Source organism: Streptomyces sp. NPDC019937, from assembly GCF_040631655.1.
Lineage (GTDB): Bacteria > Actinomycetota > Actinomycetes > Streptomycetales > Streptomycetaceae > Streptomyces.
Window position 1 is genome coordinate 1 of sequence record NZ_JBEYAL010000007.1, and the last position, 114,093, is coordinate 114,093.

The 114,093-nt window shown below is 72.6% G+C and carries 97 protein-coding genes, 1 pseudogene and 1 riboswitch (1 of these 99 only partly in view); of the genes and pseudogenes, 62 read left to right on the forward strand and 36 right to left on the reverse strand.

From position 1 onward, the window contains the following. On the forward strand, positions 1-705 hold a 705-nt coding region (locus ABZ562_RS08400; RefSeq protein ID WP_361475557.1), incomplete at its 5' end, for an IS630 family transposase. A 25-nt stretch (positions 706-730) separates the two neighbouring features. On the opposite strand, the gene ABZ562_RS08405 is transcribed toward ABZ562_RS08400, so the two are convergent. Continuing rightward, entirely contained in the window at positions 731-1,549 is an 819-nt protein-coding gene (locus tag ABZ562_RS08405) for an SAM-dependent methyltransferase (RefSeq protein WP_361475559.1), read from the reverse strand. A 196-nt stretch (positions 1,550-1,745) separates the two neighbouring features. Here ABZ562_RS08405 and ABZ562_RS08410 point away from each other — a divergent pair, with 196 nt between their 5' ends. Then, on the forward strand, positions 1,746-2,504 hold the full coding sequence (locus ABZ562_RS08410) for a calcium-binding protein (protein ID WP_361476005.1): 759 nt from the start codon (positions 1,746-1,748) through the stop codon (positions 2,502-2,504). A 28-nt stretch (positions 2,505-2,532) separates the two neighbouring features. Here the strand turns inward: ABZ562_RS08410 and ABZ562_RS08415 are convergent, their stop codons facing one another. Then, positions 2,533-2,790, reverse strand: a complete 258-nt coding sequence (locus ABZ562_RS08415) for a DUF2530 domain-containing protein (protein ID WP_361475561.1) — start codon at positions 2,788-2,790, stop codon at positions 2,533-2,535. A gap of 190 nt (positions 2,791-2,980) precedes the next feature. Between ABZ562_RS08415 and ABZ562_RS08420 the strand changes: the two genes are divergently transcribed. The 4 genes from ABZ562_RS08420 (at position 2,981) to thpR (ending at position 7,111) form a co-directional block, all read left to right on the forward strand. Further along, complete coding sequence (locus ABZ562_RS08420; RefSeq protein WP_361475563.1) at positions 2,981-4,456, forward strand: NCS2 family permease; 1,476 nt, start codon at positions 2,981-2,983, stop codon at positions 4,454-4,456. 162 nt (positions 4,457-4,618) lie between these two features. After that, complete coding sequence (locus ABZ562_RS08425) at positions 4,619-5,083, forward strand: MarR family transcriptional regulator (protein ID WP_361475565.1); 465 nt, start codon at positions 4,619-4,621, stop codon at positions 5,081-5,083. A 32-nt stretch (positions 5,084-5,115) separates the two neighbouring features. Beyond that, positions 5,116-6,480, forward strand: a complete 1,365-nt coding sequence (locus ABZ562_RS08430; RefSeq protein ID WP_361475567.1) for an MFS transporter — start codon at positions 5,116-5,118, stop codon at positions 6,478-6,480. A gap of 67 nt (positions 6,481-6,547) precedes the next feature. Next, positions 6,548-7,111, forward strand: a complete 564-nt coding sequence (gene thpR, locus ABZ562_RS08435; RefSeq protein ID WP_361475569.1) for an RNA 2',3'-cyclic phosphodiesterase — start codon at positions 6,548-6,550, stop codon at positions 7,109-7,111. A 193-nt stretch (positions 7,112-7,304) separates the two neighbouring features. Here the strand turns inward: thpR and ABZ562_RS08440 are convergent, their stop codons facing one another. Next, complete coding sequence (locus tag ABZ562_RS08440; RefSeq protein ID WP_361475571.1) at positions 7,305-8,303, reverse strand: aldo/keto reductase; 999 nt, start codon at positions 8,301-8,303, stop codon at positions 7,305-7,307. A 495-nt stretch (positions 8,304-8,798) separates the two neighbouring features. On the opposite strand from ABZ562_RS08440, the gene ABZ562_RS08445 reads away from it, so the two are divergent. Then, the gene (locus ABZ562_RS08445) at positions 8,799-9,830 is read left to right on the forward strand and encodes a hypothetical protein (RefSeq protein ID WP_361475573.1); all 1,032 of its coding nucleotides are present in this window, start codon (positions 8,799-8,801) and stop codon (positions 9,828-9,830) included. A gap of 205 nt (positions 9,831-10,035) precedes the next feature. Here the strand turns inward: ABZ562_RS08445 and serC are convergent, their stop codons facing one another. Continuing rightward, positions 10,036-11,154, reverse strand: a complete 1,119-nt coding sequence (gene serC / locus ABZ562_RS08450; RefSeq protein WP_361475575.1) for a phosphoserine transaminase — start codon at positions 11,152-11,154, stop codon at positions 10,036-10,038. Between the two features lie 200 nt (positions 11,155-11,354). Between serC and ABZ562_RS08455 the strand changes: the two genes are divergently transcribed. Next, positions 11,355-14,249, forward strand: a complete 2,895-nt coding sequence (locus tag ABZ562_RS08455) for an FAD-binding and (Fe-S)-binding domain-containing protein (RefSeq protein WP_361475577.1) — start codon at positions 11,355-11,357, stop codon at positions 14,247-14,249. 5 nt (positions 14,250-14,254) lie between these two features. Here ABZ562_RS08455 and ABZ562_RS08460 read toward each other — a convergent pair whose 3' ends face one another. After that, entirely contained in the window at positions 14,255-15,199 is a 945-nt protein-coding gene (locus tag ABZ562_RS08460; protein ID WP_361475579.1) for an aldo/keto reductase, read from the reverse strand. Positions 15,200-15,289: 90 nt separating this feature from the next. Between ABZ562_RS08460 and ABZ562_RS08465 the strand changes: the two genes are divergently transcribed. Continuing rightward, positions 15,290-15,907: a TetR/AcrR family transcriptional regulator gene (locus ABZ562_RS08465; RefSeq protein WP_361475581.1), complete on the forward strand. Its 618-nt coding sequence runs from the start codon at positions 15,290-15,292 to the stop codon at positions 15,905-15,907. Positions 15,908-15,995: 88 nt separating this feature from the next. Here ABZ562_RS08465 and ABZ562_RS08470 read toward each other — a convergent pair whose 3' ends face one another. Together ABZ562_RS08470 and ABZ562_RS08475 are read right to left on the reverse strand one after the other, a co-directional pair. Further along, entirely contained in the window at positions 15,996-16,352 is a 357-nt protein-coding gene (locus tag ABZ562_RS08470; RefSeq protein ID WP_361475583.1) for a hypothetical protein, read from the reverse strand. 109 nt (positions 16,353-16,461) lie between these two features. Beyond that, a complete protein-coding gene (locus ABZ562_RS08475; RefSeq protein ID WP_361475585.1) occupies positions 16,462-17,883 on the reverse strand; it encodes a helix-turn-helix transcriptional regulator in 1,422 nt (473 codons plus the stop codon). A 183-nt stretch (positions 17,884-18,066) separates the two neighbouring features. On the opposite strand from ABZ562_RS08475, the gene ABZ562_RS08480 reads away from it, so the two are divergent. From ABZ562_RS08480 to ABZ562_RS08515, 8 genes are all read left to right on the forward strand, one after another. Continuing rightward, positions 18,067-18,861, forward strand: a complete 795-nt coding sequence (locus ABZ562_RS08480; RefSeq protein ID WP_361475587.1) for a TIGR03084 family metal-binding protein — start codon at positions 18,067-18,069, stop codon at positions 18,859-18,861. After that, on the forward strand, positions 18,858-20,717 hold the full coding sequence (locus ABZ562_RS08485; RefSeq protein WP_361475589.1) for an acyclic terpene utilization AtuA family protein: 1,860 nt from the start codon (positions 18,858-18,860) through the stop codon (positions 20,715-20,717). The genes ABZ562_RS08480 and ABZ562_RS08485 overlap by 4 nt, the downstream gene beginning before the upstream one ends. Next, on the forward strand, positions 20,714-22,312 hold the full coding sequence (locus tag ABZ562_RS08490; protein ID WP_361475591.1) for a carboxyl transferase domain-containing protein: 1,599 nt from the start codon (positions 20,714-20,716) through the stop codon (positions 22,310-22,312). The genes ABZ562_RS08485 and ABZ562_RS08490 overlap by 4 nt, the downstream gene beginning before the upstream one ends. A 17-nt stretch (positions 22,313-22,329) precedes the next feature. Beyond that, the gene (locus ABZ562_RS08495) at positions 22,330-24,438 is read left to right on the forward strand and encodes a biotin carboxylase N-terminal domain-containing protein (RefSeq protein ID WP_361475593.1); all 2,109 of its coding nucleotides are present in this window, start codon (positions 22,330-22,332) and stop codon (positions 24,436-24,438) included. Next, entirely contained in the window at positions 24,435-25,574 is a 1,140-nt protein-coding gene (locus ABZ562_RS08500) for an acyl-CoA dehydrogenase family protein (RefSeq protein WP_361475595.1), read from the forward strand. The genes ABZ562_RS08495 and ABZ562_RS08500 overlap by 4 nt, the downstream gene beginning before the upstream one ends. Positions 25,575-25,640: 66 nt before the next feature. Next, positions 25,641-27,236, forward strand: a complete 1,596-nt coding sequence (locus tag ABZ562_RS08505; RefSeq protein WP_361475597.1) for an AMP-binding protein — start codon at positions 25,641-25,643, stop codon at positions 27,234-27,236. Beyond that, complete coding sequence (locus tag ABZ562_RS08510) at positions 27,233-28,030, forward strand: enoyl-CoA hydratase family protein (RefSeq protein ID WP_361475599.1); 798 nt, start codon at positions 27,233-27,235, stop codon at positions 28,028-28,030. Before ABZ562_RS08505 ends, ABZ562_RS08510 begins: the two co-directional genes overlap by 4 nt. Then, the gene (locus tag ABZ562_RS08515) at positions 28,027-28,650 is read left to right on the forward strand and encodes a TetR/AcrR family transcriptional regulator (protein WP_361475601.1); all 624 of its coding nucleotides are present in this window, start codon (positions 28,027-28,029) and stop codon (positions 28,648-28,650) included. The genes ABZ562_RS08510 and ABZ562_RS08515 overlap by 4 nt, the downstream gene beginning before the upstream one ends. Before the next feature lie 34 nt (positions 28,651-28,684). Here the strand turns inward: ABZ562_RS08515 and ABZ562_RS08520 are convergent, their stop codons facing one another. Beyond that, positions 28,685-29,785: a citrate synthase 2 gene (locus ABZ562_RS08520; RefSeq protein ID WP_361475603.1), complete on the reverse strand. Its 1,101-nt coding sequence runs from the start codon at positions 29,783-29,785 to the stop codon at positions 28,685-28,687. Positions 29,786-30,267: 482 nt separating this feature from the next. Here ABZ562_RS08520 and pdxH point away from each other — a divergent pair, with 482 nt between their 5' ends. After that, positions 30,268-30,897, forward strand: a complete 630-nt coding sequence (gene pdxH, locus ABZ562_RS08525) for a pyridoxamine 5'-phosphate oxidase (RefSeq protein ID WP_361475605.1) — start codon at positions 30,268-30,270, stop codon at positions 30,895-30,897. 624 nt (positions 30,898-31,521) lie between these two features. Further along, on the forward strand, positions 31,522-32,982 hold the full coding sequence (locus tag ABZ562_RS08530; protein ID WP_361475607.1) for a PAS domain-containing protein: 1,461 nt from the start codon (positions 31,522-31,524) through the stop codon (positions 32,980-32,982). Between the two features lie 4 nt (positions 32,983-32,986). On the opposite strand, the gene ABZ562_RS08535 is transcribed toward ABZ562_RS08530, so the two are convergent. After that, positions 32,987-33,742, reverse strand: a complete 756-nt coding sequence (locus ABZ562_RS08535) for an SIS domain-containing protein (protein WP_361475609.1) — start codon at positions 33,740-33,742, stop codon at positions 32,987-32,989. A gap of 192 nt (positions 33,743-33,934) precedes the next feature. On the opposite strand from ABZ562_RS08535, the gene ABZ562_RS08540 reads away from it, so the two are divergent. Beyond that, positions 33,935-34,627: a metal-dependent transcriptional regulator gene (locus ABZ562_RS08540; RefSeq protein ID WP_361475611.1), complete on the forward strand. Its 693-nt coding sequence runs from the start codon at positions 33,935-33,937 to the stop codon at positions 34,625-34,627. A 645-nt stretch (positions 34,628-35,272) separates the two neighbouring features. Then, positions 35,273-36,157, forward strand: a complete 885-nt coding sequence (locus ABZ562_RS08545; protein WP_361475613.1) for an alpha/beta hydrolase — start codon at positions 35,273-35,275, stop codon at positions 36,155-36,157. A gap of 11 nt (positions 36,158-36,168) precedes the next feature. On the opposite strand, the gene ABZ562_RS08550 is transcribed toward ABZ562_RS08545, so the two are convergent. After that, positions 36,169-36,801: a hypothetical protein gene (locus ABZ562_RS08550; protein ID WP_361475615.1), complete on the reverse strand. Its 633-nt coding sequence runs from the start codon at positions 36,799-36,801 to the stop codon at positions 36,169-36,171. Positions 36,802-37,157: 356 nt separating this feature from the next. Here ABZ562_RS08550 and ABZ562_RS08555 point away from each other — a divergent pair, with 356 nt between their 5' ends. Further along, positions 37,158-37,511: an SH3 domain-containing protein gene (locus ABZ562_RS08555; protein WP_361475617.1), complete on the forward strand. Its 354-nt coding sequence runs from the start codon at positions 37,158-37,160 to the stop codon at positions 37,509-37,511. Between the two features lie 204 nt (positions 37,512-37,715). Here the strand turns inward: ABZ562_RS08555 and ABZ562_RS08560 are convergent, their stop codons facing one another. From ABZ562_RS08560 to ABZ562_RS08570, 3 genes are all read right to left on the reverse strand, one after another. Then, complete coding sequence (locus tag ABZ562_RS08560; RefSeq protein ID WP_361475619.1) at positions 37,716-39,395, reverse strand: transporter; 1,680 nt, start codon at positions 39,393-39,395, stop codon at positions 37,716-37,718. Continuing rightward, entirely contained in the window at positions 39,392-40,231 is an 840-nt protein-coding gene (locus ABZ562_RS08565; RefSeq protein WP_361475624.1) for an ABC transporter ATP-binding protein, read from the reverse strand. Before ABZ562_RS08565 ends, ABZ562_RS08560 begins: the two co-directional genes overlap by 4 nt. A gap of 146 nt (positions 40,232-40,377) precedes the next feature. Continuing rightward, positions 40,378-41,070, reverse strand: coding sequence for a bifunctional DNA primase/polymerase (locus ABZ562_RS08570; RefSeq protein WP_361475626.1), 693 nt, complete (start codon positions 41,068-41,070; stop codon positions 40,378-40,380). 325 nt (positions 41,071-41,395) lie between these two features. Here ABZ562_RS08570 and ABZ562_RS08575 point away from each other — a divergent pair, with 325 nt between their 5' ends. Further along, positions 41,396-42,787, forward strand: a complete 1,392-nt coding sequence (locus ABZ562_RS08575) for a transcriptional regulator (RefSeq protein ID WP_361475628.1) — start codon at positions 41,396-41,398, stop codon at positions 42,785-42,787. A gap of 194 nt (positions 42,788-42,981) precedes the next feature. Continuing rightward, positions 42,982-44,925, forward strand: a complete 1,944-nt coding sequence (locus ABZ562_RS08580) for a hypothetical protein (protein WP_361475630.1) — start codon at positions 42,982-42,984, stop codon at positions 44,923-44,925. Between the two features lie 68 nt (positions 44,926-44,993). On the opposite strand, the gene ABZ562_RS08585 is transcribed toward ABZ562_RS08580, so the two are convergent. Beyond that, positions 44,994-46,313, reverse strand: coding sequence for an ABC transporter substrate-binding protein (locus tag ABZ562_RS08585; protein ID WP_361475632.1), 1,320 nt, complete (start codon positions 46,311-46,313; stop codon positions 44,994-44,996). Positions 46,314-46,485: 172 nt separating this feature from the next. On the opposite strand from ABZ562_RS08585, the gene ABZ562_RS08590 reads away from it, so the two are divergent. Both ABZ562_RS08590 and purU read left to right on the forward strand, forming a co-directional pair. Further along, positions 46,486-46,932, forward strand: coding sequence for a hypothetical protein (locus tag ABZ562_RS08590; protein WP_361475634.1), 447 nt, complete (start codon positions 46,486-46,488; stop codon positions 46,930-46,932). A 51-nt stretch (positions 46,933-46,983) separates the two neighbouring features. Continuing rightward, on the forward strand, positions 46,984-47,853 hold the full coding sequence (gene purU / locus ABZ562_RS08595) for a formyltetrahydrofolate deformylase (RefSeq protein WP_055546697.1): 870 nt from the start codon (positions 46,984-46,986) through the stop codon (positions 47,851-47,853). Between the two features lie 27 nt (positions 47,854-47,880). Here purU and ABZ562_RS08600 read toward each other — a convergent pair whose 3' ends face one another. After that, a complete protein-coding gene (locus ABZ562_RS08600; protein WP_361475636.1) occupies positions 47,881-49,332 on the reverse strand; it encodes an immediate early protein in 1,452 nt (483 codons plus the stop codon). Beyond that, entirely contained in the window at positions 49,329-49,928 is a 600-nt protein-coding gene (locus ABZ562_RS08605; protein ID WP_361475638.1) for a sigma-70 family RNA polymerase sigma factor, read from the reverse strand. Before ABZ562_RS08605 ends, ABZ562_RS08600 begins: the two co-directional genes overlap by 4 nt. Positions 49,929-50,236: 308 nt before the next feature. On the opposite strand from ABZ562_RS08605, the gene ABZ562_RS08610 reads away from it, so the two are divergent. Further along, positions 50,237-50,614, forward strand: a complete 378-nt coding sequence (locus tag ABZ562_RS08610) for an STAS domain-containing protein (RefSeq protein ID WP_361475640.1) — start codon at positions 50,237-50,239, stop codon at positions 50,612-50,614. A gap of 59 nt (positions 50,615-50,673) precedes the next feature. Here the strand turns inward: ABZ562_RS08610 and ABZ562_RS08615 are convergent, their stop codons facing one another. From ABZ562_RS08615 to ABZ562_RS08625, 3 genes are all read right to left on the reverse strand, one after another. Continuing rightward, a complete protein-coding gene (locus ABZ562_RS08615; protein WP_361475642.1) occupies positions 50,674-51,849 on the reverse strand; it encodes a histidine kinase in 1,176 nt (391 codons plus the stop codon). Beyond that, entirely contained in the window at positions 51,846-52,514 is a 669-nt protein-coding gene (locus tag ABZ562_RS08620) for a response regulator transcription factor (RefSeq protein ID WP_361475644.1), read from the reverse strand. Before ABZ562_RS08620 ends, ABZ562_RS08615 begins: the two co-directional genes overlap by 4 nt. Positions 52,515-52,994: 480 nt before the next feature. Continuing rightward, complete coding sequence (locus tag ABZ562_RS08625) at positions 52,995-54,455, reverse strand: helix-turn-helix transcriptional regulator (protein ID WP_361475646.1); 1,461 nt, start codon at positions 54,453-54,455, stop codon at positions 52,995-52,997. A 464-nt stretch (positions 54,456-54,919) separates the two neighbouring features. Between ABZ562_RS08625 and ABZ562_RS08630 the strand changes: the two genes are divergently transcribed. From ABZ562_RS08630 to ABZ562_RS08650, 5 genes are all read left to right on the forward strand, one after another. Next, positions 54,920-56,254, forward strand: a complete 1,335-nt coding sequence (locus ABZ562_RS08630) for a M64 family metallopeptidase (protein ID WP_361475648.1) — start codon at positions 54,920-54,922, stop codon at positions 56,252-56,254. A 275-nt stretch (positions 56,255-56,529) separates the two neighbouring features. Further along, positions 56,530-58,188 (forward strand): protein kinase, encoded by a 1,659-nt coding sequence (locus ABZ562_RS08635; protein WP_361475650.1) that lies wholly within the window; start codon positions 56,530-56,532, stop codon positions 58,186-58,188. An 87-nt stretch (positions 58,189-58,275) separates the two neighbouring features. Then, the gene (locus tag ABZ562_RS08640) at positions 58,276-60,093 is read left to right on the forward strand and encodes a serine/threonine-protein kinase (RefSeq protein ID WP_361475652.1); all 1,818 of its coding nucleotides are present in this window, start codon (positions 58,276-58,278) and stop codon (positions 60,091-60,093) included. 88 nt (positions 60,094-60,181) lie between these two features. Beyond that, positions 60,182-61,822 (forward strand): succinic semialdehyde dehydrogenase, encoded by a 1,641-nt coding sequence (locus ABZ562_RS08645; RefSeq protein ID WP_361475654.1) that lies wholly within the window; start codon positions 60,182-60,184, stop codon positions 61,820-61,822. A gap of 27 nt (positions 61,823-61,849) precedes the next feature. Further along, entirely contained in the window at positions 61,850-63,676 is a 1,827-nt protein-coding gene (locus tag ABZ562_RS08650; RefSeq protein ID WP_361475658.1) for a GMC family oxidoreductase, read from the forward strand. A gap of 42 nt (positions 63,677-63,718) precedes the next feature. Here ABZ562_RS08650 and ABZ562_RS08655 read toward each other — a convergent pair whose 3' ends face one another. Beyond that, the gene (locus ABZ562_RS08655) at positions 63,719-64,756 is read right to left on the reverse strand and encodes a PT domain-containing protein (protein WP_361475660.1); all 1,038 of its coding nucleotides are present in this window, start codon (positions 64,754-64,756) and stop codon (positions 63,719-63,721) included. A 647-nt stretch (positions 64,757-65,403) separates the two neighbouring features. Next, positions 65,404-65,718: a chorismate mutase gene (locus tag ABZ562_RS08660; protein WP_361475662.1), complete on the reverse strand. Its 315-nt coding sequence runs from the start codon at positions 65,716-65,718 to the stop codon at positions 65,404-65,406. Between the two features lie 279 nt (positions 65,719-65,997). On the opposite strand from ABZ562_RS08660, the gene guaA reads away from it, so the two are divergent. The 5 genes from guaA to ABZ562_RS08685 all read left to right on the forward strand — a co-directional run bounded on the left by guaA (position 65,998) and on the right by ABZ562_RS08685 (position 71,275). Beyond that, positions 65,998-67,584, forward strand: coding sequence for a glutamine-hydrolyzing GMP synthase (gene guaA / locus ABZ562_RS08665; protein WP_361475664.1), 1,587 nt, complete (start codon positions 65,998-66,000; stop codon positions 67,582-67,584). Between the two features lie 126 nt (positions 67,585-67,710). After that, positions 67,711-68,301, forward strand: coding sequence for a Uma2 family endonuclease (locus tag ABZ562_RS08670; protein WP_361475666.1), 591 nt, complete (start codon positions 67,711-67,713; stop codon positions 68,299-68,301). A gap of 81 nt (positions 68,302-68,382) precedes the next feature. Next, positions 68,383-69,180 (forward strand): class II aldolase/adducin family protein, encoded by a 798-nt coding sequence (locus ABZ562_RS08675; protein WP_361476007.1) that lies wholly within the window; start codon positions 68,383-68,385, stop codon positions 69,178-69,180. 123 nt (positions 69,181-69,303) lie between these two features. Continuing rightward, positions 69,304-70,620, forward strand: a complete 1,317-nt coding sequence (locus ABZ562_RS08680) for a hypothetical protein (RefSeq protein ID WP_361475668.1) — start codon at positions 69,304-69,306, stop codon at positions 70,618-70,620. Between the two features lie 82 nt (positions 70,621-70,702). Next, positions 70,703-71,275 carry a DoxX family protein gene (locus tag ABZ562_RS08685; RefSeq protein ID WP_361475670.1) on the forward strand — a complete coding sequence of 191 codons (573 nt, stop codon included), beginning with the start codon at positions 70,703-70,705 and terminating at the stop codon, positions 71,273-71,275. A 26-nt stretch (positions 71,276-71,301) separates the two neighbouring features. On the opposite strand, the gene ABZ562_RS08690 is transcribed toward ABZ562_RS08685, so the two are convergent. Genes ABZ562_RS08690 through ABZ562_RS08700 form a run of 3 tightly spaced genes read right to left on the reverse strand, consistent with a single transcriptional unit; the run spans position 71,302 to position 73,484 of the window. Continuing rightward, positions 71,302-71,898, reverse strand: a complete 597-nt coding sequence (locus ABZ562_RS08690) for an HD domain-containing protein (protein WP_361475672.1) — start codon at positions 71,896-71,898, stop codon at positions 71,302-71,304. Between the two features lie 33 nt (positions 71,899-71,931). Next, positions 71,932-72,153, reverse strand: a complete 222-nt coding sequence (locus ABZ562_RS08695; protein WP_361475674.1) for a hypothetical protein — start codon at positions 72,151-72,153, stop codon at positions 71,932-71,934. Beyond that, entirely contained in the window at positions 72,150-73,484 is a 1,335-nt protein-coding gene (locus tag ABZ562_RS08700; protein WP_361475676.1) for a PspC domain-containing protein, read from the reverse strand. Before ABZ562_RS08700 ends, ABZ562_RS08695 begins: the two co-directional genes overlap by 4 nt. Positions 73,485-73,640: 156 nt before the next feature. On the opposite strand from ABZ562_RS08700, the gene ABZ562_RS08705 reads away from it, so the two are divergent. The 3 genes from ABZ562_RS08705 (at position 73,641) to ABZ562_RS08715 (ending at position 77,595) form a co-directional block, all read left to right on the forward strand. Continuing rightward, positions 73,641-75,248 carry a serine/threonine-protein kinase gene (locus tag ABZ562_RS08705; RefSeq protein WP_361475678.1) on the forward strand — a complete coding sequence of 536 codons (1,608 nt, stop codon included), beginning with the start codon at positions 73,641-73,643 and terminating at the stop codon, positions 75,246-75,248. Between the two features lie 341 nt (positions 75,249-75,589). Continuing rightward, entirely contained in the window at positions 75,590-76,867 is a 1,278-nt protein-coding gene (locus tag ABZ562_RS08710; RefSeq protein ID WP_361475680.1) for a PspC domain-containing protein, read from the forward strand. Beyond that, the gene (locus ABZ562_RS08715; protein WP_361475682.1) at positions 76,864-77,595 is read left to right on the forward strand and encodes a response regulator transcription factor; all 732 of its coding nucleotides are present in this window, start codon (positions 76,864-76,866) and stop codon (positions 77,593-77,595) included. Before ABZ562_RS08710 ends, ABZ562_RS08715 begins: the two co-directional genes overlap by 4 nt. Positions 77,596-77,608: 13 nt before the next feature. Here ABZ562_RS08715 and ABZ562_RS08720 read toward each other — a convergent pair whose 3' ends face one another. Then, a complete protein-coding gene (locus ABZ562_RS08720; RefSeq protein ID WP_361475684.1) occupies positions 77,609-79,111 on the reverse strand; it encodes an FAD-dependent oxidoreductase in 1,503 nt (500 codons plus the stop codon). Between the two features lie 93 nt (positions 79,112-79,204). On the opposite strand from ABZ562_RS08720, the gene ABZ562_RS08725 reads away from it, so the two are divergent. From ABZ562_RS08725 to ABZ562_RS08735, 3 genes are all read left to right on the forward strand, one after another. Next, a complete protein-coding gene (locus ABZ562_RS08725) occupies positions 79,205-79,843 on the forward strand; it encodes a helix-turn-helix domain-containing protein (protein ID WP_361475686.1) in 639 nt (212 codons plus the stop codon). A gap of 66 nt (positions 79,844-79,909) precedes the next feature. Beyond that, on the forward strand, positions 79,910-80,128 hold the full coding sequence (locus ABZ562_RS08730) for a Scr1 family TA system antitoxin-like transcriptional regulator (protein ID WP_361475688.1): 219 nt from the start codon (positions 79,910-79,912) through the stop codon (positions 80,126-80,128). Then, positions 80,125-80,370, forward strand: coding sequence for a DUF397 domain-containing protein (locus ABZ562_RS08735; RefSeq protein ID WP_361475690.1), 246 nt, complete (start codon positions 80,125-80,127; stop codon positions 80,368-80,370). The genes ABZ562_RS08730 and ABZ562_RS08735 overlap by 4 nt, the downstream gene beginning before the upstream one ends. On the opposite strand, the gene ABZ562_RS08740 is transcribed toward ABZ562_RS08735, so the two are convergent. Then, on the reverse strand, positions 80,357-81,181 hold the full coding sequence (locus ABZ562_RS08740) for an SAM-dependent methyltransferase (protein ID WP_361475692.1): 825 nt from the start codon (positions 81,179-81,181) through the stop codon (positions 80,357-80,359). The two genes, ABZ562_RS08735 and ABZ562_RS08740, sit on opposite strands and share 14 nt — an antisense overlap. 191 nt (positions 81,182-81,372) lie before the next feature. Here ABZ562_RS08740 and ABZ562_RS08745 point away from each other — a divergent pair, with 191 nt between their 5' ends. The 5 genes and pseudogenes from ABZ562_RS08745 to ABZ562_RS08765 all read left to right on the forward strand — a co-directional run bounded on the left by ABZ562_RS08745 (position 81,373) and on the right by ABZ562_RS08765 (position 84,863). Then, a complete protein-coding gene (locus ABZ562_RS08745; protein ID WP_361475694.1) occupies positions 81,373-81,933 on the forward strand; it encodes a cysteine hydrolase in 561 nt (186 codons plus the stop codon). A gap of 215 nt (positions 81,934-82,148) precedes the next feature. After that, positions 82,149-83,030 (forward strand): hypothetical protein, encoded by an 882-nt coding sequence (locus ABZ562_RS08750; RefSeq protein ID WP_361475696.1) that lies wholly within the window; start codon positions 82,149-82,151, stop codon positions 83,028-83,030. Positions 83,031-83,094: 64 nt separating this feature from the next. Next, complete coding sequence (locus ABZ562_RS08755) at positions 83,095-83,673, forward strand: Uma2 family endonuclease (RefSeq protein WP_361475698.1); 579 nt, start codon at positions 83,095-83,097, stop codon at positions 83,671-83,673. Positions 83,674-83,907: 234 nt separating this feature from the next. Continuing rightward, positions 83,908-84,097, forward strand: a pseudogene (locus ABZ562_RS08760) (hypothetical protein); the annotation flags it as partial. A 172-nt stretch (positions 84,098-84,269) separates the two neighbouring features. Next, on the forward strand, positions 84,270-84,863 hold the full coding sequence (locus tag ABZ562_RS08765) for a DinB family protein (RefSeq protein WP_361475700.1): 594 nt from the start codon (positions 84,270-84,272) through the stop codon (positions 84,861-84,863). A 58-nt stretch (positions 84,864-84,921) separates the two neighbouring features. On the opposite strand, the gene ABZ562_RS08770 is transcribed toward ABZ562_RS08765, so the two are convergent. Together ABZ562_RS08770 and ABZ562_RS08775 are read right to left on the reverse strand one after the other, a co-directional pair. After that, the gene (locus ABZ562_RS08770) at positions 84,922-85,794 is read right to left on the reverse strand and encodes a dihydrodipicolinate synthase family protein (protein WP_361475701.1); all 873 of its coding nucleotides are present in this window, start codon (positions 85,792-85,794) and stop codon (positions 84,922-84,924) included. A gap of 3 nt (positions 85,795-85,797) precedes the next feature. After that, complete coding sequence (locus ABZ562_RS08775) at positions 85,798-86,766, reverse strand: MerR family transcriptional regulator (protein WP_361475703.1); 969 nt, start codon at positions 86,764-86,766, stop codon at positions 85,798-85,800. A gap of 116 nt (positions 86,767-86,882) precedes the next feature. Here ABZ562_RS08775 and ABZ562_RS08780 point away from each other — a divergent pair, with 116 nt between their 5' ends. After that, entirely contained in the window at positions 86,883-87,695 is an 813-nt protein-coding gene (locus ABZ562_RS08780) for a MerR family transcriptional regulator (protein WP_361475705.1), read from the forward strand. On the opposite strand, the gene ABZ562_RS08785 is transcribed toward ABZ562_RS08780, so the two are convergent. After that, the gene (locus tag ABZ562_RS08785) at positions 87,682-87,810 is read right to left on the reverse strand and encodes a CGNR zinc finger domain-containing protein (protein WP_361476009.1); all 129 of its coding nucleotides are present in this window, start codon (positions 87,808-87,810) and stop codon (positions 87,682-87,684) included. The genes ABZ562_RS08780 and ABZ562_RS08785 overlap by 14 nt on opposite strands. Here ABZ562_RS08785 and ABZ562_RS08790 point away from each other — a divergent pair, their 5' ends adjacent. Next, the gene (locus ABZ562_RS08790) at positions 87,811-87,987 is read left to right on the forward strand and encodes a hypothetical protein (protein WP_361476039.1); all 177 of its coding nucleotides are present in this window, start codon (positions 87,811-87,813) and stop codon (positions 87,985-87,987) included. It begins immediately after the preceding gene. Here the strand turns inward: ABZ562_RS08790 and ABZ562_RS08795 are convergent. Further along, entirely contained in the window at positions 87,984-89,039 is a 1,056-nt protein-coding gene (locus tag ABZ562_RS08795) for a C40 family peptidase (RefSeq protein WP_361475707.1), read from the reverse strand. The genes ABZ562_RS08790 and ABZ562_RS08795 overlap by 4 nt on opposite strands. 235 nt (positions 89,040-89,274) lie before the next feature. Between ABZ562_RS08795 and ABZ562_RS08800 the strand changes: the two genes are divergently transcribed. Both ABZ562_RS08800 and ABZ562_RS08805 read left to right on the forward strand, forming a co-directional pair. Continuing rightward, positions 89,275-89,628 (forward strand): hypothetical protein, encoded by a 354-nt coding sequence (locus ABZ562_RS08800; protein ID WP_361475709.1) that lies wholly within the window; start codon positions 89,275-89,277, stop codon positions 89,626-89,628. Positions 89,629-89,788: 160 nt separating this feature from the next. Next, positions 89,789-90,514 carry a L,D-transpeptidase gene (locus tag ABZ562_RS08805; protein WP_361475711.1) on the forward strand — a complete coding sequence of 242 codons (726 nt, stop codon included), beginning with the start codon at positions 89,789-89,791 and terminating at the stop codon, positions 90,512-90,514. Positions 90,515-90,588: 74 nt separating this feature from the next. Here the strand turns inward: ABZ562_RS08805 and ABZ562_RS08810 are convergent, their stop codons facing one another. Next, positions 90,589-91,770: an NlpC/P60 family protein gene (locus ABZ562_RS08810; RefSeq protein ID WP_361475713.1), complete on the reverse strand. Its 1,182-nt coding sequence runs from the start codon at positions 91,768-91,770 to the stop codon at positions 90,589-90,591. A gap of 7 nt (positions 91,771-91,777) precedes the next feature. Then, a riboswitch (cyclic di-AMP (ydaO/yuaA leader) is annotated at positions 91,778-91,971 on the reverse strand. A 251-nt stretch (positions 91,972-92,222) separates the two neighbouring features. On the opposite strand from ABZ562_RS08810, the gene pcrA reads away from it, so the two are divergent. Beyond that, positions 92,223-94,730 carry a DNA helicase PcrA gene (gene pcrA, locus ABZ562_RS08815; RefSeq protein WP_361475715.1) on the forward strand — a complete coding sequence of 836 codons (2,508 nt, stop codon included), beginning with the start codon at positions 92,223-92,225 and terminating at the stop codon, positions 94,728-94,730. A gap of 23 nt (positions 94,731-94,753) precedes the next feature. On the opposite strand, the gene ABZ562_RS08820 is transcribed toward pcrA, so the two are convergent. Further along, positions 94,754-96,394, reverse strand: a complete 1,641-nt coding sequence (locus ABZ562_RS08820; RefSeq protein ID WP_361475717.1) for a M23 family metallopeptidase — start codon at positions 96,392-96,394, stop codon at positions 94,754-94,756. Between the two features lie 184 nt (positions 96,395-96,578). After that, on the reverse strand, positions 96,579-97,355 hold the full coding sequence (locus ABZ562_RS08825; protein WP_361475719.1) for an alpha/beta fold hydrolase: 777 nt from the start codon (positions 97,353-97,355) through the stop codon (positions 96,579-96,581). A 307-nt stretch (positions 97,356-97,662) separates the two neighbouring features. Here ABZ562_RS08825 and ABZ562_RS08830 point away from each other — a divergent pair, with 307 nt between their 5' ends. Further along, positions 97,663-98,073 carry a cobalamin B12-binding domain-containing protein gene (locus tag ABZ562_RS08830; RefSeq protein ID WP_055546766.1) on the forward strand — a complete coding sequence of 137 codons (411 nt, stop codon included), beginning with the start codon at positions 97,663-97,665 and terminating at the stop codon, positions 98,071-98,073. 95 nt (positions 98,074-98,168) lie between these two features. On the opposite strand, the gene ABZ562_RS08835 is transcribed toward ABZ562_RS08830, so the two are convergent. Both ABZ562_RS08835 and ABZ562_RS08840 read right to left on the reverse strand, forming a co-directional pair. Next, positions 98,169-99,788 carry a DUF5691 domain-containing protein gene (locus tag ABZ562_RS08835; protein ID WP_361475721.1) on the reverse strand — a complete coding sequence of 540 codons (1,620 nt, stop codon included), beginning with the start codon at positions 99,786-99,788 and terminating at the stop codon, positions 98,169-98,171. Next, positions 99,785-101,287 (reverse strand): SWIM zinc finger family protein, encoded by a 1,503-nt coding sequence (locus tag ABZ562_RS08840; protein WP_361475723.1) that lies wholly within the window; start codon positions 101,285-101,287, stop codon positions 99,785-99,787. The genes ABZ562_RS08835 and ABZ562_RS08840 overlap by 4 nt, the downstream gene beginning before the upstream one ends. A gap of 173 nt (positions 101,288-101,460) precedes the next feature. Between ABZ562_RS08840 and ABZ562_RS08845 the strand changes: the two genes are divergently transcribed. The 8 genes from ABZ562_RS08845 (at position 101,461) to ABZ562_RS08880 (ending at position 113,453) form a co-directional block, all read left to right on the forward strand. Beyond that, positions 101,461-102,588 carry an AAA family ATPase gene (locus ABZ562_RS08845; protein ID WP_361475725.1) on the forward strand — a complete coding sequence of 376 codons (1,128 nt, stop codon included), beginning with the start codon at positions 101,461-101,463 and terminating at the stop codon, positions 102,586-102,588. A gap of 14 nt (positions 102,589-102,602) precedes the next feature. Further along, a complete protein-coding gene (locus ABZ562_RS08850; protein WP_361476011.1) occupies positions 102,603-105,008 on the forward strand; it encodes a DUF5682 family protein in 2,406 nt (801 codons plus the stop codon). Then, on the forward strand, positions 105,005-106,264 hold the full coding sequence (locus tag ABZ562_RS08855; RefSeq protein WP_361475727.1) for a VWA domain-containing protein: 1,260 nt from the start codon (positions 105,005-105,007) through the stop codon (positions 106,262-106,264). The genes ABZ562_RS08850 and ABZ562_RS08855 overlap by 4 nt, the downstream gene beginning before the upstream one ends. A gap of 143 nt (positions 106,265-106,407) precedes the next feature. Then, positions 106,408-107,358 (forward strand): hypothetical protein, encoded by a 951-nt coding sequence (locus ABZ562_RS08860; protein WP_361475729.1) that lies wholly within the window; start codon positions 106,408-106,410, stop codon positions 107,356-107,358. A gap of 98 nt (positions 107,359-107,456) precedes the next feature. Continuing rightward, positions 107,457-108,995, forward strand: a complete 1,539-nt coding sequence (locus ABZ562_RS08865; protein WP_361475731.1) for a hypothetical protein — start codon at positions 107,457-107,459, stop codon at positions 108,993-108,995. Positions 108,996-109,329: 334 nt separating this feature from the next. After that, positions 109,330-110,502: an ADP-forming succinate--CoA ligase subunit beta gene (gene sucC / locus ABZ562_RS08870; RefSeq protein WP_361475733.1), complete on the forward strand. Its 1,173-nt coding sequence runs from the start codon at positions 109,330-109,332 to the stop codon at positions 110,500-110,502. 21 nt (positions 110,503-110,523) lie between these two features. Next, positions 110,524-111,408 carry a succinate--CoA ligase subunit alpha gene (gene sucD, locus ABZ562_RS08875; protein WP_055546781.1) on the forward strand — a complete coding sequence of 295 codons (885 nt, stop codon included), beginning with the start codon at positions 110,524-110,526 and terminating at the stop codon, positions 111,406-111,408. 191 nt (positions 111,409-111,599) lie between these two features. Further along, complete coding sequence (locus ABZ562_RS08880) at positions 111,600-113,453, forward strand: DUF6350 family protein (protein ID WP_361475735.1); 1,854 nt, start codon at positions 111,600-111,602, stop codon at positions 113,451-113,453. 99 nt (positions 113,454-113,552) lie between these two features. Here ABZ562_RS08880 and ABZ562_RS08885 read toward each other — a convergent pair whose 3' ends face one another. Then, positions 113,553-114,093: the 3' portion of a hypothetical protein gene (locus tag ABZ562_RS08885; protein WP_361475737.1), read on the reverse strand. The gene runs 371 nt beyond the window's last position; only the last 541 of its 912 coding nucleotides appear in the window; the start codon falls outside the window, past its right edge — the gene reads right to left on this strand; its stop codon occupies positions 113,553-113,555.

The window sequence follows — 114,093 nt, forward strand, 5'->3', positions numbered from 1 at the left end:
ATCTCGCGGATCTGGCGGGCGTTCGCCCTGGCCCCGCACCGCACGCAGACGTTCAAGCTGTCCACGGACCCGCTGTTCATCGACAAGGTCCGCGACGTGGTCGGGCTCTACCTCGACCCGCCGGAGAAGGCCCTGGTCCTGTGTGTGGACGAGAAGTCACAGATCCAGGCCCTGGACCGCTCCCAGCCAGTCCTGCCGATGATGCCCGGCGTTCCCGAACGCCGCAGCCACGACTACGTCCGGGCCGGCACCACCACCTTGTTCGCCGCTTTGGAAGTGGCGACCGGAAAGGTCATCGGCTCTCTGCACCGCCGGCACCGGGCCGTGGAGTTCAAGAAGTTCCTGACCAGGCTCGACAAGGAGGTTCCGGCGGGTCTCGGCGTGCACCTGATCCTGGACAACTACGCGACCCACAAGACGCCCGAGGTCAAGAAGTGGCTGCTGGCGCACCCGCGCTTCCACCTGCACTTCACGCCCACGAGTTCGTCCTGGCTGAACCTGGTCGAGCGGTGGTTCGCCGAACTTACGCAGAAGAAGCTCAAGCGCGGCGTCCACCGCTCCGTCCAGGCTCTCGAACGCGACATCCGGGCATGGCTGGCCGACTGGAACGAACACCCGCGACCGTTCGTCTGGACGAAGACAGCCGACGAGATCCTCGACAAAGTGGCCGCCTACTGCCACCGAATCTCCGACTCAGGTCACTAGGAAAGAACCAGGTAAGAGCCAAGGGCTACGGCTTGCGGGCCACGCCCGCGTAGATCCACAGGTCCAGGGCCTCCGCCGAGGCCCTGGCCTCTTCGCTCTCCGGGCGCCACCGGTGCGGCATGACCACGCCGGGTTCGATCAGCTCCAGGCCGTCGAAGAACGACAGGATCTCCTCGTGGGTGCGGCCCTGGACGTGGATGCCGCTGGCCCGGTAGAGCCGGGTGACCGCGTCGGAGACCTCGTTACGGGGGTCGAGCGCGCCGTGGGAGAGGACCAGATAGCTGCCGGGCGCCAGGGGTTCGATCAGCTGCCGCACGATGTCGTGCGGTTTCTGCTCGTTCGCGATGAAGTGCAGCACCGCGTTGAGCGACAGCGCGACCGGCTTGCTCAGGTCGAGCGTGGCGTGCAGCTCGTCGGCGGCCAGGATGCCCCGCGGGTCGGTGATGTCGGCGTGCATGTAGGTGGTGCGGCCCTCGGCGGAGGAGAACAGCAGGGCCTGGGCGTAGGCCAGCACGATGGGGTCGTTGTCCGCGTAGAGGACCCGCGCGTCCGGGGCGGCCTTCTGGGCTATCTGGTGCAGGTTGGGCTCGGTGGGGATGCCGGTGCCGATGTCGAGGAACTGCCGGATGCCCGCCTCGGCGGCGAGCCAGTGGGTCGCCCGGTGCATGAAGGACCGGTTGGCCCGGGTCCACGGTTTGACGTCGGGCCAGACGGCCTCGACCTGCCGGGCGGCCTCGGTGTCGACCTCGTAGTGGGTCTTGCCGCCCAGGAAGTAGTCGTACATGCGCGCCGAGTGCGGCTTGCTGGTGTCGATTTCGTCGCTGCGAAAACGGTGACCGGTCATACCGCGCATGTTACTGAGCAGTTGGTCAGAAGAGATGACGTTCCATCAAAAACGGGCCGATGTGAAGCTCTCATGATGTTGTGAAAAGCCGGTGAAAATCGTACAGTTGCGCAACACTCGGCTCCGAGTTCGCGTCCGCGTCCATCTCGGCGCAGGTCAACGCACCGGAGCCTTCTTCATCTTGTGGGGGATGCAGATGCGCAAGCGCATGACCTATGCCGTGCTCGCCACCGCGACCGCGGCCGCTCTCGGGGGGCTCGCCGCGCCGGCGGCGCACGCGGACGGTTCCGGCGACACGACGATCACCAAGGTGGCCGTGGGCAACGCCGTCCTCGGTACCTCGGGCGCCAAGACCTTCACCGTCTCGGTGACGGCGAAGGACGACTCGGGCATCCAGGGCGCCGATGTGTACCTGGACGGCCCGTCGTACGGGTACGCGACCCCGACCGGCGCCGTGAAGTGCGCCGCGGCGGCCGACGACCCGACCACCTCGACCTGCAAGGCGACCTTCACCCTGGACCCGCAGGTCGACTTCATCGACAACAGTGTCGCGGGCCGGTGGTACGCCAATGTGTGGATCGACGCCAAGGACGGCGACTACCTGAGCGCCGACAAGGCCGGGTCCTTCGCCGTGCAGCGCGCCGCGAAGCTGACCGTCGACGCCGCGCCGGAGCCGGTCAAGAAGGGCAAGACGATCACGATCACCGGCGCCCTGACCCGCGCCAACTGGGAGACCGGCACGTTCGCGGGCTACACCGTCCAGCCGGTGACGCTCGAGTTCCGGAAGGCGGACACCACCACCTACACCGCCGTCAAGACGGTGACGTCCGGCAGCCGCGGCGCGCTCTCGACCACCGTGAAGGCGGCCCAGGACGGCTGGTTCCGCTGGAACTTCGCTGGCACCAGCACGACCCCGCCGGCCAAGGCGGGCGGCGACTACGTGGATGTGAAGTAACACACGGCACGACAGCGCGGGGCGCGGTTCAGCCGGCGTCGCTCTCCGAGGAGCGCCGAATGGCCGCCTCCCGCGCCCGTACGTACCAGATGCCCAGCAGTCCGAGCCCGCCGCCGGTCAGGCAGGTCCACAGCCACCACAGATGGCCGTGGTCGGCGTACCAGCCGTAGAACGGGAGTTGGGCGAGGAAGAGGACGAACCACACGATGGTGCCCCCGGTGATGGTGGCGACGACGTTGCCTTCCAGGGGTGCAGGCGCTTCGTGCCGGGGTGTCCACTTCGTCATGGGTCCAGCTTACGGGGGTGCTGGTCGCGGCCCCGGCGGCGCGGTGGGCGCGGGAGGGCCGGGGCGGGCACGCGGTTTGGCGATCCGCGATTTATATATTCATACTGAACCGTTCTGGGTCTGGGTGGAATGTCCTGTGCGATCCTCCAAGAGGCCCGCTTCACGAGTTCACCACCACTGGGGTCCGTCCATGTCTCCCTCGGCCAGCGAGCCGGTCGGTGCCGCACAGCAGGCACCGACACCGCCCATGAACCACCTGCCCTTCCTCGACAGGTTCTTCAAGATCAGCGAGCGCGGCTCCTCCCCGTCCCGGGAGGTCCGCGGCGGTCTGGCCACGTTCTTTGCGATGGCGTACATCATCGTGCTGAACCCGATCATCCTCGGATCGGGTCAGGACATGTACGGCCACCATCTGGACAACGGCCAGCTGGTCACCTCGACCGCCCTGATGGCGGGCCTGAGCACGCTGCTCATGGGCGTCATCGGCAACGTTCCGATCGCCCTCGCCGCGGGCCTGGGTATCAACGCGGTCGTCTCGCTCCAGCTCGCGCCCAAGATGAGCTGGCCGGACGCGATGGGCATGGTGGTCCTCGCCGGTGTGGTGCTGATGGTCCTGGTCGCCTCCGGGCTGCGGCAGCGGGTGATGGACGCGATCCCCGGCGGGCTGCGGCGCGCGATCGCGATCGGCATCGGCCTGTTCATCGCCCTGATCGGCCTGGTCGACTCCGGCTTCGTCACCCGTAACCCGGACGCGGCGCACACCACCGTTCCGCTCGGCCTCGGCATCGAGGGCAAGCTCCAGGGCTGGCCCGTGCTGATCTTCGTGGCCGGTCTCGCGCTCACGTTCGTCCTGGTCGTCCGCAAGACCCGGGGCGCGATCCTCATCGGCATCGTGGTGATGACGCTGGCCGCGATCGCGATCAACGCCGTCACCTCCACCCCGGACGCGAACTGGGGCCTGACCGTGCCCAACGTGCCGGACACGCTGGTGGCGACCCCGGACTTCGGGCTCGTGGGCCAGATCAGCCTCTTCGGCGGATTCCACAAGGTCGGCATCCTCACCGGCTGTCTCTTCGTCTTCACCGTCCTGCTGTCCGGCTTCTTCGACGCGATGGGGACGATCATCGGCGTCGGCGAGGAGGCCGGGCTGACCGACGAGCGCGGCCAGCTGCCCGGCATGGGCCGGATCCTGATGGTGGACGGCGTCGCGGTCGCGGGCGGAGGCTTCGGCTCCGCCTCCGCGAACACCTGCTTCGTGGAGTCCACGGCGGGCGTCGGGGAGGGCGCGCGGACCGGTCTCGCCAACGTGGTGACCGGCGGCCTCTTCCTGCTCGCGCTGGTCTTCACCCCGCTCGCGAAGGTCGTCCCGTCGCAGGCCGCGACCCCCGCGCTGGTGGTCGTCGGCTTCATGATCATGGCGGCGAACGTCAAGGAGATCGACTGGAGCGACGCCACGATCGCGGTCCCGGCCTTCCTGACCATGATCTCGATGCCGTTCACCTACAGCATCACCAACGGCATCGGCCTCGGCGTGCTGTCGTACCTGCTGCTGCGCGTCGCGACCCGGCGGGTCCGGGACATCCCGTGGCTGCTGGCCGCCGTGGGGCTGTGCTTCCTGGTCTACTTCCTGCTCCACCCGATCGAGCAGGCGCTCGGCGTCGTGTGATCCGGTACTCCGGGGTCCTCGCTCACTCACCCACTTGCTCACCCACCCACCACTCGCTCACTCGTATGGGTGATCGCGTGGTGGGTGGGCGTATGGGTGAGTGAGCGAGGACACCGGTATCCGGGTTTTTATTAGACGAGGTAATGAGTTATGCTAAAGACCATGCCGGATCCGTCCCGCCTCCCGTCGCCCCCGGCGGAGGCGCCCCTCGATGACGCGGCCGCGGTGAGCGCTCTGCGGTCCGCAGTGATGCGCTTGTCGCGACGGCTGAAGCATCAGCGCGTCGACGAGTCGCTGAGCCCCACGGAGATGTCGGTGCTGGGCACCCTCGCCGGGTGCGGCTCCGCCACCCCCGGCGAGCTGGCCCGCAAGGAGCACGTCCAGCCGCCGTCGATGACCCGCATCGTGGCGCTGCTGGAGGCCAAGGGACTGGTCAGGCTGGAGCCGCACCAGGAGGACCGGCGGCAGAAGGTCGTGTCGCCGACCGAGCGGGCCGAGGTCATGCTCGAAGAGAGCCGGCGCAAGCGCAACGCCTGGCTGAGCGAACTGGTCGGGCAGCTGTCCGAGGACGAGTGGGAGACGCTGCGCGCCGCCGCGCCCGTCCTGGAGAAGCTCGCGCGCATGTAGGAGACAACCGAGCAGCCAGGAGGCGAACGAGCTTGAGTACGGGACCCGGAGCAGACTCCGCACCCGCACCGCACACCGACTCCCCTTCCGCCGACACCACGGCGGCCCCCGAAAAGGGCGGCATGTTCCGCTCACTCAGGGTCCGCAACTACCGGCTCTTCGCGACCGGTGCCGTGATCTCCAACACCGGCACCTGGATGTCGCGGATCGCCCAGGACTGGCTGGTCCTGAGCCTCACCGGCTCCTCCACCGCGGTCGGCATCACCACCGCGCTGCAGTTCCTGCCCATGCTGCTCTTCGGCCTGTACGGCGGCGTGATCGCCGACCGGTACCCCCGGCGGAAGCTGCTGCTGGTCACCCAGGCCGCGCTGGGCCTGTGCGGTCTGGCGCTCGCCGCCCTCACCCTGAGCGGACACGTCCAGGTCTGGCACGTCTACCTGATCGCGTTCCTGCTGGGCATGGTCACCGTCGTCGACAACCCGACCCGTCAGGTCTTCGTCAACGAGATGGTCGGCCCCCGCGACCTGCGCAACGCGGTCAGCCTCAACTCCGCGAACTTCCAGTCCGCCCGGCTGATCGGCCCCGCCGTCGCCGGTGTCCTGATCACCGCGGTCGGCAGCGGCTGGGCCTTCCTCATCAACGGCCTCTCCTTCGGCGCCCCCCTCATCGGCCTGCTGCTGATGCGCACCAGTGAGCTGCACCCGGTCAAGCGCGCGCCGCGCGGCAAGGGTCAGCTGCGCGAGGGCCTGGCCTATGTCGGCCGTAACCCCGATCTGCTGTGGCCGATCGTCCTCGTCGGCTTCATCGGCACCTTCGGCTTCAACTTCCCGATCTGGCTCAGCGCCTTCGCCGACGACGTCTTCCACGCCGGGCCCGGTACCTACGGCCTGCTCAACACCCTGATCGCGGCCGGTTCGGTCACCGGCGCCCTGCTCGCCGCCCGCCGCGTCACCACCCGCCGCCGGCTGCTGGTCGGCGCGGCGCTGCTGTTCGGCGTGCTGGAGGTGGCCGCCGCGGTGACCCCGTACTTCTGGCTGTTCGCCGCGCTGATGGTGCCGGTCGGGATCTTCAGCCTGACCTTCAACGTCACGGCCAACTCCAGCGTCCAGCTCGCCACCGACCCGGCGATGCGCGGCCGGGTGATGAGCCTGTTCATGATGGTCTTCGTCGGCGGTACGCCCATCGGCGGCCCGCTCATCGGCTGGGTCACCGACACCTGGGGCGCCCGGGTCGGCTTCGCCTTCGGCGGGCTGGTCTCGGCCGCCGCCGCGGTCGGGGTGGGCCTCGCCCTGGCCCGCGCGGGCGGCCTCCGCCTCAAGGTGGACCTGCGCCGCGGCCATCCGCATGTGGCCTTCGTGCCGCGGGTGCCGGAGGAGCGGCTGGCTCCGGCGGCGTAACGGCCGCCGGGCCGCTGCCCGGGCGGCGCGGTTTCGGGGCGGGCCGGGCCGGGGGAAGCCTCATGCGATGAGACTCTTCGCCGCCGTCCTGCCCCCCGACCCGGTCCTGACCGAGCTGGGGGCACGGGTCGACGCACTGCACCGGCTCCCCGGCGCGGACGCCCTCCGCTGGACCGAGCGCACCGGCTGGCACCTCACCCTGGCCTTCTACGGCGAGGTCGGCGACGACGTCCGCCCCGAGCTGGCGACCCGGCTGGCCCGCGCCGCCCATCGCCACCACCCCCACCAGCTGCGGCTGGCGGGCGGCGGCCGGTTCTCCGACCGCGCCCTGTGGGCGGGCGTGGAGGGCGATCGCACCGTCCTGCGGGGGCTCGCCGACTCCGCGGCCGCGGGGGCCCGCCGCGTCGGGATCGACGTGAACCAGAAGCGCCCGTACCACCCCCACCTCACCGTCGCGCGCAACCGCTCCACCACCGGCCTCGCGCCGTTCGCCGAGGGCCTCACCGGCTTCGCGGGCCGCGACTGGACGGTGCGGGAGCTGAGCCTGGTCCGCAGCCATCCGCCGGCGCCTGGAGTGCCCGGGGCGCAGCCGCGGTACGAGGTGGTGGCGGCCTGGCCGCTGGGCGGCTGAGCGGCCCGGCTAACCTCGGGGTGTGGACCCGAAGACCAGAAACATGATCATGAGTGGTGCCCTGGTGATGATCCTCGTGGTGGTGGCCGTCGCGGCCGCCTTCGGAGGATGAGCCGCCGGGGCAGCGACCCGCACAGGCAGGGGGTGTGACCGCATACGGTCACACCCCCTCCGTACGGCCGTACGGGCACGGCTACCAGGCGAACGCCTCCGGCGTCGGACCCGGGCCCGGGAAGATCTCGTCCAGCCCGCTCAGCACCTCGTCGCTCAGCGTCAGCTCGGACGCCCGTACCGCCGAGGCCAGCTGCTCGGCCGTGCGCGGCCCGACGATGGGGCCGGTGACCCCGGGGCGGGTCAGCAGCCAGGCCAGCGCCGCTTCGCCGGGCTCGAGACCGTGCTTGTCGAGCAGGTCCTCGTAGGCCTGGACCTGCTCGCGCACGGCCGGGTTCTTCAGCGCGTCCGCGGCACGCCCGCCCGAGGTGCGGGCACCGGCGCCGCCCTCCCGCTCCTTGCGGATCGCGCCGCCGAGCAGTCCCCCGTGCAGCGGGGACCAGGGGATGATGCCGAGGCCGTACTCCCGCGCGGCCGGGATCACGTCCATCTCGGCGCGCCGCTCGGCCAGGTTGTACAGGCACTGCTCGCTGACCAGGCCGTAGGAGTTCCGGCGCCGGGCCGTCTCGTTGGCCTGGGCGATGTGCCAGCCCGCGTGGTTGGAGGACCCGACGTAGAGGATCTTGCCCTGCTGGACGAGGACGTCGATGGCCTGCCAGATCTCGTCCCACGGGGTCGCGCGGTCGACGTGGTGGAACTGGTAGAGGTCGATGTGGTCGGTGCCCAGCCGCTTGAGGCTCGCGTCCACGGCCCGGCGGATGTTGAGCGCGGAGAGCTTGTCGGTGTTGGGCCAGGGCTCGCCGTCGGCGGCCATGTTGCCGTACACCTTGGTGGCGATGACGGTCTTCTCGCGCCGTCCGCCGCCCTTGCCGAACCAGCTTCCGACGATTTCCTCGGTGCGGCCCTTGTTCTCGCCCCACCCGTACACATTGGCGGTGTCGAAGAAGTTGATGCCCGCGTCGATCGCGGCATCCATGATCGCGTGGCTGTCGGCCTCATCGGTCTGCGGGCCGAAGTTCATGGTGCCGAGGACCAGTCGGCTGACCTTGAGGCCGGTACGTCCGAGCTGCGTGTACTCCATGCCCCCAGCCAATCCCTTGGAGTGCGCTCTAATCAAGGGCCGCGCCGGGCCTGCCGGCCGCTGCTTGCCCGTCGCTGTACCCGTCGCTGTCCGGTGTATTCCGGAAAATCTGGAAGCCCGCTTTTTGGCCCCCCGTCGCGGTCAAAAAGCGGGCTACCGGAATCTCCGGAATGGTGGTTGTTCTCGGCGTCCGGAGCGGGTCTTCGTAAAACCAAGGGCGCCGAAGACCCGGCTGTAGCTTCTGGAGACCGTAGAGGCGGCCATTCTGGAAAGCAATGTCCGCGTCCAGTATGCCGTCAATGCCCGATAAATTTCTGGCGCAGATAATCCCCGGATGGATTCAAATAATCCGCGGGTTATTTACCCGGCCCGGTCGCCACGAATGATTTACGTACGTTATCGGCCCGTGATTCAGAAGGGGGCCCGGCCGCGCCACCGTGCCCCGGCGGCCGTATCGCGCTGTCCGCGCCCCGCCGGGATGGCAGGCTTGGGCCCATGCGTCCGCTTCCGTACGTCCTCGGTGCCGCCGTGCTGGCGGCTCTGCCCGTCGCCACCCCCGCTCCCGCGGTGGCCGACGACTCGTCCCCGTCCTCGTTCACGATCGAGGACCCCCGCATCACCGAGTCCAGCGGGCTCGCCGCGAGCCGGGCCCACCCCGGCGTCTACTGGACGCACAACGACAGCTCGGACGGGGCGTACGTCTACGCCGTGGACAGCAGGACCGGGAAGACGGTCGCGCGGGTCACCCTGCGCGGCATAGGACGCCCCCGGGACGTGGAGGCCATCTCGATAGGCCCCGACGGCAATGTGTACGTCGGCGACATCGGCGACAACCTCGGCGGCACCTGGCCGCACGTATGGATCTACCGCTTCCCCGAGCCCAAGGTCCTCAAGGACACCACGGTCACCGCCACCCAGTTCACGGTCCAGTACCAGGGCGGGCCGCGCAACGCCGAGGCGATGATGGTCCACCCGAGGACCGGCCGGGTCTACATCGCCAGCAAGAGTGACGACGACCCCGGGCTGTACGAGGCGCCCGCCACGCTCTCCCCGCAGGGCACCAACGTCTTCCGCCGGGTCGCCGACCTCGACATGGAGGTCACCGACGGCGCCTTCGCCCCGGACGGCAGCCGGCTGGTGCTCCGCGGCTACTTCTCGGCCTCCGAGTACCGCTGGCGGAACGGCAAGCCGCAGCAGCTCCAGGAGCTCAAGGACGAGCCGGGGCTGCCGCTCCAGCGCCAGGGCGAGTCGGTGACCTTCACCCCCGACGGCGGCACCCTCATGTACGGCACGGAGGGCCCGAGCAGCAAGGTCACCGCGGTGGACCTCGGCGGGGAGCTGCTGCCGGACGCGACCGCGAAGAAGCAGAAGAAGGACGGGGAGTACTCTTCGCGCCCCGACGGCAAGCGGCAGAGTTCCGAGGCCGAGAAGAACGGCAACCTGGTGAAGGCCGCGCTCACCTTCGGCGGCGCGCTGGTGCTGTTCCTGGGGCTGCGGCGGCTGGTCCGCCGCCGCCCGTCGTCGTAGGAGCCGTACGGATCACCGGAATACGAATACGGGCCCGGGGCGACACGCCCCGGGCCTGTATTCCTTCGGACCGCTTCGGTCTTCTTCGGACCGCCTCAGCCTTCTGCGGCCCGCCTCAGCCTTCTTCGGACCGCCTCAGCCTTTTTGGACCGCCTCAGCCTTCTGCGGCCCGCCTGCCCTTTTGGGCCGCTTCAGACCGCACGCCTCACAGGTGCTCGATGACGTAGTCCACGCAGGCGGTCAGCGCCTCGACGTCGGCCGGGTCGACGGCCGGGAACATCGCCACCCGCAGCTGGTTGCGGCCCAGCTTGCGGTACGGGTCGGTGTCCACGATCCCGTTGGCGCGCAGCACCTTGGCGATCGCGGCGGCGTCGATGTCCTCGTTGAAGTCGATCGTGCCGATGACCTGCGACCGCTTGGCCGGGTCGGTGACGAACGGGGTGGCGTGCTTGGACTCCTCGGCCCAGCCGTACAGGGTGCGCGAGGAGGTGGCGGTGCGCCGCACGGCCCAGTCCAGACCGCCCTGCCCGTTGATCCACTCCAGCTGGTCGTTGAGCAGGAAGAGGGTCGCGAGCGCCGGGGTGTTGTACGTCTGGTTCTTCAGCGAGTTGTCGATCGCGGTCGGCAGCGAGAAGAACTCCGGGACGTGGCGGCCGGAACCGTGGATCCGGGCGGCGCGCTCCAGCGCGGCGGGGGAGAAGATCCCGATCCACAGCCCGCCGTCCGAGGCGAAGGACTTCTGCGGCGCGAAGTAGTAGACGTCCGTCTCGGCGATGTCCACGGGCAGCCCGCCCGCCCCGGACGTGGCGTCGACCAGCACCAGCGATCCCTCGTCGGCCCCGGCCACCCGCTGGATGGGCATCGCGACACCGGTCGAGGTCTCGTTGTGGGTGAGGGCGTAGACGTCCGCACCCGCCTCGGCGCGCGGCTCCGGGTGGGTGCCGGGGTCGGAGGAGATCACGGTCGGCTCGTCCAGCCACGGCGCGAGCTTGGCCGCCTTCGCGAACTTCGACGAGAACTCGCCGAAGGACAGGTGCTGGGACTTGTTGTCGATCAGGCCGTGCGTCGCCACGTCCCAGAAGGCGGTGGAGCCGCCGTTGCCGAGGATGACCTCGTAGCCCTCGGGGAGCTGGAACAGTTCGCGCACGCCGTCGCGCACCGCGCCGACCAGGTTCTTGACCGGGGCCTGCCGGTGGGAGGTGCCCAGCAGCGAGCTGCCGGTCGCCGCGAGGGCACTGAGCGCCTCGGTACGCACCTTGGAGGGGCCTGCGCCGAAGCGACCGTCGGCGGGCTTGATGTCTTCGGGAATCCGGATCTCAGCCACGCCCGCAGCCTAATCCGTCCCAACCCGGCATTCAGTGGGGAGTCCATTCGCTGAGACGATCCGTCCACGGAAGGGGACGGTGAGCGGCCTCATGTTGACACCGGCGCCCCGGAGCCTCCCGTGCACAGTGATCCATGATCACGGTCTTGCGGCACAGTGTGGGCGTATCCATCGGGACCCTCGCCGTGGACCATGGGGACATGGCTGAGCACGAGGCAGACGAACTGGAGCAGGCGCTGCGCCGAGCCGTCCGTGGGGACGTCTCCTTCGACGCGGCGAGCCGGGCCCTGATGACCATGGACGCGTCGAACTACCGGCGCGTGCCGGCCGGTGTCGTCGCGCCGCGCGACGCGGACGACGTGGCGGGCGCGCTGGCCGTCTGCCGGGAGCGCGGGGTGCCGGTGGTGGCGCGCGGCGGCGGCACGTCCATCGCCGGGCAGGCCACCGGGCTCGGGGTCGTCCTGGACTTCACCCGCCACATGCGGCGCATCGTCTCCCTCGACCCGGAGCGGCGCACCGCCGTCGTCCAGCCCGGCGTGATCCTCGACGAGCTGCGCACCGCCGCGGGCGCGCACGGCCTGACCTTCGGCCCCGACCCGTCCACCCACAGCCGCTGCACCCTCGGCGGCATGATCGGCAACAACTCGTGCGGCTCGCACTCTGTCGCCTGGGGCACCACCGCCGACAACGTCCGCGAGCTGGCCGTCCTGACGTACGGCGGTGAGCGGGTCCGCGCCGCCCAGGGGCTCGACGCGCTCCCCGCCCGGCTCCGCGACGGCATGCGCTCCCTCGCCGGTGACCATCTGGCGCTGCTGCGCACCGGCTTCCCCGAGCTGCCCCGCCGCATCTCCGGCTACGCCCTGGACGAGCTGCTGCCGGAGAAGAACGCCGACGTGGCCCGCGCCCTCACCGGCAGCGAGGGCACCCTCGGCGTGCTGACCGAGGCGACCGTACGGCTCGTCGAGGCGCCCGCCGCCCGGGCGCTCGCCGTGCTCGGCTACCCCGACGAGTCCGCGGCGGCCGAGGCCGCGCACACCCTGCTGCCGTACGGGCCGCTCACCGTCGAGGGCATGGCCGCCGACCTGGTCGTGGGCGCGTCGGGGCTGCCCAAGGGCGGCGCCTGGTTGTTCGTGGAGGTCGGCGGCGCGGGACGCGAGGAGGCGTACGCCCGCGCGGAGGAGATAGCGCGCGCCGCCGCGCACGCGACCACCGACCACACGGTGGTCGCCGACCCCGCCGGGCAGCGCGCGCTGTGGCGGGTCCGCGAGGACGCCTCCGGCACCGCCACCCGCATGCCGGACGGCAGCGAGGCCTGGCCCGGCTGGGAGGACTGCGCCGTACCCCCCGCCCGGCTCGGCGCCTACCTGCGCGACTTCCGCGCCCTGCTCACCCAGCACGGGCTGCGCGGCACCCCGTACGGGCACTTCGGCGACGGCTGCATCCACGTGCGCATCGACTTCGACCTGATGCGCGAGGCCGGGGTGCGGGTCTTCCGCGACTTCTCCACCGACCTCGCCGACCTCGTCGTCGCCCACGGCGGCTCGCTCTCCGGCGAACACGGCGACGGTCTGGCCCGCGCCGAGCTGCTGCCCCGCATGTACGGGGACGAGATGGTCGGGCTCTTCGGCCGCTTCAAGGACCTGTGGGACCCGGCGGGCGGCCTCAACCCCGGCGTCCTCGCCCGCCCCCGCCGCCTCGACCAGGACCTGCGCTTCGACGTCCTGCCGCGCCGCCCGGTGGACGTCGAGTTCGGCTACCCGCACGACGGCGGCGACTTCTCGGCCGCCGTGCGGCGCTGCGTCGGCGTCGCCAAGTGCCGCAACGAGTCGGTGTCCGGCGCGAACGTGATGTGCCCCTCGTACCGCGCGACCGGCGAGGAACAGCACTCCACCCGCGGCCGCGCCCGGCTGCTGCACGAGATGCTCGCGGGCGAGGTGGTGCGCGACGGCTGGCGCTCGGAGGAGGTCCGGGACGCGCTCGACCTGTGCCTGTCCTGCAAGGGCTGCCGCAGCGACTGCCCGGTCGGGGTGGACATGGCCACGTACAAGGCCGAGTTCCTGCACCACCACTACGAGGGCCGGGTGCGCCCCGCCGCCCACTACGCGATGGGCTGGCTCCCGGTCTGGCTCCGGGCGGCCGCCCTCCTGCGGGCGGCCCCGGTGGCCAACGCGGCGTCCGGCGTCGGCTTCCTGTCCGCCGTGGCCAAGCGCGCGGGCGGCATCGCCCCCGAACGCGACATCCCCGAGCTGGCCCGCGAGCCGTTCACCCGGTGGTGGCGCGGCCACGCGCGTACGGTGCGCAACTCCCCGGCGGCGGCCCGCACCGTCGTGGGTCCTGTGGAGGGAGCCGGGCCGAGGGCAGGCAGCCCGGAGACGGCCCGCACCGTCGTGCTCTGGCCGGACACCTTCACCAACTACCTGTCCCCGTCCGTCGGCCAGGCGGCGGTGCGCGTGCTGGAGGCGGCCGGGCTACGGGTCGTCGTACCCCCCAAGCCCGTCTGCTGCGGCCTGACCTGGGTCTCGACCGGCCAACTCGACCGCGCCCGCGCGGTCATGCGGCGCACCCTGGACGTCATGGCCCCGGCCCTGGACGCCGGTCTGCCCGTCGTCGGCCTCGAACCCAGCTGCACCGCGGCCCTCCGCACCGACCTCCCCGAACTCCTCGGCCCCGACGACCCCCGCGCCGCCCGCCTCGCCGACTCCGTGCGGACCTTCGCCCAGACTCTGGAGGAGTACGCCCCCGACTGGCAGCCCCCGAAGGTCGACCGCCCGGTCGTCGGCCAGACCCACTGCCACCAGCACGCCGTCCTCGGCGACGCCGCCGACCGCCGCCTGCGCGAACGTGCGGGCCTGACCGGCGAACTGAGCGGCGGCTGCTGCGGTCTGGCGGGCAACTTCGGCTTCGAGGCGGGCCATTACGACGTCTCGGTGGCCTGCGCGGAAGACCAGCTGCTGCCATCCGTACGCAACGCCGACGACAACGCCGAGGTCCTGGCCGACGGCTTCTCCTGCCGCACCCAACTGGACCAGCTCGACGGCGGACGCCCGGCCCGCCACCTGGCCGAGGTCCTGGCGGAGCGGTTGCCCCGCCAGTGATGACCTCAGCGGAGCGTGGTGTCGTTGGACCGTGACTCGACGGCGTCCAGCGCGGCCAGTGTGGCGTCGTCGAGCGTGATCTCCCCGACGGCGATGTTGGCCTCCAGGTGGCCGGCGTCCGCGGTGCCCGGGATGAGCAGCGTGTTCGGCGCGTGGTGGAGCAGCCAGGCGAGGCCGATCTGTGCGGGGGTGCGGCCGAGGGACCGGGCGGCGGTGGTGACGGCCGGGGCGTCGCTCACCTTCGGCCAGCCGGGGAAGGCGCCGCCGAGTGGGAAGTACGGTATCCAGGCGATCTGCCGCTCGGCGCAGAGCCGCAGCAGCTCCTCATCGTCGCGCGACACCAGGCTGTAGGCGTTCTGGACGCAGGCGATACCGGCGGGAAGGGCCCGGCGCAGTATGTCCGGGGTGACGCTGCTCAGCCCGATCGCGCCGATCTTGCCCTCGTCCCGCAGCGCGACCATCACCGCGAGCTGATCGTCGAGGTCGACCGCCTGGTGGCCCTCGGCGCGCAGGCCCGGCCCGGTGTCCGTGCGGCGCAGGTTCACCACCGGTATCCGGTCGAGGCCGAGGGATACGAGGTTGTCCTCGACGCTCGCCCGCAGCTCCTCGGGCCGCTGGGCGAGACGCAGCGGAGGGGTGCCGCCGGGGTCCGGATCGGCGCCGACCTTGCTGACGATCAGCACGCCGTCCTCGGGGCGCAGCGCGTCGCGGATGACCTCGTTGACGAACCCGTTGCCGTAGAACTGGGCGGTGTCGATGTGGTCGACGCCGAGTTCGACCGCGCGGCGCAGGAGTGCGATCGCGGCGTCGCGGTCGGCGCACAGGCGCTCGAGCTGCATCGCGCCGTATCCGATACGGGAGACCGTGTGGCCTGCGAGGGCGCCGGCCCCTCCGGCGCGCGGGGCGCCGGAGGCCGTGAGCTGGGGCGAGGGAGTGCTGTTCGTGGTCATGGGGGAGATTCCCTCCGCATGAGACGATAAAGAAGCGGAGGGACCTCCGCTTCATTTGACTGTATCACTTTTACCGGAGGTGCCTCCGCTTTGGATTCCGACGCCACCACGGGAGCCGGTCCCGGAGGGAAGCCGCGCGGCGCCCGCGCCCCCCGTGCCGACGCGCTGCGCAACCGCGACAGACTCGTCCGGGTCGCCCGGACCGCGTTCGCGGCCGTCGGCGGCACCGTCACGCTCGAAGGCATCGCCCGCGAGGCCGGTGTCGGCATCGGCACGCTGTACCGGCACTTCCCGACCCGCGAAGACCTGGTGGAGGCCGTGTACGCCGCCGAACTCGACGACGTCACCGGCAGCGTGCCCGCCCTGCTCGAGGAGCTTCCGCCGGACACGGCGCTCCGGGCGTGGATGGAGCGCTACGCCGCGTTCGTCGCGACGAAGCGCGGCATGCTCGACACGCTCCGGGCGGGCTGGGCCTCGGGGCGGATCGCCACACCGGCCACCCGGGAGCGCGTCACCGCAGCCATTGCCACCCTCCTCGCCGCCGGAGCCGAGGCCGGATCACTCCGTGCCGACGTCGAACCGGAGGATGCCGTTCTGATGCTGATGGGGATCTTCCTCGCCGCCGGGACCGTCGACAGCGCCCCCGAGCAGACCGGACGGCTGATCGACCTCGTCATGGACGCCCTGCGGCCGACGGCGATCGGCTGATTCCGGCCCAACGGGCGGGGCTGAAACTCGACAAAAAAGTGGCCGTAGTGCTCGGTGCGACGGGAAGGCGCTGAGCTCGGCGTTGATGTCATGGGTTGCGGGCCGAACCGTTGCCGAGGCCGACGCCCTCGTCATCGCCGTACGCGAGCAGTCGCCCGCCCCGGCTCTCGGCGACCCGGAGCACGTCGCGCAGAGCCTCAGTGAGCCGGTGGCCCAGGTAGCGGAGTTCGCCGGAACTCACCTTTCGGTCGCTGAGGAGGGCGTGGGCGTGCTGGAGGAGTTGCGCGCCCATGTTCAGCTGCAGGGCCTCGATCTCGTCCGCCCGTTGGCTCAGAGGGCTGTAGCCGTCGCCCGGCGCCAGGTAGCACGGCTTGCCGTCCGGGCTGGACCACGGCAGCAGGCGTAAGGCGGTCTCGCCCTCGGGGCCGAGTGGTTTGGCGGTCACGGTACGGCCTCCTTTGGTGACGATGTTCCCGTGCCGTGACGTTATGGTCGCGCTGAGTTGCTGATCAATGGCACTTTCGCCCGGCGGGGGACGGAAGTACCACTCGGCGTCACACCGGTACGCCGAGCACGTCGGCCATGGCCTGCATCTCCGGTGTCATCGTCCGTCGACCGGCGATGATGTCGCTCAGGATGTCCCGCGCGTAGCGCTGGTTGGGCAGCCATTCCGGGGCGTCGGACCAGACGCCTTGCAGTACCTCGAAGGCGTCGGTGGGCCGGTGCTTCATCACCTGGGCCCTGGCCACGTCCAGCAGATGGCGGTTCCGGTTGTTCGACGTCGGCCGGAGGCCGCTGGTGGGGATGCGTGCGGCCAGGCTGAGGACATGATCCGGTTCTTCCGCGACCATCGCGTTCTCCGCGCGTTTGAAGGCGACGGTCAGGGGGCCGAAGGCGCGGAGGAAGTCCCCATCAGGGGCGAACTCACGGCCCATGGCGACCGCTGCCGCGTGGGCGAGCCGCAAAGTGTCCCTGGCAGCATCGGATTCGTTGTCTCGTACCGCGGCGGCTGAGGCGCGCAGGAGCAGCCAACCCCATGCGCTCAGTTCGGCGGGGGTGGCACGGGACAGGCGTGGCTCCATGTCGTCCGACCACCGCACGGACAGTGCGCGGGCCTCGGCGAGCCGGCCCTCCCTCAGAAGCAACCAGCAGCGTGTGCTCGCGATGGCGGCGCCGTCGAGTTGGTCCACGGCGTCGTCCATCGCTCCGGTGAGGGCCGTTTCGGCAGCGTCGAACTGACGCGTCTGCACCATGAGCCACCCGGTGAGCTGGAGTAACCGCCCCCGCAGGTGCCGATTGCGTGGGTCGAGGTGGGCAAGCGTGTCGGCGTCGCGTAGGAGCGCGGGGAGGATGGGACGCAGCTCGGCGAAGCGGTCGCCGGAGAAGAGAGGCAGTGCCGCTGTGAGCGCCGCGCTGACCCCCTCCCTGGTGGGAGCCTGGTCGGCACCACGATCGGGTGCCGAGAAGGTCAGAGTTTGGCGTACCGGCTCCCAGCGTTCCCTCGTGGCTTCGTCGGCCTCGTCCCCGCGGTGTCCGGCGATGAGCCGCGTGGTGGACACGCCCAGAGCCGCGGCGAGCTTCCGAGCCGTTTCAAGGCGTGTGTCCTGCTGTTCGCCCTGTTCCAGCTTCCTGATCCAGGAGACGGAGACTCCAGAGGCTTCCGACAAGCCGTGCTGCGTCAGCCCCCGGCCGACGGCGCGTTCTCCGCGATGGACCTCACCGCCCGCCACCCCCGCACCGGCGAGCTGCTGTCCACAGTGAAGTTCATGGTGCAGACCCTCGCCGCCGCCGGCGAACTCCAGCGCGACTTCCAGCGGGAGCTGACGTACGACGGGTTGGCCGCTGAGGCGAAGGGCAGCAAGGGCGGCCGCCGCCCGGCCATCCCAGCCGACAAGACCGACGGCGCGCGCCGCGTACCTGGAGGGCCGCTCCATCGCCGCTCTCGCGCGCCACCACGGCGTCAGCCGCGGCGCCATCCGTACCGCTGTCACCGACCTTCTGTCCCAAGAGGACGTTCCGTCGCGAGCAGCGGAGAGTAGTTCGCTGCCTCCCGGGCGTGACCCGTCAAAAATCATGCAAGCACGCTTGATTGTTTTCTTCCGTGCTGCCACGCTCACTCCCGACGCTCCGCACCGTCGCATCACGACCGGGAGTCCCGCGTGTCCGATACGGAAGCTCTGCTCGGCGAACTGCGCGCCGAGAGCGAGGAGTTGGACGGCCTGGTGGCCGGGCTGTCCGACGAGGCGTGGGCCGCGCCGACGCCCGCCGCCGGGTGGACCATCGCGCATCAGATCGCCCACCTCGCCTGGACCGACGCGCGGGCCGTGCAGGCGGCCGAGGACGCGGAGGGGTTCGCGGACGAGGTGCGGAAGGCCTTCGCCGCGCCGGAGCGGTTCGTGGACGAGGGCGCGGAGCGCGGGGCGGCCGACGCGCCCGCCGTGCTGTTGCGGCGGTGGCGGAAGGGGCGGGAGCGGCTGGCGCGGATGCTCGCCGCGCAGCCGCCGGGCGCCCGGTTGCCGTGGTACGGGCCGCCGATGAGCGTCATGTCGATGGTGACGGCGCGGCTGATGGAGACCTGGGCGCACGGTCAGGACGTGGCCGACGCGCTGGGGGCGCGCCGTACGCCCACCGCCCGGCTGCGGCATGTGGCCCGCATCGGCGTACGGGCGCGGGGGTACGCCTACACGGCGCGCGGACTGGAGCCGCCGGCCGAGGAGTTCCGGGTCGAACTCACCGCCCCGGATGGGGAGGTGTGGGCGTACGGCCCCGAGGACGCGGCCCAGCGCGTCACCGGCCCGGCGCTCGACTTCTGCCTCCTGGCCACGCAGCGCGCCCACCGCGACGACCTGGCACTGCGGGCCGAGGGCCCCGACGCCGACCACTGGCTGAACATCGCCCAGGCGTTCGCCGGACCACCCGGCCCAGGGCGGAAGCCGGGCGGGGGTGCCGCGTGACCACGACGGAAGGCGATACACCGGAACCCCTGCGCATCGGCAACGCCTCCGGCTTCTACGGCGACCGCTTCGACGCGGTGCGCGAGATGCTGACCGACGGGCCGCTCGACGTCCTGACCGGGGACTATCTCGCCGAGTTGACCATGCTGATCCTCGGCCGGGACCGCGCCAAGGACGCCTCGCGCGGTTACGCCACCACCTTCCTGCGCCAGCTGGAGGACACCCTCGGGCTCGCCGTCGAGCGCGGCGTACGGATCGTCACCAACGCGGGCGGGCTGAACCCCGCCGGGCTGGCCGACGCCGTCCGTGCGCTCGCGCAGCGGCTCGGGTTACCGGTGCGCGTCGCGCACGTGGAGGGCGACGATCTGCTCGGTGCGCGCGACTGGGGACCGGGCGTGGTCAGCGCCAACGCCTACCTCGGGGGCGGCGGGATCGCGGCATGCCTGCGCGGCGGGGCGGACGTCGTGGTCACCGGGCGGGTCACCGACGCCGCGCTCGTCACCGGGCCCGCCGCCTGGCACTTCGGGTGGGCGCCGGACGACTGGGACGCGCTGGCCGGAGCCGTGATCGCCGGGCACGTCCTGGAGTGCGGGACGCAGGCGACCGGCGGCAACTACGCGTTCTTCACCGAGCTGAGCGACGTACGCCGCCCCGGCTTCCCGCTCGCCGAGATCCACCGCGACGGGTCGGCCGTCATCACCAAGCACCCCGGCACCGGCGGCGCCGTCACCGTCGGCACCGTCACCGCGCAGCTGCTGTACGAGACGGCGGGCGCCCGCTACGCCGGACCGGACGTCACGGCGCGCCTGGACTCCGTACGGCTCGCCCAGGACGGCCCCGACCGGGTGCGGATCCACGGCGTACGGGGCGAGGCGCCGCCGCCCACCCTGAAGACGGGGCTGACCCGGCTCGGGGGCCACCGCAACGAGGTGGTGTTCGTCCTCACCGGCCTCGGCATCGACGACAAGGCCGCCTTGGTACGCGACCAGATGGAGGCGGCCCTCGCCAAGTGCCGTCCCGCCGAGGTGCGGTGGACACTGGCCCGCACCGACCACCGCGACGCGGCCGTGCAGGAGGAGGCGAGCGCCCTGCTGCGGCTCGTCGTCCGCGACCGCGACCCCGACACGGTGGGGCGGGCGGTCAGCGGCGCGGCCGTCGAACTGGCCCTGGCCAGCATCCCCGGCTTCCATCTCACCGCCCCGCCGGGCAAGGCGACCCCGTACGGGGTGTTCGAGGCGGCGTACGTCCCGCAGGACGCAGTCCCGCACATCGCCGTCCTCCCGGACGGCACCCGGACCGCGATCCCCCCGGCCCCGGACGTCGCAGAGCTGCGCCCCGCCGCCGAACCCCCGCTGCCGCCGCCCCTACAAGGCCCCACCCGCCGCGCACTGGACCCTGGGCACCTCGCGCCCGCCGACGGACCCCCGCTGCCGCCGCCCCTACAAGGCCCCACCCGCCGCGCACTGGACCCGGGGCACCTCGCGCCCGCCGCCGAATCCCCGCTGCCGCCGCCCCTACAAGGCCCCACCCGCCGCGCCCCGCTCGGCCTGGTCGCCGGGGCCCGCAGTGGCGACAAGGGCGGCAGCGCCAACATCGGCGTCTGGGTGCGCACCGACGACGCCTGGCGCTGGCTGGTCCACACCCTCACCACCGACCGGCTCCGCGAACTCCTCCCGGAGACCGCCGCACTGCCCATCACCCGCCATCAACTCCCGCGTCTGCGCGCCCTCAACTTCACCGTCGACGGCCTGCTCGGCGAGGGCGTCGCCGCGCAGGCCCGCTTCGACCCGCAGGCCAAGGCCGTCGGCGAATGGCTGCGCTCGCGCCACCTCGACATACCGGAGGTTCTCCTGTGACCGTGCTCGCGTCCGCGCTCGACCCCGCAGGCGCCGACTACACGGCCCATCGCGAGGCGATGCTCGACAAGCTGGCCGAACTGGAGGCCGCGCACGCCCAGGCGCTCGCGGGCGGCGGCGAGAAGTACGTCGAGCGGCACCGCAAGCGCGGCAAGCTGCTCGTCCGGGAGCGGATCGAACTCCTCCTGGACCCCGATACGCCGTTCCTGGAGCTGTCGCCGCTCGCCGCCTGGGGCAGCGACTATCCGGTCGGGGCGTCCGTCGTCACCGGCATCGGCGTGATCTCCGGCGTGGAGTGCCTGATCAGCGCCAACGACCCCACCGTGCGGGGCGGCGCCAGCAATCCGTGGACGCTGAAGAAGTCGCTGCGCGCCCATGAGATCGCGCGGGCGAACCGGCTCCCGGTCGTGAGTCTGGTGGAGTCCGGTGGTGCTGATCTGCCCTCCCAGAAGGAGATCTTCATCCCCGGCGGGGCCATGTTCCGCGACCTCACGCGCCTGTCCGCCGACGGAATCCCGACCATCGCCGTGGTTTTCGGCAACTCCACCGCCGGGGGCGCGTACATCCCGGGGATGTCCGACCACGTGATCATGGTCAAGGAGCGGTCCAAGGTCTTCCTCGGCGGCCCGCCGCTGGTCAAGATGGCGACCGGCGAGGAGAGCGACGACGAATCGCTCGGCGGCGCCGACATGCACGCCCGCACCTCCGGGCTCGCCGACTACTTCGCCACCGACGAGCCCGACGCCCTCCACCAGGCGCGCCGCGTCGTCGCCCGCCTCAACTGGCGCAAGGCCCACCCCGACCCGGGACCGGCCGAACCGCCGAAGTACGACGCGGACGAACTCCTCGGGATCGTGCCCGGCGACCTCAAGGTCCCGTTCGACCCCCGCGAGGTCATCGCCCGCATCGTCGACGGCTCCGACTTCGACGAGTTCAAGCCGCTGTACGGGGCCAGCCTCGCGACCGGCTGGGCCACCCTCCACGGCTATCCGGTCGGGGTGCTCGCCAACGCCCAGGGCGTGCTGTTCAGCGAGGAGTCGCAGAAGGCCGCGCAGTTCATCCAGCTCGCCAACCAGCGCGACATCCCCCTCCTCTTCCTCCACAACACCACCGGCTACATGGTCGGCCGCGCCTACGAACAGGGCGGGATCATCAAGCACGGCGCCATGATGATCAACGCGGTCTCCAACTCCCGCGTCCCCCACCTCTCCGTCCTCATCGGCGCCTCCTACGGCGCGGGCCACTACGGCATGTGCGGCCGCGCCTACGACCCGCGCTTCCTGTTCGCCTGGCCCAGCGCCAAGTCCGCCGTCATGGGCCCGCAGCAGCTCGCCGGGGTGCTCTCGATCGTGGCCCGCCAGTCCGCCGCCGCCAAGGGGCAGCCGTACGACGAGGACGGCGACGCCGCCCTGCGCGCCATGGTGGAGCAGCAGATCGAGTCCGAGTCGCTGCCGCTGTTCCTCTCCGGGCGGCTGTACGACGACGGCGTCATCGACCCGCGCGACACCCGCACCGTTCTCGGCCTCTGCCTCTCCGCCCTCCACACCGCGCCCGTCGAGGGGGCGCGCGGTGGCTTCGGCGTCTTCCGGATGTGAGGAAAAACCCCGCCGTGATGTCCGTGATCCGATCTCTCCTCATCGCCAACCGTGGCGAAATCGCCCGCCGCGTCATCCGCACCTGCCGTGAACTCGGCATCGCCACGGTCGCCGTCCACTCCGACGCGGACGCCGGCGCCCCGCACGTACGGGAGGCCGACGCCGCCGTACGACTGCCGGGCGACGCCCCCGCCGACACGTATCTGCGCGGCGACCTGCTGACCAAGGCCGCCCTGGCGGCGGGCGCCGACGCCGTCCACCCCGGCTACGGCTTCCTCTCCGAGGACCCCGCCTTCGCGCGCGCCGTCCGCGACGCCGGGCTCCGCTGGGTGGGGCCGCCGCCGGAGGCGATGGAGGCCATGGCCTCCAAGACCCGCGCCAAACGGCTCCTGCGCGAGGCGGGCGTCCCCCTCCTCGACTCCCTCGACCCCGCCCGGGTCACCGACGGCGACCTGCCCCTGCTCATCAAGGCGGCGGCGGGCGGCGGCGGCCGTGGCATGCGCGTCGTCCGCGACCTGGCCGCGCTCCCCGCCGAACTGACCTCCGCCCGCGCGGAGGCGGCGGCCGCCTTCGGGGACGGCGAGGTGTTCGTCGAGCCGTACGTCGAGGGCGCCCGCCACGTCGAGGTCCAGGTGCTGGCCGACACCCACGGCACCGTCTGGTCCCTCGGCACCCGCGACTGCTCCCTCCAGCGCCGCCACCAGAAGGTCATCGAAGAGGCCCCGGCACCGGGCCTCGACGACGAACTGCGCCGCCTGCTGGAGGAATCGGCCGTGAACGCCGCCCGGACCATCGGGTACGAGGGCGCGGGCACCGTCGAGTTCCTGGTCTCGTCGGCGGGACGCGCGTACTTCCTGGAGATGAACACCCGCCTCCAGGTCGAGCACCCGGTGACGGAGGAGGTGTACGGGCGGCTGGACCTGGTGGCCCTGCAACTGCGGGTGGCGGAGGGGCGGCCGCTGGACCCCGAGCCCCCGTCCCCGCGCGGCCACGCGGTCGAGGCGCGGCTGTACGCGGAGGACCCGGGCCGGGGGTGGCAGCCGCAGGCGGGCGTGATGCGGCGGCTCGACATCACGGGGCTGCGCGGCCATGCGGTCCCGGCGTGGCGGTCCGCGGACGGGCCGGGGCAGGCGGGGCCGGGGCTGCGCGGCCACGCGGTTCCGGCGTGGCGGTCCGCGGACGGGCCGGGGCAGGCGGGGCCGGGGCTGCGCGTCGACTCCGGCATCGCGGACGGCGACGTGATCGGAGTCCACTACGACCCCCTGCTGGCCAAGGTCGTCGCCTGGGCGCCCACCCGCGCCGAGGCGCTGCGGCGGCTGGCCCACGGGCTGGAGCGCGCCCGGATCCACGGCCCGGCCACCAACCGCGACCTGCTGGTACGGGCCCTGCGGCACCCGGAGTTCGAGGCCGGGCGCATGGACACCGGCTTCCTGATGCGCCACCTGGACGACCTCACCGGGGCCGACGCGGACGGCATCGCCCTGGCCGCCCTCGCCGCCGCGCTGGCCGACGCGTCGGACCGGCCCGCGACCGTGGCGGGCCGCCTCGGCGGCTGGCGCAACGTGCCCTCCCAGCCGCAGATCAAGACCTACCGCGCACCGGACGGCACCGAGCACGAGGTCCGCTACCGGCTCACCCGCGACGGCCTCCTCGCCGAGGGCTTCCCGGACCTCGCCCTGCTGCGGGCGACCCCGCACCACGTGGTCCTCGAAGCCGACGGAATCCGCCGCGCGTTCGACGTTTCGATCCACGACGACCGCATATATGTCGACTCGCCCCTCGGGTCGCACACCCTCACCCCCGTCTCCCGCTTCCCCGACCCCACCGCCCGCACCGCGCCCGGTTCCCTGCTGGCGCCCATGCCCGGCACGGTGGTGCGGATCGCCCGCGTCGCCGTGGGCGACCACGTGGAGGCGGGACAGCCGCTGCTGTGGCTGGAGGCGATGAAGATGGAGCACCGCGTCGTCTCGCCCGCCGACGGGGTGCTGACCGCGCTGCACGTCGCCCAGGGCCGTCAGGTCGAGGTCGGGGCACTGCTCGCCGTCGTCACGGCGGAGGAGCCCGCACAGCCCGACCCACCCCGGACAGCGCCAAGCAACCCGTACACCGGACGGAGCCGCACATGACCCAGGCGCACACCCCCATCGACACCCCGGAGCAGGCCGACCTCCGCACCGCCGTGGCCGCCTTCGGCAGGGACCACCACGACACCGCCACCCCCGGCCTCTGGGCCGCGGCGGGCAAGCTCGGCTATCTCGGCGTCAACCTCCCCGAGGCGTACGGCGGCGGCGGGCGCGGCATCGCCGAACTGTCCATCGTGCTCGAAGAGCTGGGCGCGGCCGGCTGCCCGCTGCTCATGCTGGTCGTGTCGCCCGCCATCTGCGGCACGGTGATCGCCCGGTACGGCACGGAGGCGCAGAAGTCGCGCTGGCTGCCAGGGCTGGCGGACGGCACCGTGACGATGGCGTTCGGCATCACCGAACCGGACGCCGGATCGAACTCGCACCGCATCACCACCACCGCCCGCCGCGACGGCACGGACTGGGTGCTGACCGGCCGCAAGGTCTTCATCTCGGGCGTGGACATCGCCGACGCGACCCTGATCGTGGGCCGCACGGAGGACGCGCGGACCGGGAAGCTCAAGCCCTGCCTGTTCGTCGTCCCGCGCGGAACCCCCGGCTTCGCGTACCACCACATCCCCATGGAACTGGCCGCGGACGAGAAGCAGTTCGAGGTGGTGCTGGACGACGTACGGCTGCCGTCGGACGCGCTGGTGGGGGACGAGGACGCGGGGCTGGCGCAGCTGTTCGCGGGGCTGAACCCGGAGCGCATCATGACGGCGGCGTTCGCGCTGGGGATGGGCCGGCACGCCCTGGCGAAGGCCGTGGACTACGCGCGCACCCGCCAGGTGTGGAAGGAGCCGATCGGCGCGCACCAGTCGATCGCGCACCCCCTCGCGCAGGCGCACATCGAGGTGGAGCTGGCCCGGCTGATGATGGCGAAGGCGGCGTACCTGTACGACGCGGGGGAGGACGCGGCCGCGGGGGAGGCGGCCAACATGGCGAAGTACGCGGCCGGGGAGGCGGCCGTGAAGGCGGTGGACCAGGCGGTGCACACGCTGGGCGGGAACGGCCTGACGGAGGAGTACGGGCTGGCGAGGCTGATCACGGCGGCGCGGGTGGCGCGGATCGCGCCGGTCAGCCGGGAGATGATCCTCAACTTCGTGTCGCACCAGACGCTGGGGCTGCCCAAGTCGTACTGATCGGGCGACCGGGGCAGTACGGACGGGAAGGCAACAGGCAGGCACAGCGACCCGAGGGGAGCGGCCATGGTGCTGCGCAGCGAGTTTCCCGATGTTACGCCCATCGATCTGCCCATTCACGACGCGGTGCTGGGCCGCGCGGCGAAGGAGTTCGGGGACCGTACGGCGCTCATCGACGGGGTGACGGGGGAGCGCGTCGGCTACGCGGCGCTGGATCACGCCGCGCGCCGGATCGCCGCGGAGCTGGCGGCGGCGGGGGTGCACAAGGGCGAGGTGGTGGCGCTGCACAGCCCCAACTCGCTGATGTTCCCGATGGCGTTCTACGGGGTGACGCGCACCGGCGCGGCGGTCACGACGGTGCATGCGCTGGCCACGGCCGGGGAGTTCGCCCAGCAGCTGCGGGACGCGGCGGCGACGTGGATCGTGACGGTGTCGCCGCTGCTGAGGGTGGCGCGGCAGGCGGCGGAGCAGGCGGGCGGGGTGCGGGAGATCTTCGTATGCGACGAGGCGAGCGGGCATCGTTCGCTGCGCGACATGCTGCACGGCACGGCGCCGGAGCCGGTGGTGGAGATCGACCCGGCGGAGGACGTGGCGGTGCTGCCGTACTCGTCGGGGACGACGGGCAGCCCGAAGGGCGTGATGCTGACCCACCGCAGCGTCGCGACCAATCTGGCGCAGGTCGAGGCGCTGGTCCCGGCGCGGCCGGGCGAACGGGTGCTCGCGGTGCTGCCGTTCTTCCACGCGTACGGGCTGACGGCGCTCATGAACGCCCCGCTGCGGGCCGGTGCCACGGTGATCGTGCTGCCGCGCTTCGATCTGGACCGGTTCCTGACCGCGATCGAGCGGTACGAGGCGCAGGCGCTGTACGTGGCGCCGCCGATCGTCCTGGCGCTCGCCAAGCATCCGGCGGTGGCGGAGCACGACCTGTCGTCGGTGCGGTACGTGCTGAGCGCGGCGGCGCCGCTGGACGCGCGGCTGGCGGAGGCGTGCGCTCGGCGGCTCGGCGTACCGCCGCTGCTGCAGGGGTTCGGGATGACGGAGCTGTCACCCTGCTGCCATCTGGTGCCCCGGGAGGCGGAGGGCGTTCCGCCGGGGACGGTGGGGAAGCTGCTGCCGAACACCGAGATGCGCGTCGTCGGCCTGGACGGTGGCGTCGACGGCGGCCGGGACGTGGCGACGGGGGAGGACGGGGAGATCCTGATCCGGGGCCCGCAGGTGATGAAGGGCTACCTGGGGCGGCCCGCCGACACGGAGGCCATCGTCGACGCGGACGGCTGGCTGCACACCGGCGATGTCGGCCATGTGGACGCGGACGGCTGGCTGTTCGTGGTGGACCGGGCGAAGGAGCTGATCAAGTACAAGGGCTACCAGGTCGCCCCGGCCGATCTGGAGGCCGTGCTGATCGCGCACGAGGCCGTCGCCGACGCCGCCGTGATCGGGGTGATGGACGGTGACGGCAACGAGATCCCGAAGGCGTACGTGGTGCGCGGGCCCGGTGCCCGGATCTCGGAGCAGGAGCTGATCCGTTACGTTGCCGGGCGGGTGGCCCCGTACAAGAAGGTGCGGCGCGTGGAGTTCACCGACAGCGTGCCGCGCTCGGCCGCCGGAAAGATTCTGCGGCGCGAACTGCGCGCCAGGGAAAGGAGTTCGACCCGCCCATGACCGACCCCAAGGCCGCTGTGCCTCTGGTGCGCTCGTCCGGCGACCGGGGCGTCCGGGTGCTCACCCTCGACTCGCCGCACAACCGCAACGCGCTCTCCGCCCGCCTGGTCGCCGAGCTGCGGGCCGGGCTGGCGGCGGCCGGGGCCGATCCGGAGGTCCGGGCGGTGCTGCTCACGCACACCGGCACCACGTTCTGCGCGGGCGCGGACCTGCGCGAGCCCCCGGCCGCTTCGGGCGCGCTGGGGCTGGTCGAGCTGTTGCGCGCCATCGTGGAGCTGCCCAAGCCGGTGGTCGCGCGGGTCACCGGGCATGTGCGGGCCGGTGGACTGGGGCTGCTCGGGGCGTGCGACATCTCGGTGGCGGGGCGCGGCGCGAGCTTCGCGTTCACCGAGGCGCGGCTCGGCCTGGCCCCGGCCGTCATATCGATGCCGCTGCTGCCCCGCCTGGACGCCCGCGCGGCGGCCCGGTACTACCTCACGGGGGAACGGTTCGACGCCGCTGAGGCGGCCCGGATCGGGCTGGTGACGGTGGCGGACCCGGAGGGGGACGCGGACGGGGCGCTGGCGCCGGTGCTGGACGGTCTGCGCCGGGGCTCCCCGCAGGGCCTGGCGGAGTCCAAGCGGCTGGTGACGGCCGAGGTGCGGCGCGCGTTCGACCGGGACGGGGAGGCGCTGGCGGAGCTGTCGGCGCGGCTGTTCGCGTCGGCGGAGGCGCGGGAGGGCATGGCGGCGTTCCGGGAGCGGCGTGATCCGGTGTGGGCGACGGAGGCCGGGGCGACGGAGGCCGGTCGGTGAGTCGCGGTACGTCCTCGCGTACGCGTGACCCCAAGCAGGACCGCAGCCGCGCGACCCGGCAGCGGCTGCTGGAGGCCGCCGTGGCGTGCCTGGCCGAGCACGGCTGGGCCGGATCGACGGTGTCGGTGGTCGCGGAGCGGGCCGGGGTGTCCCGGGGCGCGGCCCAGCATCACTTCCCGACCCGGGAGGACCTGTTCACCGCCGCGGTCGAACAGGTCGCGGAGCAGCGTTCGGCGGAGCTGCGTGCCCTCGCCCCGGCGGGCGAGGGCACGGCCCGTACGCGCGCGGTCGTCGCGGCACTCGTCGACCTGTACACCGGCCCGCTGTTCCGGGCCGCGCTCCAGCTGTGGGTCGCCGCGTCGTACGAACCCCAGCTGGGCGCCCGGGTGACCGTCCTGGAGACCCGTATCGGCCGCGAGACCCACCGCATGGCGGTGGAGCTGCTGGGCGCCGACGAGACGGTCCCGGGGGTGCGGGAGGCCGTGCAGGGGCTGCTCGACATGGCCCGCGGCCTGGGCCTGGCCAATCTGCTGACGGACGACAGCGCGCGCCGGGAGCGGGTGGTGGCGCAGTGGTCGCGCATCCTGGACGAGGCGCTGGGCGCGGCCCGCGAGGGGTAGGGGCCCATGGGCGGCCCCTACGCTGCCGCTACCGCTATCGCGAGATGTCCCCGTACCCGTCGATCTCCTGCGGGCCGCGGGTGCCAGGGCCGACGTACCGCGCCGAGGGGCGGACGAGGCGGCCGGTCCGCTTCTGCTCCAGGATGTGCGCGCTCCACCCGGCCGTCCGCGCGCACGTGAACATCGACGTGAACATGGGCGCCGGGACCTCCGCGAAGTCCAGCGTGATCGCCGCCCAGAACTCGACGTTCGTGGCCAGCACCCGGTCCGGCCGCCGGTTGTGCAGCTCCTCCAGCGCGGCCCGCTCCAGCGCCTCCGCGACCTCGTAGCGCGGCGCGCCCAGCTCCTTGGCGGTACGCCGCAGCACCCGCGCCCGCGGGTCCTCGGCGCGGTAGACCCGGTGCCCGAAGCCCATCAGCCGCTCGCCCCGGTCGAGCGCCCTCTTCACGTACGCCGTGGCGTCGCCGGTGCGCTCGATCTCCTCGATCATCCCGAGCACCCGGGAGGGCGCGCCGCCGTGCAGCGGCCCGGACATGGCCCCGACCGCGCCGGAGAGCGCGGCGGCGACGTCGGCGCCGGTGGAGGCGATGACGCGGGCGGTGAACGTGGAGGCGTTCATGCCGTGCTCGGCCGCGGAGGTCCAGTACGCGTCGACGGCGGCGACGTGCTTGGGGTCGGGCTCGCCGCGCCAGCGGCGCATGAAGCGTTCGACGATGGTCTCGGCCTTGTCGATCTCCCGCTGCGGCACCATCGGGACACCCTGACCGCGCGCCGACTGGGCGACGTACGACAGCGCCATGACCGCCGCGCGGGCGAGGTCCTCGCGGGCCTGGGCCTCGTCGATGTCGAGGAGCGGTTTGAGGCCCCAGACGGGCGCGAGCATGGCCAGCGCGGACTGCACGTCGACCCGGACGTCGCCGGAGTGCACCGGGATGGGGAAGGGCTCGGCGGCGGGCAGCCCGGGATTGAAGGCGCCGTCGACCAGCAGGCCCCAGACGTTCCCGAAGGACACGTGGCCCACCAGGTCCTCGATGTCGACGCCGCGGTAGCGGAGCGCGCCGCCCTCCTTGTCGGGTTCGGCGATCTCCGTCTCGAACGCGACGACTCCCTCGAGTCCGGGTACGAAGTCCGACATCGGGCGGCTCCTCATGGTGTAGGCGACGGGTGGCTACGGAACGAACAACGGTGCGGGGATACGGCTGGTGCGGATGAAACGTCAGTGGGGCGGAGAACGGTGCCATCGGGGTCGTCCGGCCCCGGACGGCTCCGCGGCCGACGGCTCGCGGTCCGTACCGGGTACCCGGTGGTGTGCCCCGTCCGTGCGGTGGTCACCCAACAGGGGCGAAAACCGGCGCCGGGGCACCGCGCTGACAGGCGCATGGTCGGCCACGGCGCGGTGGACGCGCCAGTCACAGGGGCGCGTGAGAAGTGGCACACCGCTTGTGCGGCGGGCGGAGGGTTACGGATCCCCGGCGCGGGGGAGAGGGGGCATCGCTCTTTCGGGTCAGCCCGTGCGGTGGACCGATGATGTTGCAAGATATGCGCGTGCCTCATGTTGACCCGGAGCCCCCGGCTTCCCCCTCGGCTTACTCCGCGCGCACATACGACCCGGCCGCCATGCGCGAGCACTACCGCGCGGCGGGCATCGACGAGACGGCCCTCGGGGGCACCCCGTTCCAGCAGTTCACCCGGTGGTTCCAGGAGGCGGTGGGCAGCGGGCTGTACGAGCCGAACGCGATGGTCGTCGGCACGGCGGACGCGGACGGACGCCCCAGCTCCCGTACGGTCCTGATGAAGAGCTTCGACGAGCGCGGCTTCGTCTTCTACACCAACTACGGGTCGCGCAAAGGCCGCGAACTGGCCGAGAACCCGCACGTCTCGCTGCTCTTCCCCTGGCATCCGATCGCCCGCCAGGTGATCGTGACGGGCGTCGCGCACCGCACCGGGCGGGACGAGACGGCCGCGTACTTCCGGACCCGCCCGCACGGCTCGCAGCTGGGCGCGTGGGCCAGCGCGCAGTCCTCGGTGGTCGGTGCGCGGGAGGAGCTGGACCGGGCGTACGCGGAGCTGGCGGACCGCTATCCACCGGGCGAGCAGGTGCCGGTGCCGCCGGAGTGGGGCGGGTTCCGGGTGGTGCCGGAGGCGGTGGAGTTCTGGCAGGGCCGGGAGAACCGGCTGCACGACCGGCTGCGGTATGTGCGGACGCCGGACGGGGAGGGCTGGCGGATCGAGCGCCTGTCCCCGTGAGGCGGCGGAGGCGTGGTAAGGCGGGCTGAAGCGCAGACGACCCGCGGGTCTGGCGTCTGTCCCCGGTGAGGGGGCGCGCCGGGGCCGTTGCCTCAGGAACGCAGACGACCCGCGGGTCTGGCGTCTGTCCCCCGGTGAGGGGGCGCGCCGGGGCCGTTGCGCCAGGAACGCAGACGACCTGCGGGTCTGGCGTCTGTCCCCCGGTGAGGGGGCGCGCCGGGGCCGTTGCGCCAGGAACGCAGACGACCCGCGGGTCTGTCCCCTGGCGCCGGTGAGGGCGCCTGGGGGCCGGTCGGACGTACCGGCGACCCGCGGGTCGGGTGACTGCTTGGGATTGGCCGGCTGCGTACATCCTTCGTACGCCGGTCCGGCGAATGCGCTGAGCGCGACGACGGACCGCTAGCCCGCAGTCACCTCACGCGTCCGGATTTGATACATCTGCCGAACCACCTCCCTTCTCGTGTGCTCAACACCTTAGGAACGGCCTCGCGACGCACACAAGCGAATTTCCGGGAGGCAACGATTTCGCGGAATCCGGTGTGGTGCGCGTCACGTTCGAGTTCAATGTTCCGACGTGCACCACCACAGGCAGCCACGTCCACCACGTCCCGCAGGGGGTGTCCGGTGACCGCTCCGCAGCGCTCCGAACCCGCGCGTCCCGCCCGTCCCGTCCCGGCGCAGCCGGGGGCCGCGGCCGCGCCCGTGCCCGCGGCCGGCCCCGGCCGGGACGACTCCGACCTGCTCGCCGCGCTGCTGGACGGCATGGACGCCGCACTGTGCGCGTTCGACGCCGACGGCACCGTCACCCACTGGAACCGCGAGGCCGAGCGCATCCTCGGCTGGCCGGCGGCCGAGGCCGTGGGGCGCAAGGGGTTGGCGGGGTGGGCGGTCCGCACGGAGGACGCGCGGGACGTCGAGGCGCGGCTGATGGAGGTCCTGGACGCCACCGTGCGCCGGGTGCACGAGTTCGCCCTGCTGACCAAGGACGGCGGCCGGGTCCTGGTCCGTGCCCAGTCGTCCGCGGTGCCGGGCGCGGACGGCCGCCCGGCCGGGGTGTACTGCGCGTTCAGCGAGGTGCACGCCCAGCTGGACCTGGAGCGGTCGATCGCGCTGAGCGAAGCGCTGCTGGCGGACGCGTCCTGGTGCGTCGTCCTCGTCGACGCCGATCTGCGGGTGGCCGTCCTCAACGGCAACGCGGCGGCCGCCCTGCGGACGGGCCGTACCGCCGCGCTCGGGCGGCCGCTGGGCGAGTTCCTCGAACAGGGCGTGGAGGAGGCCGAGAACGCCCTCCAGCACGTCCTCGCCGAGGGCGCGCCCCCGGCGCCCACCGAACTGTGGGTGACGCTGCGCGAGGCGGCCGGCGAGTCCCCGCAGGACGCGCCCCCGGCGCGCCGCTGCTGGCGCAGCGGCTTCCTGCGGCTGGCCTCGCCGCTCACCGAGGAGCCGGTGCCGCTCGGGGTGGCCTGGATCTTCCAGGACGTGACGGAGCCGAAGGAGCACGAGCAGGAGAGCACGCGGCTGCGCTTCCGCGGCAACCAGCTGCACCGGGCGGCGCGGGCGGCGGCCGAGTGCGAGGACCCGATGGAGGCCGCCGCGGTCCACCTGGACTTCGCGCTCGTGGGCTTCGCCGACGACGCCCTGATCGACCTGGTCCTGGACCGCCCGGAGCCGGTGCCGCCGGGGGCGCTGGGGTCCGGCGGGGGCGAGCGGATGCGTCTCGTGCGGGCGGCGGCCACGCCGGGCGGTGCCGCGGGCCCGTGCTCCCCGATCGCCCCGGGCGGCATCCCGGTGGCCTATCTGGAGGGCCACCCGGCGCTCCAGGCGGCCGAGCGCTGCGGTTCGGTGCGGGCGAGTGCGACGCGTGCGGACGAGGCGGCGGCGGCGCGGTGGGCGGCGGCCCGCAAGTGGCCGGAGGGCTCGGTGCACGCCCTGTGCGCGGTGCTGCGCAGCCGAGGCCGCACCCTGGGCGTGCTCACCCTGCTGCGCGGCCCGGCCCGCCGCCCCTTCGACCGTGCGGACACGGCGTACGCGGAGGACGTGGCGGCCCGGGTCGCGGCCGCGGTGGACCTCGCCCAGGGCAAGTGATCTTCTACCGCCGGTAGAAGATCCGGTCGCCGTAGTCCGCCATCACCTGGCGGTTCCACTCGTGGCCCCCGTCCACGTTGCCCGACCGCAGCAGCGGCGGCCGTACGCCGCGGGCCACCAGCTCCTCCACCCCCGCCGCCACCACGGCCTGCATCAGCGCGCTCGTCACCACGGTCGACGCGGGGGCGAACGGCGCTCCCACGCCCTCCGCCGTGACCTCCGCGTCACCGACCGCGATCTTGCTGTCGAGGACCAGGTCGCAGTGGTCCTTGAGGAAGGTGCCCGACGCGCTACGGGACGTGGTCGCCGTCGCGTACGCCACGGACGTCACGCCGATCACCGTCGCCCCGCGCTCCCGCGCGCCCGTCGCCATCTCCACCGGCAGCGTGTTCCGGCCGGACAGCGAGATGACGAACAGCAGGTCCCCGGAGCGCAGCGGACCGGTCTCCAGGACGGCCGTGGCCAGCCCCTCGACCCCCTCCAGCGCGCTCCCCAGGGTGGCGGGCACGACGTCCACGCCGACCACTCCCGGCACCGGGAGCAGGTTCATCAGGGCCAGGCCGCCCGCGCGGTAGACGACGTCCTGGGCGGGCAGGGAGGAGTGGCCGGCGCCGAAGACGAAGAGCCGGCCGCCGCCGGTGACCGTGTCGGCGATCAGGCCGCCCGCCGCGGCGATGCGTTCGGATTCCTCGTCCCGCACCCTGCGCAGAAGCCCGATCGCGGCGTCGAAAAAGCGCCCTGCCGGCTTGCTCTGGCTCATCGCCGAGGCCCTTCGTGTCGGTGTTAACTTGGGTCCACATCCCCGTGGCGCGGATCACGTTGCGTTGTGGATCATCACGCTGTCAATACCGCCTCCACCCAGCGCTGCGGCAGTGGCCGATCGGGCTCTCTTGTCGGTGGGATGCGTCAGAATTGGGTTCAGGGCCACCGCACGACACATCAAGGGGCACGCATGTCCGGACTGATCGACACCACGGAGATGTATCTCCGCACCATCCTCGAACTCGAGGAGGAGGGCGTGGTCCCCATGCGCGCCCGAATCGCGGAGCGGCTCGATCAGAGCGGCCCCACCGTCAGCCAGACGGTGGCGCGCATGGAGCGCGACGGACTGGTGACGGTCGCGGGCGACCGTCACCTGGAGCTGACGGAGGAGGGCCGCCGCTTGGCCACTCGCGTGATGCGCAAGCACCGGCTCGCCGAATGCCTGCTCGTCGACGTGATCGGCCTGGAGTGGGAGCAGGTCCACGCGGAGGCGTGCCGCTGGGAGCACGTGATGAGCGAGGCGGTCGAGCGCCGCGTGCTGGAGCTGCTGCGCCACCCCACCGAGTCGCCGTACGGCAACCCGATCCCGGGCCTGGACGAGCTGGGCGAGAAGGGCGAGGTCGACCCGTTCCTCGACGACAGCATGGTGAGCCTGCGCGAGCTGGCGCCCGGCACCGAGGGCAAGACGGTGGTCGTGCGCCGCATCGGCGAGCCGATCCAGATGGACGCCCAGCTGATGTACACGCTGCGCAGGGCCGGGGTGCAGCCGGGCTCCGTGGTGAGCGTGACGGAGTCCCCGGGCGGCGTCCTGGTCGGCAGCAGCGGCGAGGCGGCCGAGCTGGAGGCGGACATCGCCTCCCACGTCTTCGTGGCCAAGCGCTAGATCTTGGGACAGGGCCCCGACTCCACCGGGCCCCTCCTCTCCCCCTCCCTTCCCCTCCTCGCGCCCGCAGACCGCTGCCGCGTCTGCCCTGACCCGCCGCGCGGTGCAGAAGCCCCCGGCATAGGCCCCTCGGCGTTCGACGTCCCTACCTGCGGTGACGCGTTTTGGTGGCACCGGAGTTCGGGGAAATCGAGCGATCGCGGGCGACCCGTGCAACCCTGTCGCTGACGCATATGCACGAGCGTGCTCGCAGTCAGGGGAGGGGGCTCCTATGGGCCCGGCGAGCGGCAGTGATGCCGAGCGGGCGTTCGAACGTGAGGGCCCCGGTGCCGTGAGGCGCCGGGGCCCCGCTTCCCCATGTCCCCCCGGTGGGCCCCGGACCGTGCGGGCCGCGCGAACGCGGCCGTTACGACCCGGGGCCGTAGCGACCCGGAGCCCCGAGCTCCCAGGGTCGGCCCCCGCGGACTTCCTTCCCCGAGTAGTCCGCCTCCCGCTAGCTGTCTCCCCTCGGCGGAGGCGACCAATCCTTGAGCGTGGTCACTCGAATGAGGGGTGTTGCCTGGCACTTGCCGTGCGTTCGAATACAGGTTCGATACTGTGGGGTGGTCGGGGTTGGTCGGGAGAGGGATGGAGGTGCCAGACGACATGGTGCGACGCATCGACGTGACCGGAGCCGGTGGGGTGCGGCTCGCGGCCTGGGAGTTCACGGATCCGCCCAAGGCCGGAGGCCGCGCGGGAGCGCGCGGCGGCCCCGGGGTGCTGCTGCTCCACGGGCTGATGGGCCGCGCCGCGCACTGGGCGCGGACCGCCCGCTGGCTCGCCACCCGGCACCGGGCCGTCGCCCTCGACCAGCGCGGGCACGGCCGCAGCGAGAAGCCCGCCGACGGGCCGTTCGACCGCGGCACGTACGTGGACGACGCCGAGGCGGCCGTCGAGCAGCTCGGGCTGGGGCCGGTGGCCCTCATCGGCCACTCCATGGGCGCCCTGACGGCCTGGCAGCTCGCCGCCCGGCGCCCCGACTTGGTCCGGGCCCTGGTCATCTGCGATATGCGGGCCTCGGCCCTCGGCGGCGCCTCGCAGCGCGAATGGACCGACTGGTTCCGGTCCTGGCCGGTGCCCTTCGCGACCCTCGCGGACGTCCGCAGGTGGTTCGGCGAGGACGATCCGTCGCTGGAGCGTCCGAACCCCGCCCGGGGCGACTTCTTCGCCGAGGTCATGGCCGAGCGTTCGGACGGCTGGCGGCCCGTCTTCTCCCGCCGCCAGATGCTGAAGGCGCGGGCGGGCTGGGCCCATGACGCCCACTGGGAGGAGCTGGCCCTGGTGGAGTGCCCCACCCTGGTCGTCCGTGGCCTGGACGGCGAGCTGGGCCGCGCCGAGGCCCAGGAGATGGTCCGTGTCCTGCCCCGCGGTGAGTACGCGGAGGTGGCCGACGCGGGCCACCTCGTCCACTACGACCAGCCGGAAGCCTGGCGCCGCGTGGTGGAGCCGTTCCTCGCCGCCAACCTCCCCGCACAGCCCGGGCCCCCCTAGGGGGCCCGGCATCAGCGGCGCGCGGGGAACTTCCAGACGAACGGCTTGCCGCCGATCTCGGTCCAGGCGATCTCCAGCCGCTTCGCGTCCGCCGGGATGAGGAAGGTGGTGCAGAGGGTGTAGCTCTGGCCGTTCTTCCAGTTCTTGATGGCGTCCGAGTCGGCGCACCCCTTCGGCGTGTCATCGCCGATGACCTTCGTGCCGCGCCGCCCGTCCGCGTACACATCCGCGTAGTCGCCGACCCGCGGCCATTCCTTGACGGCGCCACCGGTCAGATGCCGGTACGTCACATAGCCGGTCGCGGGGACCTTGCCCTCGGCGTCCTTCGGATCGGAGACCAGGGTCTTGGCGTCGGCGGCGGTTCCGACGTCGATCCGCTGCGCAGTGATCGAGTAATACGGCTTGACGCCGGTGTCCTCCTTGAATGCCCGCCACGCGGACTGCCCCGGTTTCAGTACGGCCTTCGCCGCCGCGCTCGCACCGCGCGCGCCGTTCTTGTGCGCCCCGTTGAAGCGGGAATGGGGCTTGTCCTTATGGGACGTGGACGTATGACTCTTTTTCTCATCGGATCCGCAGGCCGTGAGGGCCAGGGCCAGTATGGCAACGGGCGTAGCGACGCGCAGCCACGTTGTCTTGTTCAGCAAGTCGATCTCCCTGCCCGATCCTTCCCCGATCGACGATCCTAGGGGCTGGAATTCGGCATCCGGGTCGTCAACTGTGTGCGTACTGTGACGGCCTGAGCGCGAGTGTGTGGAAGTGGCGGGGCGATGGGGGAGGACGGGGCGCGGCCGGTGGATCCCGCCGCGAAGGCGGTGGATGGCCGGATCCGGGGCGTGCGCCGGTGCGGATGAAGGTATTCCCATCCGGAATTCAACCTTCGCGGCACCAATGGCGTCTACCACTACGGCGCTTGCGGATTGGCTGCTGCTACGCTCAGCCACGCGTCATCACGCATTAACGCCAGGACGTGAGGAAATCACTGATCTCGGGGGGAGATCGCGTGAAATTGAAACATCAAGCCTCGATGGTCGTGCTCTCGGCAGTGCTCATGCTGGGCGGCTCGGTCGCGATGGCACCCACGGCGTCCGCCGTGGGGTCCTCGGCATGCCGGTTCAATTCACCGGACGTCAATTTCAAGGTGGCGACGAGTGGCGCCCGATTCCGCACCGGACCGGGAAGCAAGTACCGCGCGATAGGGACGCTGTACCGGGGAGACTCCTTCCGGTATTTCTGTCGTACCGGCGGTCTGGGGGGATTCACGAAGAGCTGGTCCTACGGAAAGATCCTCAAGCGGACCACCTCCGGCATCAAGCCCGGGACCAGGGGCTGGGTGTACAGCAAGTACCTGGACTAGGCGCGCAGATACGTTCCGCCGGGGGCCGTACGGGACACAGCGCCGTACGGGACACAGCGCCGTACGGGACACGGCGCCGTACCGGACACGGCGCCGTACGGGACACAGCGCCGTACGGGACACGGCACCAGAAGGGCGGCGCGGGAGCGGGACCCGACCAGTCCCGCTCCCGCGCCGCACGTCGCGCACGTCATGGCCGAGGGCTCAGCCCTTGCTCACCGCCGCCAGAATCTCCGGCAGCCGCCCCGCCACCCGCGGCGCGGCCAGCCGCAGCCCGGCCTCCGCGATCGCCGCGCCGTACCCCACGCCCAGCGGCAGCAGCACCCACAGCAGGCTGTGCGCCCCGCTGGTGTGCAGCCAGATCGTCAGGCCCAGCAGCGGCGCGCACAGCACGGCGCCCGCGATCATGCCGCCGAAGAGGCCCATCCAGGCGAGCCCGCCCTGCCCCGGGGCCACGTTCTTGGCGCTGTCCTGCGGGATGGAGTACGGCAGCAGCGCCGACGCCAGCGCGCCGGTCGCCATCAACCCGCCGAGCAGGCCGAACGCGAGCCCGAGCGCTTCGGGGACGGCGGGCAGGTCGTGCATGAAGAGGGCCGAGCCCACCACCGCCAGGAGCACATACGGCAGTCCGACCAGCGCGATCGCGAAGGCCCGCCCGCGCAGCTCCAGATAGGCGTCACGCGGGGAGGAGATGGTCTGGGCGACCATCCAGAAGGCGGAGGAGTCCTGCCCGAACTGGTTGTACATCTGCATGCCCAGCATCCCGGTGGCCCAGCACGCCCAGTAGATGCTGCCGTTGCCCTGGATGGAGGTGATGATGGGCAGCAGCAGGCCGACACCCAGCGAGCTGACCCAGCTGGCCTTGGACTTGGGGTCCCGTACCGCGTACCGCAGGGTGCGCAGCATGACCGTGCCGCTGCGCCCCGCGGGCACCAGCCGCCCGAGCGGGCCGCGCGCGCCGGCGGACGAGCCCGCCCCCTCGGCGCCCCGCCGCGGCTTCTCCGGCTGGATGGTGGAGCTGTCCGGCGTGGTCATCAGATGCGTGAGGCTGCGCGACCACCACCACATCAGCAGCCCCAGCGCGACCGCGCTCAGGGCGAACTGGGCGGCGGCGAGCCCGTACGCGCCCTCGCTCACGCCCTGCACGGCGTCGATCGCCGTCGCGGGCGGCACCCAGCGCAGGACGTCCGCGGCGGGCCGCAGCACGGCCAGCCCGCCCTGGCCGGACAGCTTCTGCACGCCCACGTTCACGAACTGCGCGCCGATCGCCACGAACAGACCGCTCAGCAGTGCCAGATCGCGGCCCTTGCGGCTGCTCAGCAGCCGGGTGTTGGCGGTCGCGACGGCCCGCGCCAGCGCCACGCACGTCAGCACGGTCAGCACGCCCGCCAGGACGGCGGCCCCCGCGGCGGCCGCCCCGTGCGCGATGGCGATGAGCGAGCCCACCACGAGGGTCAGCGTGAACAGCGGGCCGATGCCGATCAGGGAGGACACCAGCAGCGCGCCGATCAGCGGCCGGGGCCGCAGCGGCAGCATCACCAGCCGGGTGGGGTCCAGGGTCTCGTCACCGCTGGGGAAGAAGAGCGGCATCACCGCCCAGCCGAGCGCGAGGACCGCGGCGAGCACGGTGACCAGCGTGTCCGCGTCGTCGTGGCCGCGCAGCAGCACCAGGCCGAGCAGTTGGAGGAGGGCGAAGAGGACGGTGATGACGAACGAGGTGATGTACGCGGCGCGGCGGCCCGCGGACTGCCGCAGCCCGTTGCGCATCAGCGACAGCTTCAGCCGGACGAAGACGGGCAGCGGCGAGCCGGTGGGGGCCGCCGGGGGAGCGGGCGCCGCGGCGTCGAGCGGGCCCTTGGCGTCGAGCGGATCGGCGAGCGTCATCGGGCGCCGCCGCCGAGCCAGTCGAGGTTGTCCCCGGAGCCCTGGGCGCGGGCGCCCACCAGCTCCAGGAAGGCGTCCTGCAGCGACGGCGCGTCACCCCGTACGTCGGCCAGCGCGCCCTGTGCGCGGATCTTGCCGCGCGCCATCACCGCGACCCAGTCGCACAGCGACTCCACCAGCTCCATCACATGGCTGGAGAAGACGACCGTCGCACCGGAGCGGGTGTAGCGCTCCAGCACGCCGCGGATGGTCTGCGCGGAGACCGGGTCGACGCCTTCGAAGGGCTCGTCGAGGAAGAGGACTTCCGGGTTGTGGAGCAGCGCGGCGGCCAGGCCGATCTTCTTCCGCACACCGGTCGAGTAGTCCACGACCAGCTTGTTCTGCGCCCCGGCCAGGTCCAGGACGTCCAGCAGCTGGGTCGCGCGCTTGTCGACCTCGTCGCCGGGCAGGCCGCGCAGCCGCCCGGTGTACGCGAGGATCTCGCGCCCCGAAAGCCGCTCGAACAGCCGCAGCCCCTCCGGCAGCACGCCGATCCGCGCCTTGACCTCGGCCGGGTCCTGCCAGACGTCGTGCCCGCCGATCTCGACCGTGCCGGAGTCGGGGCGCAGCAGCCCGGTGATCATCGACAGGGTCGTGGTCTTGCCCGCGCCGTTGGGGCCGACGAGTCCGATGAACTGCCCGGCGGGCAGGTCGAGATCGATGCCGTGGACCGCGATCTGCTCCCCGTACCGCTTCCACAGACCGCGCACCTGCACGGCAGGCCGCCGCTGTGCGGCGGCGGGCTCGGTCGCCGCCCCGGCGGGCGCGTCTGCGTCTGTGGCTGCGTCTGTGTCCACTTCTGCGGCTGTGGCTGTGTCTGTGTCTGTGTGTGCGTCTGCGTGTGCGTCCGGCACGGAAATCCCCGTCTTCCACCGTCAGGCTGGTCCGGAGACTGGTCATGTCCCCGTCCGCGCCCACGATACGGGGGGCGCGCCCGGGCGCGTCAGGTGCGCCGGGGCGCGTCGGCGCCGGGGGCGGGCCGGGTCTCGCGGCCGCGGGTTTCGCGTCCGCACGCGTAGGCGAGCGTGCTCACCAGCTCCTCGGCGTCCGGCAGCCAGCGGTTGGCGGCGGTCGGCCGACGGGCCCACTGGGTCGGGCCGTGCCGCCCGACCCGGGTCGGGGGCGCGACTACGTAGTCCCCGTCGCCGCGGGCCGCCAGGTCGACCGAGGACGGCGGCCAGCCCAGGTTCCGCAGCAGGTCCGGGATCTTCGCGGCGGCGCCGGGGAGCACGAAGAAGAGCATCCTGCGGTCGGGGGTGGAAGTGACCGGGCCGAGGTCGACGTTGCGGCGCTCCATCCGGGCCAGCGCCAGGCAGCCCGCCGACTCCGGTACGTCCAGGGCGTCGAAGGTGCGGCCGGTCGGCAGCAGGATCGACGCGCCCGGGGCGCGGGCCCACATCCGGCGCACCACGACCGGGCTGCCGGTGGCCTGGTTCACCCAGTCCGGGGCGGTCGGATGGGCGCCGGGGGCCGGGCAGTCGGCCTGTCCGCAGGAGCAGCGCTGGAGGCCGTTCACGGTGTCCAGCCAGGCGCCGGCGAGCACGTCCCAGTGCCGTTCCTCGGCGTAGCGCACCGCGGCGTCGAGCAGCCGCTCCCCGCGCTGCTTCGGAATATGTGGTGTTCCTGTCACGTCCATGGTCTCTTCCACGACCAAGACAACTTCCGCCGTCAACAAGGGTTACGGCCGCGCCCCCGCCGGGCGCGGGGACGGCATGCCGGGGCGCATGGGTGCATGACCGGGGGCGCGTATGGGGTTCCGGCTGTGTGAGCGGGTAGCCACCATGCGTGACAGGCGTACGAGGGCGTTGTGGCGCGGCCGTACGCACGTACGTGAACCAAGCGGTCTATGTGGTCAATACGGGCAAGTTCCGCATTCGCCGTATACCCGCGATATCCGCGGGGAACTGATCAACAGGGACGGCATCCGCCGAGAACGCACAGCAGTCACTGGGGGTAAAACCATGGCCGCTAGGCCGCTTGTGGCGCGACAGCCGAACGAACGGCTGCAGACGCTCATTCAGGAAGCCGCGTGCTCCAATGCCGGTTTGGCCCGCAGGGTCAACATGTGCGGTGCCGAGCACGGTCTCGATCTGCGCTACGACAAGACATCGGTCGCCCGGTGGCTGCGCGGACAGCAGCCCCGGGGCCGCGCCCCGGGCATCATCGCGGAGGCGCTGGGCCGCAAGCTCGGTCGTACGGTCACGATCGACGAGATCGGCATGGCCAACGGCAAGAACCTGGCGTCGGGCGTGGGGCTGCAGTTCTCGCCGACCGTGCTCGGCGCGATAGAGCAGGTCTGCGAGTTGTGGCGCAGCGACGTCGGCCGCCGCGACTTCCTGACCGGCTCGACCGTCGCCGCCTCCGCGCTCGTCGAGCCCAGCCGCGACTGGCTGATCACCGGCGCGGACGCGCAGGTCGCGCGCACCGCCGGGGCCCGGGTCGGCCGCTCCGACGTCGCCGCGGTGCGGGCCACCACGGACGCGCTGGTCGAGCTGGACCACCGCTACGGCAGCGGCCATGTGCGCCCGGTCGTCGTCCACTACCTCAACAGCGTGGTCTCCGGGCTGCTCGCCGGGTCCTACCGGGAGTCGGTCGGCCGCGAACTGTTCGCGGCGGTCGCCCGCTTGACCGAGCTGGCCGGGTACATGGCGATCGACACCGGCCAATCCGGGCTCGCCCAGCGCTACTACATCCAGGCGCTGCGGCTCGCCCAGGCCGCCGGGGACCGGGGCTACGGCGGATACGTGCTGGCCGCCAGCATGAGCCACCTCGCCGCCCAGCTGGGCAACCCCCGGGAGATCGCGCAGCTGGCCAAGGCCGCGCAGGAAGGCTCGCGGGGTCAGGTGCCGCCGCGCGCCGAGTCGATGTTCCTGGCCGCCGAGGCGCGCGGGCACGCGCTGATGGGGGACGCCCCGGCCTGCCAGCACGCGGCCGGGCGCGCCCTGGACGCGATGGAGCGGGCGGTGGGCAGCGGCGGGCCGTCGGGGGACGAGCCGCCGTGGATCCAGCACTTCGACCACGCGTATCTGGCCGACGAACTGGCCCACTGCCACCGCGACCTGGGCCAGGCCGAGCCCGCCCGGCGGCGCGCCGAAGAGGCCCTGGCGGGCCACCCGGAGGGCCGGGTGCGGCGCCGCGCCATCGGGCTCCTGCTGCTGGCCACGGCGCACGTCCAGGGGCGCGAGGTGGAGCAGGCGTGCCACGTCGGCGGCCAGGCGGTGGACCTGCTCCAGACGCTGCGCTCCAACCGGGGCGTGGAGTATCTGGACGACTTCCAGCAGCGCCTGGAGCCGTACCGGGACGAACCGGTGGTGCGGGAGTTCGGGGCGAGGCTGGAGGTGCAGGCGGCCTGAGCGGGTCGTGTGCCCTCGTCACCGGGCCCGCGGGGCGTCCTCACCGGGCCTGTACCGGGCCTGCATCGGGCCTGTTCCGGGCCTGTGCGGGGCTTTCGCCGGTGACCAGTCTCTCCCTCCGGCGGGCGCCGACCCTCGTGGGTAACCGGTAGCGTGAGCCGACGATTCGGTAATCGCTTATTCAAGGAGACCCGGTGACGCAGAGCGGACAGGGGGACGAGCCGCAGCTGCCTGCGGTCCGTGAGGGCGTTGTGCTGCCCGCTCAGGGCGACCCCTGGCCCCCGGAGCCCTCGGACCACTCGGCCCACTCGGCCCACACGGACCGCACGGACTACACGGACCGCACGGGGCAGCAGCACGGCGCCCCGGCCGGTGGGCAGGCGTGGGGCCGGCCCTGGGGACCCCAGGACGCACCCCAGGGCGCCGGCCCGCTGCCACCCGAGGGCGCGCCGTACGGCCCCTCGGGGCAGGCGTACGGGTCGCCGCAGCCGGTGCCCGGGCAGCCGTACGGGCTGCCGTCGGGCACCGACCAGGCGTACGGGTCGTCGCAGGGTGCGGGGCAGTCGTTCGGGCCGCCGCCGGGGCCGGATCAGTCGTTCGGGCCGCCGCCGCAGGCCCCCGGGCAGTCGTTCGGCCCGCCGCCGGGAGCCGACCAGTCGTACGGGGCGCCGCAGGGCTGGGCGCCGCAACAGCCCCTGCCGCAGCAGCAGTCGCCCCAGCAGCAGCCGCCGCAGCACCACCAGCCCCCCGCGTACCAGCAGCCGCAGCCGCAGCCTTCCGCGTACCAGCAGCCGGAACAGCCGCAGCCGCAGCCTTCCGCGTACCAGCAGCCGGAACAGCCCCAGCCGCCCGCCTACGCACAGCCGCAGCCGGACAGACAGCCGCAGCCCGAGCCCTACGCCGGTGCCGCCGACGAGACGCAGGTGCTGCCGCCGCAGCCCGCGGGCGACGCCGAGGCGACCCAGTACCTGCCCCCCGTGCCCGGTGCCGGGCACGCCCCGCAGCCGCAGCCCCCGCAGCAGCCCTCCGCCAGCGCGCCGCTGCCGCCCGAGAACCGGCCCGCCAAGGCCGAGGCGCCCGGCGAGTCCACCACCCAGCTGCGCACCGTGCGTCCCGGCCGCGGCGCACACCGTGGCCGCCCGCAGCAGTCCGCGCCCGCCGCCCCGGCCGGGGCGGCCGAGGAGACCGCCGTACTCCCGGCCCCGGTCCCGGCCGCCGCGCCGCCGAAGCCCGCCCCGTCCCGGCGCGCCCGGCAGCAGCAGCAACAGCAGCAGCCGCCGAAGCCCACCGGCTCCCCCTTCGCGATCCGACCCGGCCGTCCGGGCGACCGGCCGCCGCCCTCCGAGTTCGACGGGCTGTTCCGGGCCGACGGCGCCGCCGCCCCGGGCGCCGGTGCCGGCTCTCCCGGCGAGACGCAGCAGCTGCCGCAGTTCAGCGCCCCCGCCCCGGCTCCCGGGGACGCGGGCGGAGGGCGCGGCGGCCGTGGTGGGCGTGCCGGGCGCCGTCGCCGGATGTCGCCCGCCGTGCTCGTCGGCATCGTGGTCGCGGGCTGCGGGATCGCCGGGCTCGCCGCCGGAGCGGCGCTCAGCGCGGGCGGTGACGACGAGAAGAAGGACGACAACACGACGCTGGGCAGCTCGGAGCCGAGCGCCGGTGAGAGCGAGCCGAGTAAGTCGGCCGACCCCGCGGAGCCGCAGGCGAAGTCGCTGGACGCGCTGCTCAAGGACAGCAACAACAGCCGCTCGGCGGTGATCAACGCCGTGAACAACATCAAGTCCTGCAAGGCCCTGCCCAAGGCCGCCTCGGACCTGCGCACGGCTGCCCGTCAGCGCAACGACCTGGTGACCCGGCTGGGCAAGCTGACCATCGACAAGCTGCCGAACCACACCGAGCTGACCGCGTCCCTGACCAAGGCGTGGAAGTCCTCCGCGCAGGCCGACAACCAGTACGCGGCGTGGGCCGATCAGGCGCGCGGCAAGAAGGGCTGTCAGAAGGGCCAGGCCCGCCGGACCGGGCGGGTCGGGGCGGCCGAGCGGGCCAGTGGCGAGGCGACCGCGGCCAAGCGGAGGGCGGCCGAGCTGTGGAACCCGCTCGCCGGGAAGTACGGCCTCACCAAGCACGAGGCCACCCAGCTGTGAGCGGCGGCACATGAGCCGGCGAAGCCGCCGGGTTCGGATGAACCCGGCGGCCCGGTGGTCGCGGCGGATCAGTCCCGGGGGCCGTACCGCTCCAGCGTCTTCGCCACGTTGACGAACCCCTTGCGCACCCCGACCAGCCGACCGTCGCGCACCACCTGGTAGGTGACGTCGGCGTTCACGATCCGCGGATAGTCCGGCACGTTCAGCGGGTCGTTGTATCCCCAGCGCAGCGGGGGCGTCAGGCCGCCGGTGTCGACCTTGTGGCCGTGGTCCAGCGCGTTGCGCACGGTGCGCGCGCTGATGTCGTCGGGTTTCAGGGACATCAGGACGGAGCGCAGCGCGGTGTAGGCGATCCAGGTGGTCTGGGTGCCCGCGTCGTCGGGGTCGATGCGGTTGTCGTCGAAGGCGTACTTGTTGATGACCTTCTTCATCGGTCCCCAGCGCGGATCGTCCGGGGGCGGGTACCAGCCCGTGGCGTACGTCCCCTCCAGCGGGCTCTTGCTGCCGCCCGTGCTGTCGACCAGGGACTGCCGGACGCTGCCCATGATGGAGGCGATCCGGACCTTCGGGTGCTCCTCCTGGACGCGCCGGAAGGAGTCGAAGAAGGTGCCCGTGCGGTTGCCGAGCGCGGCGGTGACGCAGGAGTTCCCCAGCTTGGCGCCCGCGGCGGCGGAGCCCAGGGAGCTGTCGGCGCCGACGTCCTCCAGGGCGGTGGTGGCCTGCGAGCTGTAGTCGCCCGCGCCCTCGGGGGCGCGTATGTCCTGGGCGGGCTCGCGGCCCGCCGCCTTGAGCCCGGCGTCGAGGAGTTCGGGGAGTTCGTCGCCCGCGATGGTGTCGGGGCGTACCAGCGAGACGCGTTCGCAGCGGGAGCCGAGCTGGCGGCCGTTGCCCGCGAGCAGGGTGGCCTGGCCGCCGTTGACGGGGTAGGAGTACGGGCTGTTGAACTCCTCCTGGGTCATCCCGTAGCCGCCGATGTAGGGGATCCCGGCGACCTCCAGCGGGGAGGTGAACGAGCGGCCGTGCTGGCTGTACGAACCGACGACCGCGACGGCCTTCGCCTTGCCCGCCTCCTGCGCGCAGCGCGCGGCCTGGACCGAGTCGTTGCGCTCGTTGCAGGTGATCACCTTGAGCTTGCGGCCGTGGATGCCGCCGCCGGCGTTGACCCAGCGCGCGTACGCCTGCGCCATGGCGGGCATTCCCGGCATATTGGTCGCCTTGGTGCCCTCGGGGGCCCATGTCATCACGGTGATGGGCTTGTTGTCGGCCCCCTTCGCCATGCCCGGCAGTGGGCCGCAGCTGGTCAGCGAGGAGGCGCCGGCTGCGGTGCACAGTGCGGCGACGGCGGCTGCTCGTAGGGTGCGGGGGGAGGGGCGTCGCCGTCCGGTCATGGTATGGGAGCCTGGTGCTCCGGGCGGAACGCCTCCGCTATGGCGGGGAACGCGCGGGTATCGGAGAGGTGAACACCCGGGGGGTTATGCGCCCCTCTGTGTGAAGAACGTACGATCGATCACTGTGCAAGGTTCGGAGAAGTCTTCCCGTCGCGGCCATCGCTCGACCACCATGGGCGGTATGCCTGTCAACGACATGCCGTGGTGGCGCTGGCGTACCAATGTGCGCTCGGGGCTGCACATGCTCTCTGACCCGGTCTTCCAGCAGGAGTGCTGGCTGGCCGGGCAACCCGGATACGGCGATGTCACCGACGCCGTCTACCGCCTGGTCGAGGACACCTGGCTGGACAACTGGTCCGCCGAGAAGTACGTCGGCACGATCTTCCGCGATTCCCAGGAGGCGGCGCTCGTCGACGTCGCCGTGCTGCGGGTGCTGAGGATCCTCCACCAGGTCGGCGCGGATGCCCCCGTCTCGGCGTACATCGAGCACCACGGCTGGCCGGAGGCGGTGCGGGCGGCCCGCGACGCCCATGTGCGGCTGGCCACGAACGACGGGGAGGACCCGGACGCGCCGCCGCGCACCCTCGAGGTGCTGGCGATCATGACGCAGGCGGGCTAGAGCGGGCTGACGGTCCCGAGGAGTGTCGCGGGTGTGCGACGCTATGGAGTCATGAGCGAGTCGCATTCCGTTCCCGACCAGTACATCCTCACGCTGTCCTGCCCGGACAAGCAGGGCATCGTGCACGCCGTGTCGAGTTACCTCTTCATGACCGGCTGCAACATCGAGGACAGCCAGCAGTTCGGGGACCGGGACACGGGGCTCTTCTTCATGCGGGTGCACTTCCGCGCCGTCTCCCCGGTGAAGGTGGAGGACCTGCGGGCGAGCTTCGCGGCGGTCGGGGACTCCTTCGGGATGGACTGGCAGATCCACCGGGCGGACCAGAAGATGCGCATCGTGCTGATGGTCAGCAAGTTCGGGCACTGCCTGAACGACCTGCTCTTCCGCTCCCGGATCGGCGCGCTCCCGGTGGAGATCGCGGCCGTGGTCTCCAACCACACCGACTTCCGGGAGCTGGTGGGCTCGTACGGGATTCCGTTCCGGCACATCCCGGTCACCAAGGAGACCAAGCAGCAGGCCGAGGCGGAGCTGCTGGAGCTGGTGCGGGCGGAGAACGTCGAGCTGGTGGTGCTGGCCCGCTACATGCAGGTGCTCTCCGACGACCTGTGCAAGGAGCTGTCCGGCCGGATCATCAACATCCACCACTCCTTCCTCCCGAGCTTCAAGGGCGCCAAGCCGTACCACCAGGCCCATGCGCGCGGGGTGAAGCTGATCGGTGCGACGGCGCACTATGTGACGGCCGACCTGGACGAGGGCCCGATCATCGAGCAGGAGGTCGAGCGCGTCGGTCACGAGGTCACCCCTGACCAGCTGGTCGCGGTCGGCCGCGACGTGGAGTGCCAGGCGCTGGCGCGCGCGGTGAAGTGGCACAGCGAGCGCCGCGTGCTGCTGAACGGCCACCGTACGGTCGTCTTCGGCTGATCTTCGGCCCACCTCTCGCGGCCGCGGTCACAGCCGCGACAGCGAGGCCGCCGCGAACAGCACGTCGCGGATCGCCTCCACGTCCCCCAGCTGCCCCACCGCCGCCTCCTGCGGCGGCACATGCCCGGCCGCCAGCTGGTAGAAGGCCTCCGGGTCCAGCGCGATGTGGGCCACCGTCTCCTCCGCCGTGCCCACGGCGGCCGGTGAGTCCAACGGGATGTACCAGTTGCCTCCGCCGGTGCCCTCGACCTCCAGATGGAGCGTACGGCCCGGGGCGCCCGCCTCCACCAGGCGGCGCGGCGGGGCGGCGAGCCCGGCGCGGCGCCGCTCGGCCAGCGCGTCGGGCAGCAGCCGGGCGCACAGGTCGATCATGGCCTTGAGGTGGGCGGACGAGGGGAGTTCATACGGGTAGTCGACGGCCTCGGCGATGTCCCCGGCGTGCACCCAGCACGCGAAGGCGCGGTCCAGGAACGCGTCGCGGACCGGCAGGGTGAAGTCACCGAACGGGACGGAGAGGTCCGAGGCCCCGCGCCCGGCGAACGACACCGTACGGACCAGCGAGTGCCCCTGCTCCCGCCACAACTCCCGCAGCAGGGCGGACGCACCGGTTCCGCCCGCGGCGTCGGGCTCCGCGTGCCAGTACGCGTCCGTACGGGCCGCGGGCGAGCCGGGGGCGTGCTCGCCGAGCGGATCGGGCAGCCCGAGGGACGCGGCGACGACGCCGTCCACCACCATCAGATGCCCGATCACCCCGGCGACGGTGGTGTCCCGCCCGGTGAGCCGCTGCCCGTCGAACCACTTGAGCCGCACCGGAGCGCGCCATTCGGCCTCGCCCATGTCCCGCAGCAGCGCGTCCAGCCGGGCGGCCTCCGCGTCGTACGCGGCGGCCCAGCCCGGCACCGGTATCCGCGCCGGGCGGCGGCCGAGGCACCCGGCCAGCACCCGGGAGCGGAGCAGCGGGTCGAGGTCGAGGCTGTGCTCGGCGTGCAGCAGCCCCACGGCCTGGCGCAGCCGCAGCGCTTCCTCGGCGCAGGAGGTGCAGTGGTTGAGGTGTTTCTCGACGGCGCCGGTCTCGTCCGGGGAGCACGCGGCGAGCGCCCAGGCGCCCAGCAGCGACCGCAGCACGTCGTGCGAGGGCGGCCGCGGCGGATCGGCGTGGGCGTCGGTCCGCCGGGGCGCCGGGGACGCCTCGGGCGGGCTTTCCGGACGTATCGCACTTTCCGGGCTGTTGAGTTCTTCCGGACTTTCCGGGCCTTCCGCTCCTGCCGGGCCTTCCGCTTCTTCCGGGCCCTCGGATTCGGGCACCAACGGCAGGGGGCCCGGCCAGCCGCTGGTGTCCTCGGGGGCGGACCGCGGGGTCGGGATGCGGGGCGGCCCGGCTGGTTCGGGCGGAATGCCCGGCAGGTCGCCGGGCCCGTCTCTGTCGTCGCCGAATCCGTCGCCGGCGTCGTACCGCTCCGGGCCGCCCGCGCCGCTCACAGCGCCCGCCCGTAACCGGGAGGCGCCATGGTGCGCGGCGGCGGGACGTAGGCGGTGGACAGCAGTTGGAGCCCGAGCCGCAGGCGGCGCCTGGCCTCGTCCTCGGTCACCCCCAGGGCGGCGGCGGCCTGGCGGTAGTCGCGGCGGTCGAAGTAGGCCAGCTCCAGGGCGGCGCGTAGCGGGGCGGGCATGGACGTGACGATGTAGTCGGCGCGGGCCGCGACGGAGGCGTCGCGGATGCGCTCCTCGACGGCGGCCTCCTCAACGGCGGCCTCATCGCCGCCCTCGCCGCCCCCGCCGTCGTCCTCGGCGGTCCGCGACCGGAGCCGGTGCACCGCCTGACGGTGGGCGAGGGTGGCGATCCAGGAGCGCAGGGAGCCCTGTTTGGGGTCGTACGCGTCCGGGTTCTCCCAGACGTAGGCGAAGACCTCGCGGGTGATGCGGTCGGCCGCGTCCTCGTCCTCCAGGACGCGATGGGCGAGATGGTGGACCAGGGAGGCGAAGCGGTCGTACAGCTCGCCGAGCGCGGCGGCCTCGCCGCGCGCCAGCCGCTGCTGCATCCTGCGGTCCCAGCGGGGCGGTGCGTCGTTCGCCATGCGGCCCCCATCCCTGTTCGTCGGCCGGGTCTCCTGGCACTATGCCCACCTTCATATCGAATGTAGTGCCGGGGGCTGACACAACGCGCCTCCATGCGGCAAAGTGCGGCACAACACGGCTGCGGATGGTATTGGGTCGGTCACGGTGCGCAGGAGCGGTGAGACGAAACGCTTCAGCGGGGCTTAGGGTCGTTCCTGCGGTATGGGACAGGGGGAGTTTCATGCGGGGCCGGGCGGGCAGCCGCCCTGGAACAGCAAATTCCGGTTAGCTGCGAGCGAAGGGCTTCGAGCGCGTGACGTTGAAGGTGATGGAGGACGGACGGGGGGAGTGGGTCGTCCTGCAGGTCTCCGGCGAGATGGACCTCGTGACCTCGCCCGCGGTCCGGCAGCACGTGCACGACGCGGTCGCCGAAGGGCGCCACTCTCTGGTCCTCGACCTGTCCGAGGTCCGCTTCTGCGACTCCAGCGGCGTCGGTGTCCTGATCGCCGCGCGCCGGCTGATGCGGTCGTGCTCGGGCCGGCTCCGGTTGATCCTCCCGCCCCAGGACGCCGCCCACGGCTCCCATGTGCACCGCGTCCTCGCGGCCCTGGGGGTCCGTCGGCTGTTCGACGTCTATCCCAATCTGATGGTGGCGACGGACCCCGACGACGACGAACAGGGCGCCGCCGACTCCCTCTCCGCCTAGCCCTCCTCTCCGCCTAGCCCTTCCTGACGTTCCGAGGGGCGGGGTGCGGACCCCGCGCCCTACGACCGTGGCGGCGCCTTCGGGAAGTCCGCCAGCACCACGAAGCCCCCCTCCTCCGTGGGCTCCGCCGTGAGCGTGCCGCCCAGCAGCGCCGCCCGCTCCCGCAGCCCCACCAGCCCATGGCCGCCGCCCGGCAGTCCCGGCGCCGCCGCGGAGGCGTCCGGCGGCCCGTTCCGGACCTCCACCCGCAGCCCGCGCCCCTCGGCGGCCGCCTCCGCGAGCCGTACCGTCACCCGCGCGCCCGGTGCGTGCTTGCGCACATTGGTCAACGCCTCCTGCACGATGCGGAACGCGGCCCGCTCCACCGCCTCCGGCCGTCCCGCGAGCCGTGCGTCGTCGGCCTCCTCGTACGCCACGTCCAGGGCGCTCAGCTCGATCAGCCGCGGCAGATCCGCCAGCCGGGGCTGCGGGGTGAGCTGTTCCAGGTCGCCGCCCGCCGCCCGCAGGATGCCGACCATGTGGCGCAGCTCGTCCAGCGTCCGTACGGACAGTTCGCGGATCGTCCGCGCCCCCTCCCGTGCCTGTGCGTCCTTCGCACTGATCTGTACCGCCCCGGCCTGCAGGCTGATCAGGCTGACCTGATGGGCGACGACGTCGTGCATCTCGCGGGCGAGCCGCGCGCGTTCGGTGCTCAGCACCTGCTCGGCGATCAGCTCGTCGGCGCGGCGGCGGCTGCGGGTCAGATCGTCCAGGCGGGCGGCGAGTTCGCCCCGGGTGCGCACCAGCAGGCCCAGCGCGATGGGCCCGACGGAGGTGATGCACGCGTCGATCAGGGTGAGCGTGTTCTCCCGGTACGCGGTCGGCTCGAAGTCGGACACCGGCCACGGGACGAAGTGCGCGGCGGCCAGCAGCAGCGCCGAGACGCCGAGCAGCCGCGGGCCGGGGCGGCGTTCGGCCACCGTATAGAGCGCGATCATCGGCGCGAACCAGATGTAGCCGATGAGGATGCCGGGCAGGGTGGCCAGGAAGACCGGCGCCGGGAAGCGGTGGCGCAGCAGCAGGGCGGCCGCCGCGACCAGGGAGACGTCCAGCTCCAGGCCCAGGGTGACGCCGTTGACGAGCAGCGCGTCGGCCACGGCGAACACGACGGGGACCAGCAGCGGCCCCCACCGCCGCACCCACCCCGGCAGCCTCCGCCGCCACGGCGGTGCGGACGCGGGCGGGATGACGGTCACCGGGGCCCACCCGCCCCCGGGCGGCTGGTGACCAGCCCGGCCCGGTCGGCGACGATGGCGGCCTGCACCCGGTTGAGCCCGCCCAGCTTGCCGAGCACCGCCCGGACATGGTCCTTGACGGTGCTGGGCGCGAGCCCCATCCGCTCGGCGATCTGCGAATTGGCCAGCCCCTCGCCCAGCAGCGCGAGCACTTCGCGTTCGCGCGGGGTGAGGGCGTCGACGGCGGTGGCGGCGGTCACCTCGGCCTCGGCGGCGAGATAGCCGCCGATGACCGCCCCGGTGACGCCCGGGTCGAGGACGCTGCCGCCCTGGGCGAGGGTGCGTACCGCGCGGACGAGTTGTTCCGGGTCGGTGTCCTTGAGGAGGAAACCGGCCGCCCCGGCGCGCAGCGCGGCGGTCAGGTACTCCTGGGCGTCGAAGGTGGTCAGCATGGCGACGGTGGGGGAGCGGGGCGCGGCGCGCAGCTGCCCGAGCACGGTGAGCCCGTCGGCGTCGGGCATCCGGATGTCGAGGAGCACCACGTCGGCCTCGCTGCCGAGCACGGTCTCGACCGCCGTTCCGCCGGAACAGTCGGCGACCACGTCGATGTCCGGGGCCGTGCCCAGGATCAGCCGCAGGCCGGATCGTACGAGCGCCTCGTCGTCGACCACCGCAACACGGATCACCGGCCGCTCCCTCCCTCAGCTGTCATGCGCATTGTCCGCACAGCCTGCCGCATCGGGCACCGATATGGAGTGGTCTCCTCCGCCCTGTTGGGGGGATCACCCCGCCGATCGGCGGGGGGCGAGGGGAGACCTGGGGCGGATGTCCGCCCCGCCGCGGCCGGGCAGAGTGGATCACATGCCGCACCACTCCGCGGGGTCCACCCGAACCCCCGCCCCAGCAGCGCGCCGTACGGCCTCTCGGCGCGCCGTGACCACCGTGGCCGAAAATGGTCGCGGTGCGGGGCCGGCAGCGGGGCGTTACGGCGCGGGGCAGGCCGCCGCGACCCCCACACGCGGCGGCCTGCTCACCCTTTGACCCGCCCGCCGTGCCGTGCCGACCGGCCCTTACCGGGGGGAGGACCGGCCCATCGGGGCCTGACCAACCCCGAGTGGCCCCGGCCCGGCGGGCGCACCAACCGCCCCGCGGTCCGGTGGCGGGGGTCAGCGCGCGCCCTGGAGGGGCGGTTCGGCCGGGGCCGGGCCCAGCGTGGTGGTGCCGGGGGCGGCGCGGTGCCCCAGCCCCGTCCGGTACGCGTCCATCGCGGCCTCCAACCGCCCCTCGCGCCGCAGCAGATCGCCCAGCAGCCGGCACAGGTCGGCCAGGTCACCGGCGGCGCCGGTGCGTTCCAGCAGCGACAGCGCCGCGCAGTAGTGCTCCTCCGCCTCCTCCGCGTCGCCGCGCTCGTCGGCTATCAGCCCGAGCAGCCGGTGGGCGCCGCCCGCGTGCACCGCGCCGCGCTCCGCGGTGAGTTCGACCGCCTCCTGCCCGTCCCCGGAGCCGGATTCGGAGTTGGAGCCGGAGTCGGAGCCGCCGGAGTTCCCGGATCTCGCGAGCAGGGGCCGGAGCAGCGCTTCCGCCGCGGCGGTACGGCCGCGCCGCCGCAGCACGTCGGCCAGCTCCACCTCCACCTGCACCATGAACAGCGCGGCCCGCTTGGACGCCAGCATGTCGCGGGCGATGCGCAGTTCGCTCTCCGCCCGTTCCAGGTCGCCGTCCTGCGCGTGGACGTAGCCGCGCATCCAGTGGCAGTGCGCCAGATCGGTGCGCAGCCGCAGCTGTTCGTACAGCTCCTGCGCCTTGGCCAGCGAGGCGTCGGCCTCCGCGGTGCGGCCCTCGGCTATCAGGGTGCGGGCCACCCCGCGGTGCATCTGGGCGACCAGTTCCGGGTTGTCGACGCTGGGCGCCAGCGCGAGGGAGAGTTCGGCGGCGCGGACCGCACGGGCGTGCGCCCCCATGTCCATGTACGGGGCGATCGCGGCGGTGTAGAGCAGCAGCAGGGCGTTCGGGTCGTGCAGCCCGGAGGCGTTCAGCTCGTCGATGGCGCTCTCCAGCAGATAGCAGGAGTAGCGCAGCTCGCCCGCGAGCAGATGGGCCACGGCGCGGCCGCGGATCGCCGGGACGCGGCGCGGCAGCGGCTCGTCGGCGAGCAGCTTCTCGGCGGCCTCGAAGTGGTCGCGCGCCGCGATCAGTTCGCCGGTCTCCATGGCGCAGTCGCCGAGCCCCAGCAGGGCCGCGGCCCGCTCGTCGGCGAAGCCGAGCCGGTCGGCCTCGGCGCCCAGCGCCGCGAAGCGGGCGGCCGCGTCCTCGGTGTCGCCGGTGGCCAGCGTCCGCCGGGCGTCGGTGAGCCCGGCGCGCAGCCGGGTCGCGTCCTGCGGTGAACGGCCGGTGACCAGCTCCTCGTACGTGACGCCGAGGCGTTGGGCGAGGTGGCGCAGGGCGACCTCGGAGGGGCGGACCTTCCCGGATTCCAGCGTGGAGACATACGCCGCGGTGTACGCCGGTTCGGCCAGCTGCCGCTGGGTGAACCCGCGTTCCGTGCGCAGCCGTAACACCCGGCGCCCGATCTCCGCCGTACCCTCCGCCCCCGCCGCCCGACCGTCTCCGGCGCGCTTTTCGGCCACCGTGCCCTCTTCTCCCCGGCGGTAGCTCGTGCGCCGGGCTCAGTCCATCTACAGGAGGATGCATAAGATGCGGCAGGTGAGGGGGCAGCACCGGACGGCCGGGCGCCACGGCGACCGTCCGCCAGTCGGGACCGCTCCTCACCGACCGCCGTTTCGACGTACGGCTCGACCATAAGGCTCCCGGCGGGATGCGGATCCGGCTTTGCGGACGACAGGTTGGCCGCCGCGGGTACGGAGCGTCACTTTCGGGCGGGGGCGCGAGCCCGGACATAGGGCCTGATGGTCGATTTGTTTAGCGATTTCCCTAGTTCCCGTTGCTCGGGCCTTCCTTTGGCCTTAGGTTGAGCGGCGAATTAATCATGTTTAACAGGCCGCTTACGGAGCAAACCTCGGGAGCCCCCGTGCGCAGAGGGAGATGGCGACGCCGCCACACGCCCTTACGCTCCGCTGTCGTCGCCGGAGGTGTGGCGCTGACGGCGGCGCTCGCCGCGACCGTGAGCGCACCCGCCGCCCCTTCGGCGTCAGCGGCGTCCGCCGCTTCCGCCTCCGCGGCCTCCGTCGCCCCTGTCGCCTTCGCCGAGCCGGCCCGGCGCACCCATGAGGTGGAGTACTTCACCGGCCCCGGCGCCCACCCCCGGCACGCCGAGGTCCCGGCCGCCACCCCCGCCCGGCTCACCCGGGGCGACCGCACGCTCTCCCCCGCCGAAACCGCCGCCGACGGCGACGTGGCGCCCGTCATCAAGAACGGCCCGCCGGCCGACAAGGTCGACGTCGTCTTCGTCGGCGACGGCTACACCGCCGCCCAGCAGGGCGACTTCCACGCCGACGTCCGCTCGAAGTGGGCGCAGATCTCCGCGGTCGAGCCGTACGCCGCCTACCGGAGCCTCTTCAACGTCTGGTCCGTGGACGCCGTCTCCAACCAGTCCGGCGTCTCCGGCGACCCGTCCAAGGGCGTCGTCAAGGACACCGCCCTCGACTCCTACTTCTGGTGCGACGACACCGAGCGGCTGCTGTGCGTCGACACCGGCAAGGTCGAGTCGTACGCCGCGAAGGCACCCCAGGCCGACCTGGTGATCGTGCTGTCCAACTCCGCCAAGTACGGCGGCGCGGGCTACACGATCAGCTCCGGCGCCGGCTACGACGGCATCGCCACCGCCTCCTCCGACCACCCCGACTCCGACCAGGTCGCCGTCCACGAGACCGGCCACTCCGTCGGCGGCCTCGCCGACGAGTACGTGTACGCCACGAACGGCGGCTACACCGGAGCCGAACCCGACGAGCCCAACGCCACCAAGCTGACCGCCGCCCAGCTCACCGAGCAGAAGCGGAAGTGGTACCGCTGGATCGGCCACACCTCACCGGACGGCGGCACGGTCGGCGCGTACGAGGGCAGCCGCTACTACCCCAAGGGCCTCAACCGCCCCACCCGGAACTCGATCATGCGCACGCTCGGCCACGAGTACAGCCTCCCCGGCCGCGAAGCGATGATCGCGGGCTTCTACCGCCACGCCAGCGTGCTCAGCAGCCGCACCGGCACCGGAACCCCCCTCGCCCGGGCGGCGAGCCTCAAGGTGAACGTGCCGAAGACCGCCTCGCTCACCTGGTACGTGGATGGCGCCGAAGTCGCCGCGGCCCGCGGCAAGAAGACCGTCACCCCCGCGTCGCTCGGCGTACCGTCCGACGGCAGGCCCCACACCGTCACCGCCAAGGCCGTGGACCACACCCGCGCGGTGAAAGACCCCGCGCTGCGCAAGCTGCTGACCGCCTCCCGCACCTGGAAGATCCCCGTCACCAGCTGACGCACCCCCAGCCGCCGCCCCGTGGACCCCCGCCGCGGGGCGGCTTGCACTTCTCTTGAGGCCCGCTTCCAAGGCTCGCTCGTCGATGCGGGGCGGCCGCGGTCCGCCCCTGTAACATCGGCACGCTCTACGATCCCCGACGCGGCCCGTCCGCTCAATCGCCCCCGAGGGCGAGCGCGCGCGCTCGCGTTCCCCCGGCGCGCGGCTCATCCCACAAGGCGCCGGGGCCGCCCACCGGAGGCAGGGCCTCCGCAGCCGTGAGGCAAGATGAGCCCATGACTGACAACGGGGGCAATACCGGCCTGCTGGCCGGGCGTTATCGGCTGGTCTCACGGCTCGGCCGCGGTGGCATGGGCACGGTCTGGCGGGCCGTCGACGAACTGCTGGGCCGCGATGTCGCGGTCAAGGAACTGCACGTGGACGAGGGCTCCGGCCCCGACGACTGGCAGCGCGGCGAGCGCGCGCTGCGGGAGGCCCGTACGGTCGCGCAGATCAAGCACCCCAATGTGATCGTCCTGCACGACGTGGTGGAGCAGGACGGCCATCCGTGGATCGTCATGGAACTGGTCGACGGGTCCTCGCTCGCCGACCGGCTGGGCGCGCGGGGCCCGCTCGGGCCGCGTGAGGCGGGCCGGGTGGCGGCGGCCCTGCTGGACGCGCTGCGGGTGGCGCACGCGCGCGGCGTGCTGCACCGGGACATCAAACCGGCGAACGTCCTGATCGAGGCGGGCACCGGCCGCGTCGTGCTGACGGACTTCGGGATCGCGCAGGTCGACGGGGCGACGACGCTGACCGAGACCGGGGCGTTCGTGGGCTCGCCCGAGTACACGGCGCCGGAGCGGATGTCGGGGCGCCGCACCGGGCCCGAGTCGGATCTGTGGTCGCTCGGCGTGCTGCTGTGCACGCTGGTGAGCGGCGCGTCGCCGTTCCACCGGGAGTCCGTGGCGGCGGTGCTGCACGCCGTCGTCTACGACGAGGTGCGCGTGCCGGAGGCCGCCGGGCCGCTGCGGCCGCTCATCGAGGGGCTGTTGCGGCGCGATACGCGGACGCGGCTGAGCGCGGACGAGGCGACGCGGATGCTGGGCACGTACCTGGGCTCGGGGGACACCTCGGGGTTCTCCGCGGAGCGGACCGCTGCGCGGTCCGGCACGCCGCTCGCCCCGGCCGCCCCCGCACCGCGGCCGCGCCGTGCCCCCGGGCGCCGCACGGTGCTGATGGCCGTCGCCGCGGTCGTCGCCCTCGCCGGGCTGGGCGCGGGCACGATGGCGCTGCTGGACGACGGCGGCCAGGGCGCGACGGCCGGGGACCGTGGCGCGGCCCGGGTCGCGGAGGAGGGCACCGGCGAGGACGCGAGCGCGGGCGGCGACGCGGAACCGGCCGCGCGGGCCTCGGACCGGACGGCCTCCCCGAAGGCGCCCCCGGAACCGAAAGCGTCCACCGACCCGGAGGCGTCCACATCCCCCGAGGCGTCCCCCGGCGGCGTGCCCGAGGGGTATGAGCTGGTCCACGACCCGGCCGGGTTCTCGCTCGCCGTACCGGACGGCTTCGCCCGCCAGGACAAGTCGCCCCGCGTCTACTACAACTCGCCCGGCCTGGAGTTCCGCATCGGCGTCCACCCCCAGGAGCCGGACCCGAGGGGCCCCCTCGCCGTGAGCCGGGCGGCGGACGCCAAGGGGCCGAGCAGCTACCAGGGGTACCGCAACGGGCAGGTCATCCGGACCACGCACAACGGCCACCCGGCGGCGCTGTGGGCGTTCGTCTGGGACGGTTCGGCCGATGACGGCGGCTCCCGGCAGACCTTCGACCTGAGCTGGAACGAGGGCGGCAAGATGTACGATCTGTGGCTTTCCGTCCCGGTGGAGAAGAAGGCCGAGGGGAAACGTTACTTCGATACGGCTGTCGCGACGTTCGCCCGATCCGGGGCGCCGGGCTGACCCGGTCGCAACGGGTTTGTCACGAGCCGTCCGCGCGGCCCGTCGGTGGGTGGCGGTGTTCACCGCCCACCAGGTAATGATTTGCGCATGACGAACGACGGGGGACGGGCGAACGAGCCCAGCAGCTACGATCTGCGGCCGCCGCAGCAGGTGGTGCCGCCCGCGCCGCCACGACGGCAGGCGGGACCCGGTACGTACGAGCCCACGCAGGCACCCGGGCAGCGCGCCGAACCCGCTCATGCCCCGGCTGCTCCTCGGCCACGTTCGGACGCACGCCCGGACCGGCAACCGGAACCGCAACCGGGACACGGCCCCGCCGCCGCGCCGTACGACCCGCGCGACCAGCGCGACCCACGCCCGGCCGCTCACGGCGCGCGGCAGAGCCCCGGCCCGGGACGGCTCCTCGGCGGCCGCTACCGGCTCCTCGCGCGGCTCGGCCACGGCGGCATGGGCACCGTCTGGAAGGCGCACGACCAGATCGTGGACCGCGAGGTGGCGGTCAAGGAGCCCCGCGTTCCGGCCCACCTTCCGGACCGCGAGCGGCGGACCGTCCACCAGCGGATGGAGCGCGAGGCGCGCGCCGCGGCCCGGATCGACCACCCCTCCGTCGTCACCGTCCACGACGTGGTGGTCGAGGACGGCCGCCCCTGGATCGTGATGGAGCTGGTGCGCGGCGACTCGCTGGCCGACCGGCTGGCGGAGGGCACGCTCGATCCGCGCGAGGCGGCCCGGATCGGGCTCGCCGTGCTGGGCGCCCTGTCGGCCGCGCACGAGGCGGGCGTGCTGCACCGTGACGTCAAGCCGGACAACGTGCTGCTCGGCCGGGGCGGCCGGGTGGTCCTCACCGATTTCGGCATCGCGCAGGTCGAGGGCGAACAGGGGCTGACCGAGACCGGCGGCTTCGTCGGCTCGCCCGAATTCATCGCGCCCGAGCGGGTGCTCGGGCAGCGGCCGGGCCCGGCGTCGGACCTGTGGTCGCTGGGCGTCGTGCTGTACGCGGCGGTCGAGGGCATGTCCCCGTTCCGCCGCTCGCACACCCCCGCGACCCTGCAGGCCGTGCTGTCGGCCGAACCGCAGCGGCCAGCCCGGGGCCCCGACGCCCTCGGCTCCATCACCATGCGACTGCTGCTCAAGGACCCGGCCATGCGCCCGTCGGCGGCCGAGACGCGCGAGGCGCTGGAGTCGGTCGTACGGCCGGCGCCGCAGCCGCTTCCCGCGGCGCTCACCGCGGGCGCGTACGGCGGTGAGGCGGCCCGGAGCGGCGGCAGCCGTTTCGTCCCGCCCGTCCTCCACGAGAACCGCACGGCGCAGGTCGGCCTGGGCGCCGCCCTTGTGGTGATCGCCTCCGTGCTGGTGCTGGTCCTCGGCAAGCCGTTCGCGACCGAGGACCCCCTGCCGTCCGGCTGGACCGTGCGCGAGGAGCGCGATGTGGTGGCCGCCTCGCTGGCGGTGCCGAGCGCGTACAAGCGGGTGCAGGACGACAGCGACGAGCGCGCGCCGAACGTCACCTTCGACGACCCCAGCGGCGTCTACACCATCACCCTGACCAAGCTGGTCTCCGGCCCGGAACAGAAGATCACGAACGCGGCGGGCGTGACCGGGCAGATCGCCGCGTACTACAAGAGCGGCGCCCTGTCGACGATGGACGAGGCGCGCAGCGAGAAGGCCAAGGACACCCGGCAGCAGGGCAAGGCGGCGAAGGACCTGAACACCACCTTCTACGAGCCCGGCACCACCAGCGACGAGAACCGCGTCCTCTACCTGAACCGCGATCACGTCTACGTCAGCGACGATCACATCGCCTGGCAGTTGACCGTGACCATGCCCGCTAGGGGCGACGCCCGGCGGACCGGGGACGCGCTGTACGAGGACGTCGTGAGGAACCTGACGATAGAGGGCATCTGAACGTCGCCCCCATGGGCCGCTGTTCCACGGCCACAAATTGTTACCGTCGGGTACCCAAACCGCCCGGCCGAGGCCTACCCTCGCCCCCATGACCGACTCGCAGGACAGCGCACAGGACCAGGCCACATCCGCGACACAGGCCCCGGCCGACGGAAACCCGGTCGCCGCCAAGGGCACCAGGACCGCCGCCGACGTCGTCACCCCCGAACTGGTCGCCCGGCTCACCCGGGGCGTCGTGGGCAGCGGCAGCACCGTCAACCACACCCCGTTCACGGGGGAGGTCCTGGCCTCCGGGCTGCCCGAGTCCACCCCCGAGGACGTCGCCACCGCCTTCGACCAGGCCCGCACGGCCCAGCGGTCCTGGGCCGCGACCCCCGTGCGCACCCGCGCCGCCGTCTTCCTGCGCTTCCACGACCTGCTGCTGCGCCGCCAGTCGGAGGTCCTGGACCTGATCCAGCTGGAGACCGGCAAGACCCGGCTGCACGCCCACGAGGAGATCCAGGGCGTCGTCCTCGCCGCCCGCCACTACGGCCGCAAGGCGCAGGCCTATCTGCGTCCCAAGTCCCACCTGGGCGTCGTCCCCACGCTCACCAAGGTCACCGAACTGCGCCAGCCACGCGGCGTCGTCGGCCAGATCGTGCCGTGGAACTACCCGCTGGAGCTGTCGGTCGGGGACGCGATACCCGCCTTCGTCGCGGGCAACGCGGTCGTCATGAAGCCGGACACCGAGACCGTGCTGACCGCCCTGTGGGCGCGTGAGCTGATGGTGGAGGCCGGCCTGCCCGCCGGGGTGTGGCAGATCGTCGTCGGGGACGGCCCGGTCGTGGGCCCGGCCGTCGTCGAGCACGCCGACTACGTCTCGTTCACCGGCTCCACCCGCACCGGCCGCGGCGTGGCCCAGGCCGCCGCCGCCCGCCTGGTGGGCTGCTCGCTCGAACTCGGCGGCAAGAACGCCATGCTGGTGCTGCGCGACGCCGACCTCGACCGGGCGGCCGAGGGCGCGGTCCGCGCGTGCTTCGCCTCCGCGGGGCAGCTGTGCATCTCCATCGAGCGGCTGTACGTCCACGAGTCGGTCGCGGACGGCTTCGTGGAGCGGTTCGCGGCCCGTACGAAGGCCATGCGGCTCGGCTCGGCCCTCGCCTACGGCGCCGAGATGGGCTCGCTGGTCTCCGAACGGCAACTGGAGACCGTCACCCGCCATGTGGAGGAGGCCGTCTCCAAGGGCGCCACGGTCGTCGCCGGCGGCCGCCCCCGCCCGGACATCGGCCCGTACTTCTACGAACCGACGATCCTGGACGGCGTGGAGGCGCCGATGGCGGTGTGCACCGAGGAGACCTTCGGCCCGGTGGTGTCCATCTACCGCTTCACCGACGAGGACGAGGCGGTCGAACGCGCCAACGCCACCCCGTACGGCCTGAACGCCAGCGTCTGGTCCCGGGACGGCCGGCGCGGCCGCGCGGTCGCCGCCCGGCTGCGCGCGGGCACCGTCAACGTCAACGAGGCGTACGCCGCCGCGTACGGCAGCGTCGCGTCCCCGATGGGCGGCATGGGCGACTCCGGCCTCGGCCGCCGCCACGGCTCCGAGGGCATCCTCAAGTACACCGAGGCGCAGACGGTCGCCCAGCAGCGCATGATGCCGCTCGGCCCGTCCTTCGGCCTCACGGACGAGAAGTACGCGGAGTTCATGAGCCGCAGCCTGCGCGCGATGAAGGCCCTGCGGCTGCGCTGACCGGTACGCATCGACGGGGAGGTACCCGTGTCGGAGGACGAGCGCGCCGAAGAGGCCGCTGACGACACGTACGACTACGACTACGACTACGACGTCATCGTCGTCGGGTCGGGCTTCGGCGGAGCCGTCTCGGCCCTCCGGCTGACCGAGAAGGGCTACCGGGTCGGCGTCCTGGAGGCGGGCCGCCGCTTCACGCCCGAGACGCTGCCCAGGAACTCCTGGGACCTCCGCAACTACCTCTGGGCCCCGGCCCTCGGCCTCTTCGGCATCCAGCGCATCCATCTCCTGGGCAAGGTGATGGTGCTGGCGGGCGCCGGGGTCGGGGGCGGTTCGCTCAACTACGCCAACACGCTGTACGTACCGCCCGAGCCGTTCTTCCGGGACCCGCAGTGGGGCGGCATCACCGACTGGCAGCAGGAGCTGGAGCCGTACTACGACCAGGCGCGGCGCATGCTCGGCGCCCGCCTCAACCGGACCATGACCCCCTCCGACGTCCACCTCAAGGCGGCCGCCGAGAAGATGGGCGTGGGCGAGACCTTCCACATGGCGCCCGTCGGCGTCTTCTTCGGCGACGGCGAGGACTCCGACGGCACGGCGAAGGCAAAGCCGGGGGAGGAGGTGCCCGACCCGTACTTCGGCGGCGCGGGCCCGGCCCGCCGGGCGTGCACCCAGTGCGGGGAGTGCATGACCGGCTGCCGCCGCGGCGCCAAGAACACCCTCAACGAGAACTACCTCCACCTCGCCGAGCGGGCCGGTGCCGTCATCCACCCCATGACGACCGTGGTCGCCGTGCGCGACGCCCCGGACGGCGGCTACCACGTCACCACCGTGCCCACCGCGAAGCGCCGCAGGGGCAGGCCGAAGAGGCTGCGCGCCCGGTACGTCGTCCTCGCCGCCGGTACGTACGGCACCCAGACCCTGCTGCACACCATGCGCGACCGGGGCCTGCTGCCACGGCTGTCGGACCGGCTCGGGATGCTCACCCGCACCAACTCCGAGGCCCTGGTCGGCGCCCAGACCACCGACCGCCGCTACCGCGCCCGGCGCGGGGAGCGGCCCGACTTCAGCCGGGGCGTCGCGATCACCTCGTCCATCCACCCGGACGAGAACACCCACATCGAGCCCGTCCGCTACGGCAAGGGATCCAACGCGATGGGCATGATGTCCATCCTGCAGATCCCGCAGGGCCGTGGCCCGGGCTGGCTGCGCTTCCTGGCGGCCAATCTGCGCCATCCGACGCTCGCCGCGCGCTCCCTGTCCAACCGGCGCTGGTCGGAGCGCACCATCATCGGCCTGGTCATGCAGACCCACGACAACTCGCTGACCACCTACCGCAAGCCGAAGGGCCCGGGCAAGGGCCTGCTCACCGCCCGCCAGGGCCACGGCACGCCCAACCCGGACCACATCCCCGAGGGCGCGGCGGCGGCCCGCCACCTCGCCGAGTCGATCAACGGCTTCCCGGGCAGCAACGTCGGCGAGCTGATGGGCACCCCGCTGACCGCCCACTTCCTGGGCGGCTGCCCGATCGGCGCGTCGGCGCGGGAGGGCGTGATCGACCCGTACCACCGGCTGTACGGACATCCCGGGATCGCCGTGGTGGACGGCGCCGCCGTCTCGGCCAACCTGGGCGTGAACCCCTCGCTGACGATCACGGCCCAGGCGGAGCGGGCGATGTCCCTGTGGCCCAACAAGGGCGACCCGGACCCCCGCCCACCCCAGGGCGAGCCGTACGCCCGCCTCTCCCCGGTGGCCCCGAACACCCCCGCGGTCCCGAAGACGGCCTACGCCGCCCTCAAGGTTGTGCCCACCCACCGGCCCGCACCCGGCGACGAACCCCCGGGGGAAGCACCGTAGGGCCACCCCGCTCGGGGGTGGCCCTACGGTCAACGGCTACGGTCAGGCGGAAACGCGACGCCGCCGCACGACGAACACGGCCCCGCCGCCCACGGCCATCGCGACGCCACCGATGAGCCCGATCATCGGCAGCGCGGAGGAGGACCCGGTCTCGGCGAGCTTTCCGGACACCGGCAGCTTGCTCAGGTTCTTGGCGCCACCCTGCGGCACGGGCAGGTTGCCCTTGTCGCCCGGCTTCGGCTTGGCGTCGTCGATCGGCCCCGGCTTGCTGCCCGCGACCAGGACGTCGAAGTCGTACTCCATGAGCTCGGAGGAGCCGCAGACGTCGTCCTCGTTGTGGTACGCGCCGATCGCGAAGCCGAAGCCGTAGCTGCCGGGGGTCTTGGCGTCGACCTTCAGGCGCAGCTTGGCGTCGGCGTACTCGCCCGGCTTCAGCTCACCGATCGAGCCGAAGTAGCCCGCCTCGTCGCTGATGGTCTTCCAGGCGTGGGAGTCCTCGTCGTACGACTGCACGGTGAGGAGCTTCGAGACGTCGTCGAGCTTGTCCTTGCTGATGGCGTACATCATCACGTACGCGTCCACCGACTTCATCGCCTTGTCGGAGGTGTTGGTGGTGCGGAAGGTGAACGGCACCCACCCGGAACCGGCCACGACCTTGCTGGGCAGCCCGCGCAGCTCGGTGGTGACGGCGGCCTCCTCGGACTCCTCCTCGCAAGTGGGGTCGGTGGGCTCGTCCGTGGGCAGATCGGTGGGGCCGACCGTCGGCTCGTCCGTGGGCTCGTCCGTGGGCTCATCGGTCGGCTCGTCGGTGGGCTCGTCCGTGGGCTCATCGGTGGGCTCGTCCGTCGGCCCGGCCGTCGGCTCGTCGGTCGGATCGTCGGTGGGGCCGGCCGTCGGCTCGTCCGTGGGCTCGTCGGTCGGCTCGTCCGACGGCGGCTCCGACGGCCCGTCGCTCGGCTCGACGACCGTCGGGCTGGCCGACGGCTCGCTGTCGGCGAAGGCGGCGGGCGCGGCGAGCAGCGCGGCGGGGGCCAGGGCGGCCGTGGCTACGGCGGCGACCAGTGTGCGGCGAATCTCCATGAAGACCTCTTCTGGAAGGCCGTCGCGGTGGGGGCGCGGAATGGCCGTGCGTTCGGTTTGCACGTACATGACCAACCTGCTGGCCGAAAGGTTGCCTTCACAGTTGCTCACAGAATGGTCACAGAACCCGCAGGCGCATCAGAGGGCACGAGAGACACGAGAGGCGCGAGAGGCGCGAGGGGACCACAGGCGTGACCCGGGCAGGCGAAGGGCCCCGGGGCGTCCGAACGGGTCGGGCGTCCCGGGGCCCTAGGCGGTCAGCACCGGCGTCAGGGCAGCGCCGGTGCTGAAGGGGCGGCGCCGGGGGGTGCGCCGCGGGCTCCGGGTGGGAATCGGCGAGGGAAAGGAGGAGGGTGCGCCAGGGGGCGTACGCCCGCGCGGCCGGACTCGTGATCAGGCCGTGGTCGGACCAATGACGGGTGCTGGCCCGGGGTGTTTTCCCTCACTGCATCGTGCTGGATGCCACGCTCCGGGCGCAACCGTTTCGACTGGATACGGTCGGTCCCGGGCGTCCCCGGGACCGACCGCCCTATGGATGGTGACCGGGCTGCTGTCCCCTGCCGACCGGTCACCTCGCCGACGCGGCACCGGGCTCAACGAGCCCGTTCGCGGGCCGGTCACGCGCCGTACGGGTGACGGAGGGGCCGTCACGCCCGGCCGCGGCACAGCTCCAGCAGCGTCATGGCGAGGGCCGTGCCCGGCTTGCCGAGCGTCTGGCGGTAGCGGTCGAGGATCTCCATCTCACGGGAGAGGTTCACCCGCCGCCCGCCCGACGCGATCCGCGCCTCCTGAATGGAGGCCGAAACCCCCATCCGTTCCCGGACGAGGTCGAGGATCCGCCCGTCGAGGGCGTCGATGCGCTCGCGCGCGGAACCGATCACGGCGGCGGTGTCGGCCACATCAGGGGCGGTCACGTCAGGGGCGGTCACGTCAGGGGCGGTCACGTCAGGGGTGGTGCTCATATCCGTATCTCCTGGTCTCTGTCTGTCGATGACTCGGTCGCCGAGCGGGACCGGAACCGGGGGAGACCCGAAGACATACGCACCAGCGCCCCGGGCCTTGACCGGCCCGGGGCGCCTGGGAAGTCGCTTGTCAGTAGTTCAAGCAGCACGACCATGGCAGCCGGACGGGCCGGTGCCATAGGTAAAGACGAAGGTCATGCGCGTGGACATGGCGTCGATTATGGGCTGGTTAGAATCGAAAGTCCAACCCTCCAGTTCCACCGCCGGAAGGCCGCCGAAGTGCCATCAGCGTCCCCTGCTGCCGCCCCCGACACCGTCCTGGTCGTCGACTTCGGCGCGCAGTACGCCCAGCTCATCGCCCGACGGGTCCGCGAGGCCCGGGTCTACAGCGAGATCGTCCCGTCCACCATGCCGGTGGCGGAGATGCTCGCCAAGAACCCGAAGGCGATCATCCTCTCCGGCGGGCCGTCGTCGGTCTACGCCGAGGGAGCGCCCAGGCTCGACCGCGCGCTCTTCGAGGCCGGGATTCCCGTCTTCGGCATGTGCTACGGCTTCCAGCTGATGGCCGTCACGCTCGGCGGCACGGTCGACAACACCGGGGCGCGCGAGTACGGGCGTACCGACCTGACCGTGAGCAAGCCGGGCTCGACGCTCTTCGCGGGCACGCCCGAGCAGCAGCAGGTGTGGATGTCGCACGGCGACGCCTGCTCGGCCGCGCCCGAGGGCTTCACCGTCACCGCGTCCACCGAGCAGGTGCCGGTCGCGGCGTTCGAATGCGACGAGCGCAAGCTGTACGGCGTACAGCACCACCCCGAGGTGATGCACTCCACCCATGGCCAGCAGGTCCTGGAGCACTTCCTGTACCGGGGCGCGGGCCTGGAGCCGACCTGGACCACCTCCAACGTGGTGGAGGAGTCGGTCGCGGCCATCCGCGAGCAGGTCGGCACCAAGCGCGCCATCTGCGGGCTGTCCGGCGGAGTGGACTCCGCCGTCGCCGCCGCCCTCGTCCAGAAGGCCATCGGCGACCAGCTCACCTGCGTGTACGTCGACCACGGGCTGATGCGCAAGGGCGAGTCCGAGCAGGTCGAGAAGGACTTCGTGGCGGCCACCGGCGTGCAGCTGAAGGTCGTCGAGGCCGAGCAGCGCTTCCTCGACGCGCTCGCCGGGGTGTCCGACCCCGAGGAGAAGCGGAAGATCATCGGCCGGGAGTTCATCCGGGTCTTCGAGCAGGCCCAGGCCGAGCTGGTGGCCGAGGCGGGCGCGGCCGGTGAGGCCGTGGAGTTCCTGGTCCAGGGCACCCTCTACCCGGACGTGGTGGAGTCCGGCGGCGGCACCGGCACCGCCAACATCAAGTCCCACCACAACGTGGGCGGGCTGCCCGACGACATCGAGTTCAAGCTGGTCGAGCCGCTGCGCCGGCTCTTCAAGGACGAGGTGCGCAACGTCGGCCAGGAGCTGGGCCTCCCGGAGGACATCGTCCACCGCCAGCCCTTCCCGGGCCCGGGCCTGGGCATCCGCATCATCGGCGAGGTCACCAAGGACCGCCTGGACCTGCTCCGCGAGGCCGACGCGATCGCCCGCGAGGAGCTGACAGCGGCCGGCCTGGACCGCGAGATCTGGCAGTGCCCGGTGGTCCTGCTCGCCGACGTCCGCTCGGTCGGTGTCCAGGGCGACGGCCGCACCTACGGCCACCCCATCGTGCTGCGCCCGGTCTCCTCCGAGGACGCGATGACGGCCGACTGGTCGCGCCTCCCGTACGACGTGCTGTCGCGGATCTCGACCCGCATCACCAACGAGGTGGACGAGGTCAACCGGGTGGTCCTGGACATCACGAGCAAGCCGCCCGGCACGATCGAGTGGGAGTGATCACCCCCTGATCATCATCTGATCGTCAAACGCCGCTGCCGTCGCTCATTCGTTCGAGTGGCGGCAGCGGCGTTCGTGCTCGGTACGCTGGCCTCACGGCCAAGAATCCCGTCCATGGGAGGAACCATGACCGCTGAGCCGCTGCACACCACCTCGTGGCCTGTGCCGCCGCTGGATGGCTACACCGTGGACGATTTGCTGAGTCTGCCTGATCTCCCGCCGCACACCGAGCTGATCGACGGGAGCCTGGTTTTCGTGAGTCCGCAGCGCAGTTTTCACAGTATGGCGATTGATCTGCTGGTGAGCGGGCTGCGTCGGACCGCGCCTCCCGAGCTGAGGGTCCGGCGGGAGATGACCGTGGTGATCGACAAGCGCAATGGTCCGGAGCCGGACATCACGGTGGTGCGCGCCGAAGCCGTGCGGAGCCGTGAAGAGACGTATTACGAGGTCGGCGATGTGGTCCTGGCCGTCGAGGTCGTCTCCCCCGAGTCCGAGGCCCGGGATTACGACACCAAGCCGCACAAGTACGCCAACGCGGGTATTCCGCACTTCTGGCGCGTCGAGATGACCAACTCGGACGCACGCCCTGTGGTCCATGTCTTCGAGCTCGACGAAGAAAAGCGCGCCTACCGGCCCATCGGCTTCCACCACAACCAACTCAAGCTCACCGTCCCCTTCACCATCGACATCGACCTCACCGAGATCGACCAGCTGTAAGAGGCCTGTGCCCCTGGCCTCCTGCGATACCCAGAGGTAGCTTCCGCTCCAGCACCCAGAGGAGCGGAGCTGCCCATGACGATGCCGATGCCGCGGTCGAACCCCGAGCCGATACCGACCGACCAGCTGCACATCACCATGCCGCCCGCCCACGCCTCCCCGGCCGACGAGCGGCGCTACCGCAAGGAGCGGCTGGCGGCGGCGCTGCGGATCTTCGGGCGGTACGGGTACGAGGAGGGCGTCGCCGGGCACATCACCGTGCGCGACCCGGAGCTGACCGATCACTTCTGGGTGAACCCCTTCGGCATGCCCTTCGCCCACATCACCGTGAGCGACCTGATCCTCGTCAACGAGGCGGGCCAGGTGGTCGACGGGCGCTACCACGTCAACCAGGCGGCCTTCGTCGTTCACTCTTCCGTGCATCGAGCCCGGCCGGATGTGGTGGCGGTCGCCCACACCCGTTCCGTCCACGGCCGGGCCCTGTCCGCGCTCGGTGAGCTGCTGGAGCCGATCACCCAGGACGTGTGCGCCTTCTTCGAGGACCACGGGCTCTACGACCGCAGCACCGGCGTCGTCGTGGACGAGGAGGAGGGACGCGGGATCGCGGCCGCGCTCGGCGCGTACAAGGCCCTCATCCTGCGCAATCGCGGTCTGCTGACCGTCGGGGACTCGGTCGACGCGGCCGCCTGGTGGTTCATCACGATGGAGCGCGCGTGCCAGGCGCAGCTGGCGGCGAAGGCGGCGGGGAAACCTGTGCTCATCGATCACCGGAGCGCGGTGCGGACCCGTGAGCAGCTCGGAAGCGATCTTGTGGCGTGGATCAACTATCAACCTCTGTACCTGCAGATCACCCGCGGTGAGCCGGACCTGCTCACCTGAGACCCCTCGCCGTGCGGCACAATCCCCTCTCAACCCATGTCAGTTGGGGCCCGCCGGGCGCCGCTGACGACACGAACGAACGTACAGAACGAGCGAACGACGGAGCGGTGAGACCTCGTGGCGGTGGACACGACGAAAGACGCCACGAAGGCGAAGCGGAAGGCGGCGGGAGGGCCCGGCGGCCACGGCGGTCACGGTCACGCGGACCACGGTCCGGCGGGCTGTGAATGCCCCCAGGGCGCCCGTGAGGGCCACCGGCGGGCGGTGGCCGCGTTCGTGGCCATGCGGGAGCGGTTCGCGGCCGGAGAGGGCCTTCCGGCGGCCCTCGCGCACTCCGCGGGGGCGTCCCGGCAGTGGGTGTCGGACGAACTCGCCCAGGCGGCCCGTACGGTCGTCGACAGCGGCCACGCCGAGAGCACCGCGTGGCGCGACGCGGTGTGGCGGCGCACCCTGCTGGTGGTGTGGGGCGCGGTCGGGGCGCTGCTGATCGGGCAGTTGGCGACGGCGATCGGCGCCGGGTGGTCGGTCGCCCGCACCGCCGGGCTCGCCGCGGCCCTCGTCACGGGCGCGCTGCTGACCCTGACCGCCCGGCTGCACTACGCCAACGGCGGGCCGCTCGCGCCGCTGGTCGGCGAGGACAACCGGATGTCCACCTCCCGCTCCCTCGCCGCCGCCTGGCTGCTGCTGGCCGTCTTCTCGGTGCTCGTCCTGGCCGTCGAACTGGCCGTCGCCCCCGGCGACCGGGACCGGATCGCCCAGGGCCTGTCCCTCGGCCACGCCGCCGGGCTGCTCACGGTCGCCGCGCTGACCTGCGTCGCCGCGGTGCTCGCCCGGCTCGTCGTCGCGGCCCGGGTGCGGGCGCAGCGGCTGCAGAAGGTCCGTGCGGTCCGCCCGCGCGCCGCCGACCTGCTCACGGACGACGCGGGCCGCGGCAGCTTCGCCGACGTCCAGTACGTCGTCGTCCACGCGGTCGCCCTCGTCTTCGCCGCCGTCCGCCTCGCCCGCGAACCGTGGCGGCTGCCGGAGCTGCCCTGGGGGCTGGTGCTGCTCGCCGTCGTCTCCGTCCTGATGTACCTGACCGGCAAGTACGCCGAGGGCGGCCGCCCGACCGTGCTGTCCGTCGTCCGGGTCCGCCCCGAGGAGGGCGGCATCGACCGCGACGCCCCGATCCGCACCGGCGACGACATCGAGATCCGCGGCAACGGCTTCGTCCCGCCGGGCGCGCAGGACCCCGACCGGCTGGCCCGCATGGTCGTCCGCATCGGCGCCGTCCACGTCCACGTACCCCTCGTCCCGGTGGCGGGCGGCTTCAGCAACCCGACCGATACGGCGCTGACCGTGCCGGTGCCGGTGGACGTGGAGCCGGGCCGGGTGGACGTGCAGGTGGTGACCGCCTCGGGGGCCGAGACGAACCGCTACCAGATCGACGTACTGGACTGACCTCGGCACTGACCTCGGCTGAGTGAAAAGCCCCTGCCATCCGTATGGTTTTGGTGACTGCGCAATGGGAGAGGCGGGCGTCATGAGGCATGCGGATCGAACGGTCGGAGGGGGCCCCGCGGGCGACGCGGGCAGCGTGAACGTGGTGAGCGGCATAGGCGGCCCGCCCACAGGCGGAGTGCGGCAGCTGGCCTCCCGCTACGCGCTGCTGCCGCTGCGGATCTTCCTCGGCGTCACCTTCGTGTACGCCGGGATCGACAAGCTCACCGATTCGGCGTTCCTCGCCGACAGCGGGGCGGGCTCGATCGGTCAGCTGATGACCCAGGTGCGCGACACCTCGGCCGTCCCCTGGCTGGTCGACCAGGCCCTGAACTCCCCGACCACCTTCGGCTACGTCATCGCCTACGGCGAGCTGGCCGTCGGCCTCGGCACCCTCTTCGGCCTCCTCTCCCGCCTCGCGGCCCTCGGCGGCGCCCTGATCTCGCTGAGCCTGTGGCTGACGGTGAGCTGGCAGACGGAGCCGTACTACTACGGCAACGACCTGGCCTACCTGATGGCCTGGCTCCCCCTGGTCCTCGCCGGTGCCCCCCACCTGTCCCTGGACACGGCCTGGAGCAAGCACCGCCGCCGCCAGAGCTCACAGCTCTTCACGTAGGCAGGCCCCTTCCGGCAAGGGGGTCTTCAGGTCCGCGCGTGTCCGTACGCCGCGCTGAGGGAGGCGAGATCCGGTTCGCCGAAGCGGTCGCGCAGGGCGTGGAACGCGGCGGTCTTCTCCGTGCCGAAGCGGCCCACGTGGGCGGCGTAGGCGGTGAAGGAGAGGAAGGCCGGCGGGGTGGTCTTGGTGTGGAACTTGTCCGCGTACATCACCAGTTGCTCCTCGCCGGTCTCCGCCACGTAGTCGGCCACCGGCAGGGGCAGCCCCTGGCGTTCGATGTCGTCCCGCGTGAGCCCGACGCCCGTGTGGCAGGAACAGAAGCGGCACAGCCGCTCGGGGAAGCCCTCCTGGCGGAGGATCGCGTGCCCGAGCACCCCGTGGCGGATGTAGCCGTCGGTCCGGAGCCGGCCGGTGGTGTCGTAGAGCCGGTAGACGCCGATGTCGTGGAGGAGGGCACCCGCGCGGACGAGGTCGGCGTCGAGCCGGTGGCCGTCGGCGGCCAGCAGCTGTTCGGCGACCTTCCAGACGATCTCGCAGTGCGTGTACACGAGCTCGAACGCCGCGCGCGTCGGGGCGTACTCCTCGTGCAGCGCGCGGATGTCGTCGACCGTCGGCAGGTTCACGGCGGGAGCGTAGCAACCACGGCCCGCCGTCCCCTACGGCGCGGAGCCGTCCGTGCTCCGGGCGCGCTTGCGGCGGGCGGCGTACGTCAGGGTCGACACCACGCCCGCCGCGCACAAGCCGCACACCAGCACGATCAGCGGCACGAGCGACCGCACGTGGCGCTCCCCGGCCGCGTCCAGGCCGTATACCGCCGCCACGCCCAGTACGACGAGCCCCGCCACGAGCTTGCCCGGTTCCATCGGATGCCGCCTCATGAGCGCGTCACCTCCACGTTGCCCAGTCCGATCGACAGCCGCAGCACCAGCGTTCCGTGGGCCGCGCCCGGCCCGCCCTTCGGGTTGAGGGTCACCGTCCGTTCCCGTCCCGGCTCGATGTCGATGTCGTCGGTGCGCTCGCCCGGGAGGCGGATGTCGCCGAGGCCCGTCCGGATCTTCATCTCGAGGCGGGCGTCCCGGGGCACGGTCACGGCCAGCTTCCCGGCGCCCACCTCGGCCCGGGTCCGGACGGTCTGGTCGTCGGTCAGCCGGAGGCGGTCCAGTTTCAGTTCCCCGACGCCTCCGCCCAGCTCGTACGAGGGCCGCACGGCGGCCGCGGAGGGCGGGGCCCAGGTCTCGCGGGACCAGTCGGTGGTGACGGACCGGGGGAGCACCGTGGCGGCGGCCAGCAGCGCGCAGGTGAGGACGGTCAGGATGGCGGTCCCGCCGCCCGTGCGCCCGTACCAGCAGCTGACCACCATCCCGAGCCCGAAGACCGCCAGCGCGCTCGCGAGGCCGATCTGCAGGCTGGTGCCCAGCGGTTGGGAGTACCAGGCCAGCCGGGCGCCGGTGGCCGCGGCGGCGAGGGCGACCAGGAAGATCCAGCCGCCGATGGAGGACCGGTCGCGGATCCGGCGGGCCCGCTGCGCCCACGCCGTGGCCCTGTCGTACGGGCCCTCGTCCGGCCCCCACAGGTAGCCGGTGCCCGGTCCGCCCGCCGCGCCCGGCAGCCCCGTCGTCCCGTCCTTGACGATCGGATCCCGCCACCACGACGGCCCCGGCCCGCCCCGCGTCGGCGGAGCCTTGGCCTCCGGGGGCGCGTCGGCGACGGCCTGCGCCGTGGCGGGATCCACCGCGCCGCCGCTCCCCGCCTGCCGGCGGTGGTGCGACCAATAACCGATACCCGCCACCGCGAGGAACAGCATGAACGAGAACGACATGACGCCGCCGTTGTTCAGCATCGAAAGAAACAGTCCGCAGCCGACCAGCGCGCACAGCACCGCCGTCAGCGCCGGACCCTCGACACGTCCGGAGAGCAGCCGGCGCCCCTCGTTCTCGTCCTCCCCGGCGAGGGGGACGAGCAGCCAGCAGAAGCCGTACACGATCAGGCCGATCCCGCCCGCGACGGCCAGCACGGACAGCACCACCCGGAAGATCACCGGATCGACGTCGCAGTAGCGGCCCAGCCCGCCGCACACCCCCGAGATCATCTTCTGGTCGCGGCTGCGCCGCAGCGGCGCGCTCAGGAAGGGCGGCGGCAGCGTCCCCCGGGGGTCCCCGGAACCAGCCGCGCCCCCGCCCTCGTCCGCCACCGTGGGTGCATCGTTCATGCGTCCATCGTGACAAGACGGTCGTTCCGGCGACATCCGGTGAAACCCTGGGCCTTCCCTGAGATCATCCCCGATGTCGCGGCGACTATCGTGGCGGGTCGAACATGCGCGCCATGCGTGGGGAAGCAGGCCGCCGTGGAGCGGGAGGGGAGTGCGGTGTCGGACGTAGGGCGGCTGATTGCCGGACGGTACCGGCTGGCCGAGCAGATCGGCCGCGGCGGCATGGGTACGGTCTGGCGCGCCGAGGACGAACTGCTGGGCCGTCAGGTCGCCGTCAAGCAGCTGCACGTCTCGCCGCACCTCAGCGAGGAAGAACTGACGACGATGCACGAGCGTACCCGCCGCGAGGCGCGGAGCGCGGCCCGCATCACGCACCCCAACGTGGTCGTGGTCCACGACGTCGTGGACGACGGGGGGCTGCCGTGCATCGTCATGGAGTACGTGCCCTCCACGACCCTGGGCGATCTGCTCAAGGAGGGCGGAACGCTCTCCCCCGAGGAGACCGCCCGCATCGGCCGCGGCATGGTCGCCGCCCTGCGCGCCGCCCACGAGGCGGGCGTGCTGCACCGCGACGTCAAGCCCGGCAACGTGCTGCTCGGCGCCAACGGCCGGGTCGTCCTCACGGACTTCGGCATCGCCATGGCCACCGGCACCTCCACGCTCACCAAGACCGGCGAGGTCGTCGGCTCCATCGACTACATCGCCCCGGAGCGGGTGCGCGGCCGCAAGCCCGGCCCGGCGTCCGACCTGTGGGCGCTGGGCGCGACGCTCTATCAGGCGGTCGAGGGCCGGGCCCCGTTCCGTAAGCCGACGCCGATCGAGACCGGGTACGCGATCGCCGTGGACCCCCTGGAGCCGCCGAAGCGGGCGGGTGCGCTGGGCCCGCTGATCGAGGCGCTGCTGGCGAAGGAGCCGGAGCAGCGGCCGTCGGCGGAGCAGACGGAACGGGCGCTGCGCGGCCCGGCGTCGGAGCCCATGACGACGGTGTATCCGGTGCAGGGCGACCGGACGACCGCGACGACCATGGTCCTGACGACGGCCCGGACCCCGTCCCCGCCGGAGCCGGAGCCGGAGCCGCCACGGCAGCAGGACCCCACCCCGCCGACGCCCGTCCCCGCGCCTGTCTTCTCCCCCGCCCCGCCGCCCAAGGGCCCCCGCAAGTTCCGGTGGACCGCCGTCGGGACGGCGCTGGCGGTCGTGGTGGTGGCGGGCGGCGTCTACGTGTGGAAGGCGGGCGACGGCATCCCGTCCGCCTCCGGCGCGTCCGCCGGCGCCTCGTCCTCCCCCTCGCCGTCGTTCACCCCGTCCCCCGTCCCCGAGGGCTACCGCATGGTCAAGGGCCTCGGGGTCTCCTTCCCCGTCCCCGGCGACTGGCAGCCCGACTCCGACTCGGACGGAAAGCTCGACGGCACCCAGGAGGTCCGCTACCTCGACCCCACCAAGATGGTCCAGCTGTCGGTCAACGTCCTGGACTTCGCGTCCAACGACCAGGTCAAGCACTTCGAGGACGTCGAGTCCAAACTGAAGCCCACCGTCATCGAGTACGAGCGGACCCGGCTGCAGGAGACCACCTACCGCGGCATGCCGGCGGCGATCTGGGAGTTCCGGTTCAAGGGCCGCGCCCGCTGGTTCCGGGCGATCGACCTGGGCTTCGGCAATGAGGGCGACAAGGAGTACGCGATCTACCTGAGCGCGCCGGAAGACCAGTGGAGCCAGTACCGCCCGGTCTTCGACAAGGTCCGCGACGGCATCCACCTCCCCTGACCCGGGCACACCCAGGTCGGCCCTCCGCCCCGGGGCGCGGCCGGCAGCCCCGGATGCCCGACACCCAGCCACTCCGGTGCCCGAGGAGCGGGGGTGTGGGGGCGGGAGCCCCCACGCGGGGCCCGGGGCGGAGACGCCCCACAACCCAGCCCCAGCCCCTCCGGCGCTTGAGGAGCGGGGCCCGGGGCAGCGCCCCCACGCGGCGGAGCCGCATATCCGGTGCCGCGGGAAGGGGCGGGGCGGGGAACAAGCCCGCCGCAGGCGCCGCGCAGCCCCCGCTCCGGGGACGATCAGGGTCGACCCTGATGTCCGGAACGCGGGGGTCGTGTGACGATCGGACCATGACCGCCGCCGCACCCCCGACCGCCCCCGTCGAGCCACCCCCGCGCAAGCTGTACCGCAGCGCCGAGGGCCGGCTGCTCGGCGGCGTGGCGCGGGGGCTCGCCGGGCATCTGGGGCTGCCGGTCGCCTGGGTCCGCATCGGCTTCGTCGCGCTGATCATGGCGGAGGGCTTCGGCACCCTCCTGTACGCGCTGTTCTGGTTCATCGTCCCCCTCGGCGTCGGCGGCGTGGAGGAGACGGCGACCCGCCCGCTCACCACCGTCGGCCCCGACGGCCGGCGCCGGATCCTGCCCCGCAGGCCGGAGCGCGGCCAGATCATCGCCCTGGTCGCGCTCTTCGTCGGCATGGGCATCTTCGTCCAGGGCGTCCAGCTGGGCCGCGCCAACACCTACATCTGGCCGCTGCTCCTCGTGGGGGCGGGCGTCGCCCTGTTCTGGCGGCAGGCCGACAACGCCCGCCGCGCCCAGTGGGTGGAGCTGAGCCGCAGCAAGCGGGTGCTGCCGCTGGCCCGGGCGGGGGCGGGCGTGGTGCTGGTCGGCGCGGGGGTGACCGGCATCCTCGTCCTGCAGGGCTCGGCCCGGCACCTGGGCGCCGTCCTCCAGGCCTCGCTCGCCGTGCTCGTCGGCATCGCGCTGCTGGCGGGCCCGTACGTGGTCCGCATGACACAGGACCTCTCCGAGGAGCGCCTGATGCGCATCCGCGCCCAGGAGCGGGCCGAGGTCGCGGCGCACGTCCACGACTCCGTGCTGCACACCCTCACCCTGATCCAGCGCAACGCCGAGGACCCGCGCGAAGTGGCCCGGCTGGCCCGCGCCCAGGAGCGGGAGCTGCGCGCCTGGCTGTACAAGCCGGAGGGCACCGGCAAGGACGAGGCGGACGAACCGGACACCCTCGCCGAGGCGGTCAAGGCGACGGCGGCGGAGGTCGAGGACCACCACGGCGTCCCGATCGAGGTCGTGGTGGTCGGCGACTGCCCGCTGGACGAGAGGCTGGCCGCCCAGATGCAGGCGGCACGCGAGTCGATGGTGAACGCCGCCAAGTACGGTGGCGACGGCGGGGCGGTCCAGGTGTTCGCCGAAGTCGAGGGCGCCACGGTCTTCATATCGGTACGCGACCGCGGCCCGGGCTTCGATCTGGACGCGGTACCGGACGACCGCATGGGCGTCCGTGAGTCGATCATCGGCAGGATGCAGCGCAACGGCGGCACGGCCAGGCTGAGGTCCGCGCCCGACGGGGGCACGGTAGTGGAGCTGGAGATGGAGAGGGCGACGACATGACCGAGGCAACGGGCGGCGGTACGGACGCGACGACCGGTACGGACGCGACGACCGGCACGGACGGGGACCGCCGCTGCCGCGTCGTCCTCGTCGACGACCACCGCATGTTCCGCACCGGCGTCCAGGCCGAGATCGGCGAGACGGCCCGTACCGGCGTCGAGGTGGTCGGCGAGGCGGCCGACGTCGACCAGGCCGTCACCGTGATCACCGCGACCCGCCCCGAGGTGGTCCTGCTCGACGTCCACCTCCCCGGCGGCGGCGGGGTCGAGGTGCTGCGCCGCAGCGCCGCGCTGATGGCGGCCACGGAGCGCCCGGTGCGCTTCCTCGCCCTCTCCGTCTCGGACGCCGCCGAGGACGTCATCGGCGTCATCCGCGGCGGCGCCCGTGGCTACGTCACCAAGACGATCACCGGCACCGACCTGGTCGACGCGATCTTCCGCGTCTCCGAGGGCGACGCGGTGTTCTCCCCGCGCCTCGCCGGTTTCGTCCTCGACGCCTTCGCCTCCACCGACGCCCCGCCCGTCGACGAGGACATGGACCGCCTCACCCAGCGCGAGCGCGAGGTGCTGCGCCTGATCGCACGCGGCTACGCGTACAAGGAGATCGCCAAGCAGCTGTTCATCTCCGTGAAGACGGTGGAGAGCCACGTCTCGGCGGTCCTGCGCAAGCTCCAGCTCTCCAACCGCCACGAACTCACCCGCTGGGCGACGGCCCGCCGCCTGGTCTGATCACCCGGTCTGATCACCCGGTCGTCAGGTGCTCGGCGACCGCGTCCAGCAACCCCGCGCGGCACGCCTCGGCGTCGTCCGCCGCCCAGCAGACGTAGCCGTCGGGACGCAGGAGCAGCGCCCCCGCGCCCAGGTCGGTGGCGCACTTGGCGCGTACGAGGTCCACGCGTCCCGGCAGCGTCACATCGGCCGGGACGACCCCGCCCACGTCCAGCAGCACGGCGTGCCCCGCGCCGAACAGGGCCGACAGCCGGGTGGGACCGGCGTCGGTGCGGAGGTCGGCGTCCGGGACCCGCTGCCCGGCGAGGGGGTGCGTACCGGGTACGTCGTAGCGCAGCGCCAGGCCGGAGATCAGCCCCGTCAGATGGCGGTTGGTGTCCGGTAGCCGCATCAGGTCGATGAAGATGTCCCGCAGGGCCGCCACGTCCTCGCTCGGGTCCGGGTCGGCCAGCACCCGCTGGGCGGCGGTGTGGTGCAGCACCCTGGCCGCGACGGGGTGCCGTTCGGCGTGGTAGCTGTCCAGCAGCCCGGCCGGTGCCCGGCCCTGGACGGTCGCGGCGAGCTTCCAGCCCAGGTTGAACGCGTCCTGCACGCCGAGGTTCAGGCCCTGGGCACCGAGCGCCGGGTGGATGTGCGCGGCGTCCCCGGCGAAGAGCACCCGGCCGTCCCGGTACCGCTCGACCTGCCGGGTCGCGTCGCTGAACCGTGAGGAGTTGTCCACCCCGCCGAGCACGGTCTCCTCGCCGTAGACGGCCCGCAGCGCGGCGGTGATCTCGTCCTCGCCGACGGGGGTGTCCCGGGTGGGTCCCGCCTGGTCCGCGCCCCCGTCGTGCCCGAAGGTGAGCCGGTAGCGGTCGTCACCGAGCGGGATGAGCATGGCCCAGTAGCCGTTCGCCCGGCGCGTCAGCGTGCTGATGTGCCCCCGCTCGCGCGGCACCAGGGGCGATACGGCCGACAGCCGGATGTCGGCGAGGACCGCCAGAAACGTCCCGGGCCGCCCCGGGAACGGCATCCCGAGCTTCTTGCGCACCGTGCTGCGCCCCCCGTCGCACGCCACCACGTACCGCGCCCGCACCCGGAGCCCGCCGTCGGCCGTGACGGTCACCCCGTCGTCGTCCGCCTCGACCGCTGTCACGGCGGCGTCCCGCCGGACCCGCGCCCCGAGGGCGGTGGCCCGCTCCTCCAGCACCTCTTCGATCTCCCACTGCGGGAGCATGATCGGGGACGGATGCCGGGTGTCCCACGCCGTGGTGTCCAGCGGCACCGGCAGCAGCGCGAAGTTCGCCCCGACCGGAGGGCCGGGGAACGCTCGGTTCCGCATCGCTTCCAGCAGCCCGCGCGACTCCAGCAGTTCGGCGGTACGGGCATGGATCGCGCCGCCCTTCACCTGCTGGTTGCGGCTGGGCAGCTTCTCCAGCACGAGGGTCCCCACCCCGGCCAGCGCCAGTTCGTACGCGAGCGTCAGCCCGGTCGGCCCGGCCCCCACGACCACGACATCGGTCTCGATCTCGTTCATCCCACGCTCCCCTTCGTGTTCCTGCACTCGGTAGATAAGTACACCAAGTGCAGAACTATTCCAAGTGCAGTGTGGTGCGGTAACGTGGGCACGGTGACGACCGAGAGTCAACCCGGCCTGCGCGAACGCAAGAAGCAGCGGACCCGAGCAGCGATCTCGGATGCCGCGATCGGCCTCTTCCTCGAATGCGGCTACCACGAGGTCTCCGTCGCCCAGATCGCCGAGGCCGCCGAGGTCTCCAAGCGCACCCTCTTCGCGTACTTCCCGACCAAGGAAGACCTCGTGGTGCACCGCATGGCCGACCACGAGGCCGAGGCCGCCCGGGTCGTACGGGCCCGCCCCGCGCGGACCGCCCCGCTGGCCGCCCTGCGCGCCCACTTCCTCGACGGCCTGCGCCGCCGCGACCCGATCACCGGGATGAACGACCACCCCAGCGTCTGCGCGCTCACCCAGCTGATCTATGACACCCCCGCCCTGATCGACCGCATGCAGCGCTTCAAGGCGGGCGGCGAACGCGCCCTCGCCGAGGCCCTGCGCGACACCACGGACGCGCCGGACCTCACCGCCCGCCTGGCCGCCGTCCAGATCATCGCCGTGCAGTGGGCGCTGTCGGCGGACAACTTCCAGCGCCTGGCGGCCGGGGAGACCGCCGACGAGCGCTACCCGGGCGCCGTGCGCGACGCCGAGCACGCCTTCGACTTGCTGGCGAACGGCCTGGCGGCGCTCACGTAAGCGCTACGGGGTCGCCAACAACTTCAGCTCGAACCACACCGTCTTCCCGATGCCGCAGGCGCGCGGATGCGCGTCCCACGCCCTGGCCTTAACGGTCCCTTCGTCCTGCTGGAGACGACCGAGCATGAGCACATCGCTTACGTTGAGGCTCAGGAGACCGGGGTCCTGTCCGCAGACCCGGCGAAGGTGAGCGTCATCGCCCAGCGGCATGCCATGATCCTCCGGCGGGCTCTCAGTCCCGATGAGTCGGCAAACTTCATCAGAAAGTTGGCGGAGGAGCTATGAGTGATGGGCTCGCATGGTTCAAGTCCAGCTACAGCGACACCGGGGGCGGCAACTGCGTAGAGGTCGCCTTGTCTTGGCGTAAGTCCAGCTACAGCGACACCCAAGGCGGTAACTGCGTAGAGGTCGCCACCTGCCCGCAAACCATCCACGTCCGGGACTCGAAACACGCGGCCGGGCCGCAACTGGCCCTCGCCCCGGACGCCTGGGCAGAGTTCATAGCCTTCGCCGTCAGCCCCGCTTAAGCGCCACGCCCCCGTACATCGCGACCTCCTCGTCCCGGACCCCCTCCGTGGCGGCGTCCGGGCGCCAGTGGTGGAGCAGGGTCACGCCGGGGTCGATCAGTTCCAGGCCGTCGAAGAACCGCTCGGCCTCGGCCTTGTCCCTGATCCGGAGGGGGATACCGCGCTCGTTGTACTCGCGGCCGACCCCCGCGACCTCCTCGGGGGCCGTGTCGCCGGTAAAGACGGTGATCGCCAACGCGCTGCCCGGCGCCAGTTCCGCCATCAGCCGCCGCACCAGACCCTGCGGATCGTCCTCGTCCATGACGAAGTGCAGGATCGAGATCAGGGACAGCGCGACCGGCCGCTCCAGGTCGAGGGTCTTGCCCAGGGCGTCCGCGCCGAGGATGGAGTCGAGGTCGCGGATGTCCGCGTCGATGTACTCGGTCCGCCCCTCCGTCGTGCTCGTCATCAGGTGGCGGGCGTGGGTGAGGACGATGGGGTCGTTGTCGACGTACACGACCCGAGCGTCGGGGGCGGTCTCCTGCGCGACCTCGTGCAGATTCGGCGGGGTCGGGATGCCGGTGCCGATGTCCAGGAACTGGCGTATGCCGTGCTCCCGCACCAGATGACGGACCGACCGGTGCATGAAGTGGCGGGCCTGCTTCATGGACGTCGGCAGACTGGGCCAGGCCCGCGCCGAGGCGTCACCGGCGGCGCGGTCGGGCGCGTAGTTGGTCTTGCCGCCCATGAGGTAGTCGTAGACGCGAGCGGAGTGCGGCACATCGGTACGGAGATCGACAGGCCGCTGGGCGAACTCCGACCTCGATGACATCCATTCAGTTCCTGGCATCTTCCAGCGCCCCGATCGTCAATGTGCGGCAATCAGTGACCAGTAGCGGTCACAACGCATCGTAGGTTGCTTCGAGCTTCGGGCGCCGAGACCTCAGCGCATTTATCTAAGGAACGGTGCTCGGGCACAACTCGCCCACCATTCGTGAAACTCTGACGCCAAGGGAGGACAGCATGGCGAACGGTGCCCTTCTGGTGATGGACGTCCAACGGTCCATCGTCGACATCGCCGAGGCCGACGCCGCATACCTCGCGCGGCTGGCCCGCGCCGCCGACGCGGCCCGGTCGGCCGGCATCCCCGTGATCTACGTCGTCATCGGCCTACGCCCCGGCGGCCCGGAAGTGAGCACCCGTAACAAGGCGTTGAGCGCCGTCGTACGGGACGGCCTGTTCGCCGAGGGAGACCCGGGTACGGAGATCCACCCCGACGTCGCGCCCCGGCAGGACGACATCGTGGTCACCAAGAGGCGCGCCAGTGCCTTCTCGGGCAGCGACCTCGATCTGGTGCTCAGAGCCCGGGGCATCGACAGTCTCGTACTCACCGGCATTGCCACCGGTGCCGTCGTGCTCGCCACGCTGTACCAAGCCGCCGACCTGGACTTCGGCCTCACCGTCCTGGCGGACGGCTGCCTGGATACCGACCCGGATGTGCACCGATTCCTCGTCGAGAAGCTGTTCCCGCGCCAGGCGGACGTCACCACCATCGATGACTGGTGCCGGACCCTCGAGCCGTAGCGCCGAGGCGCTGAGCTTCGGGCGCCGGGATCTGAGCGCTCTATCCAAGGAACGGGTGGGTTGTAGAACCCACCCACCCTCCCCATGCACATAATGTGACCGGCTTGCGACGCACGGTTGCGACGGTCTAGCGTTCGTATCGACAAACAAACGACCCCGGCGGTGCGCCAACACCAAACCGGGGTCTGACCTACAAGATCGAAGAGGCTCGATCCGTGGCTGCAGCCGACTTTAGCGTTGCCCCGTGCCCCTCCGCACACCCTCTGGCCAACCCCGGCTACGGCAAGCGGAGCGCACCCGGCCAATCCCCTCGTCGCGCCGACGACTTCGCACATCTGCCCAGGCGTGAGGCATCGATCGCCGCGTACATCGACCGGCTGCCGGACGGCGCCGCGATGGACGCCAAGACGCTCGCCAAGTGCCTCCCCGAGTACGGTCAGATGGCCTGTGCGACCGCGCTGCGGCGGCTGTCGGAGGCCGGTCACCTGCGGCGCGTCCGTGAGCACCACATCACGGAGGACGGGGCGCGCTGGGTGACCCGTACGTTCTTCTCGCGGACGGCACGCGGGGAGGAGTGGTGGGAAGCGTTCGTACGCGGCGACGACACCCCGGAACCCCGCCCCGCCGCCGTGCGCACGACCCCCGCCGCCCCCGCCAGGGCCCCCGCGTACGACGCCCTCGCGTCCCTTGGTCGTACGGACCCCCGCATGACCCTGTCGGCCCTCGACTGCGCCCGTCTCGAACCCCTCGCCGCGACCTGGCTGGCGCGTGACGCCGACCCCGTCCGCCTCGTCCAGGCGCTGACGGCCGGCCTGCCTGTGCAGGTGCACAGCCCGGCCGCGCTGGCCCGTACCCGGCTGGAGGCCAAGCTGCCGCCCGAGCCCGTCCCGGAACCGGAACCGGAACCGCGGGCGGAGATCACGGTCAGCCGCCTCCTGGAGTGCACCGACTGCGGCCGCCCCGGCCCACCCGCCGCCCTCCCCGGCGGCCTCTGCCGCCCCTGCCGGGGCGAGACGGCCGCCGCCCCGCCGGGCGGCATCGACGTTCACACCTGGGCCGAGCGGCTGCGAGCCGCCGCCCGCGACGCGAAAGGATGAGCGAATGACCTTGCAGGACGCGCCACCCGATGTCGGGGCACCATGGGTGCGAGGAGGCGAACCCATGACCCCTGGCACCACCGATCAGCCGCAGATGAGCATCGAGGAGTTCGAGCAGCTCGCCCGCACGGCACCGGAAACCGTCACGCTCGAATTCATCAACGGAAAGCTAGAGGTCAAGCCCGTGCCGGACGGGGATCACGACGAGATCATCATGTGGGTCCAGGATCAGTGCATGCAGCATCGTCCGGACTTGCGGCTGTACCGGGAGCGGGGGCTGAAGGCCGAAAGCTACCGCAAGGGGCGTGCCCGACCGGACGGCGCCCTGGCGCCCCGGAAGCACTTCGCGGGGCATGGCGAGTGGTCGGACGCCGAGGGCGTCCTGATGGCCGTCGAAGTCACCTCTCACGACAGGGACGCAACCCGGCGTGACCACGTAGACAAGCCCAATGGCTACGCGGCTGCGGGCATCCCGGTCTACCTCCTTGTCGACCGCGACGAGTGCACGCTCGTCGTCTACAGCGAGCCGCAGCGCGGGATGTACCGCAACAGGAGGGTCTCGGCGTACGGCGAAGCGGTCGAACTCCCCGATCCGGTCGGGATCACGTTGGACACTGAGGAGCTCAAGGACTACGCCTCGTGAGGATCGAAGATCCGTACGTGGGGTCCATTACTCCGCTCTGACCGGCTTCGACTAACCCCTACGACCCTGCCCGACGGATACCCCCCGGGGGTACTTGCCGCAGCCGCGGGCGGCGGGTTAACCTCTTGTCGGATGCATACCCCACTGGCGTACCTGGGGAAGGGGGGGATCTGCGCCTGGACGGCCTGGGCGTCGTGGCGCTCGGCGAGTTCGCCGGGAACATGTGGGTTGACGACCGGCCCGACCTCGGATCCCAAGCGCCGGGTGCAGTTGATCAACGCCCCCGGGGCGGAGGTGGGGCCCCGGCCAGGTCGCGACATGGGGTGTGGTGAGTGCGGACCACGCCGAGGGCTTCGACTTCTCCCGCGAGTACCGCGGCGGGTCCAGCAAGCGCTTCCCGTTCGACTGGCGGCCGGACGCGTAACGGCCCGCACCGCCTGACGCGCCCTCAGCGCGCTCTCCGACCCCTGGCCGTTTTGTGCGCGGCCAGGGGGGCAGCTGCCACGGCATAGGCGGCCCAGTCGTTGGCTGATGCTTTCCGAGCGATCGGAAAACCCATGCGACCGCTGTCGGCGGGCGGTGCGAGACTCAGGCCCATGCAGCCCAATGACCCTAAAGGCGACCTGCACTACTACCTCAAGGCAGCCCGCGAAGCCGTCGTCTGGAAGCTGGACGGACTGTCCGAGTACGACGTCCGCCGCCCCCTGACACCGACTGGCACCAACCTTCTCGGCCTCGTCAAGCATCTCGCCAGTGTCGAATTCGGGTATTTCGGCCCGACCTTCGGCCGCCCGCACAGTGAATCCCTCCCCTGGCACGAGGAGGGCGCCGAGCCCAACTCGGACATGTGGGCACCCGCCGACGAGTCGCGCGAGGCTGTCCTCAGCCTCTATCACCGCGCCTGGGCGCACGCGGACGCGACGATCGAGGCGCTGCCGCTCGACGCGATGGGCCACGTCGCATGGTGGGGTGACAACGGCGACGTGACGCTTCAGCGGATCATGCTGCACATGACGGCCGAGACGAACCGTCACGCCGGCCACGCCGACATCGTCCGCGAACTGATCGACGGCAAGGTCGGCATGCGGGAGGCCAACAGCAACATGGATGGTGGCGACGAGGCCTGGTACGAGGAGTACTGGAACAGGCTGGAGGCGTCTGCCAAGGAGGCACAGGCCAAGCCGAGCTGAACGGAGTTCGCAAGGGCATCAAGGGGCGGCTGGCGCCCGGCCGCTGATCCCGTGCCCGCTACGCGCTCAGCCCCAGCTGGTCGAGCACCTCGGCGACCTCCGCGCGGGCCTCGGCGTCCAGGCCCCGGAGGGGGAGGGGGAGGCCGCAGGCGGCTGCGGCGGCGACCACGCGGAGGGAGCCGTGCCGGGCGAAGAGGTCCCACAGCGGCTGGAGGCGCTGGGACTCGGCACGGGCCCGGTCGGCGTCGCCGGACCGGGCGGCGCGGGTGATGGCCAGGGCCGGTTCGGGGAACGTGCCCCCGAGCACCGAATACCAGGCGTCGCACCCGGCGTTCAGCCCGGTCGCGGCGAGGGCGTCGCCGCTGACGCCCACGGTCACGGTGTCGGGCAGGAGCTGTCGTAGCCGCTGGACGCGGGCGTGGGCGGCCGGGGGGTCGGCCGGGACGCCGGGGATCTTGATGGACGCCACGTGGGGCAGGGTGGCCACGCGTGCGTACAGCTCGTCGGTGAAGGTGAAGTGGGTGGTGCCGGGGTTGTCGTAGACCACCAGGGGGATGGAGAGGTTCGTCGTGACGTCCTCGTAGAGGCCGAATACGTCGTCGTCGGTCAGGCGTTGGTACGACATCGGGGCGAGCAGCACCCCGGCCGCGCCCGCGTTCTGCGCGTCCTCGGCGGCCTCCAGGACGTGGCGGGTGCGCAGGGCGCCGATGCCCACGATGACGGGGGTTCCGTCGGCGTGGTCCACGGCGACGCGGGCCGCGCGGGCCCGCTCCTCGCGGGTGAGGTAGGCGTACGAGCCGGTGGAACCCAGCGCTCCGATCGAGTCGACCCCGGCGGTGGCGAGGCGGTGGACGAGGGTGGCGTAGGACTTCTCGTCGATGGCGTCGTCGGTGACCGGGGTGAGGGGGAAGGCGCTCAGGCCGGTGAACATGGACTACTCCTGCTCCGTCGGAGGGGTGGCGCGCAGCCAGGTCAGCACCTGGTCGGCGTGCTCGTTCGGCGGGAAGACCGGATAGAAGACGTGCTCGATCACGCCGCCGCGGATGATCAGCGTCAGGCGTTTGTAGAGGGTCAGTCCGCTGACCTCGAACGTGGGGAGATGGAGCGTCCGGGCCAGGCTTCGCGTCGGGTCGGAGAGCATGTCGAACGGCAGGTGGAGGCGTTCGACGACCTCGCGCTGATAGTCGGTGTCCTGGCTGGACAGGCCGAAGACGCGGACCGCGCCCGCGTCCAGCAGCTCCTGGTAGTGGTCGCGGAAGCCGCACGCCTCGGGGGTACAGCCCCGGGCGCCGGGGATCGTGTCCCACCCCTCGGGCAGGTCGGTGCCCGGGCGGCCGGTGAGCGGGTAGACGTAGAGCACCGTGCGGCCCGGGCCCGGTGCGTCGAGCCGGACCGTCGTATCGGCGGTGCTGCGCAGCTCCAGGGGCGGCACCGGCGTGCCGGGCAGATGGGCGGCCGCGCCGTCGTCCTCGGGGACGGGCAGGTCGGCGGGCAGGCTCAGGTAGTCGTTCATCGGGGCCACTCCTTCGTCGTCGGGGGAGAGGCGGCTGTTGCGGTGGGCGGCCCGCTGCAGGTGCGCGATCAGCGCCGTACGGCGGGCCGTGAGCCCGGCGATGCGCTGTGACAGCTCGTCGATCGCCTGCCGGTACCCGGCCAGCGACGCCGGGCAGTCGTCGGCGTGCTGATGGCCGACCGCGAGGCAGTCCAGGAACGGCCGGGTGCGCTCCACGGGAAGCCCGAGATCGCTGAGCGCCCGGATCTCCCGTACGAGCCGTACGTCGTGCTCGCCGTAGTCCCGGTAGCCGTTGGCCAGCCGTACGGGGGTCAGCAGCCCCAGCGACTCGTAGTAGCGCACCGCTTTGGTCGTCACACCCGCCCGGCGGGCCAGCTCACCGATCCGCATGTCTCTCACCTCGATGAACGCTAAACCTTGCCCCTGAGGGTAAGGTCAAGCCGCATCGAGGCCGGTCAGGGGCGCTTGACCCTGACACCGTGTGAGGCCGTGGACTGAGAGACATCATGTTCACCATCGGAGATTTCGCCCGGCATGGGCGGGTGTCGGTCCGGATGCTGCGCCACTACGACGCGACCGGACTGCTGCACCCCGCCCGGGTCGATCCCGTCAGCGGCTACCGGTACTACACCGCCGCTCAGCTCGCCCGTCTCAACCGCATCATCGCCCTCAAAGACCTCGGCTTCACCCTCTCGCAGGTCCGGGAGATCCTGGAGGAGAAGGTCACCACCGAGGAACTGCGGACCATGCTGCGGGTGCGGCGGGCCGACCTGGAGGCCGCGATGACGGCCGCGGCGGCCCGGCTGGTGCGGGTCGAGGCGAGGCTCCGGTCGATCGAGAGCGAGGGACAGATGTCGTCCGACGAAGTCGCGGTGAAGAGCCTGCCGGGCGTGCGCGTCGCCGAACTGACCGGCGTGGCGACCGGATTCGACGCCATCGGACCGGTCATCCAGCCGCTGTACGGGGAACTGCTCCCACGTCTGGCGGCGGCGGGGATCACGCCGACCGGACCCGGGGTAGCCTCCTACGAGGACGCGCCGGAGGGCGGTGTCCTCATCCACGCCGGGATCGAGGTCGCGGCCCCGGTGGGGGAGCACGACGGCCTGCGGGTCGTGGACCTGCCGCCGGTCGAGCGGGCGGCGACGATCGTCCACCGGGGTTCGATGGAGACGGTCCTGCCGACCATCCAGACCCTGGGCCGCTGGATCGAGGCCAACGGCTACCGGTCGGCCGGATACCCCCGGGAGATCTACCTGGAGTGCCCGGAGAACCGCGACGAGTGGGTGACGGAACTCCAGGAGCCGATCACGGCCGGCTGAGCGCGGCTTCCTCTCGTGCCGCTCGGTGGCTCTTGAGGTTGGCCTTCTTCACCTCGTTTCCGCAGGTCGCCATGGAACACCACCACCGCCGTCGCCGGCCACGGCTGGTGTCCACATGCCGGTCCTCGGCGTAGCCGGAGCCCGCGGCCAGGGCGAGCGCCTCGCCGCCCTGCTCGACCCGGTGACCGAACGGCTCGACAGCGTCGTCCTCCCCGACTGCGGCCACTACGTGCCCGAGGAGAGTCCCGAGGCCCTGCCCGACCACCTGCTGCCGTTCCTTCGAGACCGCTAGACCGGGCGGGCCGCGCCCGCGAACGGCATCTGGTCGATCGGGGCCACCCGGACCGGGGCGCCGGGGCGCGGGGCGTGGATCATCAGGCCGTTGCCGATGTAGAGGCCGACATGGCTGACGCCGGAGTAGAAGAAGACCAGGTCACCGGGGGCGAGTTCGCCGCGCGAGATGCGGCGGCCCGCGTTGATCTGGGTGTAGGTGGTACGCGGCAGGGACACCCCGGCGGCGCGCCAGGCGGCCTGGGTCAGCCCCGAGCAGTCGTAGCCGTACGGCCCGGTCGCGCCCCAGACGTACGGCTTGCCGAGCGCCCCGTACGCGAAGGAGATGGCGCGCGCCGCCCGGCCGCCCGTCCCGGCGGGGGCGTGATCCCGGGGGGTTGACGCGGTGGGAGCGTGGGCGTCCTGGGCGGCGCGGAGGCGGTCGCGCTGGGCGCGGGTCAGCTTGGCCAGCAGCGCGTCGGCCGCGGCCAGCTTCTCCTGGACCGCGTGCTTGTGGCGGGACGCGTCCGTCTGCGCGGCGCGCAGCGCGTGGAGGCGGTCGGCCGCCTCGCCCCGGACGCGGCGCAGCGACCGCTCCTGGCGGGTGATGCTCGCGATCGTCACCGCCTGGCGGTCGCCCGCGCGGTCGGCGAGCGAGGCGCGCTGGAGGTACTGGGCGGTGGAGGAGGCGAGGGCCAGCTGAAGGGTGGGGGCGACGGTGCCGGAGCGGTACTGGGCGGCGGCGAAGGCGCCGAGGGCGTTGCGCGCCGTGTTGAGGCGGGCGGTGCGGCGGGCGGCCTCGTCGCGTAACCGGTGGAGCGACCGCTGCGCCCGGTCGGCGGCGGCCCGGGCGCCGTCGTACTTCTCGGTCGCCTCCTCCGCCTCCCGCTGATACGCGTCGACCTTCGCCTTCACCTGGGCGGACGTCAGGCGGGGCTCGGCGTGGCCGATGCCCGGGAGGGCCGTCGCGGAGGCGACTCCCGCGAGGGCGAGGGTCGCGGCGGTGCGGATGGTGGTGCCGGTGAGCGACGAGCGGTGCCGCTGCTTCGGCTTCGTAGGGGGCTGCGGCGCCACTGCGGCGATTCACCTTCCGTTGCGGGGACAGGACGTCTTGTGAGGGGAAGCTAGGCCGGGCGGCGGCGCGGCGCGCTGGGATGACCGGAGCTGGACGGATTCGTCCTACCGGTGGCGTCCGCTGATCACGGGGGCGGCGTGGGGAGGGCGGGATCGGGGCGGCTGTGACCGATGTGCCGATCGGGGCCCACCCGGGTGACTGGCGGTGATATGCGCGGGGCTAGTCTCCGGTGCCATGGACGTACTCATCAATGTGTTCGTCGGCCTGCACATCGTCGGCATCGCCGCCCTGCTGGGGGGCTTCCTCTCCCAGCTCACGGCGATGCGCGGGGGCGGCGCGCGGATGACGCCGGGCATGCTGCACGGCGCCCTGACCATGCTGGTCACGGGCGCCGCACTGGTCGGGCTGAACCAGGCCGACGATCAGACCGTCAACTCGGTCAAGATCGGCGTCAAGCTGGCGCTGCTGGTCGTGATCCTGGGCCTGGTGTATGTGAAGCGGGACGAGGAGAAGGTGGAGCCCGCGCTGTTCGGGACGGTCGGCGCGCTGACGACGGTGAACATCTTCATCGCCGTCCTCTGGACCTGACCCCTGGACCTGACCCCGGCACCCGCCCTCCCTCCCGCGTCGCTGCTGGGCCAACCGGGGGCGGGAAGGGGCGGAATGGGGGAAATCGCACCCGTAAGCGCAACCCGACGCGCTCTTCGACTGTCTTACCCGTCAAGGGCAAGCCCGGAGGGAGCGCGCAATGGGGGTAAAGGCAGGGTTCGGGGCGTGGCGGGCATGGCGCCGCCGTACGGCGGTCGCCTTGGGCATGGCGGGCATGGTGGTGCCGCTGTCCGTCGCACTCGGTACGGCACCGGCGCAGGCGGCGACGTCGTGTACGGCGAGCACCGGTCCGTATCAGAAGCAGGTCGAGCGATTCCTCGGCCGTCCCGTCGACGGCCGGCAGTCCTCGGGGGACTGCCGCGCGACGCGGAGTTTCCAGATCAACCACGGCATCAGCCCGACCATCGGCTACGCGGGCCCCGTCACCTGGGGCGTCATGAAGCTGATCAACGCGCAGCAGGCGGCGGGGCGCAACCCCAACGCGGCGCGCAAGTGCCCCACCAACAAGGGCCGCATCGCCTGCGTCGACCTCACCCGGCAGCTCAGCTGGGTGCAGGACGGTTCGCGGCTGGTGTTCGGGCCGGTGCCGGTGCGTACCGGGCGGGACAAGTACGAGACCCGCACCGGGCTGAAGAAGGTCTACTGGCGGGACATAGACCACTGGTCGACGCTGTACCACGTGGCCATGCCGTACAGCCAGTTCTTCGACGGCGGCCAGGCCTTCCACTCCATCGCCGGAAGCGTATGGTCGCCGCCCGGCTCCCACGGCTGCGTCAACATGCGGTCCGGCGACGCGAAGAAGTACTGGAGCCTGCTGCGGAACGGCGACGACGTGTACGTGTACGGGCGTAAGCCGGGCACGTGATCGCGTGATCACGTGACGCGGAAGCGCCGCGGCTGCCCGATCGCGCATCGGGCAGCCGCGGCGTCTCCTGCCTGTCATGCGGGCCGGACGCTCCCGTAGATCGGCATCTCGGTGATCGGCGCCTTCTTGACCACATCTCCGGGCTTCGGGGCGTGGATCATCATGCCGTTGCCGATGTAGAGGCCGACGTGGCTGATGTCGTCGTAGAAGAAGACGAGATCACCGGGCTTGAGGTCGGAGGTCGAGACGCGCGTACCGGCCTTCACCTGGTCCCACGTGGTGCGCGGCAGCGAGACACCGGCGGTCCTCCAGGCGGCTTGGGTGAGCCCTGAGCAGTCATAGGAGTTGGGGCCGGTCGCGCCCCAGACGTACGGCTTGCCGAGCTGGGACTCCGCGAAGTCGATGGCCTTGGCCGCCTTGGTGCTGTTCGTGGAGGTGGAGGAGCCGCTGCCGGAGCCACTGCCGGAAGAGGAGCTTCCGCTCGACTGCTGCTCCTGCTGCTGCTCCTGCTTCTGCTGGGCCGCGGCCTGCCGCTGCTTCTCGGCCAGCTCGGCCGCCTTGCGCCGGGCCTCCTCGGCCTTCTTCTTCTCGATCGCCGCCAGCCGCGCCTTCTCCTTGGCGGTCAGGCTCGCCAGCAGCCGGCGGGCCTGGGACAGCTTGTCCTGGACGGACTTCTTCTTGGTCTTCAGCTCTTTCTGGGTCTCGGTCAGCGACGCCAGGCTCTTGGCGGCTTCCCCGCGCTCCTTGGCGGCCTTCGCCGCCTGCGTCTGGAAGTCGTCGACGGCTCTCTTCTGCGAACCGGCCATCCGGCTCATCAGATGGGACTGGTCGAAGAGGTCCTGCGGGTCGTTGGAGAACAGCAGGCTCGCGGCGCTCGAGGTCATGCCGCCGTCGCGGTACTGGGCCGCGGCGTAGGTGCCGAGCGTGCGGCGGGCCTCGTTGAGCTTCTCGGTGTTCTCGGCGACATCGGCCAGCAGCCGGTTGACCTTGGTGCGCTGCCGCTCGGAGCGCTCCTTGGCGGCGTTGTAGTGCTGGGTGGCGGATTCCGCCTGGTGGTAGAGCGTGTCCACCTTCTCCTTGACCGCCTCGATCGACTGCGTGGTGCCGGGCTTCGGGTCGCCCGGGGCGGCGTTCGCGGTCTGGGAGAGGAGGGTGACGGAGGCGAGGGCGGCGGTGGTGAATCCGACGGCGGTACGGCGCCCGGTGGAGGCGGCGGCGGTGGGTATTCGGGTCCGCGGCTTGCGGTGCGACGCCAAGGGAGGCGACTCCTTCCGTGGACCGCCTACCGGGTTAGCTGTCGGGTTCGGGCGGTTCGGAAGGTTGCCCTACGGCCGTGCGCGGGCGGCCGGCGCGTCGTGACGCCGTACCGCTGCTCGGGCCGATTCACCCCGGTGTTGCGTTGTGGGTCCCCGGCTCCGGGCGCCTTGCGACGTGGCCGGACTCGGCGGAGGCCGCCCGGGCCGGCGCGGTTCGCCGACGGGTGTACGGGCCGCCTGGGGGAGGACGGTAGCCAACTCGTGGTGCTCCTGTGAAGGCTGGTGGTCGTTTTGCCCGAAACCGTTTCGTGACATCCCTACGCAGTCCATGCGTAGGCTGTCAGTGTGGCGCCTAGGGGGTGCCGTCCGGACCAGGCCGGATCGGCGAGCGTGCGTGCCAGGGCCCGCGAGCCCGGCATGGTCCGGATGGCACCCCCTAAACTCGGTGAGCGATGAGCAGCCTCTTTGACGACAGCTTCCTGGCGGATCTCGGGCCTCCGGGCGAGGAGCCCCCGCCGCCCGAGGATTCCGCGCACCCGGATCCCGCCGGCGGTTCAGGCGGCGAGGACGTGCCGCACCACCTCTTCAGCGGTGCCTTCGACGCGCCGGTGCCGAGCGGGGGGACCAGAGAGGCGTACTACCGGGACGGCGCGGCCCGCCCGGCCGTCGACCCGGCGGCGCTGCTGGAGGGGCTGAACGAGCAGCAGCGGGCCGCCGTGGAGCACACGGGCTCGCCGCTGCTGATCGTCGCGGGGGCCGGGTCCGGCAAGACCCGGGTGCTCACCCACCGCATCGCGTACCTGCTCGGCACCCGCCACGTGCACCCCGGGCAGATCCTCGCCATCACCTTCACCAACAAGGCGGCGGGGGAGATGAAGGAGCGGGTCGAGGAGCTGGTCGGCCCGCGGGCGAACGCGATGTGGGTGATGACGTTCCACAGCGCGTGCGTGCGCATCCTGCGCCGCGAGTCGAAGAAGCTGGGCTTCACCTCATCGTTCTCGATCTACGACGCCGCCGACTCGAAGCGGCTGATGGCGCTGGTGTGCCGGGATCTCGACCTGGACCCGAAGAAGTTCCCGCCGAAGTCGTTCAGCGCCAAGATCTCCAACTTGAAGAACGAGCTGATCGACGAGGAGACCTTCGCGGGGCAGGCGGCGGACGGCTTCGAGAAGACGCTCGCCGAGGCGTACGCGATGTACCAGTCGAGGCTGCGCGAGGCCAACGCCCTCGACTTCGACGACATCATCATGACCACGGTCAATCTGCTCCAGGCGTTCCCGGACGTCGCCGAGCACTACCGCCGCCGCTTCCGGCACGTCCTGGTCGACGAGTACCAGGACACCAACCACGCTCAGTACACGCTGGTGCGCGAGCTGGTGGGCACCGGCACGGATGAGCAGGATGCCGGGGAGCTGTGCGTCGTGGGCGACGCCGACCAGTCGATCTACGCGTTCCGGGGCGCCACGATCCGTAACATCCTCCAGTTCGAGGAGGACTATCCGGACGCGCGGACGATCCTGCTGGAGCAGAACTACCGCTCCACCCAGACCATCCTGAGCGCCGCCAACGCCGTCATCGAGCGCAACGAGAACCGCCGCCCGAAGAACCTGTGGACCGAGGCCGGCACCGGCGCCACCATCACCGGCTACGTCGCCGACACCGAGCACGACGAGGCCCAGTTCGTCGCCGACGAGATCGACCGGCTGACGGACGCGGGGGACGCCAAGGCCGGGGACGTCGCGGTGTTCTACCGCACCAACGCCCAGTCCCGTGTCTTCGAGGAAGTCTTCATCCGGGTCGGGCTGCCGTACAAGGTCGTCGGCGGGGTCCGCTTCTACGAGCGCAAGGAGGTCCGCGACGTCCTCGCGTACCTGCGCGTGCTGGCCAACCCCGAGGACGCCGTACCGCTGCGCCGCATCATGAACGTGCCCAAGCGCGGCATCGGCGACCGCGCCGAAGCGATGATCGACGCGCTCGCGGCGCGCGAGAAGATCACCTTCCCGCAGGCGCTGCGCCGCGTCGACGAGGCGTACGGCATGGCGGCCCGCTCGGCGAACGCGGTCAAGCGGTTCAACGCGCTCATGGAGGAACTGCGGACCATCGTGGAGTCGGGCGCGGGCCCGGCGACCGTCCTGGAGGCCGTGCTGGAGCGCACCGGCTATCTGGCGGAGCTGCAGGCGTCCACCGACCCGCAGGACGAGACCCGTATCGAAAACCTCCAGGAGCTGGCCTCGGTGGCCCTGGAGTTCGAGCAGGACCGGGGCGAGGAGAACCCCGGCACGCTCGCGGACTTCCTGGAGCAGGTCGCGCTCGTCGCCGACTCCGACCAGATCCCCGACGAGGACGAGGAGGGCGCCGGGGTCATCACCCTGATGACGCTCCACACGGCCAAGGGGCTGGAGTTCCCGGTCGTCTTCCTCAGCGGCATGGAGGACGGGGTCTTCCCGCACATGCGCGCGCTCGGCCAGACCAAGGAGCTGGAGGAGGAGCGGCGGCTGGCGTACGTGGGGATCACGCGCGCCCGCGAGCGGCTGTATCTGTCCCGGTCGACGATGCGCAGCGCGTGGGGCCAGCCCGCGTACAACCCGCCGTCCCGCTTCCTGGAGGAGATCCCCGACCAGTACGTGCGGTGGCGGCGCACCGGGCCCGCGACCCCGTCGGCGTCGATGGGCGCCATGTCGGGCTCCGGGGCGGGCTCGGGGCTGTCGTCGGGGTTCTCGTCGTCGCGCTCCCGGGCTGGATCCTCTGTGTCCTCCGCGTCCGGCTTCGCGACGCGGCGGGCCAAGGACCGTCCGGTGGTCTCCCTGGCCATCGGGGACCGGGTGACGCACGACTCGTTCGGGCTCGGCACCGTGGTGGCGGTGAAGGGCACCGGGGACAACGCGGAGGCGACGATCGACTTCGGCGGTGAGAAGCCGAAGCGGCTGCTGCTGCGGTACGCGCCGGTCGAAAAGCTCTAGCTTTAAGGGCGGGGCCGGTCAGGTCAGTTGGGGTCGAGGCCGTGGCTGCGCAGCCACGGCTGCGGATCCACGGCCGCCCCGCCGCCCGGATGCACCTCGAAGTGCAGGTGCGGGCCGGTGGAGTTGCCGGAATTGCCCGAGTAGGCCATGACGTCCCCGGCCTTGACCGTCCCGGAGCGGATCTTGGTGCTGCTGAGGTGGCAGTACCAGGTCTCCGTACCGTCGGGAGCGGTCAATATGACCATGTTGCCGTAGGCGTCGTTCCACTGGGTGCGCACGGTGCCGTCGGTCGCCGCCATGACGGGCGTGCCCTGGCTGACCGGGAAGTCGATCCCGGTGTGCAGGGACATCCAGTTGATGCCCGCCTGGCCGAAGCCGGCGCTCAGTCCGTGCTGCTTGACCGGCAGCGCGAACTTCGGCCGCATCGCCTCCTTGCGCGCCGCCTCCTCCGCCTTGCGCTTCTTCTCGGCGGCCTGGCGCGCCTTGAGGTCGATCCGCTCCTGGGTGCGGCTGGCGCGCTCCCGGAAGTCGTTGACGCCGTCGTCGACCCCGGCGAGCCGGGTGTCCATCTCGCTGTTGGCGACGGAGGCCTTGACGGGCTGCGCGTCGGGGACCGCCTGTGTGGTCGTGTCGTCCTTCGTGTCGCTGGACATGCCGCTCACGGAAGCGGCGGCCACGGCGGTGACGCCGAGCGCGCAGACGGACGGGACGGCGACGGTGAGGAGCGCGGAGCGCTTGGGGCGGGAGGGCGCGGTGCGGCGGCGGGCGCGGCCGCCGGAGCGGGTGGCGGTGGCGGCGGGCGGCGGGGTGATGTCGGCGGCGGGTTCGGGGTCGGGGTGGGGTTCCGGTTCCGCCTCGGCCACGGCTTCGAAGACCGCGGTGTGCGCGGTGTCCTCGGTGTGCGCCGTGTGCTCGGCGTGCTCGGCGTACTGCGTTTCGTCGACGGTGGCGTAGGCCGAGGTGTCCCAGAACTGGGTCTGCCCGGTGTCGACGCCGGAGGTGTCGTACGCGGCGTGCTGGCTGATGACCTCGTACTGCCCCGAGACGTCGTACTGGCCCGTGTCGAAGTGGCCCGTATCGAACTGTCCGGTGTCGAACTGCCCCGTGTCGTACTGGCCGGTGTCGTACTGGCCCGTGTCGTACTGGCCGGTGGTGTCGTACTGGCCGGTGTCGTACTGGCCCGCGTCGAGCTGCCCCGTGGCGGCGTCGCCGTACTGCCCGGTGGTGTCGTACGCGCCCGTGTCCCACTGGTGGGACTGCGCACCCCAGGCGTCGGCGTCCCAGTGGCCGCCGGTGTCGTCCTGCCGCTGGGTGGGTACATCGGAGGGCAGCTGATGACCGGAGGCGGCCCACATCGCGGTGGTGTCGTAGGCGCCGGTGTCGTACGCGCCGCCGTCGCTCCACTGGGGCGCGTCGTACTGGCCGCTGTGCCCGCCGTTGGGGTCGCCGCCCTGGCCGTCCCCGTAGCCGCCGGGAAGGGAGCCGAAGAGAGGATCGGGCTCGTCGTACGCGGCGAGGTTGGCGAAGCTGCCGGTGGGGTACCCGTCGTACCCGGCGTAACCGTGCGCTGTGTCCTGGTGCTGGCCGTAGGCCTCGTCGTAGGAATACGAGGCGTCTGGAGCGGGGACGGTCGGGGTTGCCCCCGACGGGTGACGGTCGTTCACCACCAACTTCTCTTTCGCCTCGGCTGCAGGAGAATTAGCGGCGACTGTACCCGGCGGTACGCGGAAGCGACAATCTTCAGCAAGTTTTGAGCAGCGCGGGAAAGGGCATTTGGACCTCTTTCGGTTGACTGTGCGCCCACTCTTGGCCCGGCGTTCGACGGTTGTTCGGCAATTTTCGGCCGTATCAAGCGACCGAGAAGGCACCCGAAGTGTCCGCCCGCGTGGCATCGGCGGCGTCCAGGGCCTCCCGGATCCCGGTGGCGACGGCCGAGCGGACCGGTAGGGCGAGATGTCCCACCCCGCTGACCTTGATGTTGCGAAAGATCAGATCCGGATGGTCTATGCGGGCGACTTCCGCCGGGATCATCAACTGATCCACATCACTCCAGAAAGAAACGAAACGCGTACGGCATTCGGGGGCAGGCTGCCTCAACTCCGTTATCACCTCGGAGTCCGGGCACATCTGACGCACGAGCGGATGTGCGGACAACAAGGGCGCGACGCGGGTGCCGGAGTGCGGGGTGCCCAGCGTGACCAGGGAGTGCACCCGTGCGTCGCCGCCCAGCCGCTGGACGTAGTACCGCGCGATCAGCCCGCCCAGGCTGTGGCCCACGATGTCCACCTGACGGTGGCCGGTGCGGGCGCTGACGTCCTCCACGTGGCGGGCCAGCAGCGCGGCGGCGGTGCGGAGGTCGCAGGTCAGGGGGGAGTAGTTGAGGGCCTCGACATGCTGGCGGCCGTGGCGGAGGAGGGAGCGGCGCAGCAGCACGAAGACGGAACGGTTGTCGATGAAGCCGTGGAGGAGCAGCACGGGACGGTGTCCTCGGAGGTCGGGCGGGGGCGTGGCGGGCGGACGCTCCTGCCGGAGGCCGGTGGGGTAGAGGAGGAGGTGCCCGGCGAGGATCGCCAGATCGAGAGCGAGGGCCCGGGCCCTCTTGTGCTGTGCGTGGACGAGGCCCATGACGACCGCCCCCTTGTGCCCGTGCGTCGGGGCAGCCGTGACTGCGGCCGTGCCGTGGCAGACCGCGCCGCCGCACCGCGCCGCCATGCCCATGCCATGCCGTCGTCCATACGGCTGCCGGGCGGCGCTGCGCGGTGCGACGGTCCCCGCTGCGGCTCCCCTTGGTGGTCGACCCGAGGTCGAAGACGTTCCGGGTGTGATTTCCCCCTCCCTGCGCATCGCGAAACTGCCGGGTAGGGGATGCTTGCGGGAAGCTGGAGATAACGTTCGTTCACGCGGATGAGCGCACTAGGGCTTGGAGGCTGCGATGGGTGTGACCGGTCCGATCCGTGTGGTGGTGGCCAAACCGGGGCTCGACGGCCATGACCGCGGCGCGAAGGTCATCGCGCGAGCGCTGCGCGACGCGGGCATGGAAGTCATCTACACCGGCCTCCACCAGACCCCCGAGCAGATCGTCGACACCGCGATCCAGGAGGACGCCGACGCGATCGGCCTCTCGATCCTCTCCGGTGCCCATATGACCCTGTTCGCCAAGGTGCTGGAGCTGCTGCGGGAGCGCGAGGCGGAGGACATCAAGGTCTTCGGCGGCGGCATCATCCCCGACGCGGACATCCCCCCGCTGAAGGAACAGGGCGTGGCGGAGATCTTCACCCCGGGCGCGACGACGACGTCGATCGTCGACTGGGTCCGCCAGAACGTCCGCCCCGTAGCCGCCTGACCGCCACGCCCGGCCGCTGCCCGCGCACCGGGCCGCGACACCGCTGCCGGTGGTCCGGGGCGGAGGTCCGGTTGCGGGGAGGGGAGGGGCGGGGGTCAGCCGCCGGTCAGCTCGGACCACATGACCGCCCGCAACCTCAGCGTCCCCACCAACCGCTGGAACGCCTCCGACCAGTACCCACCGGCCCCCGGCGCCGCGCCCTCCGGTTCGTCCGGGAGGGCGGTCAGCACCTCCAGGCGGTCCGCTTGGGCCGGGTCGAGGCAGCGCTCGGCCAGGCCCATGACCCCGCTGAAGCTCCACGGGTAGCTGCCCGCGTCCCGCGCGATGTCCAGCGCGTCCACGACCGCACTGCCCAGCGGCTCGGCCCACGGCACCGCGCACACCCCCAGCAGCCGGAACGCGTCGGACAGCCCGTGGGAGGCGATGAAGTCGGCGACCCACTGGGCCCGTTCCGCCGCGGGCAGGGCGGACAGCAGCTTCGCCGGGTCCCGCCAAGCGGCGGCGGCGGGAGGCGCGCCCGGAGTGCCGAGGAGCGCGCGGGACCACTCCGCGCTCCGCTGCCGCACGGCGGCCCGGCACCAGGCCGCGTGCAGGTCCGCCTTCCAGCCGTCCGCGACCGGCAGGGCGACGATCCGGTCCGCGTCCAGCCCCCCGAACCACTCGGACCAGCGGGCCAGTGGCGTGGCCTCCACCAGTTGGCCCAGCCACCAGGACCGTTCCCCCCGGCCGGACGGCGGCTTGGGCACGACGCCGTCGCGCTGCATCCCGCTGTCGCACCGCGCAGGCGGGGCGACGGTGATCTGCCCGGTGTCCGGGGGCAGGGAGACGCAGCGCGCGGACCGCTCCGCCATCCGCGCGGCGAACGCGGAGTCGGGCAGCGCGGCCAGCAGTTCGGCGGCGGTCGCCCGGACGTTGCGGCTGCGGTCGGACAGCGCCTGCTCCAGAAAGGGTTCGTCCGTAGGCACGAGGTCGTCGCGGAGCGAGTCCAGGAACATCAGCCGGTCTTCGGCCCGCTCGGTGGACCAGGTGCCGCTGAGGAGGGCCAGCCCGGCCGCCGGGTCGTGGTGGCGGGTCCGGGCCAGCAGCGACACCCGCTCGGCGAACAGCCCCTCCTCCCACTGCCGCCGCGCCTCGGCGTCGGACGCGGCGGCCCCGCCCGGCCCGGACGCGGGGGCCGCGCCCCGCCCGGGCGGCCCGCCCCGCAGCGCGAACTTCCAGTCCGGGTTGAGCCGGGCGAGCCACAGCGCCCGGGGTCCGCCGAGGGTGAGCGCCTCGGGCCGCAGGTCGGTACGGGCGCGGGCCGCGTCGAGCAGGGTGGGGAGCAGGGCGTCGGGCGCGCGATAGCCGTACTGGTTGGCGAGGGCGAGCCACTGGGGCAGCAGCTCGGCCAGGTCGGGGGCGGAACGCGGCCTGCTGCGCCCGGGGGACGAGCGGTCGGCGAGCAGCATCGCCAGCCGGCTGCGGGCGGCGGGCGGGAGCGCCGGGCGCGGATCCTCGGGCGCGGGCTCCGGGCTCGGCCGGGCGGGGGCGGGGCGCAGCCCGGCCCGCCGCCGTACGGTGCTGAGCGCGGCGGCGTCCAGCAGGGCGGACGCCGCGTCCTGCCCGGGCCGCGCGGCGACGGGCGGGGTGCGGCGCTCGGTGCCGAGCAGGGCGGCGGCGACGAGGTCGTCCCACGCCACGGGCGCGGTGGTGGCGCTGGAGCTGGTGCTGGTCAACGCGTGCCTCCGTACGACGTCGGGCGGGTGCCGAGGGCGAGCGGGACGGGTTCCGGATCCCAGGTGGTGAGGGGCGTGATGCCGCGGTGCCCGCACGTGCCGAAGACGGTGACGGGGCGGCCGCCCGATATCGCGGTGAGCTGCCACAGGTTCGTACGGCCGAGGCACCTCGGGTCGACGGGGAGCGCGGTCCCGGCGGCCTCGTCCGCCAACTGCCATCCGTCGGCACCGGGGACGGGCGTGACGCCGGAGAGCACGACGGGCCAGTCCTCCAGCCAGGGGTCGGCGCTCAGCGCCTCGCCGTAGGCGGCGAGCGCCGCGTCGATGCCGCCGCCGTCGGGCGCCCCGGCGGCCGCCGGGGCTTCGGCGGCCGCGGCCGCCGCGGTGGGTGGATAGCGGGTGCCCAGCGCGGCCCGCAGCGGACGCGTGCCCGGGTAGTAGACGAGGTCCGCGTCGAGCACGAGACCGGGCGGCAGCGCCGGATCGGGCGATCGGCCCGCCGCGCCGAAGGACAGCAGCAGCGCCATCCGGCCCGTGGTCCGGCCGCGGAGCCAGATCCGCCGGGTGGTGAGCTTGCCGTCCTCGCTGTCCTGGCCGCCCAGGACGAGCCAGTGGTCCCGGACCGGCTGCCCGTGCGCGAGCAGTTCGGCCACCGGCGTCGTGACGCCGACCCGTGAGCGCGTGGTGGCGGCCAGCTCCTCCGGCAGGCTGTCGAGGTGGAGGAAGCCCTGGTTGAGGAGGTGTGTCAGGGCGCATTCCTCCAGCAGGCGGGCGGGCCAGCCGGGGCCGGAGGAGGGGATGGCGCCCCATTCCCGCACCCGTGCCCCGAGGCCGGGGGCCTGGGCGTCGACCATGCGGGCGGCCGTCTCGTCCCACGCCCCATATCCGGCGTGGTCGGCCGTGGCCAGACCGTCACGCAGCAGGTCCGCCAGCCGCTGCTCCAGCTCCGTGGCGCCCGCCGCGATGCGCTGGCCGCGCCGCTCGGCACGCCGCCGCACCGCGACCGGATCGGCACCCCCGCCCGCGGTGCCCGCGGCCCCCGCGCCGCTCGTGGCCCCCGCACTGCCGGTGCCACCCGACGGGCTCGGGCTGCCCGTGCCGCCCGCGGCGCCCGCCGGGACCCCGCCCGGGCCGCCGGTGCCGCCCGCAGCGGCCTGACTGCTGGTACTGCCCGTGCCGCCCCCGCCCGGCCCGCTCGCGCTGCCTGTGTCGCCCGTGCGGCCCCTGCCGCCTGTGCCGCTCGCGCTGCCTGCATCGCCCGCGGCGACCCCGCCCGGGCCGCCGGTGCCGCCCGCGCGGCCCGTGGCGCTCGCGTCGCCCGCGCCGCCGCCGGATCCGGAGCCGCCCGTGCTGCTTGCGCTGCCCGCGCCCCCGCGCCCGCCCCCGGCGGCCTCCGCGCGCCGTGCGCGCTCGCCGAGCCGCTGCTCGGCCCGCTCGGGCGGCTCCGAGCCCTCCGGCAGCACCTGTTCCGCCGTCCGGCGTTCCCCCTGCGGATTCATGTCTGCGACGGTACGACCACCCACTGACAATCGCCCTGACCTGCGGGTCAGTTGACGCCGGGTTCGTTGTCAGTGGCGTGGTGCACAGTGAATGACGCGTCCGGGAGCGGAACGAGCAAACGAGCCGTGGGGGAGCTGTGACCGTCACTGTGTCCGGAACCAATTCACCTGAGATGACCCAGATTTCCGAGGGCGACGGAGCGGGCAAGGCCGCCGAGGCCGCCGAGGTCCTCCGCCCGCACGCCGAGGACGCCTTCGCCGACGAGCTGAGCGCGCTGGCCGCCGCCGACGACCGCCCGCGCCCGGCCCGCTGGCGGCTGTCGCCGTGGGCCGTCGCCACGTATCTGCTCGGCGGCACGCTGCCGGACGGCACCGTGATCACACCCAAGTACGTGGGTCCGCGCCGCATCGTCGAGGTCGCCGTCACCACGCTCGCCACCGACCGCGCCCTGCTGCTGCTCGGCGTCCCCGGCACGGCCAAGACCTGGGTCTCGGAGCATCTGGCGGCGGCGGTCAGCGGCGATTCGACGCTGCTGGTCCAGGGCACGGCCGGGACGCCCGAGGAAGCCATTCGCTACGGCTGGGACTATGCCCGGCTCCTCGCCCACGGCCCCAGCCGCGACGCGCTCGTCCCGAGCCCCGTGATGCGGGCGATGGCGGACGGCATGACCGCGCGCGTGGAGGAGCTGACGCGCATCCCGGCCGATGTGCAGGACACCCTGATCACCGTCCTGTCCGAGAAGATCCTGCCCATTCCCGAGCTGGGGGAGGAGGTCCAGGCGGTCCGCGGCTTCAATCTCATCGCCACCGCCAACGACCGCGACCGCGGCGTCAACGAGCTGTCCAGCGCGCTGCGCCGCCGTTTCAACACGGTGGTGCTGCCGCTGCCCGCCACTCCGGAGGACGAGGTCGACATCGTCGCCCGCCGCGTCGCCCAGATCGGCCGCTCGCTGGACCTTCCCGAGGCCCCGGCGGGCGTGGACGAGATCCGCCGCGTCGTCACGGTCTTCCGCGAGCTGCGCGAAGGGGTGACCGGGGACGGCCGTACGAAGCTCAAGTCGCCCTCCGGCACCCTGTCGACGGCGGAGGCCATCTCCGTGGTGACGAACGGGCTGGCGCTCGCCGCCCACTTCGGCGACGGCGTGCTGAGGGCCGGTGACGTGGCGGCGGGCATCCTGGGCGCGGTCGTCCGCGACCCGGCGGCCGACCGCGTCATCTGGCAGGAGTACCTGGAGGCGGTCGTCCGCGAGCGCGACGGGTGGAAGGACTTCTACCGCGCGTGCCGAGAGGTGAGCGCGTGACGGCTGCGGAGCTGGTGGCGACACCCGGAGGCGGCGGGGCCGCGGGAGCCGTCGTGCCGGAGTGGCCGCTGTTGCTGGGGGTGCGGCACCACGGCCCCGGGTCGGCGCGGGCCGTGCGGGCGGCGCTCGACGAGTGCGAGCCCGGCGTCGTGCTCATCGAGGGCCCGCCGGAGGCGGACGCGCTGGTGCACCTCGCCGCCGACGAGGGCATGCGCCCGCCGGTGGCGCTGCTCGCGCATGTGGCGAACGACCCGGGGCGCGCCGGGTTCTGGCCGATGGCCGGGTTCTCGCCGGAGTGGGCGGCGATCCAGTGGGCGCTGGCCCGCGATGTGCCCGTGCGGTTCATCGACCTCCCGGCCGCGCACTCCCTGGCCATGGCGGCGAAGGACGATGCCCGTCAAGCGGGCGATCCGGCCGGACCTGCCGCCGGACCGGCCGAGCGGGTGCGCGTCGATCCGCTCGCCGTCCTCGCCGAGACGGCCGGGTACGAGGACCCGGAGCGCTGGTGGGAGGACGTCGTCGAGCACCGCGGCGCCGGCGGGACCGCGGCGTTCGCCGCCGTCGCCGAGGCCATGGGGGAGCTGCGGTCCGCGTACGGGCACGGCGGGCACGGGGACGACGCCGTCCGGGAGGCCCATATGCGGGTGCGGATGCACGCGGCGCGGCGGGAGTTCGGGGAGGCGGTCGCCGTCGTGTGCGGGGCCTGGCACGTACCGGCGCTGGCCGCCCGCCCCACGGTGACCGCCGACCGGCAGCTGCTCAAGGGGCTGCCGAAGGTCAAGGCCGAGATCAGCTGGGTGCCCTGGACACACCGCAGGCTGGCACGGCACAGCGGCTACGGGGCGGGGATCGCCTCGCCCGGCTGGTACAGCCATCTCTTCCACGCCCCGGACCGGCCCCTGGAGCGCTGGCTGACCAAGGTCGCCGGGCTGCTCCGGGACGAGGACTTCGCGGTGTCGTCCGCGCATGTCATCGAGGCCGTGCGGCTCGCCGAAACGCTCGCAGCGCTGCGCGGCCGCCCGCTCGCCGGGCTCGCCGAGACCACCGATGCCGTGCGGGCCGTCATGTGCGAGGGCTCGGACGTGCCGCTCGCGCTGGTGCGGGACCGGCTCGTGGTCGGGGACGTGCTGGGCGAGGTCCCCGCGTCGGCCCCCGCCGTACCGCTCCAGCGGGATCTGCGGAGCACCCAGCGTTCGCTGCGGCTGGCGCCCGAGGCCGTGGAGCGGGAGCTGGAGCTGGATCTGCGCAAGGACATGGACGCGGCGCGCAGCCGGCTGCTGCACCGGCTTCGGCTGCTGGGGATCGGCTGGGGCACCCCGGCGGCCTCGCGCGGCAGCACCGGCACGTTCCGCGAGACCTGGCGGCTGCGCTGGGAGCCGGAGCTGTCGGTGCGGGTCGCGGAGGCGGGGGTGTGGGGCACCACCGTGCTGTCGGCGGCCACCGCCAGGGCCGAGTCCGAGGCGCTGGGCGCCACGGCCCTCGCCGAGGTCACCGAGCTGGCCGAGCGCTGTCTGCTGGCGGCGCTCCCCGACGCCCTCCCCGTGGTGATGCGCGCGCTCGCCGACCGCGCCGCGCTCGACGCCGACGTGGGCCACCTCGCGCAGGCGCTGCCCGCCCTGGTGCGGTCCGTGCGGTACGGGGACGTGCGCGGCACCGACACGGCGGCGCTCGGCGAGGTCGCCACGGGCCTGGCCGAGCGGATCCTGGTGGGGCTGCCGCCCGCCTGTGTGGGGCTCGACGCGGACGGCGCCGCCGACATGCTCCGCCACCTGGAGGCCGTGCACCGGGCGGTCGGCCTCCTGCCGGAGCCCACCCCGAGCGAGCCGTCGGCCGATGACTCGCTGCGGGCGCGCTGGGCGGCCGTGCTGCGCGTCATCGCCGGGCGGGAGGGCACCCCCGCCACCCCGGGGCTGCTCCGCGGCCGGGCCGCGCGCCTGCTGCTGGACGACGGGCGGCTCGCCGAGGACGAGGCGGCCCGGCTCATGCGGCTCGCGCTCTCGCCCGGCACCGCACCACCCGAAGCGGCCTCCTGGATCGAGGGGTTCATCGGCGGCGGCGCGGGCGGCGGCCCGCTGCTCGTCCACGACGAACGGCTGCTCGGCCTGATCGACGGCTGGCTCACCTCCGTACCCGCCGGGGCGTTCACGGACGTCCTGCCGCTGCTGCGGCGCACCTTCTCCGCGTACGACACGGGCGTCCGCCGCACCCTGGGCGAGCTGGTCCGGCGCGGCCCCGGGCCCGCGGCCGGTGAGCCGGGCGCCGTGGGCGGCGAGGCGGCGCCCGCGGCGCCCGGCTTCGGCCCCGGGCTCGACGCGGACCGCGCGGCCGCCGTCGTACCGACGGTGCGGCTGCTGCTCGGCCTGGACCCTGACCCTGACCCTCGCCCTGGCCCCGACGACACCGCGGAGGCGGCCCGATGACGGAAGACCCGGAGATCACCCCGGACATCACCCCGGACATCAACGCGGACACCGGTACGGACGCGGGGGACGAGCGGCTGCGGCGCTGGCGGCTGGTGCTCGGCGGGCAGGGCGGCGACGGCACCGGCCGCTCCCTGAACGGGACCGACGCCGCCATGGACCGCACGCTCGAAGCGCTCTACGGTTCCGGCGGCGGCGAGGACGGCCCCGCGGCTCCGGGCGGAGGCAGCGGCGGCCCGCCGGGCGGCGGCGCCTCACGGCCGGCCGGGCTCGGCGGCTCCGCGCCCCACATGGCGCGCTGGCTCGGCGACATCCGTACGTACTTCCCGGCCTCCGTCGTCCAGGTCATGCAGCGTGACGCCATCGACCGGCTCGGCCTGTCGGCGCTGCTGCTGGAGCCCGAGATGCTGGAGGCCGTGGAGGCGGACGTGCACCTGGTGGGCACCCTGCTCTCGCTCAACCAGGCGATGCCGGAGACCACCAGGACCACGGCCCGTGCCGTCGTCCGCAAGGTCGTCGAGGAGCTGGAGAAGCGGCTCGCGACCCGCACCCGCGCGACCCTCACCGGCGCGCTGGACCGCTCGGCCCGGGTCGGCCGCCCCCGCCACCGGGACATCGACTGGGACCGCACCATCCGCGCCAACCTCAAGAACTACCTCCCCGAGCACCGCACGGTGGTTCCCGAGCGGCTGGTGGGTTACGGGCGGGCGGCGCGCGGGGTGAAGAAGGACGTCATCCTGTGCGTCGACCAGTCGGGGTCGATGGCCGCGTCCGTGGTGTACGCCTCCGTCTTCGGCGCCGTGCTCGCCTCGATGCGGTCGATCGCCACCCGGCTCGTCGTCTTCGACACCGCCGTCGTGGACCTGACCGACGAGCTGGACGATCCGGTGGACGTCCTGTTCGGCACCCGGCTCGGCGGCGGCACCGACATCAACCGCGCGCTCGCGTACTGCCAGGAGCGGATCACCCGGCCCGCGGACACCGTCGTCGTGCTGATCAGCGACCTCTACGAGGGCGGCATACGCGACGAGATGCTGGGCCGGATCGCCGCGATGAAGGCGTCCGGGGTGCGGTTCGTGGCGCTGCTCGCGCTGTCCGACGAGGGGGCGCCGAGTTACGACCGGGAGCACGCGGCGGCCCTCGCCGCGCTCGGCGCACCCGCCTTCGCCTGCACCCCCGATCTCTTCCCGGAGGTGATGGCGGCGGCGATCGAGCGGCGCCAACTGCCGATACCGGACATGGCGATGCATCAGTGACCATCAGCGGCCCAGGGCTTGCGCGGCCCCCTGTGGGTCATGCAAGGATCACTCCCGTCGCCAGGACGTGAATGTGACCGTCCGCTTGGCGCCTCGCCTGATGTCCGTACCAGGGAAGGTCCCCCTTGTCTGCCGTGTTCGCTGTGCCTGCCGCTGTGCGCCTGCCGCGCACCGTGGCCGCGCGGCGGGCGCTGACGGCGGCGCTGTTCCTCGGGGGCTTCCTGGCACTCGCGTTCCTCTTCGGTGGCAGCGCCCACGCGGCGGAAAAGGAAGGCCTCGCAGGATCGGTGACGGGCCACCAGGTCCAGACATCGGACCTGCTCGGCTCCTCGTCCGCCGCTGAGACCTCCGCCACGGAGAACGCCGAGAAGGACAGCGCCGAGAAGGACAGCGCCGGGAAGGCCGACACCACCGCGAAGCCGGTGGCGAAGCACCTCCCGGCCAAGACGGCCAAGACGGCCAAGACGGCCAGGACCGCGGACACCGCGGCGCGCAAGGCGGTGCACACCGCCACCGACACCGTCCGCAAGACGGTGGAACCGGTGCGCGAGCCGGTCGAGCGGCAGGTCACCGACCCCGTCGATGACCTGGTCGAGAACGCCACGGGCACGAAACTTCCGGTGCGGCTGTCCGAGGTCGGCGACGCGAGTGTCGGCGCCCTGGGCCACGCCTCCGGTGCCCACGGTGCCGCGCCGGGCCACGGCCCGGTGGCCAACGGCACCGACGAGAACCCCCCGTCGCCGCACCCGGCCCGGCCCGCCGCGGCCCCGCTGGGGCCCGACACGGCGGCCTCGGCCGCCACCGCGCCGCGCACCGCCGGCTCCCACGACCACGGTCATGGCACCGTCGTCCGGGCGGCCGACGGCGCGGACCAGGGCGAGGGCGCCCCGGCGCCGCTGCCCGTTCCGCGGTCCCCCCTCGGGACCGTCACCCAGTGCACCGGCGACAGCGGCGCTCCCCGTGGCGGGAACACCCACGCCGCTCTGCCGCCGTCCGGCGCCGCGCACTTCGGGCTCGCGCCCGGCGCGGTCCGTGCGGACAGCTCGGCGCCGACGCGCGAGCGGTACAACGAAGTCCTCGAATTCCCCGGCTAGGGCAGACCACCCCCCGTCTGCACAAGACCTGCCGCGCGGGGGCGGGTCAGGTCTGCCCGTTCGCTCACTCCTCTTGAATTCGAAGGACTTCCTCCACCATGCGCAACAACGTTCGCCGCTCCATCCTCGTCGCCGCCGCCGCCACCGGTATCTGGGCCCTCGGCTCCGCCGCCGCCAACGCCGCCGAGACCCCGAGCGTCCCCTCCACCGACGGCGTCACCAGCACGGTGGGCGGCGTCACGCAGAAGGTCACCGACACGACCCGCAAGGTCACCGAGACCACCGACAAGGTCACGGACACGACCGGCAAGGTCACCGACACGGTTGACGGTGCGACCGGCGATGTGGCCGACACGTCCAAGGTGAACGACACCGCGAAGAAGACGGTGGACGGCGTGACCGGGACCGTCAACGACACCGTCGACGGTGCCGCCAAGGGCCGGCTGCCGGACGTCTCCAAGACCACCCGCGACGTGACCGGTGGCGCGCTCGACGGCGTGACCCGTGACGCCAAGCCGGGCAAGGTCGTCAAGAAGGCGCACCACGCCGTGAAGTCCGTCCAGAAGGCCGCCGACGTCGACCTGCCCACCGGCGAGGTTCCCGGCGTCGTTCCGCACCTGCCCGGTCTCGGCTCGCTGCCGGTCGACGGCTCCTCGCTGCCCGCCGCCCAGGTGCCGACCATCAAGGGCGCCCCCGCCGAGGTGCCCGCCCAGCTTCCGGCCGCCCCGAAGCTGCCCGCCGCTCCCGGCGCCGCCGACAACCTGCTCGCCTCCCTCTCCGGCGCGGGCGTCCGCCCGGAGGAGCTGGCCGGCAAGGCCAAGGGCACCGTGGGCATCGCCAAGCCGGTCGTGAACGGCGTCGCCGACGACGTGCTGCCGCCCGTCGTGAACCGCGTCGTGGTCCGGGTCGTCCCCGTCGCGCAGGGCACCCTGGACGACGCGGGCGTGCTGGCCGGTGACGCCGCGGGCAAGACCGTTCCGTACGTCGGCTACGTGGTCGGCAGCGCGCAGGGCTACACGCTGGGCACCGCCAGCAACGTGCTCCCGTTCGCGCAGGACACCGTCGCCAACGCCGTGCCGTTCGTGCAGGGCACCGTGGCCAACGCCGTGCCGGTCGTCCAGAACACCGTGAACAACACGGTTCCGTTCGCCGCCGACCTGGCCACCACCACCGTTCCGTTCGCGCTGGACCTGACCGGTTCCGTGGCCACGAACGCGCAGGGCACCGCGGTGAACACCGTGGCCCGTGTGCAGAGCCTGCTCCCGGTGGCCCCGGTCGACCTGACCGACGCCGCCAACATCCCGGCGCTCCCGGCCCTGCCGCAGGCCCCGGCGCAGCTCCCGACCGACCTGCCGAACGTTCCGGCTGACCTGCCGCAGGTCCCGGCCCAGCTGCCCACCGACCTGCCGCAGGTTCCGGCCCAGCTGCCGACCGACCTGCCGAACGTCCCGGGCCAGCTCCCGACCGACGTGCCGAACGTTCCGGCTGACCTGCCGCAGGTTCCGGCCCAGCTGCCGACCGACCTCCCGCAGGTCCCGGCCACCCTGCCGACCGACCTGCCCACCGTCCCGGCGCAGCTCCCGGCCGACCTGCCCACCAACCTGCCGGGCGCCGCGGGCACCCTCCCGGCCGTCTGATGACGCAGGCCGCATAACCGCCGCGTACGGCGGCGCCGAATCCGCCGTACGCAGCCGCTTCATCTGATCGCGGGCAGTCCTCGTTGGGGAGGGGACTGCCCGCTTTCGGTTGCGAGATAGGTGGGTACGGTCGCGATCTGTGACCGTAATCACCGCTCCAGTGTGATCTGCGATTTAGGGGCACAGGTCTCGCGGTTATAACCTGCGAGACGGACATGCCGCGTACCCGGCGCACGTGTGCCGCCCTCGTTATAGATCGCGTCCTCACGCTGGCCACCGCGGCACGCCCGCGCTGATAACGACCGCGATATCCATGGAAAAGGGACGGACGCGCGTGGACCTGTTCGAGTACCAGGCGAGGGACCTCTTCGCCAAGCACGGTGTACCGGTGCTGGCCGGTGAAGTCATCGACACGCCTGAGGCGGCGCGCGAGGTGGCCGAGCGACTGGGCGGCCGCGCGGTCGTCAAGGCGCAGGTCAAGGTCGGTGGCCGCGGCAAGGCGGGCGGCGTCAAGCTGGCCTCCGACCCGGCCGACGCCGTCGAGAAGGCGACCCAGATCCTGGGTATGGACATCAAGGGCCACACGGTCCACAAGGTGATGCTCGCCCAGACCGCGGACATCAAGGAGGAGTACTACGTCTCCTTCCTGCTGGACCGCACCAACCGCACCTTCCTCGCCATGGCCTCCGTCGAGGGCGGCGTGGAGATCGAGGTCGTCGCGGAGCAGAACCCCGACGCGCTCGCCAAGATCCCGGTGGACGCGATCGAGGGTGTGACCCCCGAGAAGGCCGCCGAGATCGTCGCCGCCGCGAAGTTCCCGGCCGAGATCGCCGACCAGGTGGCGGAGGTCCTCCAGAAGCTGTGGACCGTCTTCATCAAGGAAGACGCCCTGCTCGTCGAGGTCAACCCGCTCGTCAAGACCGGTGACGGCAAGATCATCGCGCTGGACGGCAAGGTGACGCTGGACGCCAACGCCGAGTTCCGCCAGCCGGAGCACGCGGCGCTCGAGGACAAGGCCGCGGCCAACCCCCTCGAGGCGGCCGCCAAGGCCAAGGGCCTCAACTACGTCAAGCTCGACGGCGAGGTCGGCATCATCGGCAACGGCGCGGGTCTGGTCATGTCGACCCTCGACGTCGTCGCGTACGCCGGTGAGAACCACGGCAACGTGAAGCCCGCCAACTTCCTCGACATCGGTGGCGGCGCCTCCGCCGAGGTGATGGCCAACGGTCTTGAGATCATCCTCGGCGACCCGGACGTCAAGTCCGTCTTCGTCAACGTCTTCGGCGGGATCACCGCCTGCGACGCCGTCGCCAACGGCATCGTCCAGGCCCTGGAGCTGCTGAAGTCCAAGGGCGAGGACGTCAGCAAGCCGCTCGTCGTGCGTCTCGACGGCAACAACGCGGAGCTGGGTCGCAAGATCCTCACCGACGCCAACCACCCGCTCGTTCAGCAGGTGGACACCATGGACGGCGCGGCCGAGCGTGCCGCCGAGCTGGCTGCGAAGTAAGGGACGAGGTCACCAGAAACCATGGCTATCTTCCTCACCAAGGAAAGCAAGGTCATCGTCCAGGGGATGACCGGGTCCGAGGGGCAGAAGCACACCCGTCGGATGCTCGCCTCGGGCACCAACATCGTCGGTGGCGTGAACCCGCGCAAGGCCGGCACCAGCGTTGACTTCGACGGCACCGAGGTTCCGGTCTTCGGCTCGGTCAAGGAGGCCATCGAGGCCACCGGCGCCGACGTCACGGTCATCTTCGTCCCGGAGAAGTTCACCAAGAGCGCGGTCATCGAGGCGATCGACGCCGAGATCCCGCTCGCCGTGGTGATCACCGAGGGCATCGCCGTGCACGACTCGGCGAACTTCTGGGCCTACGCCGGTCAGAAGGGCAACAAGACCCGCATCATCGGCCCGAACTGCCCGGGTCTGATCACGCCGGGGCAGTCGAACGCGGGCATCATCCCGGCCGACATCACCAAGCCCGGCCGGATCGGTCTGGTGTCGAAGTCCGGCACGCTGACCTACCAGATGATGTACGAGCTGCGGGACATCGGCTTCTCGTCCTGCGTCGGCATCGGCGGTGACCCGGTCATCGGCACCACCCACATCGACGCGCTGGCCGCCTTCGAGGCCGACCCCGACACCGACCTGATCGTGATGATCGGCGAGATCGGCGGCGACGCCGAGGAGCGGGCCGCGGACTTCATCAAGGCCAACGTCACCAAGCCGGTCGTCGGCTACGTGGCGGGCTTCACCGCGCCCGAGGGCAAGACCATGGGCCACGCCGGTGCGATCGTGTCCGGTTCCTCCGGCACCGCCCAGGCGAAGAAGGAGGCCCTGGAGGCCGCGGGCGTGAAGGTCGGCAAGACGCCGACCGAGACCGCCGGTCTGGCGCGCGCCGCGCTGGCCGGCTGACGCCACCGCCTCACGCAGGCGCGGGCCCGTACCCCCGGATGGGTGGTACGGGCCCGCGCCTTTTTCGCTCCCGGGCGGCTTCCGTGGCCGTGGGACGCCGCTCCACAAAAGGTACATAAGCCGATTAGGCCCGACACGCGACCAATCGCTTGATGTACGGATGAAACGACTGTTATTGGCAGCATGGGCCCGTGACCCAAACGACCGATCGCAGTCCATCGGTGTCCTCACGCGGCAGCGCCGGGCTCCAGCACCCCTCCGTCGCCAGGGAAGCGTTCCTCGGCGGCGTGGTGGCCGCGGGGCTCGGGCTGGGCACGCTCGCCGTCGTCGTCCTGCTGCTGTGGATCACCTCATCGTCCCCTGAGAGCAGCCCCGACGGGGCGCTGCACATCGCCGCCGACCTATGGCTCCTCGGGCACGGCGCCGACCTCGTACGGACCGAGACGCTGGCCGGGCATCCGGCGCCCGTCGGGCTGACCCCGCTGCTCATCAGCGCGCTGCCCTGCTGGCTGCTCTACCGCGCCGCGCAGCACGCGGTCTACCAGGGCCAGGCGGAGGAGGCCGAGGGGCAGTGGGTGCCCGAGGACTCCGTCGTCGACCCCCGTATCACCTTCGGCTGGGTGACGGGCGGCTATCTGCTCGTCGGCACGGCGGCCGTGGTGTACGCCACGGCCGGGCCGCTGCGCATCGACCCGCTCAGCGCCGCGTGGCATCTGCCACTCGTCGCGGCGGCCGTCGCCGCCCTCGGCGTATGGGTCGCCGACGGCCGGTTCCCGGTACGGCTGCCCGCGCGGGCGAAGGCGGCGCTGGACCGGATCCCCGGCGCCCCCCGGCTGGCGGCGGGCGTCGTCACCTGCGCGTCGTGGCTGCGCGGAAGCTGGTGCCGACGGCGGCGGCTGCTCGCCGCGTGCCGCGCCGGCGCCAGCGGGCTCCTGGTGCTGCTCGGCAGCGGCGCCCTGCTCACCGCGGTCTCGATGCTGAGCCACACCGGCTCCGTACAGCTGGCGTTCCTCCAGCTCAGCAACGTATGGCAGGGCCGCTTCGCGGTGCTGCTGATCAGCCTGGCGCTGCTGCCGAACGCCATCGTGTGGGGCGCGGCGTACGGCATCGGCGCCGGTTTCACGGCCGGCGGCGGCAATGTGGTCGCCCCGCTCGGCGTCACCTCCTACCCCCAGCTGCCGCACTTCCCCCTGGTCTCGGCGCTGCCCGCGGAGGGCCCGCACTGGCCGCTGAACTGGCTGGTCGGGGCCCTGGCGGGGGCGTCGGTGGCGTGGCTGACGGCGGTCGCGGCGGCCCGGCGGCCCGGCAGGGGCGCGCCCCTGCCCGCGTGGGGCTGGGGCGAGACCGCGGTGCTGGCGGCGCTCGCGGCGATCGGCTGCGCGGCCGTGATGGCGCTGCTGGCCGCCGTATCGGGCGGGCCGCTGGGCGTGGGCATCCTCGCCGACCTCGGCCCCGACTGGTGGCGCACCGGCACGGCCACGCTCATCTGGACCGGGTCGATCGCGGTGCCCGGCGCGCTGGTGGTGCGCTGGGTGCGGCTGTACGTCCCCTCCCGGTCGACCTGGGCGGAGTGGAAGGCGGCCCGCGCGGCGAAGGCCCGGGCCCGGGCGGAGGCGCGGGCGAAGCAGCGAGCGGCCCACGAGGAGGCGCTGGCCCGGGTGGCGCTGGAGCCGAAGCCGAAGCCGGAGCCGCAGGCCGAGCCGATCGACCTGCGGAAGGCCATGGCCGAGCCCTGGTGGCAGTGGCTGAAGCCGGGCCCGCGCCGGGGCGGCAAGCGGAAGCGCCGGCCGGAGCGCGCCCCGGACCCGGCGACGAGCCCGGGTCTCGGCTCCGGGGTCGGCACCGGCATGGGGGCGGGCACCATGGCCGACTTCATGGGCGGCATGGTGGGCGCGACCGGATCGATGGGGCCGATGGGCCCGATGGGTCAGCTGGGTCCGATGGGCCCGGTGAGCCCGGTGAGCCCGGTGAGCCCGGTGAGCCCGGTGGACCCGCGGACGCCGCCCCCGCACCGGAAGCCGGACGGTCCGGAGGAGACCTCGTAGGCCGAGCCGCCGTGAGCCGGGGCGCCGCACCCAGTCCGGGGCGGCGCCCCGCGGCGCGCTGTCGGTGTGCTGCGCTGCGCTGTGCTGTGCGTCGGTGCGCTATTCGCCGGTGCTCAGGAGGGGCCGCAGCTCCTTGGGCAGCTCGGTCTCGCAGGCGTGCCGCGAGGTCTGGGTGAGGGCGTCGTTCACACAGGTGTAGTAGTCCTTGTAGACGATCTGGAAGCTGAACGTCGCCGCCACGATGGCGAGCGCGAGCCCGCCCGTCACCAGACCACTGATCGCCGCCGTCGACTGCGGCTTCGACGAGCCGGAGCCGGGCGCGGGCAGCCGGGCCGGAGTGGCGCCGGGCGGCGGGGGCGGGGCGCCCCGCGGGGCGTTCGCCGAGCCGCCGGTCACCGCGGCGGACGAGGCCGTGGCGGTACGGCGCGGCTTGGCCCGGAGCGAGCTGATGCCCCAGTACAGGGCGAGCACGCCGAGCAGCAGCGCGATCTGCGCCAGGCTGAACAGGGCGAAGAAGAACGCCCACATGCCCGCCAGCAGTGCGTACCGGGCGCGCCGCTGGGCCGGGTCGGTGGGGTCCCAGCCGCGCGGACCGGCCGGTCCGCCGCCCTGGCCGCCGGGGCCGGGCGGGCGGTTGCCG

Excerpts from the sequence above, each read along its gene's own strand:
- ABZ562_RS08405 (WP_361475559.1), bottom strand. The coding sequence starts at position 1,549 with ATGACCGGTCACCGTTTTCGCAGCGACGAAATCGACACCAGCAAGCCG.
- ABZ562_RS08410 (WP_361476005.1), top strand. The coding sequence starts at position 1,746 with ATGCGCAAGCGCATGACCTATGCCGTGCTCGCCACCGCGACCGCGGCC.
- ABZ562_RS08415 (WP_361475561.1), bottom strand. The coding sequence starts at position 2,790 with ATGACGAAGTGGACACCCCGGCACGAAGCGCCTGCACCCCTGGAAGGC.
- ABZ562_RS08420 (WP_361475563.1), top strand. The coding sequence starts at position 2,981 with ATGTCTCCCTCGGCCAGCGAGCCGGTCGGTGCCGCACAGCAGGCACCG.
- ABZ562_RS08425 (WP_361475565.1), top strand. The coding sequence starts at position 4,619 with ATGCCGGATCCGTCCCGCCTCCCGTCGCCCCCGGCGGAGGCGCCCCTC.
- thpR (WP_361475569.1), top strand. The coding sequence starts at position 6,548 with ATGAGACTCTTCGCCGCCGTCCTGCCCCCCGACCCGGTCCTGACCGAG.
- ABZ562_RS08440 (WP_361475571.1), bottom strand. The coding sequence starts at position 8,303 with ATGGAGTACACGCAGCTCGGACGTACCGGCCTCAAGGTCAGCCGACTG.
- ABZ562_RS08445 (WP_361475573.1), top strand. The coding sequence starts at position 8,799 with ATGCGTCCGCTTCCGTACGTCCTCGGTGCCGCCGTGCTGGCGGCTCTG.
- ABZ562_RS08455 (WP_361475577.1), top strand. The coding sequence starts at position 11,355 with ATGGCTGAGCACGAGGCAGACGAACTGGAGCAGGCGCTGCGCCGAGCC.
- ABZ562_RS08460 (WP_361475579.1), bottom strand. The coding sequence starts at position 15,199 with ATGACCACGAACAGCACTCCCTCGCCCCAGCTCACGGCCTCCGGCGCC.
- ABZ562_RS08475 (WP_361475585.1), bottom strand. The coding sequence starts at position 17,883 with ATGGCGCCGCGGCTGACGCCGTGGTGGCGCGCGAGAGCGGCGATGGAG.
- ABZ562_RS08495 (WP_361475593.1), top strand. The coding sequence starts at position 22,330 with ATGTCCGTGATCCGATCTCTCCTCATCGCCAACCGTGGCGAAATCGCC.
- ABZ562_RS08500 (WP_361475595.1), top strand. The coding sequence starts at position 24,435 with ATGACCCAGGCGCACACCCCCATCGACACCCCGGAGCAGGCCGACCTC.
- ABZ562_RS08505 (WP_361475597.1), top strand. The coding sequence starts at position 25,641 with ATGGTGCTGCGCAGCGAGTTTCCCGATGTTACGCCCATCGATCTGCCC.
- ABZ562_RS08510 (WP_361475599.1), top strand. The coding sequence starts at position 27,233 with ATGACCGACCCCAAGGCCGCTGTGCCTCTGGTGCGCTCGTCCGGCGAC.
- ABZ562_RS08520 (WP_361475603.1), bottom strand. The coding sequence starts at position 29,785 with ATGTCGGACTTCGTACCCGGACTCGAGGGAGTCGTCGCGTTCGAGACG.
- pdxH (WP_361475605.1), top strand. The coding sequence starts at position 30,268 with ATGCGCGAGCACTACCGCGCGGCGGGCATCGACGAGACGGCCCTCGGG.
- ABZ562_RS08535 (WP_361475609.1), bottom strand. The coding sequence starts at position 33,742 with ATGAGCCAGAGCAAGCCGGCAGGGCGCTTTTTCGACGCCGCGATCGGG.
- ABZ562_RS08540 (WP_361475611.1), top strand. The coding sequence starts at position 33,935 with ATGTCCGGACTGATCGACACCACGGAGATGTATCTCCGCACCATCCTC.
- ABZ562_RS08545 (WP_361475613.1), top strand. The coding sequence starts at position 35,273 with ATGGTGCGACGCATCGACGTGACCGGAGCCGGTGGGGTGCGGCTCGCG.
- ABZ562_RS08560 (WP_361475619.1), bottom strand. The coding sequence starts at position 39,395 with ATGACGCTCGCCGATCCGCTCGACGCCAAGGGCCCGCTCGACGCCGCG.
- ABZ562_RS08570 (WP_361475626.1), bottom strand. The coding sequence starts at position 41,070 with ATGGACGTGACAGGAACACCACATATTCCGAAGCAGCGCGGGGAGCGG.
- ABZ562_RS08575 (WP_361475628.1), top strand. The coding sequence starts at position 41,396 with ATGGCCGCTAGGCCGCTTGTGGCGCGACAGCCGAACGAACGGCTGCAG.
- ABZ562_RS08585 (WP_361475632.1), bottom strand. The coding sequence starts at position 46,313 with ATGACCGGACGGCGACGCCCCTCCCCCCGCACCCTACGAGCAGCCGCC.
- ABZ562_RS08590 (WP_361475634.1), top strand. The coding sequence starts at position 46,486 with ATGGGCGGTATGCCTGTCAACGACATGCCGTGGTGGCGCTGGCGTACC.
- purU (WP_055546697.1), top strand. The coding sequence starts at position 46,984 with ATGAGCGAGTCGCATTCCGTTCCCGACCAGTACATCCTCACGCTGTCC.
- ABZ562_RS08605 (WP_361475638.1), bottom strand. The coding sequence starts at position 49,928 with ATGGCGAACGACGCACCGCCCCGCTGGGACCGCAGGATGCAGCAGCGG.
- ABZ562_RS08610 (WP_361475640.1), top strand. The coding sequence starts at position 50,237 with ATGGAGGACGGACGGGGGGAGTGGGTCGTCCTGCAGGTCTCCGGCGAG.
- ABZ562_RS08635 (WP_361475650.1), top strand. The coding sequence starts at position 56,530 with ATGACTGACAACGGGGGCAATACCGGCCTGCTGGCCGGGCGTTATCGG.
- ABZ562_RS08640 (WP_361475652.1), top strand. The coding sequence starts at position 58,276 with ATGACGAACGACGGGGGACGGGCGAACGAGCCCAGCAGCTACGATCTG.
- ABZ562_RS08645 (WP_361475654.1), top strand. The coding sequence starts at position 60,182 with ATGACCGACTCGCAGGACAGCGCACAGGACCAGGCCACATCCGCGACA.
- ABZ562_RS08655 (WP_361475660.1), bottom strand. The coding sequence starts at position 64,756 with ATGGAGATTCGCCGCACACTGGTCGCCGCCGTAGCCACGGCCGCCCTG.
- ABZ562_RS08660 (WP_361475662.1), bottom strand. The coding sequence starts at position 65,718 with ATGAGCACCACCCCTGACGTGACCGCCCCTGACGTGACCGCCCCTGAC.
- ABZ562_RS08670 (WP_361475666.1), top strand. The coding sequence starts at position 67,711 with ATGACCGCTGAGCCGCTGCACACCACCTCGTGGCCTGTGCCGCCGCTG.
- ABZ562_RS08675 (WP_361476007.1), top strand. The coding sequence starts at position 68,383 with ATGCCGATGCCGCGGTCGAACCCCGAGCCGATACCGACCGACCAGCTG.
- ABZ562_RS08685 (WP_361475670.1), top strand. The coding sequence starts at position 70,703 with ATGAGGCATGCGGATCGAACGGTCGGAGGGGGCCCCGCGGGCGACGCG.
- ABZ562_RS08695 (WP_361475674.1), bottom strand. The coding sequence starts at position 72,153 with ATGAGGCGGCATCCGATGGAACCGGGCAAGCTCGTGGCGGGGCTCGTC.
- ABZ562_RS08700 (WP_361475676.1), bottom strand. The coding sequence starts at position 73,484 with ATGAACGATGCACCCACGGTGGCGGACGAGGGCGGGGGCGCGGCTGGT.
- ABZ562_RS08710 (WP_361475680.1), top strand. The coding sequence starts at position 75,590 with ATGACCGCCGCCGCACCCCCGACCGCCCCCGTCGAGCCACCCCCGCGC.
- ABZ562_RS08715 (WP_361475682.1), top strand. The coding sequence starts at position 76,864 with ATGACCGAGGCAACGGGCGGCGGTACGGACGCGACGACCGGTACGGAC.
- ABZ562_RS08720 (WP_361475684.1), bottom strand. The coding sequence starts at position 79,111 with ATGAACGAGATCGAGACCGATGTCGTGGTCGTGGGGGCCGGGCCGACC.
- ABZ562_RS08730 (WP_361475688.1), top strand. The coding sequence starts at position 79,910 with ATGCGCGTCCCACGCCCTGGCCTTAACGGTCCCTTCGTCCTGCTGGAG.
- ABZ562_RS08735 (WP_361475690.1), top strand. The coding sequence starts at position 80,125 with ATGAGTGATGGGCTCGCATGGTTCAAGTCCAGCTACAGCGACACCGGG.
- ABZ562_RS08740 (WP_361475692.1), bottom strand. The coding sequence starts at position 81,181 with ATGTCATCGAGGTCGGAGTTCGCCCAGCGGCCTGTCGATCTCCGTACC.
- ABZ562_RS08745 (WP_361475694.1), top strand. The coding sequence starts at position 81,373 with ATGGCGAACGGTGCCCTTCTGGTGATGGACGTCCAACGGTCCATCGTC.
- ABZ562_RS08755 (WP_361475698.1), top strand. The coding sequence starts at position 83,095 with ATGACCCCTGGCACCACCGATCAGCCGCAGATGAGCATCGAGGAGTTC.
- ABZ562_RS08765 (WP_361475700.1), top strand. The coding sequence starts at position 84,270 with ATGCAGCCCAATGACCCTAAAGGCGACCTGCACTACTACCTCAAGGCA.
- ABZ562_RS08770 (WP_361475701.1), bottom strand. The coding sequence starts at position 85,794 with ATGTTCACCGGCCTGAGCGCCTTCCCCCTCACCCCGGTCACCGACGAC.
- ABZ562_RS08775 (WP_361475703.1), bottom strand. The coding sequence starts at position 86,766 with ATGCGGATCGGTGAGCTGGCCCGCCGGGCGGGTGTGACGACCAAAGCG.
- ABZ562_RS08780 (WP_361475705.1), top strand. The coding sequence starts at position 86,883 with ATGTTCACCATCGGAGATTTCGCCCGGCATGGGCGGGTGTCGGTCCGG.
- ABZ562_RS08790 (WP_361476039.1), top strand. The coding sequence starts at position 87,811 with ATGCCGGTCCTCGGCGTAGCCGGAGCCCGCGGCCAGGGCGAGCGCCTC.
- ABZ562_RS08800 (WP_361475709.1), top strand. The coding sequence starts at position 89,275 with ATGGACGTACTCATCAATGTGTTCGTCGGCCTGCACATCGTCGGCATC.
- ABZ562_RS08805 (WP_361475711.1), top strand. The coding sequence starts at position 89,789 with ATGGGGGTAAAGGCAGGGTTCGGGGCGTGGCGGGCATGGCGCCGCCGT.
- pcrA (WP_361475715.1), top strand. The coding sequence starts at position 92,223 with ATGAGCAGCCTCTTTGACGACAGCTTCCTGGCGGATCTCGGGCCTCCG.
- ABZ562_RS08825 (WP_361475719.1), bottom strand. The coding sequence starts at position 97,355 with ATGGGCCTCGTCCACGCACAGCACAAGAGGGCCCGGGCCCTCGCTCTC.
- ABZ562_RS08830 (WP_055546766.1), top strand. The coding sequence starts at position 97,663 with ATGGGTGTGACCGGTCCGATCCGTGTGGTGGTGGCCAAACCGGGGCTC.
- ABZ562_RS08840 (WP_361475723.1), bottom strand. The coding sequence starts at position 101,287 with ATGAATCCGCAGGGGGAACGCCGGACGGCGGAACAGGTGCTGCCGGAG.
- ABZ562_RS08845 (WP_361475725.1), top strand. The coding sequence starts at position 101,461 with ATGACCCAGATTTCCGAGGGCGACGGAGCGGGCAAGGCCGCCGAGGCC.
- ABZ562_RS08855 (WP_361475727.1), top strand. The coding sequence starts at position 105,005 with ATGACGGAAGACCCGGAGATCACCCCGGACATCACCCCGGACATCAAC.
- ABZ562_RS08865 (WP_361475731.1), top strand. The coding sequence starts at position 107,457 with ATGCGCAACAACGTTCGCCGCTCCATCCTCGTCGCCGCCGCCGCCACC.
- sucD (WP_055546781.1), top strand. The coding sequence starts at position 110,524 with ATGGCTATCTTCCTCACCAAGGAAAGCAAGGTCATCGTCCAGGGGATG.